At 60.1% G+C, this 115,343-nt stretch carries 82 protein-coding genes (1 of these 82 only partly in view); 40 read left to right on the top strand and 42 right to left on the bottom strand.

Annotated elements, in window-relative coordinates; all coding sequences use genetic code 11:
* The first annotated feature begins 214 nt into the window (after positions 1–214).
* Both rpsD and KF757_10695 read left to right on the top strand, forming a co-directional pair.
* Positions 215–814 (top strand): 30S ribosomal protein S4, encoded by a 600-nt coding sequence (gene rpsD / locus KF757_10700; protein ID MBX3323450.1) that lies wholly within the window; start codon positions 215–217, stop codon positions 812–814.
* A 102-nt stretch (positions 815–916) separates the two neighbouring features.
* The gene (locus KF757_10695; protein MBX3323449.1) at positions 917–2,935 is read left to right on the top strand and encodes a hypothetical protein; all 2,019 of its coding nucleotides are present in this window, start codon (positions 917–919) and stop codon (positions 2,933–2,935) included.
* Positions 2,936–2,976: 41 nt separating this feature from the next.
* Here KF757_10695 and KF757_10690 read toward each other — a convergent pair whose 3' ends face one another.
* Genes KF757_10690 through KF757_10680 form a run of 3 tightly spaced genes read right to left on the bottom strand, consistent with a single transcriptional unit; the run spans position 2,977 to position 7,943 of the window.
* Positions 2,977–4,176, bottom strand: a complete 1,200-nt coding sequence (locus KF757_10690) for an aminotransferase class V-fold PLP-dependent enzyme (GenBank protein MBX3323448.1) — start codon at positions 4,174–4,176, stop codon at positions 2,977–2,979.
* 51 nt (positions 4,177–4,227) lie between these two features.
* Complete coding sequence (locus tag KF757_10685; GenBank protein MBX3323447.1) at positions 4,228–5,955, bottom strand: hypothetical protein; 1,728 nt, start codon at positions 5,953–5,955, stop codon at positions 4,228–4,230.
* Positions 5,952–7,943 (bottom strand): hypothetical protein, encoded by a 1,992-nt coding sequence (locus tag KF757_10680; GenBank protein ID MBX3323446.1) that lies wholly within the window; start codon positions 7,941–7,943, stop codon positions 5,952–5,954. The genes KF757_10685 and KF757_10680 overlap by 4 nt, the downstream gene beginning before the upstream one ends.
* 422 nt (positions 7,944–8,365) lie before the next feature.
* On the opposite strand from KF757_10680, the gene KF757_10675 reads away from it, so the two are divergent.
* Complete coding sequence (locus KF757_10675; protein MBX3323445.1) at positions 8,366–8,572, top strand: hypothetical protein; 207 nt, start codon at positions 8,366–8,368, stop codon at positions 8,570–8,572.
* A gap of 195 nt (positions 8,573–8,767) precedes the next feature.
* Here the strand turns inward: KF757_10675 and KF757_10670 are convergent, their stop codons facing one another.
* The gene (locus KF757_10670) at positions 8,768–10,552 is read right to left on the bottom strand and encodes an alanine:cation symporter family protein (protein MBX3323444.1); all 1,785 of its coding nucleotides are present in this window, start codon (positions 10,550–10,552) and stop codon (positions 8,768–8,770) included.
* A 142-nt stretch (positions 10,553–10,694) separates the two neighbouring features.
* On the opposite strand from KF757_10670, the gene KF757_10665 reads away from it, so the two are divergent.
* The 5 genes from KF757_10665 to KF757_10645 all read left to right on the top strand — a co-directional run bounded on the left by KF757_10665 (position 10,695) and on the right by KF757_10645 (position 16,838).
* Positions 10,695–11,402, top strand: a complete 708-nt coding sequence (locus tag KF757_10665) for a hypothetical protein (protein MBX3323443.1) — start codon at positions 10,695–10,697, stop codon at positions 11,400–11,402.
* A gap of 678 nt (positions 11,403–12,080) precedes the next feature.
* On the top strand, positions 12,081–12,647 hold the full coding sequence (locus KF757_10660; protein MBX3323442.1) for an OsmC family protein: 567 nt from the start codon (positions 12,081–12,083) through the stop codon (positions 12,645–12,647).
* Between the two features lie 36 nt (positions 12,648–12,683).
* On the top strand, positions 12,684–13,490 hold the full coding sequence (locus tag KF757_10655) for an isoprenylcysteine carboxylmethyltransferase family protein (GenBank protein MBX3323441.1): 807 nt from the start codon (positions 12,684–12,686) through the stop codon (positions 13,488–13,490).
* A 116-nt stretch (positions 13,491–13,606) separates the two neighbouring features.
* Positions 13,607–14,188, top strand: a complete 582-nt coding sequence (locus tag KF757_10650) for a sigma-70 family RNA polymerase sigma factor (GenBank protein MBX3323440.1) — start codon at positions 13,607–13,609, stop codon at positions 14,186–14,188.
* Positions 14,175–16,838: a tetratricopeptide repeat protein gene (locus KF757_10645; protein MBX3323439.1), complete on the top strand. Its 2,664-nt coding sequence runs from the start codon at positions 14,175–14,177 to the stop codon at positions 16,836–16,838. The genes KF757_10650 and KF757_10645 overlap by 14 nt, the downstream gene beginning before the upstream one ends.
* Positions 16,839–17,014: 176 nt before the next feature.
* On the opposite strand, the gene KF757_10640 is transcribed toward KF757_10645, so the two are convergent.
* The gene (locus KF757_10640) at positions 17,015–18,304 is read right to left on the bottom strand and encodes a hypothetical protein (protein MBX3323438.1); all 1,290 of its coding nucleotides are present in this window, start codon (positions 18,302–18,304) and stop codon (positions 17,015–17,017) included.
* A gap of 613 nt (positions 18,305–18,917) precedes the next feature.
* Between KF757_10640 and KF757_10635 the strand changes: the two genes are divergently transcribed.
* Positions 18,918–20,276, top strand: coding sequence for a hypothetical protein (locus KF757_10635; protein MBX3323437.1), 1,359 nt, complete (start codon positions 18,918–18,920; stop codon positions 20,274–20,276).
* 72 nt (positions 20,277–20,348) lie between these two features.
* Complete coding sequence (locus tag KF757_10630; protein ID MBX3323436.1) at positions 20,349–22,418, top strand: hypothetical protein; 2,070 nt, start codon at positions 20,349–20,351, stop codon at positions 22,416–22,418.
* A gap of 124 nt (positions 22,419–22,542) precedes the next feature.
* Here KF757_10630 and KF757_10625 read toward each other — a convergent pair whose 3' ends face one another.
* Positions 22,543–23,736 carry a thiolase family protein gene (locus KF757_10625; GenBank protein MBX3323435.1) on the bottom strand — a complete coding sequence of 398 codons (1,194 nt, stop codon included), beginning with the start codon at positions 23,734–23,736 and terminating at the stop codon, positions 22,543–22,545.
* Positions 23,737–23,818: 82 nt separating this feature from the next.
* Between KF757_10625 and KF757_10620 the strand changes: the two genes are divergently transcribed.
* The 3 genes from KF757_10620 to KF757_10610 all read left to right on the top strand — a co-directional run bounded on the left by KF757_10620 (position 23,819) and on the right by KF757_10610 (position 26,986).
* Positions 23,819–24,604, top strand: a complete 786-nt coding sequence (locus KF757_10620; GenBank protein ID MBX3323434.1) for a CPBP family intramembrane metalloprotease — start codon at positions 23,819–23,821, stop codon at positions 24,602–24,604.
* Between the two features lie 72 nt (positions 24,605–24,676).
* Entirely contained in the window at positions 24,677–26,140 is a 1,464-nt protein-coding gene (locus KF757_10615; protein MBX3323433.1) for a radical SAM protein, read from the top strand.
* 219 nt (positions 26,141–26,359) lie between these two features.
* Complete coding sequence (locus KF757_10610; GenBank protein MBX3323432.1) at positions 26,360–26,986, top strand: hypothetical protein; 627 nt, start codon at positions 26,360–26,362, stop codon at positions 26,984–26,986.
* A 94-nt stretch (positions 26,987–27,080) separates the two neighbouring features.
* On the opposite strand, the gene KF757_10605 is transcribed toward KF757_10610, so the two are convergent.
* From KF757_10605 to KF757_10585, 5 genes are all read right to left on the bottom strand, one after another.
* A complete protein-coding gene (locus KF757_10605; protein ID MBX3323431.1) occupies positions 27,081–27,320 on the bottom strand; it encodes a hypothetical protein in 240 nt (79 codons plus the stop codon).
* A 172-nt stretch (positions 27,321–27,492) separates the two neighbouring features.
* Positions 27,493–29,232 carry a urocanate hydratase gene (hutU, locus tag KF757_10600; GenBank protein MBX3323430.1) on the bottom strand — a complete coding sequence of 580 codons (1,740 nt, stop codon included), beginning with the start codon at positions 29,230–29,232 and terminating at the stop codon, positions 27,493–27,495.
* Positions 29,233–29,348: 116 nt separating this feature from the next.
* Complete coding sequence (locus KF757_10595) at positions 29,349–30,899, bottom strand: histidine ammonia-lyase (GenBank protein ID MBX3323429.1); 1,551 nt, start codon at positions 30,897–30,899, stop codon at positions 29,349–29,351.
* A gap of 161 nt (positions 30,900–31,060) precedes the next feature.
* Positions 31,061–31,663 (bottom strand): DUF1572 family protein, encoded by a 603-nt coding sequence (locus KF757_10590; protein ID MBX3323428.1) that lies wholly within the window; start codon positions 31,661–31,663, stop codon positions 31,061–31,063.
* 16 nt (positions 31,664–31,679) lie between these two features.
* Positions 31,680–33,596 (bottom strand): proline--tRNA ligase, encoded by a 1,917-nt coding sequence (locus KF757_10585; protein ID MBX3323427.1) that lies wholly within the window; start codon positions 33,594–33,596, stop codon positions 31,680–31,682.
* Positions 33,597–34,212: 616 nt separating this feature from the next.
* Here KF757_10585 and KF757_10580 point away from each other — a divergent pair.
* From KF757_10580 to KF757_10530, 11 genes are all read left to right on the top strand, one after another.
* The gene (locus KF757_10580) at positions 34,213–35,328 is read left to right on the top strand and encodes a DUF2075 domain-containing protein (protein MBX3323426.1); all 1,116 of its coding nucleotides are present in this window, start codon (positions 34,213–34,215) and stop codon (positions 35,326–35,328) included.
* 12 nt (positions 35,329–35,340) lie between these two features.
* Entirely contained in the window at positions 35,341–36,264 is a 924-nt protein-coding gene (locus KF757_10575) for a DUF2075 domain-containing protein (protein MBX3323425.1), read from the top strand.
* 20 nt (positions 36,265–36,284) lie between these two features.
* Positions 36,285–37,256, top strand: a complete 972-nt coding sequence (locus KF757_10570; GenBank protein ID MBX3323424.1) for an RHS repeat-associated core domain-containing protein — start codon at positions 36,285–36,287, stop codon at positions 37,254–37,256.
* A gap of 365 nt (positions 37,257–37,621) precedes the next feature.
* Positions 37,622–38,389 (top strand): RHS repeat-associated core domain-containing protein, encoded by a 768-nt coding sequence (locus KF757_10565; protein ID MBX3323423.1) that lies wholly within the window; start codon positions 37,622–37,624, stop codon positions 38,387–38,389.
* Entirely contained in the window at positions 38,386–38,721 is a 336-nt protein-coding gene (locus KF757_10560; protein ID MBX3323422.1) for a hypothetical protein, read from the top strand. The genes KF757_10565 and KF757_10560 overlap by 4 nt, the downstream gene beginning before the upstream one ends.
* Before the next feature lie 159 nt (positions 38,722–38,880).
* Positions 38,881–39,273 carry a hypothetical protein gene (locus KF757_10555; GenBank protein MBX3323421.1) on the top strand — a complete coding sequence of 131 codons (393 nt, stop codon included), beginning with the start codon at positions 38,881–38,883 and terminating at the stop codon, positions 39,271–39,273.
* Positions 39,237–40,535: a hypothetical protein gene (locus KF757_10550; protein MBX3323420.1), complete on the top strand. Its 1,299-nt coding sequence runs from the start codon at positions 39,237–39,239 to the stop codon at positions 40,533–40,535. The genes KF757_10555 and KF757_10550 overlap by 37 nt, the downstream gene beginning before the upstream one ends.
* A gap of 142 nt (positions 40,536–40,677) precedes the next feature.
* The gene (locus KF757_10545; GenBank protein ID MBX3323419.1) at positions 40,678–41,595 is read left to right on the top strand and encodes a hypothetical protein; all 918 of its coding nucleotides are present in this window, start codon (positions 40,678–40,680) and stop codon (positions 41,593–41,595) included.
* Between the two features lie 100 nt (positions 41,596–41,695).
* On the top strand, positions 41,696–42,973 hold the full coding sequence (locus KF757_10540; GenBank protein MBX3323418.1) for a hypothetical protein: 1,278 nt from the start codon (positions 41,696–41,698) through the stop codon (positions 42,971–42,973).
* 22 nt (positions 42,974–42,995) lie between these two features.
* Complete coding sequence (locus tag KF757_10535) at positions 42,996–43,481, top strand: hypothetical protein (protein ID MBX3323417.1); 486 nt, start codon at positions 42,996–42,998, stop codon at positions 43,479–43,481.
* A 417-nt stretch (positions 43,482–43,898) separates the two neighbouring features.
* On the top strand, positions 43,899–44,564 hold the full coding sequence (locus tag KF757_10530) for a hypothetical protein (GenBank protein MBX3323416.1): 666 nt from the start codon (positions 43,899–43,901) through the stop codon (positions 44,562–44,564).
* A 131-nt stretch (positions 44,565–44,695) separates the two neighbouring features.
* On the opposite strand, the gene KF757_10525 is transcribed toward KF757_10530, so the two are convergent.
* Entirely contained in the window at positions 44,696–45,406 is a 711-nt protein-coding gene (locus KF757_10525; GenBank protein ID MBX3323415.1) for a hypothetical protein, read from the bottom strand.
* A gap of 472 nt (positions 45,407–45,878) precedes the next feature.
* Here KF757_10525 and KF757_10520 point away from each other — a divergent pair, with 472 nt between their 5' ends.
* A complete protein-coding gene (locus KF757_10520; protein MBX3323414.1) occupies positions 45,879–47,246 on the top strand; it encodes a hypothetical protein in 1,368 nt (455 codons plus the stop codon).
* A 99-nt stretch (positions 47,247–47,345) separates the two neighbouring features.
* Here the strand turns inward: KF757_10520 and ahcY are convergent, their stop codons facing one another.
* The 3 genes from ahcY to KF757_10505 all read right to left on the bottom strand — a co-directional run bounded on the left by ahcY (position 47,346) and on the right by KF757_10505 (position 50,670).
* A complete protein-coding gene (gene ahcY, locus KF757_10515; protein MBX3323413.1) occupies positions 47,346–48,833 on the bottom strand; it encodes an adenosylhomocysteinase in 1,488 nt (495 codons plus the stop codon).
* A 93-nt stretch (positions 48,834–48,926) separates the two neighbouring features.
* Complete coding sequence (locus KF757_10510; GenBank protein ID MBX3323412.1) at positions 48,927–49,883, bottom strand: ArsR family transcriptional regulator; 957 nt, start codon at positions 49,881–49,883, stop codon at positions 48,927–48,929.
* 109 nt (positions 49,884–49,992) lie between these two features.
* Positions 49,993–50,670, bottom strand: a complete 678-nt coding sequence (locus KF757_10505; GenBank protein MBX3323411.1) for a hypothetical protein — start codon at positions 50,668–50,670, stop codon at positions 49,993–49,995.
* A gap of 82 nt (positions 50,671–50,752) precedes the next feature.
* Between KF757_10505 and KF757_10500 the strand changes: the two genes are divergently transcribed.
* Together KF757_10500 and KF757_10495 are read left to right on the top strand one after the other, a co-directional pair.
* Positions 50,753–51,136, top strand: coding sequence for a hypothetical protein (locus KF757_10500; protein ID MBX3323410.1), 384 nt, complete (start codon positions 50,753–50,755; stop codon positions 51,134–51,136).
* A gap of 115 nt (positions 51,137–51,251) precedes the next feature.
* Positions 51,252–51,677: a hypothetical protein gene (locus KF757_10495; GenBank protein MBX3323409.1), complete on the top strand. Its 426-nt coding sequence runs from the start codon at positions 51,252–51,254 to the stop codon at positions 51,675–51,677.
* A gap of 1 nt (position 51,678) precedes the next feature.
* On the opposite strand, the gene KF757_10490 is transcribed toward KF757_10495, so the two are convergent.
* Together KF757_10490 and KF757_10485 are read right to left on the bottom strand one after the other, a co-directional pair.
* Positions 51,679–52,209, bottom strand: a complete 531-nt coding sequence (locus tag KF757_10490) for a bifunctional (p)ppGpp synthetase/guanosine-3',5'-bis(diphosphate) 3'-pyrophosphohydrolase (GenBank protein MBX3323408.1) — start codon at positions 52,207–52,209, stop codon at positions 51,679–51,681.
* Between the two features lie 41 nt (positions 52,210–52,250).
* Positions 52,251–55,049, bottom strand: a complete 2,799-nt coding sequence (locus KF757_10485) for a beta-galactosidase (GenBank protein ID MBX3323407.1) — start codon at positions 55,047–55,049, stop codon at positions 52,251–52,253.
* A 201-nt stretch (positions 55,050–55,250) separates the two neighbouring features.
* On the opposite strand from KF757_10485, the gene KF757_10480 reads away from it, so the two are divergent.
* The 4 genes from KF757_10480 to KF757_10465 all read left to right on the top strand — a co-directional run bounded on the left by KF757_10480 (position 55,251) and on the right by KF757_10465 (position 61,194).
* Positions 55,251–57,047 (top strand): TolC family protein, encoded by a 1,797-nt coding sequence (locus tag KF757_10480; protein MBX3323406.1) that lies wholly within the window; start codon positions 55,251–55,253, stop codon positions 57,045–57,047.
* Between the two features lie 48 nt (positions 57,048–57,095).
* Positions 57,096–57,713, top strand: a complete 618-nt coding sequence (locus tag KF757_10475) for a peptidyl-prolyl cis-trans isomerase (GenBank protein MBX3323405.1) — start codon at positions 57,096–57,098, stop codon at positions 57,711–57,713.
* A 26-nt stretch (positions 57,714–57,739) separates the two neighbouring features.
* The gene (locus KF757_10470; GenBank protein MBX3323404.1) at positions 57,740–58,273 is read left to right on the top strand and encodes a peptide chain release factor-like protein; all 534 of its coding nucleotides are present in this window, start codon (positions 57,740–57,742) and stop codon (positions 58,271–58,273) included.
* Between the two features lie 176 nt (positions 58,274–58,449).
* Positions 58,450–61,194 carry a zinc-dependent metalloprotease gene (locus KF757_10465; protein ID MBX3323403.1) on the top strand — a complete coding sequence of 915 codons (2,745 nt, stop codon included), beginning with the start codon at positions 58,450–58,452 and terminating at the stop codon, positions 61,192–61,194.
* A gap of 133 nt (positions 61,195–61,327) precedes the next feature.
* On the opposite strand, the gene KF757_10460 is transcribed toward KF757_10465, so the two are convergent.
* Positions 61,328–61,957 carry a hypothetical protein gene (locus KF757_10460; GenBank protein MBX3323402.1) on the bottom strand — a complete coding sequence of 210 codons (630 nt, stop codon included), beginning with the start codon at positions 61,955–61,957 and terminating at the stop codon, positions 61,328–61,330.
* A gap of 304 nt (positions 61,958–62,261) precedes the next feature.
* Here KF757_10460 and KF757_10455 point away from each other — a divergent pair, with 304 nt between their 5' ends.
* Positions 62,262–65,474 carry a hypothetical protein gene (locus KF757_10455; GenBank protein ID MBX3323401.1) on the top strand — a complete coding sequence of 1,071 codons (3,213 nt, stop codon included), beginning with the start codon at positions 62,262–62,264 and terminating at the stop codon, positions 65,472–65,474.
* Positions 65,475–65,499: 25 nt separating this feature from the next.
* Here the strand turns inward: KF757_10455 and KF757_10450 are convergent, their stop codons facing one another.
* The 4 genes from KF757_10450 to KF757_10435 form a co-directional block, all read right to left on the bottom strand.
* Positions 65,500–66,873, bottom strand: coding sequence for a TIGR00366 family protein (locus KF757_10450; GenBank protein MBX3323400.1), 1,374 nt, complete (start codon positions 66,871–66,873; stop codon positions 65,500–65,502).
* Complete coding sequence (locus tag KF757_10445; protein MBX3323399.1) at positions 66,870–68,003, bottom strand: aminotransferase class I/II-fold pyridoxal phosphate-dependent enzyme; 1,134 nt, start codon at positions 68,001–68,003, stop codon at positions 66,870–66,872. Before KF757_10445 ends, KF757_10450 begins: the two co-directional genes overlap by 4 nt.
* A gap of 112 nt (positions 68,004–68,115) precedes the next feature.
* Complete coding sequence (locus KF757_10440) at positions 68,116–68,883, bottom strand: hypothetical protein (protein MBX3323398.1); 768 nt, start codon at positions 68,881–68,883, stop codon at positions 68,116–68,118.
* A complete protein-coding gene (locus tag KF757_10435; protein ID MBX3323397.1) occupies positions 68,870–70,126 on the bottom strand; it encodes a hypothetical protein in 1,257 nt (418 codons plus the stop codon). Before KF757_10435 ends, KF757_10440 begins: the two co-directional genes overlap by 14 nt.
* A 36-nt stretch (positions 70,127–70,162) precedes the next feature.
* Between KF757_10435 and speB the strand changes: the two genes are divergently transcribed.
* A complete protein-coding gene (speB, locus tag KF757_10430; protein ID MBX3323396.1) occupies positions 70,163–71,215 on the top strand; it encodes an agmatinase in 1,053 nt (350 codons plus the stop codon).
* A 33-nt stretch (positions 71,216–71,248) separates the two neighbouring features.
* Here the strand turns inward: speB and fsa are convergent, their stop codons facing one another.
* The 8 genes from fsa to groL (KF757_10390) all read right to left on the bottom strand — a co-directional run bounded on the left by fsa (position 71,249) and on the right by groL (KF757_10390) (position 78,500).
* Entirely contained in the window at positions 71,249–71,893 is a 645-nt protein-coding gene (gene fsa / locus KF757_10425; protein MBX3323395.1) for a fructose-6-phosphate aldolase, read from the bottom strand.
* Between the two features lie 12 nt (positions 71,894–71,905).
* Positions 71,906–72,316: a holo-ACP synthase gene (acpS, locus tag KF757_10420; protein ID MBX3323394.1), complete on the bottom strand. Its 411-nt coding sequence runs from the start codon at positions 72,314–72,316 to the stop codon at positions 71,906–71,908.
* A gap of 21 nt (positions 72,317–72,337) precedes the next feature.
* Entirely contained in the window at positions 72,338–72,706 is a 369-nt protein-coding gene (locus KF757_10415; GenBank protein MBX3323393.1) for a zinc ribbon domain-containing protein, read from the bottom strand.
* 3 nt (positions 72,707–72,709) lie between these two features.
* Positions 72,710–73,333 (bottom strand): nucleotide exchange factor GrpE, encoded by a 624-nt coding sequence (locus KF757_10410; GenBank protein MBX3323392.1) that lies wholly within the window; start codon positions 73,331–73,333, stop codon positions 72,710–72,712.
* A 41-nt stretch (positions 73,334–73,374) separates the two neighbouring features.
* Complete coding sequence (gene dnaJ, locus KF757_10405; protein MBX3323391.1) at positions 73,375–74,517, bottom strand: molecular chaperone DnaJ; 1,143 nt, start codon at positions 74,515–74,517, stop codon at positions 73,375–73,377.
* Between the two features lie 131 nt (positions 74,518–74,648).
* Complete coding sequence (gene groL / locus KF757_10400) at positions 74,649–76,262, bottom strand: chaperonin GroEL (GenBank protein MBX3323390.1); 1,614 nt, start codon at positions 76,260–76,262, stop codon at positions 74,649–74,651.
* A gap of 95 nt (positions 76,263–76,357) precedes the next feature.
* Complete coding sequence (locus KF757_10395) at positions 76,358–76,645, bottom strand: co-chaperone GroES (protein ID MBX3323389.1); 288 nt, start codon at positions 76,643–76,645, stop codon at positions 76,358–76,360.
* A gap of 109 nt (positions 76,646–76,754) precedes the next feature.
* Positions 76,755–78,500 (bottom strand): chaperonin GroEL, encoded by a 1,746-nt coding sequence (groL, locus tag KF757_10390; protein MBX3323388.1) that lies wholly within the window; start codon positions 78,498–78,500, stop codon positions 76,755–76,757.
* Between the two features lie 401 nt (positions 78,501–78,901).
* Here groL (KF757_10390) and KF757_10385 point away from each other — a divergent pair, with 401 nt between their 5' ends.
* From KF757_10385 to KF757_10355, 7 genes are all read left to right on the top strand, one after another.
* A complete protein-coding gene (locus KF757_10385; protein ID MBX3323387.1) occupies positions 78,902–79,294 on the top strand; it encodes an NADH-quinone oxidoreductase subunit A in 393 nt (130 codons plus the stop codon).
* Positions 79,295–79,491: 197 nt separating this feature from the next.
* Positions 79,492–81,294, top strand: coding sequence for an EAL domain-containing protein (locus KF757_10380; protein ID MBX3323386.1), 1,803 nt, complete (start codon positions 79,492–79,494; stop codon positions 81,292–81,294).
* A gap of 108 nt (positions 81,295–81,402) precedes the next feature.
* Entirely contained in the window at positions 81,403–81,846 is a 444-nt protein-coding gene (locus KF757_10375) for a DUF2752 domain-containing protein (GenBank protein MBX3323385.1), read from the top strand.
* Between the two features lie 33 nt (positions 81,847–81,879).
* A complete protein-coding gene (locus tag KF757_10370) occupies positions 81,880–82,587 on the top strand; it encodes a hypothetical protein (GenBank protein ID MBX3323384.1) in 708 nt (235 codons plus the stop codon).
* Positions 82,542–83,267: a hypothetical protein gene (locus tag KF757_10365; GenBank protein MBX3323383.1), complete on the top strand. Its 726-nt coding sequence runs from the start codon at positions 82,542–82,544 to the stop codon at positions 83,265–83,267. The genes KF757_10370 and KF757_10365 overlap by 46 nt, the downstream gene beginning before the upstream one ends.
* 12 nt (positions 83,268–83,279) lie before the next feature.
* Complete coding sequence (locus KF757_10360; GenBank protein MBX3323382.1) at positions 83,280–84,269, top strand: hypothetical protein; 990 nt, start codon at positions 83,280–83,282, stop codon at positions 84,267–84,269.
* Positions 84,266–84,757, top strand: coding sequence for a low molecular weight phosphotyrosine protein phosphatase (locus KF757_10355; GenBank protein MBX3323381.1), 492 nt, complete (start codon positions 84,266–84,268; stop codon positions 84,755–84,757). The genes KF757_10360 and KF757_10355 overlap by 4 nt, the downstream gene beginning before the upstream one ends.
* Before the next feature lie 7 nt (positions 84,758–84,764).
* Here KF757_10355 and odhB read toward each other — a convergent pair whose 3' ends face one another.
* From odhB to KF757_10295, 12 genes are all read right to left on the bottom strand, one after another.
* A complete protein-coding gene (gene odhB, locus KF757_10350) occupies positions 84,765–86,090 on the bottom strand; it encodes a 2-oxoglutarate dehydrogenase complex dihydrolipoyllysine-residue succinyltransferase (protein MBX3323380.1) in 1,326 nt (441 codons plus the stop codon).
* A 23-nt stretch (positions 86,091–86,113) separates the two neighbouring features.
* On the bottom strand, positions 86,114–89,023 hold the full coding sequence (locus KF757_10345; protein ID MBX3323379.1) for a 2-oxoglutarate dehydrogenase E1 component: 2,910 nt from the start codon (positions 89,021–89,023) through the stop codon (positions 86,114–86,116).
* 181 nt (positions 89,024–89,204) lie between these two features.
* The gene (gene pstB / locus KF757_10340; GenBank protein MBX3323378.1) at positions 89,205–90,056 is read right to left on the bottom strand and encodes a phosphate ABC transporter ATP-binding protein; all 852 of its coding nucleotides are present in this window, start codon (positions 90,054–90,056) and stop codon (positions 89,205–89,207) included.
* 50 nt (positions 90,057–90,106) lie between these two features.
* The gene (locus KF757_10335) at positions 90,107–92,350 is read right to left on the bottom strand and encodes an ABC transporter permease subunit (GenBank protein ID MBX3323377.1); all 2,244 of its coding nucleotides are present in this window, start codon (positions 92,348–92,350) and stop codon (positions 90,107–90,109) included.
* Complete coding sequence (locus KF757_10330; protein ID MBX3323376.1) at positions 92,347–95,187, bottom strand: ABC transporter permease subunit; 2,841 nt, start codon at positions 95,185–95,187, stop codon at positions 92,347–92,349. Before KF757_10330 ends, KF757_10335 begins: the two co-directional genes overlap by 4 nt.
* A gap of 22 nt (positions 95,188–95,209) precedes the next feature.
* Positions 95,210–96,214: a PstS family phosphate ABC transporter substrate-binding protein gene (locus tag KF757_10325; GenBank protein ID MBX3323375.1), complete on the bottom strand. Its 1,005-nt coding sequence runs from the start codon at positions 96,212–96,214 to the stop codon at positions 95,210–95,212.
* A gap of 119 nt (positions 96,215–96,333) precedes the next feature.
* A complete protein-coding gene (locus KF757_10320) occupies positions 96,334–96,564 on the bottom strand; it encodes a hypothetical protein (protein MBX3323374.1) in 231 nt (76 codons plus the stop codon).
* A gap of 262 nt (positions 96,565–96,826) precedes the next feature.
* A complete protein-coding gene (locus KF757_10315) occupies positions 96,827–110,614 on the bottom strand; it encodes a hypothetical protein (protein MBX3323373.1) in 13,788 nt (4,595 codons plus the stop codon).
* A 64-nt stretch (positions 110,615–110,678) separates the two neighbouring features.
* On the bottom strand, positions 110,679–111,674 hold the full coding sequence (locus tag KF757_10310) for a hypothetical protein (GenBank protein ID MBX3323372.1): 996 nt from the start codon (positions 111,672–111,674) through the stop codon (positions 110,679–110,681).
* Positions 111,671–113,239: a pilus assembly protein PilM gene (pilM, locus tag KF757_10305; GenBank protein MBX3323371.1), complete on the bottom strand. Its 1,569-nt coding sequence runs from the start codon at positions 113,237–113,239 to the stop codon at positions 111,671–111,673. The genes KF757_10310 and pilM overlap by 4 nt, the downstream gene beginning before the upstream one ends.
* Positions 113,236–114,924 carry a helix-hairpin-helix domain-containing protein gene (locus tag KF757_10300; protein ID MBX3323370.1) on the bottom strand — a complete coding sequence of 563 codons (1,689 nt, stop codon included), beginning with the start codon at positions 114,922–114,924 and terminating at the stop codon, positions 113,236–113,238. Before KF757_10300 ends, pilM begins: the two co-directional genes overlap by 4 nt.
* Positions 114,921–115,343 carry the 3' portion of a prepilin-type N-terminal cleavage/methylation domain-containing protein gene (locus KF757_10295; GenBank protein MBX3323369.1) on the bottom strand. It continues 297 nt past the right edge of the window, so 423 of the gene's 720 nt are visible here — the last part of the coding sequence; its start codon lies off the right edge, out of view; its stop codon occupies positions 114,921–114,923. The genes KF757_10300 and KF757_10295 overlap by 4 nt, the downstream gene beginning before the upstream one ends.

Genomic DNA, 115,343 nt, shown 5'->3' with positions numbered 1-115,343 from the left:
GGATCGTGGGGTAGGCGTGGTGAGTGTAGCATCGGTGACTGGGAAGTTGGGAGGAGTTCGCTTGTTGACCTGCTCGATGGTGGTGCCTTGAATAGGGCCGTTGTTTGTATGCCCGAATCATGCCGCCTCGCAGCCGCGGGCCCCGGCGAAAGTGATTGTCGGCCAAAGCTGTCGACACCCGAAGCATCCGTTTCGGGACGGAAGAGGAAATTGAATGGCTCGATACACAGGTCCGAAGGTCCGTTTGTCTCGTCGCGTCGGTTCGCCGATTGCCGACACTCCCAAGCACACCAGCAAGCGCCAGTTGATCACGCCCGGCATGCACGGGTTTCGTGGTCGTCGTCTGCGTGACTATGGCATCCGCCTTCAGGAAAAGCAAAAACTGCGGTATCAATACCACGTGATGGAGAAGCAGTTCCGCCGCATGGTCGATGAGGCCAAACGCCGCCCCGGCAACTCGGGTGAGGTTCTGCTCCAGCTGCTCGAAAGGCGTCTGGATAACGTGGTGCGTCGCTCGGGCGTTGCTCGCACGATCTGGGCAGCCCGGCAGATCGTCGCGCACGGGCATGTGCTGGTCAATGGCCGCAAGACCGACCGCCCATCATTCCAGGTCAAAGTCGGGGACGTGATCTCCTTCAAGAAGGGCATCGAGAAACTCTGTCGTGAAAACATGGAGTCGATGGCCGGCCACGAAGTTCCGGGTTGGATCGACTTCAATCCTTCGGAATTGCGTGTTCGAATCATTTCTCTTCCCACTTCGGATCAGGTTCCGTTCGATGTGAACACGAATCTCATCATCGAATTTTATCGTTGATCGTCGGCCCGTACCCTCGCGCCGCGACCCGACGCCGAGGATGAGCAAGGCGAATCCTCGCGGGTTTCGAGGGTTCGCCTTTTTGATCGGCTGGAGACGCAGATGCTCAAGTTCATCCGCAAGTATCAGTTGATCCTGCTGGCCATCGGCGGATCGCTGCTCATGGTGGTCTTTCTCTTCGAACCGATCATCAACCGGATCGGTGCAGCATCCACCAACAAGACCGTTGCACGCATGCACGGCGGAACGCGCAAAATCACCATGGGCGAACGCTACCGGGCCGCTGCTGAGCGACAGGTGATGTCCGACATCGTACCGATCCTCTTCGGCGACACACGCCGCGGCGCAGTCGGGATGATCAACCTCGATGATGAGTTTGACCATTGGTTGCTCCTCAAAATCGAAGCCGAGGAGGCAGGGTTCATCGGCGAGGCGGATGAAGGTCGCATGTGGCTCACGCAAGAACTGGCACAGATCATGGCATTCACGGAGAAACAGGCCGAACTCTATCGGCAGCTGCCCTACATGCCGTTTGTAAACCAGCGCATGAATGATCCTCAAGTGCAGGCCGAGATTGCCCAGCGAGCCGACGAACTCGGTACAGTCATCCCAGCACGTGTTCGACAGCAGGCAGCCAAGAGCGGTATTCAGGAAAATGACGTATACGAGATGTTTGCCCACGCACGCGGCGTCTCGCGCCTGATCCGCCGGCACGATCAGGCCGCCCGGCAATCGGACAGCAGCGTCGTGCGGACCGTTCGCACAGTATTCGATTCAGCCATCGCCGACTATGTGGTCGTGCCGGCCGGGGTGCTGACCGATGAATCACTCATGCCGACCGATGAACAACTCGCAGCCCACTTCGAGCGCTTTCGCGATTTTGCACCGGGCGAAGGTGACCTTGGCATCGGTTACAAGCTGCCATCGCGAGTCAAACTCGGATGGATCACGCTGTACAAGACGGACGTCGCGGCTGCAATCGTTCCCGATCGCATCGAGATCCGCAAACGCTGGAGCGAGAATCGCCTCAAATATCCCGGCGAGTTCGACTCCGAACGGACACGGGTCGAGCAGGACTTCATCAATGAGCAGGCTTCCGAGCTGATGCTCGACATCGACCGCATTGTGAGCGGGCAGCTGCGCAACGCCTTGCGTGATACAACCAGAACCGGAAACTACTGGAACATCCCCGAGACCTGGGGCGGCGTGACGATGGAAAGCCTCTCCGAATCGATCGTCACCCAACTCGCTGAGCAGCGCAAGATCACGATCCCGCATCCTGCCATCACATATCGCGTTGATCGCTGGTTCACATCGAGCCAGATCGCGGCGTTGGCGGGGTTCGGCAAGGCATGGTGGCAGGTTGGGCCGCAGCGCGTGCCCGTGTCGGAAATCACAAATCTCGCCAAGAATCTCGGCGGCTCGCGTCTGATTGCGATTCAGGAGCGCATCCCCGTCGTCGAACCGCCCGCAACCGACGACGCAGGCAATCGCTACTACGTCGTGCTGTTCGGTTCACGGGAGATGTCGCCTCCGGATTCGTGGGAAGAAATCCGCGAGCAGTTGGTCGCCGACTACCGCCGCCTGAGTGCGTTTGAGGCTCTGGTCGATCAGCTGCCAGGACTTGAACAACTCGCAATGGACGAAGGGCTCGAAGGCGTGATCAACTGGTTTCCTGTGCCCGAGGGCGATGAGGCCACCGAACAGCCGAGGCCGAAACTCACACGCTGGGTCCAGATCAGCCGAAACGGCCAACAACCGCTCGATCAGGTATATCAGCCCGACTACAGCCTCAACAAAAAGGAATTTCTTGACGCCGTGCTGACCAAGGCCGAAGCGCTCGACCCGCTGGCGGAGTTCGACAGTTACGATCCCTCAACATCGGTGCTGAGCGTTGCGCTGCCATCGGAGCAATCCGTCGTCATTGTCAAGGTGCTGGCGTTCAGGCCCGCAACCCTGGAGAATCGTTACGCATTGCGCGAATCCGATGTGCGCACGCTCGCGAGCCGCGAAATCGCCGAGGCGATGGGCGAAGACCGCAACTGGCCGTTTACGCTCGATGCGATGATCAAGCGGCACGACTACGTCCTGCTCGATCGAGGCCGCGACGACGACGAGTGATTGACCCCGGCCCGGCGCACTCCGAGATTAGGACCCAGACCTCATACGCTCGTTGCGACGGCATCAACACCCCGCAGGAACCGCTCAACATCCTGATCGGTATTGAACATGCTCGGGCTGACACGCACCGCCCCGCGTTCTCCGGTCCCGATGATCTGATGCAGCATGGGCGCGCAGTGCACACCGCCACGCACCGCGATATTAAACTCGCTGTCGAGTTGTGCCGCGACCGCGCGAGCCGCCAGACTGCCAACATTGAACGCAATCGAGGGCGTGCGGCCGGCAGCCGTTCGCAGCCCATAGAGCGTCACGCTCTTCATCGACCCAAGCCCATCAACGATCGTCGCAATGTGCATTCGTTCTCGATCGTGATCGAGCAAGTGAATCTCATTCATCGACGCGATGAGACCGGCAAAACCCACCGCGTTCATCGTGCCCGCCTCAAGCGCATCGGGCAGAGTCGCGGGCATGTCAAGCCCCGGGGCCATCGCTCCGGTGCCGCCACGACGCTCGCAGAACAGGTGCGGCTGGGCGCAATCATCCGGATACGCCCGGCAACCAACATACAACGCCCCGGTCCCCGTCGGGCCGAGCAAACCTTTGTGCCCTGCGATCGCAAGCAGGTCGATACAGCAGCCTTGCACATCGATCGGAATATGTCCAGCCGTCTGGGCCGCGTCAACCAGAAACAACGCCCGTGGTGCCCGCTCTCGAAGACCGCTCCCGATTGCACGCACATCCTGAATCGTGCCGAGAACGTTCGAAGCGTGCGACAGGCACGCCAGCACAGTTTTCTCGCCGCAAGCCGCCAGAAACTCGCCCGGGTCGATCAGGCCGTCCGTGCCGCAATGAATGAGATCGAGCGTTATCAGGCCGTCCTCTTCATATCCATGCAGCGTGCGCAGCACTGCGTTATGTTCGATCGCTGATGCAACGACATGCGGCAGCCCCCCGCACGACTGGCACATCGCCCCGCGAAAGATGCCATGAATCGCAAGATTGACCGCATCAGTGCAGCCGTGCGTGAGCACAACACGCGAGTCACACTCGGCATTGATGAGTTCGGCAAGGAGTGCTCGCGCCTGCTCAATCGTCGCCGAAGCGGCTCGCGCGAGCATGTGTCCGCCGCGCCCGGGGTTTCCTGCACTGGTTTCGAGGAACTCGACCATCGCGCGCGACACGCATGGCGGCTTGGGCCAACTCGTCGCAGCGTTATCAAGATAGACAAAATCCTTCACCATCGAACCGCCAGTATACACACAGCGACTGCCCGAATGAAAGTCCCGCCCGGCCTACCGAACAAGTTCCAGCGTCAACTCCCGCTGAATGTCGACCGCCCGTTGCGACGTGAAACGCAGCGTCGCTTTTGTACCCGGCGCGGCGTCAATGATGAACCGATGCAGAATCTGCCCTCTGCCAGGCACGCCACCATCGAGCAGGACTCGACCAGGTTCAAAACGTACCTCGTTCATCTGCACGTCGCGGCGTGAGCGGATTGACCCGCTCGTCACAACACGCGCCCCGGCCGGGAGCTCGACTTCCAACCGATCCGAAAGTCCGATACCCCGCCGAGCCATCAGTTCGAGCCTCGTCGCAATGCGAGACTCGTTTTCCACCGATACCGTAACTTCCCAAAGCCGATCTCCCAACTGATTCAGGGTCAGCCCGCCGAACTTGACGCTCGGCAACTGCTCGGCATGGAACATCGTGAACGCGAAATTCCGATGGCATTCTTCTTCAAGCATGAATGTCGGAGTGTTTCGGCTCGACCACTTGTTCAGCCCGCCTACGAGCACCTTGCCATACTGCGGGTGATCGACCTCCGTATACGGCGTGAAAGTCTGGCCGAAATCCAGACGATCCCGCCAGACCCACATGCGCTCCTCGTCGGCCCCGCCTTCGCGCTGAAAGTACTTGTCCGCTGTCCAGAGTTCATTCGTGAACGCGACGATGCCCAGACTCTCGGCTGCCCATGTGACCTCTCCGCCATGCACGCCGTACAGATCGCGATAAATCACGAGATAGCGGTAGTAGGGGAGCAACTGCTCTCCCGTTCGGCCAATCTCGTCATACGCGTTCAGATCGCTTCTGCCATAAAAGTTCTCGCGGTACGCTGCGCCCGGCCCGCGCAGCATCATCCCCCCCGCGTTGTGGTAACTCTGATACCCCCCGATGTTCGGATGTGCAAGCACGAACTCGGCGACCGCGCGCGTTTCGGGCGAACTGAGCGGATGCGGCCCGGCACCGCCCTGCACATAGTTCGGCTTCCAGTCGCCAGGCCAGTTGCGGTTCATGTCCTCAGCCGTCGTGTCGTCTTCGTTGATGCGACCGTCGCCGTCGTTGTCGATGCCTTCCTGCCCGAGTCGAGTCCATTCGCCCTTCTTGCCCGCCGGCACGCGGCGAAAAATGCGATCATCCCACTGGTCACGAATCCACTCACCATCAGGATCGCGCACCCACATCTGCGTGATCGAACCATCGCCATCGAGATCATCCGGGCCGTCCTCGTCGATCAGCCCGTCGCCATCGTCATCGTGCGGACGCTGGTTCCCACGCGGGCTGTGTGGCGACGAAGGCTTGCTGAACCACCACGCCCGGCTGTCAGGGTTCTGCACCGGCACAAGATAAAACGCGCATCGATCCATCAGCGAAGTGAGCGATTCAATTTGCCCGTATGACTTGGTCAAGTACCACAACGTGTACAGCACAACTTCCGCCGCCTGAATCTCGTTGCCATGAATGTTCCCGTCAATGAACATCGCTGGCTTGTCGGTGTGCGCAAGCCCGCGCTTGGGGTTGACGATCGCAAGCCAGATCTCGCGCCCCTGCTCGCTCTTGCCCAGACTTTCGAGCGTCACAAGATCCGGATACTCGCGTGCGAACTGATGAAGCAGGTTCTCGATCTCATCAAAGTCGTAGTACCGATTGAAACTCACGTCGACCTTTGAAGGCACATGAGCCTGCGCCAACGCAGAGCCCCCCAGCACGCACATCGTCAGTATCAGTGTCAAGAATCTCATGGCCTGCCTCCTTCCAGTCGGGTCTCGGCGGTCTGATGGCCGAAACGATTCGATCGCACGTTGACCTCAACGCTCTGCCCAGGCTCGCCACGAATCAACCATTCCAATCGACGCTCGTTCCCCGAGCCCATCAGCCGATCAATCAGCACGACGCGATTGCCCGAGATGACATCTTCAGGCTTGATCGCGATCTCGACCGCGATGGTCTGACGAATCTTCAATCCGACAGCAGAACTTGTCGGCAAATAGCCAGGATTGTGCAGCGTCACGCCCACACGCCACACCTGATCGCTCAACCTCTCAACCTCGATCGGTCCGACGGATACCGAAGGCAGCAGTTGCAACAGATCCTTGACAAACCCGAACTGCTCGTCAGCCAGACGCTCAATCTCCGATTCCGGTGGATTGATGCGAAATCCCGGCACAAACCCGCCGACCTCGACAATGCCGAACTGCGGGTGCTCAACTTCCTCCCATGCGACGAATCCTTCACCATCGCGTTGCTTATCGCTGTAGGTGAGCCATGCCAGTTCGCCCGCATCGGGTTTGCCTGCTCCAGCAGCCGGAGCCCCCGCGCCTGGCGCAGCAGGAGTCACAGCGCCGCGCCCTCGACCTCCACCACGCGGGACTTGAGGCTGAGCGACGGCGGTTTCGGTGACTGCCCCCTCGGGATTCCCGCCAGCGGTGTTCTGCATCGCCGCCATCAGTCTCGCCTGCAACTCGGGCGAAAGAGCACGCATTTCAGCCATCGCAGCCGCGCGCTCCGCTTCGCTCGCAGTCAGAAACTCCTGCGCCATGACCTGACGTTCTTCAGCCGTCGCCGTCAGGAACGTCGCAAATCGAACGGGAACGCCTTGCTCGAGCAGCACATCTCGCTCGCTCCTTGCAGGTGCGATGGTCTCAGGCTCGGGCTGTGGAACAGAATTCGCGGGGGTGGCCCCCTCGCTTGGTTTGTCATCACCCGCCATTGGTTTCGGGCGCGACCACACCACAGACTGAAACGACCACGCCCCAAAGTCGGCATACGACCACGCCAGCAGCGAACCCTCATACGTTGGTGCGGGTGCTGAATCGAGCGTCACATGCTTCTTGTATGCCTCGATCACATGGTTGTGATACGCCTCGTCGCCGCGTTCAAGCCCCTTGGGCATGCGCCCAGTCTCATCGAACTGTCCGGTCGCGGGCTTATTGAGCATGCTGTCGCCAGGTCCCAGCACAAGCACGCTGACGATATTGCGTCGGCTCTGCATCCAGCGCACGAGCGCAAGGCTCTCGGGCTCACTCAAAGGAATCGCACCCGCGCCTTCACGAAACTCCGGCCAATGGGTCGGAAAGTTCATGTTCACATCAACACCACTGCCCGGTCCGCCCGCGCCGTCTTCGTTCAGTCGGCCGTCGCCGTCAACATCATGCCCCTCGACAATCAACGCATACTCGCCACGTTCCCCCTTCTCCGGGTCGGCTCGCCGCAAAAGTCTGGGCTCGCTCGCGTCGATCAACCAGCCCGTGTCCAGTCCGTACGACCGGGGCGGGTTCCTGACACGCATCATCGTGATCATGCCGTCGCTATTCAGATCATTCGGCCCATCCTCGTTCGTGCGTCCATCGCGGTCAGCATCGAACGGGGCATTGGTCCGGCCCAATTCGACTCGCACGCCACCAACCTCACCAGCGAGCCATCGCCGACCATCCGGATTGACCACCGGCACGACATACAGCGTCCGATCCGCAAGCAACCCGGCATGCTCACCCCAGACTCGGGAAGCCAGACGCTCCGCAACCTGAATTCCGACGAGATGCTCCGCTGAAACCCCGGCAACCACCAGAAGCGCCGGCCTCTCATCCGCAGGTTTCGTTCCCGCACCAGCAATGGTGTACACCCGAAGCGGGTGGTTCATGCGGCTGGTTCCAAAGGTCTGTTCCGTCACCGTCGGCTCGGCACAACACACCCCAGCGCCCAAAGTCAGAACAACGAGATATCGGAACATCTTCGCCCTCTCAAATGGTGATTCAGATGAACTGTACAGCAAACTGGCGCGTCGTGCCGAACAGAGAAATGCACCTGCTGCGTAGTACTCGCGCCTAGCAGAGGCATCCATGAATACCCCCGACCTGTGGTAGTATCGGAACGTTGACCCACCAGCATAGGGGGTGGGCCGGCAAATTTGACTGAAAAATTGACTAGATTGCCAAAAAGGTCTCCCAGATCGAGAGAAGATTTGGTAATCTGAGGTGTTGAAGGGTTAGAGCGTTTTCGTTCGATGGGCGAGGCCGGAAATCGTTTGTGACCTGGTCTCAATGTTCGGTGTGGAAGAACGCTCTGACAGTTGGATGCGGGGCCCGCGGGGGCTTGGTTCGAGCGTCGCTCGTCGGCGGCGTTCGCGTTCGAGATGTCACGAAAGGAGGACCCATGCCTGATACCAGCACCATGCGTCAAACCCGGACACTCGTTGAGCCGAAAAACCTGTTCCGCGCCGATGTTGACCAGTCGGGAGATTGGTACGTCTGGCGCAAACTGGGGAGTAACGGCTGGGCCACGCTGCGGAGGTGCAGCGACCGCGAACACGCCCAACAGTTGGCCCGCGACCTGAACCGCAATCCGGCGATGATCGTCTGAGTCTTGCTCGGCACCTCTTCTTTGACGCGCAATTCGTCATCGAGTTCCCATTGTCCATCTATGCGTGCCGAGTGGTGCTGATGGTCAGGTGCACTGCCCCATCGAATCTTCGCGCGTGAACAATGTCATGTAAAAAAAAGGAACCCGCGACTCTCGCGGGTTCCTTTGTCAATTCTCATAGAACGTGTTGCTCGATTATTCGACGTCGCGGCCTTCGATGACGTCCGCAATCGAAGCCGGCTTGTGCGCCGTCCGGTCGATTTCGCCGCTCTTGAGGCGAGCAACGTACGCGTGATACGCCTTCATTGTCAGTGAGCCGAAGATCAGCATGATCGGGATGTTGGCCCAGAGCATGACGCCCGTGCCCAGCGCCGTGAGCGAATCGAGTTCGGCGTCGGTCTTGATGAAACCTGCTGCCGCCACGACAATCGCGAGGCAGTAGATGACCTTATACGCGAGCGTGATGGCTTCACCGGAACCGAAGAGATACACGATGCCCTTCTCGCCGTAGTACGACCATGAGATCATGGTGGAGATCGCAAAGAGCCATGCTGCAAGAGTCACGAGCCACTTGCCAAGCCCGGGAATGGCGCGATCGAAGGCATGCCCAGTCAGGTTCGGACCCGGATAGTCAACATACACCGAGGTGCCCTCGCTAGCGGGTGTAGGGACGGTTCCGGGGTTGGTCTTGAACGTTTTCCACACTACTTGAGTTTCTTCCGGACCTTCGCCGACGGTAACAGCCCCCTCCACGCGGTGAAGGTTGAGTCCGGTGTTCTTGTTCACATCAGCATGCACCACAACGAAAACCTTGTCGCCGGTGCGCCATTCGCCAGCGATGCGTCGGGCTTCGGCTTCCTTGCGTGGTAGCCAGTTGGCCTGACCAAGCACAGCGGTCTCGATGGTCCATGTGTCGCTCTGGCCCTCGACCGCGACGACGTTGAACGGAGCGACGAGGATGGCCTCCGGTCCGCGGTTCCAGGCTCCCGTCGAGAGGATGACCATGGCCGTCAGTGTGCACACTATGATGGTGTCGATGAAAGGCTCCAGACCCGCCACGATCCCTTCGCGCACAGGCTCATCAGTCTTGGCGGCCGAGTGGGCAATGGGGCTCGAGCCCTGACCGGCTTCGGACGAAAACAGTGCCCGCTTCATGCCCCACAGCAGGGCGTAGCCCGCTGTCCCGCCGAGGAACGCTCCTTCGGCACTCGAAGGCGTGAAGGCTTCGACAACAATGAGTTTGAGCAGGCCAGGGATGGCCGTGAAGTTCATGATCACCACCACGAGCGCCGCAAGCACATACAGCCCGCACATGAGCGGAACGATGCGTCCTGCAACAGCGCCGATGCGTTTGATGCCGCCGATGATGACCATGCCGACAAGCACAGCCAGCACAATGCCCGTCACGATCGACGGGATCTGGAAGTACTGTTCGGTGATGACCCCCACGCTCCACGACTGGAACATGTTCCCGCCCGTGATGGTCGAGATCAGCAGCGTCACGACGAACACGCCGCCGACGGTGGTGCCGAGCAAGCCCAGCCCGCGTTCCTTGAATGCTTTCTTGGCGACGAACATCGGTCCGCCGTGGGGGTTGTCGGGGTCGCTGGTATCGCGGTAGAGCATCGAGAGCGTGACTTCGGTGGTCTTGATGGCCATGCCCAGCAGGCCGACGACCCACATCCAGAACACCGCTCCGGGCCCGCCCAGCGCGACAGCCACGGCGACGCCTGCGATATTGCCCAGTCCGACGGTCGCCGAGAGTGCGGCCGACAATGCCTGGAAGTGATTGATTGCGCCCGGGTCGTTCTTGTCGTCGTACTTGCCTCGAATCACGGCCGAGCCGTGCGTGAGCGCTCTGAACTGGCTGAATCCGCTCCAGATCGTGAACAGCACGCCCACGCCGAGCACCACATACAGCACCCAGTCGGCCCAGATGACGCCATTGATCGAGTCGAGCAGTGTCCAGAAGTGTTCCATAGGGTCGCAATCTCCGAGGATTGACGCCGCGGGTCCGGCGTGGCCATCGAACCGACATGACGGCGGCCGCGCCGCGCGGTGCCGCACCCTTCTCCCCATCGGGAGCGTCAGGCCCGGGCATTATGGCGTATTCTGCCTGTGCGTGCAACATTCTCCGGGCGGAGCGATCATGTGGATGACTGATCAGTTGGTGTCGATCGTGGCCGGGTACCTGTCAGAGGTCGATGCGGCTCTGGCCTGCGAGCAGGCGGTCTACGGGCTTGACGCCATGAGCGAGGTGGAACTGCACGCGGTGGTGGCGCAGGCGTTTACAGCCGCGCACCTGGGCGTGGCCCGCGAGTTTCCCTATCCCGCCAGTCCCGATCCGGCTGTGCGCGATTCGGCCCGCGAGCGGTGCGATCTGGTGCTCACGCTGCCCGGCATGCCGCCGATGGTCGATCCGGTCGCGGCGGCCCGCACGCGACTGGCGGCCCCGCTGTTTGCGACCTCCGAGCCCGACGCCGAGGCTCCCGACGCCTTCTGGCTCGAACTCAAAGCGGTCGCGCAACTGGCGTTTGTCGAGGGGGTTCCGGTGCCCAACCGCTCGTACGGCTCGCTGCTGGTGGGGGGTCCGGCGGCCGATCTGGCCAAACTCGCGCGCGATGCGGGGATCGAGCGCGGCGGGGTGCTGGTGCTCCTGTTCGGGGCCGAGGCCGAGGGGGTCCGGCACGACCTAGGCGTGATGGCGAGCGAATTGGTCCGGCGCGACCTGCCGATCTCGAGTCCGTCGGTCGAGGTGATCGCGATCGCCGACCGGGCGGGGAATGCGGCCTGCGGGATCTCCCTGGTCCCGCTGCGGGTCGTGCGGTAGGGGGGCGTCAGGGCAACGCCAGCGGCGACGGGAGGACTTTTTTCGCTCGCGGGAGCTTCATTTCCCCTCGCGGGAGCTCTGGAATCCTTCGATGGAGGAGCATTTCCCTTCAATTGCGGAGCACTTTTGAAGGATTTTGCTCCATTTTCGAGGGTCCAGATCGCGTTCTCGTGAGCCTGAGCTGCGTTTTTGGCCGCGCCAGGGCCGATTTTCTCCGACGACACCCCACGCCCGCACCGTTCTACGCCCCGGAGGGGCGGCTGGCTGTAGCCACGGGTGAAGCGCAGCCCGGCATCAGCCGGTCGCAGCGCAACCCGTGGACAAAGCACCCCCTTCTCCCTCCCCTGCCCCGGAGGGGCAGAGGAAACGAACATCGCACAGACCCCGCTCTTCCTTCGCCCCTCCGGGGCGAGGAGATAGAAGACAAGGGTCGCTGTCAACGGGTTGCGCGTCGCCTGCTCCGCAGTCGCCGCTCCACCCGTGGCTACAACCCTCGGCCCCGCCGGGGCCGAAAGACAGTACTGCGTGGCCGTCCCACCCTCCTTCGGGCGTTGGGCCTCAGCACTTTTTCTCCCGCTGCCTGTCCCCCCGCGCGGGGTCGGTCCGCTTGTCTGCGGTCGGGGCGGGCTGGTGCTCGCTGCCGCAGCAGAACACAGCATTTCCACAAGGAGCATCATCATGACCACCGCAACCACCAGTCTTTTCAACGGCCTCGATGTCGAAGCTCTGCAGGCCGCCATTTCCGGCGTCGCCGCCGAGCAGTCCGCCGGGCAGCTCGGCTTTGCCGTCCGCACCCAATGGCTCGGGGGCACCAAAGCCCAGAGCAGCGTGGACCAGTGGACGATCGCCGGCGAGCAGCGTCCTCGTGGCTTTACGATCCACGCCGACGAACCGGCCGAACTGTGCGGCACCAACACAGCGCCCAACCCGCAGGAACTGCTGATGGCCGCTGTCAACTCGTGCATCATGGTCGGGCTGGTCGTCGAGTGCTGCCGCCGCGGCATCACCCTTCGCAGCGTGAGTCTGGAGACCAGCGGTACGCTCAATCTTGCGGGCTTCTTCGGGCTCGACGCGACCGTCAAGCCGGGCTACGAAGAGGTCGCCGTCGCGGTCACGATCGATGCCGCCGCGCCCGAGGCCGACATCCGCGCAGCCTGCGAGGCGGCTCTGTCGCGCAGCCCCAACCGCTGGAACCTGGCCATGCCCATCGCCGTCAAACCGAGCCTGACCATCGCGGGCTGCTGAGCCGCCGCTATGAAAGTATACGAAGGAGCCTCCGCCATGTCCAGCACCACACTCACAACCGAACCATCCGCCGCGCCCGAGCCCGCCGCCGCCGGCACCGCCCAGCGCATCGCTGTGGGGGTGTACGGCATCGTCGCCTACGCCCTGTTCTTCGCGGTGTTCCTGTACCTGATCGCGTTCGTCGGCGGCGTGTTGGTGCCCAGGCACACCGGCTCGGGCACGGCCGCGCCGCTGGCTCTTGCGATTCCGGTCAACATCGCTCTGGTCCTGCTCTTTGGCGTGCAGCACGCGATCATGGCCCGCCCGCGCTTCAAGGCGTGGATCACGCGCTTCATCCCCGCTGCGGCCGAGCGCAGCACGTTCGTCATCGCGGCGAGCCTGTGCCTGGTGGCCCTGTTCGCCTTCTGGCAGCCGATGCCCGGGCCGGTCTGGGAGTTCGAGCATCCGGTCATGCGCGGGCTGCTGTGGGCGGCCTTCGGCTTCGGGTGGGCGCTGGTGCTGGGCTCGTCGTTCGTGATCTCGCACTTTGATCTCTTCGGCCTGCGGCAGTCGGTGCTGCACATGCTCTCGCGGACCTATGAACACATCGGGTTTGCGGTGGTCGGGCCGTACCGGCTCGTCCGCCACCCGCTGATGCTCGGGTTTCTCATCGCCTTCTGGTCGGCCCCGACCATGAGCGCGGGTCGCCTGCTCTTTGCTGCAGCGATGACGGCCTACATCCTCGTGGGCGTGAGCATGGAGGAGCGCGACCTGATCAGAACCTTCGGAGAACACTACAGGCAGTACCGTCGCCACGTGCCGTCGATCATCCCCAACCCTCTGCGCCGGTGGAAAGGGCTCTGATGGTGCGGCCGATTCATGGCGACGGTCGCACCATGACCGCCCGTCGGGTATCATGCCCGGCGGGCGGCGCCCTGCGCGCTGTGCGTCAGCAGCCACCGCCGCAGGGAGGACGCGCCATGCACCAGAGCCGAGCCGACATCACGGCCCTGCTGGCGGCCGGCCCCGCCGACCCCGACGCCCAGGCCCGGTTGCTCGCCGCCGTGTACGACCAGTTGCGCCTCATCGCCCGCAGCCGCATGGCCGGCGAACGAAAAGGCCACACCCTCGACGCCACCGGGCTGGTCCACGAAGCCTTCGTGCGCCTGCTCGGCGGGGCCGAGATCGACTGGCAGGACCGGGCACACTTTTACCGTACCGCCGCCCAGACCATGCAGCGCATTCTCGTCGATCACGCGCGGGCGCGCGGGGCCGAGAAGCGCGGCGGAGGCCGCGTGCGGCTCCCGGCGAGCATCGTCGAACTCGCGGCCGACGACGACCCGCACGCAGTGCTCATGCTCGATGACGCGATCGGGGCGCTCGCGCGCGAGGACGAACGCGCCGCGGAGATCGTGCGCCTGCGCTTTTATGCCGGGCTCGGCGTCGAGGCCGTGGCCGACCTGCTGGGCGTCAGCGATCGCACCATCAAGCGGCAGTGGTCCTATGCGCGGGCCCGGCTCTATCAACTCCTGAGCGGAGACGACAGCGATGCACCCGCCTGAAGCACGAGACATTTTCATGGAGGCGGTCGAACTCGAAGGCGACGCGCGTCAGCAGTACATCGCCCAGGCCTGCGCTGCGTCGCTCACGCTGAGGCGGGCCGTCGAAGCGCTGCTGCTGGCTCATGACCAGGCCTCGGGCTTTCTCGGCGACGCCACCATGCCCACGCGCCTGACCTTCGGAGCGGGTGCGTTTGGCAACGTGGATGAGGAACTGGCCGAGGGGACGATGCTCGGGCCGTACCGCATCGAACGCGCGCTGGGCGAGGGCGGTTTCGGGATCGTGTACCGGGCCGAGCAGGTCAGTCCCATTCAAAGAACCGTCGCGATCAAGGTCGTGCGGCCGGGCATGGACTCGGGCGCGGTGGTGCGGCGTTTCGAGGCCGAGCGGCAGACGCTGGCGATGATGAACCACGCAGCCATCGCGCGCATCTTCGACGCAGGGGCCACCGCCAGCGGCAGACCGTACTTCGTGATGGAGTTCGTCGAAGGCGAGCCCATCAGCACGTTCTGCGACAGGCGAAGGCTGACGCTCGACGAGCGCTTAGCCCTGTTCGAGCGTGTCTGCGGCGCAGTTGCCCACGCTCATCAGAAGGGCGTCATTCACCGCGACCTCAAGCCGGGGAACATTCTCGTAACCGACGATGACGGCGCGTTCAGTCCTCGCGTGATCGACTTCGGCATCGCCAAGGCCGTCGCGGGAGCCTCTCCGGCTGTCGCGGCCGCGGGCGATATCACCCAGCCACGCCAGTTGCTCGGCACGCCGCTGTACATGGCCCCCGAGCAGGCCTCGGGCGGCGAGATCGACACCCGCACCGATGTCTACGCGCTGGGCGTTGTTCTGTATGAACTGCTGTGCGGGCTGCCGCCGTTCGAGCGCAACAGGCTCGACGCGGCGTCGATCTTCAGCCTCATGCACATCATCTGCCAAGAAGACCCCCCGCGCCCCTCGGCACGGTTCATGGCCCTGGGCAACATGGGCGACGCGATCGCGCAAGCGCGCGACAGCGACACGCTGCGGCTGTGGCGCGACCTGAGCGGCGACATCGACCATCTGGTCATGAAAGCCATCGCCAAGGATCCGGCCGATCGCTACGCGACCGTCGATGCCCTCGCGGCCGATGTGCGGCGGTTCCTGGCCGGAGCCCCGCTCGACGCCGGGCCGCCGACGCTGCGCTATCGGCTGGGCAAACTGATCAGACGCCGCAAGATCGAAACCGCGGCGATCGCGCTGGCCGTGCTCGCGCTGGTGGGCCTGGCGGGCGCAGCGGTATACGTGGCGATCGAGCAGCGTGCGCAGGCCACGCGGCTGGCCGAGCAGACGCTGCGCTCCGACGCGGCCGCCGACTTTGCCCGCAGCGTTCTTTCGAGCGTGGACCCAGCCCGCGCGCGCGGAGCCGACACGACCCTGCTGCGCGAGATCCTCGACGACGCCGCCACGCGCGTCATCACGGAACTTGCCGACAACCCCGACGCCGCGATCGACATGCTCACGACGCTCGGCGTCGCGCACGCGCGCCTCGGCGACCTGCCCAAGGCGCTGACCCTGCTGCGCAACGCCTTTGATCGCGCGACCGCTCACGCCGGGCCGATCGCTGCCGTAACACTCGAAGCGGGCGCACACCTCGCGGGCGCTCTGACCGAGTCGGCCCGCTACGACGAAGCGATCGACCTGTTCGCCATCGTGCTCGACGGGCATATCACAACGCACGGACCCGACGCCGGCCCGACCGAGTCGGCCCAACTGAATCTTGCGACGGCCCTGGGGCGCGGGGGATACCCGGACCGCGCCGCCGCCGTGCTCGCCAGGCTCCACACTCAGCGCAAAGCCCGACTCGGCCCCGATCACGACGACACCCAGACCGCTGCCAACAACCTGGCCATCATGCTCTCGGACATGGGCGACGACGCCGGAGCCGCAGAGTTGCTGGCCCAGGTGCTCGAAGCCCAGAAACGAACAATCGGCGTCGATCACCCGCGGGCCATGACCACGGCCCACAACCTCGCGGCGGCCTACTCGGACATCGACAGGCTCGACGACGCCATCACGCTGCTCACAACCACGATCACGCACAAGAGCGCGGTTTTTGGCGACGAGCACCCGAGCACTCTGTCGAGTATCAGCGCGCTGGCCGGGCTGCTCTCGCGCCAGGGGCAGCATGCCGAGGCCGAAGCGATGTTCCGTCGCGCGCTGGCCGCGTCCGAAGCCAGCCCCAACGATCCGCGCCGCGCCGGGCTGCTCAACGGCATGGCCGGAGCGCTGTCGCGACAGGATCGCCACGACGAGGCCGAGCCGTTCGCACGCCAGGCCGCCGAACTGATGCGTTCGCTCGCCGGCCCCGATCATCCGCACACGCTGCAGGTGACAGCCAACTATGTGCGGCTGCTGCTGAGGCTCTCGCGGCTGGACGAAGCCCGCGCACTGGCCATTGACACCCACGCCCGCGCGCTCGAGCGCCTGGGCCCGGTGCACCCCATCCGCGTCGAACTGTGCATCGCCCTGGCGATCGCCAGCGCCGGGCTTGGAGAGGCGGACCAGGCGGCCACACTCCTGCGCGAGGCCATCGAGGCCTGCAACGCCGATGGCTCGACCGCGGCCGCAGCGCAGCGCGATCGACTCGCTGCGGCACTCGACGACATCGAAAACCCGTAAATCGGCCCGGCAGCAGACCGGATGAAAACGGCCCGAGGCATGCACCGCAACGCCCCGGGCCGAACGAGAGAGTCAATATAGATCGCGACGCGATGCGCGATCCATGATGGAACCGAAGGAACTGATTCGTTCAGCGGCTGCCCGAACAACCAGCATGCCTCAGCCGAGTAGAGGTCTCATCGCCTCCGGCGAGCCGCGGCAAGAGCGCCGAGCACGAGCACCGCAGCCGAAGCCGGCGACGGAACGCGCAGGGAAATGATCGCCTCGATCGTGGTGCTGCCATCAAGCGAACGCAGATCGACCTCGACGAACACGTACCCGTCATCGGCAAAATCAAGCCCCGGCCCGATGATGCCCGAAGCGTTGAAATCCGTCACGGTCCAGTCGCCGATGCCGTCGTTGTCCTCGTCGAACAGATCGCCAACCGAGAGCAGCTTGACACTGGCAGCCAGATTCGAAGCATCCGAAGCAAAGAACAGCGTCTCGGTCTCCTGCACAGTCGTCCAGACGAAGACTGCCTGATTGAGGTTGTTCAGTGACGCGGCATTAACGGCCGAACCAAGGGTCAGGCCATCGACCATCTGACCCTCGCGCAGCCCGATCACGCCGTTGAACGCGATGAACTCGTCCATATTCGTCGCGGCGTTGGTGTCGCCGGTGAAGATGTAATTCCCGCTGTTGTTGATCGAGACCAGATCGAAGTTCTGCCAGGCATCGCCCTGGCCCGTCGCGCCGCCTTCCTGCGCAACCATCGAGCCGTTGACCGCGATCATGGTGTCAGACGCGGCCACCGTCGCGGCTGTCAGGTTGTTGATGTAGTGATTGCCGTTGCCCGAGACGTGGTAGTCGAAGTTGATGCCCGACGGGAACGCAACCGTCAGCCCGCCGGTGTTGCCGATGACATCGCCTGAAGACAGCACGCGCGAGATCGCTCCGCCCGGGCCCTGCTTGTACAGCGCCCGCTGGAAGCTCGCGGTTCCTCCCTGCCCGTTGTTGATGCCCCCGACCCAGAACGCTGTGCCGTCGTCGATCATCTGCGGCCGGCTGTTGAACGTGCTGAAGAAGTTTGCACCATAACCCGGAGCCGCCTGCGTCCCCGCGAGAATCAGCCCATTCTGGCCCCACACCGAGTCATTGCCGTTGTATGACGGGCTGTAGATGAACTCGCCGTTGTTGCCCACGCCCATCGTGCCCTCGCCACCGGTGAGTACATCGGGCAAAGCGTCGCTGGACAGGAAGATCACGCCCGTGTCGAACCAGATGGCCCGGCGACCGTCGGCCAGACCGATCACCAGCCCGACCTGCCCGTTGCCGTTGGTGAACGGACTGTTGATGATCGTCACGGCCGAGCCGTCGACGATATCGCCCTCACGCACAATCACGTTGCCCGAAACAGGAGGACCAGCCAGAACACTGGCCGACAAACCGGCAACCACAGCCACAAACGCCGTTTGAGTCAATCGCATGATGTCTCTCCTTCTCTTCCTGCTTTGCCGCGAGGGCTGGACGGAATCAGCCCTCTCTCGCTCGCCATGGTACAGCGAACTGCAAAAAGCCGCAAGCCGGAAATCCGGTTTTGTTCACTAAGGAACCCAAAGTGGGGAGGTCATTGGCCAATCGAACCGAGTTCACCGTGCACCGCCTGCTACGCTCCACGAGCCTTCATACCACGATGATGACTATCAGCCCGTCCCAAGAGTCCAATGGCACACGACCCCTTACAGTTTCGCAACACAGGTGACACGAGAATCGAGTCAGCCTCCGGACTTCACACGTGTGGCACCGAATGTGCACAGATGCGAGTTGCACTTCTGACGGTGCTGCATGATCCTGCGTGAGAGTTAGCAAGGGGAATAGCTGTTGGTTTCGTTTCGAGCGCAGTGCAATGACGTTGTGCACCGATGCGGCGATGGTGTTTGTGGATTTTTCTTATCGGATTCAAGAGTTCAGGCGAATCTCAGGAAGGTCGAATTCGGTAACAATCTGGGAATTGTTCCATGATTCGGAGGCAATATGGTATTATTGCCCGTAAGGCTCTGGGCGCGGAGTGGTGAAGCCGATCTGATATCGGGAGAGACAATGACAAGCACAAGAATTGCCTTGGGTGTTTGGATCGGGGCTTCGATGCTCATCGGGTTGAAAGGCGCGGCGATGGCTGCAGCACCGCCGTGCGGTTGGTCGTCGGTGGGGGGTGGACTCAATGGCAGCGTCTTCGCGATGGAGGTGTTTGATGACGGGACGGGTCCTGCTTTATTTGTCGGTGGTGCGTTCACCAACGCTTCGGGGCAGGCACTCTATCGCATCGGCAAGTGGAACGGGCAGTCGTGGTCGTCGGTCGGGGGCGGGTTGACAAGCGGAACGGTGTATTCGATGCAGGTCTTCGATGACGGCAGCGGCCCGGCACTGTTCATCGGTGGTACGTTCGTCAACGCTGGAGGTGTACTGGCATCAAACATCGTCAAATGGAATGGTTCGACCTATTCGGCTCTTGGGCAGGGAACAAGCGGGGTCGTCAGGGCGATGACCGAGTACGATGATGATGACGGACCAGTACTCATTGTTGGCGGAAGCTTCATCAATGCCGGAGGACAAACCGTCAATCGTATTGCCCGATGGAACGGTTCGGCGTGGTCGGCACTGACTGGTCCTGGTGAAATAGGGATGAACAACAATGTGCTCGGTCTGACCACCTATCACGATGGGACCGCTCGAAGGCTCGTTGCGTGCGGGCAGTTCACCATGGCAGGGGGTCTTGGCGTCAACTACATCTCCGAGTGGAAGAACTCCTTCTGGTTGCCGCTGCGTGCTGGGCTGGGTGCTTTGGTGTCAGATGTTCTCGTACACGATGATGGCAACGGTGAATCGCTGTATGCAATGGGGCAGTTTGTCAGCGCTCCTCTGGTTGACGGACCGATACGCCGTGTCACACGCTGGACTGGGAGCACATGGGCACCAATAGGGCTTGGAGTCGATGGAACCGGCACATCGGACATTAATTCTGCGTTTTCGAGTGCCGACGGTCCATATGCGGGTTTGTACGTCGGTGGACGATTCACGCAGGCCGGAACTCAGCCTGCCAAGAATATCGCCCACTGGGACGGGCAGAACTGGGCAACCTTCGGGGCTGGCGTAGGTATCAATAGTGAGTCGGTTGAGGTCATTGGGCTGTACGACATTGGTTATGGCCCGACACTATTCGCGGGTGGAAATTTCACGATGGTCGATGGTGCTGTCGCTTCGCGCGTCGCACAATGGCGCTTCCCACGCGAGGCTTGTCGGGCGGATCTGGATGAAAACTGCATTGCCGATTTCTTTGATGTGCAGGCATTTTTGAACCATTTTTCCAGTGGCTCAACGATCGCAGACTTCAATAGCGACGGCCTGATCGATTTCTTTGATATTGCAGCATTTCTTGCAGCCTTCAGCGCATGCTTCTGAGTTGACCGGATTTCCATTCTCACAACCTGCGTCGCCATCCGGCGCTCGTACGCAATCGTCAGGAGTTTCACGATGTTTCAGATGAGTCTGAGTTCGCTACAACACAGCATCGCACGCAGTGTCATGGCCTGTGAAAGATGGCTTGTTGCGACTCTGTTGATCGCATCGACTGCTCTGGCCAGCGCACAGTGCTTTGGATGGGAGTCGCACGGGCCGATTCTCGGTCGTCAACAGCATTGTGCCGCCTATCTGCCCACCACTCAGGAAATTCTGTTCTTTGGTGGGTCGTCCTCAACAGACTATCTGTTCAACCCAACGAGCGGCGTCTGGACCTCAATACACTATCGACGTCCAGCGGGCTTGCACGGACCGGCAGCGGCATGGGATCCTGCGACTGAATCGGTGATCGTATTCGGTGGCACGAGCGATGGAGAAGGTCGCACCTACAGCCTGACGCGATCGGTTCGAGCTTGGAAACTGCTTGCGACGAACAACGCCGTTCCCGCTCGACGGAACCACCACGCAATGGCGCTTGATGAATCCACGGGCAAGATCGTGCTCTTCGGTGGGGTACTCAATGACGGCGGAGCACTGACAGGAGATACATGGGAATGGGATGGTGAGGAATGGTTATTGCGCAACACTTCTCCCCCCATGGCTCGGGCTCGGCATGCAATGGCCTATGACCCCGAACGTGGAGGCGTGATCATGTTCGGAGGTCAAGGAGCGGTTGCATGGCACAATGACACATGGAAGTGGGACAGTGCAGTAGGGCAGTGGATTCCCATAGCCTTTGGCGGCCCCATTGCGCGCATCGGACACGTCATGGCCTACTCGCCGGCGGACGGTGGACTCTTGATGTACGGAGGAAACCTGGGCGGGCAAACACAGAGACTGGATGACACTTGGCTCCTCCCCAGCAATGGTGTAGCTTGGAGCCAGGTTGACACGCCATTCAGACCCGGTGCACGGACGAATGCAGTAATGGTCCTTCACAAGGATTCGACCCGGCTGTATCTGCATGGGGGATCGACCGCGGCCGATATTGTCTATAACGATCTTTGGCAGTGGTCGGGTTCCGCTACAGGGTGGGAACAGGTGACGATTCAAGGATTGGGGAATGTTCTGTCGCTTCGCGCAGGCGTCGCAGGTGACCCCGCCACAGGCACCGCACTCATGTATGGCGGATCGACGGATATGGGACGCATGTGGTCATGGAACGAACAAACTCATGGGTGGGAAGAAATCGAAGTTGCAGGCCCAAATCCCGGCATTCGCGTCAATCACAGTTGGGTTCTCGATGAATCAACTGGAGAAATTGTTCTGTACGGCGGGACCGAGTTTGTGCCAAGCGGGATTCAGGTTCGGGAAGATACATGGATCTTTGATCCTTTTGCACGCACTTGGGAGCGTGTGATCCAGTACTCTGCCCCCGGCCATCGGACTTTCGCATCAATTGCTTACGACCCGACGACACAGCGTGTCCTGATGTATGGAGGCGAAAGCCATGACTTCAATATGCGAGACATCTGGGAATGGGACGGCGTTGCACGCACATGGACACGGATCGGCAATGAACCCCCGATTACGAACCGTGGATCAGTTATGGGCGTTGATCGACAGACCGGCGGCATCTACAGCGTGGTCGGTCAATCCGTCTACGAGTTTAACCGCAGTCTGGGGCTCTGGTTCCTTCAAGGAACCCTTGTTCCCGAGAATTTGGAGTACCCCGCGATTGTGTACTCGGAAAAGTATGGCGGGCTGATTCTCATGGGAGGTCGAAGGAGCGGGCAATGGCTCGGGTGGGTGTTTCGCAGAGATCCTTTGACATTCGAATGGAATCGCATTCAGTACGGTCTATCGCCAAACGGTCCTGGATATATGTGGCCGAATGCAGCTGTCGCTCCAAACGGAAGAGTGTTCCGGACTGGCGAAGGGTCGAGCAGTTGGCACTGCGATGGTCCGATCTACTGTCGGGCCGACCTGAACGGGGACGGACGACTCGACTTCTTCGATATTCAGATGTTTCTAGCCCTTTTCATTCAGCGTGACTCTCGCGCCGACCTTACGACACCGAACTGGACGTTTGACTTTGCGGATGTTCAGTCATTCCTCAATCTCTATTCGGGTGGATGCCCCTGACTCCCAACGTGTGTCGGGCATGCGATGATGAATAGGACCGTTTTAGGCTCAACCGAAAATTCCATGGTGTGGCACAGAGTTGCCGTGATCAATTCGCAACACCTGTCGCGCACGCCGGGTTACTTCAGCATGCCTCGATCACCATCGCCACTGCATTGCCGCCGCCGAGGCACAGGCTCACAACGCCTCGCTTGCCCCCTGTGCGACGCAGTTGGTGCACGAGTGTCACCAACACGCGAGCGCCCGAAGCACCGATCGGATGTCCGAGTGCAACCCCGCCGCCGCAGATGTTCAGCCGATCTTCCTTGATGCCGAGTTCCTTGACATTGCACAACACCTGCGCGGCGAAGGCCTCGTTGATCTCGAAGAGGTCGATGTCGCTCGCCTTCAGATTCGCCATGTCGAGTACCCCGCGAATGCCACCGATCGGAGCTTCGAAAATGTCTTTCGGATCGACGCCATGCGTATGAGTGGCCACAATGCGCGCCAGAGGCTTGACGCCCAGTTCTTCGGCCCGCGATGAACTCATCACCAGGACTGCGGCCGCACCGTCGCTGATCTGGCTCGCATTACCAGCCGTGATCGTCTCGTGCCCCGGAACCGTTCGCAACTTGCCGAGGACTTCGGCTGTCGAATCGGCACGGATCCCTTCATCCGCCGCCACGCCGCCCTCTGGCCCGGCCACCTTCTTGTTGCCGACCATCTCGCCGGTGATGGTGATGAGTTCGGACTTGAAATGCCCTGCCGAAGTTGCGGCCGCCGCGCGAGCGTGGCTCTGCGCACTGAAGCGATCCTGCTCGGCCCGCGAGATCCCGTGCTTTTTGGCGATGTAGTCCGCCGAGTTGGTCATGCCGCAGTTTTCAAAGGCACACGTCAGTCCGTCGAACTGCATGTGATCCTTGAACGCAACCTCGCCGAACTTCACGCCACTGCGGAGTTCGGCAAAGTGCGGTGCAAGCGTCATGTTCTCCATGCCTCCCGCCACCACACACCGGTTGTCGCCTGCGCGGATCGATTGATCCGCCATCATCACAGCTTCGAGACCCGAGCCGCACACCTTGTTGATCGTCTTGGCCGAAAGCGTCGTCGCAAGTCCGGCCCCCAGCCCCGCCTGCCGCGCCGGGTTCTGCCCCAGACCCGCCTGAAGCACGCACCCCATTACGCACTCATCGACCGCCGTCTTCGCACCGGGAACATCGGCAAGCACCGCCGAGACCGCCCATGACCCCAGTTTCGTCGCAGGTACGCGAGCGTAACCTCCGAAAAAGCGACCGATCGGAGTGCGCTTGGCAGCGACGATGACAGACTGCGTGGCCATGAACTTCTCCCTTTGCCTTCAACATGAATCACCCCGTCGAGGGGCCGCGAACCCTATTCTATCGCGACCCACCGAGCGAATCATGGACTCTGCCGCACCAAGATCAAAACGCCTCTGGCTGAGCATCGAACTCACGGTGCTGTTCTTTGCGGTTCCGGCTGCAATGACATTCTGGCGGCTCAACCCGCAGGCCGTCGCCGAGGCGGCCGCGACGCTGGGAATCGAGGCGGACTTCCTCGCAAAACCCGGGCGCTTCATGTTGCCCTCGCTCATGGCATTCACCATCGTGTGCCTCGTGTATCTGCTTCGAGACCGTTCTTTCGAGCGCAAGCGGCTGTGGAACGCCCGAGCCGCGTGGAGATGCCTGCCCAAGTGCACCGCAGAGTTCGTGCCGCTGGCAGGTTTACTCACTCTGCTCGCATGGCAACTGACGCCCGGTTCGTACCTGCTGACCGCAGCAGCGAATCTGGGCGTGCCCCCGCGTTGGTTGCCTGGCATGGCGTCACTCTTCCGCCTGCCAAGCGAAAAGCCGCTGCTCTGGGTCATGATCATGGTGCTCTATCCGCTCGTGAGTGTCTGGCCTCAGGAAGTTCTGTACCGTGCGTTCTTTTTTCATCGCTACGCCGCGCTCCTGCGCACGCCCGAAGCGCGAATCGCAGCGAGCGCCATCGCATTCGGGTTCATGCACATCCTGTTCATGAACCTCATCGCGCCGCTCCTCTGCCTCATCGGCGGCGTGCTGTTTGCTGCGACCTACGAACGAACACACTCAACCTTGGCCGCGTCGATCCAACACGCCCTGTACGGCTGCTGGATCTTCACGGTCGGGCTCGGGCCTTACTTCTTCGGCGGGACGGTGTACCCCTGAACGATGGTGGGACGGAAGCGGGGGGGCTAAACTTTCATTGTTTACTGAAAACCCGGAAGAAAGGTCCGAGCAATGACCCCCATCTACCGCCCGCCCGTCGAACATCCGCACCTGCCCGCGACCGATCGCGGTCTATTGGAGGCCGTCGCTGCCGGGCACGCAAGGCTCACGCCAGAGCAGGGGCTCGAACTTCTCACAGCCGCATCGCTCCATGACCTCGGTCGGGCAGCCGACACCCGCTGCCGCCGCATGCATGGCCCGTCGCTGCGCACATACGTCATCGATCGCAACATCAACTACACCAACGTGTGCACCGCTAAGTGTACCTTCTGCGCTTTCCGCCGCGATGCCGAAGACCATGACGCCTATACGCTCGCCTTCGAACAGATCCACGAAAAGATCGCCGAACTCGTCGCCCTCGGCGGCACACAGATTCTCATGCAGGGCGGAATGAACCCTGCTCTCCCGCTCGACTGGTACATCGAACTCCTGAGCGGAATCAAGTCGAAGTTCCCCGCATTGCACATCCACGCATTCAGCCCGCCCGAGTTCATCGAGTTCGTCAACTTCTTCGATCCTCCGGGACGCAACCTCGAAGAAAAAATCCGCTGGGTCATGGTGCGGCTGCGCGATGCCGGGCTCGACAGTCTTCCAGGCGGCGGCGGCGAAATCTTCGCGCCGGCTGTGCGCTCGAAGATCGGCATGGGCAAGTGCACCGCCGAGGCATGGCTCACATGCATGTACGTCGCGCACTCGCTGGGCATGTTCACGAGCGCGACGATGATGTTCGGACACATCGAAGGCCATGCCGACCGCATCCATCACATGCACCTCGTACGCCAGTGGCAGGATCGGGCACTGGCAGACTTCGGCGGCGGACACGCACCCAGTGACATCGCCAACGATCCCGCCCACAAGAACCTCGCAACCGGTGGACACTACACCGCGTTCATCACCTGGCCCTTCCAGCGTGAGAACACTCCGCTCGGGCGCCTGCGCGACTGGGGCTCCGATCCGGCAGATGTCGAACACTGCGGACGCGTCTTCCCGGGCGATGCGGTCGCACGACTCGACGGCACCGGCACCAAGGATCTTCACCCCGAGTTCGGACGCCGCCTTCGCATGGCTGGCGCGGTCGAGTATCTCCGCACGCAGGCCACGAGTCGCCTCTTTCTCGACAACATCTACAGCATCGGCGCGAGCTGGGTCACGATGGGGCCGCACGTCGGCCAACTCGGATTGATGTTCGGCGCCAACGACATGGGCAGCGTCATGATCGAGGAAAATGTCGTCTCATCAGCAGGCACGACCTACTGCCTCGATGAAGCCGTGCTCTGTCGGCTCATCCGCGATGCCGGGTTTACGCCCGCGCAGCGGAACAACACATACGACATCCTGAGCATCAAGGATGGCACCGCCTCGCCCGATCAGGCCGTCACGGACTGGTCCCGCCATCGCACGCGCAGGCTTCACACTCAATCCGCCCAGATCAAGGCCGAACTGACCATCGAAGCAGCAGGGGAGCAGAGCGTGTAACGACGCCCTGAAACCCGCCCGACACCTGCTCACAGCGCCGGTCTCGCACACTCTTGCCCGACATTCTGTCAGGATTCGGCCCGCAATGCGGGTGTGTATCACATGGAGGCCCGATGGCCCCATCGCGGATCCGGCAAACAGGGCCCGTTGCCGGGTGCGTTCGATCCTCGCGCTCGTGGCGTGAGGGTGATCGGTACAACTCAAAAAGGAGAGTCAATCATGAAACGCTCGCAACGAGCACCTTCGCCGCTGCGCGCCCTCGCGCTGGCAGCCGCACTCACACTTCCGCTTGCGGTCGCACCAGCAACAGCAAGCAGCGCGAGCCGGGGTTCGATTTCGTATTCAAACCGTGCGATTCTCGGCACACTCACCATCGACGGCCGGTGTTTTCAGATTCGCGACGGGTACAGCTTCAACAATCAGATCCGTCAAGCCCTGTGCTCGGCCGGATACGACGCGCGAATCGTCGGCCGCGACATCGTCGTGTACACACGCGGGTGTCGCCAGCCCGACATCTGCTGGACCGGATGCGACTACGACCTTCAAACCTGCTGGCGCGGGACGAACCTGGTCCTCACGCTTGCAAGGATCAATCGCCAGGTCTCCGTCCGGCACTACACCCCGCCACCCACGCGAGTGACGTACGTCTCCACGCCCGTTGTTCGAAAGTACGACACATACCGCCCGCCATCGTGGGGATGCTCAACACCGCCTCGCTCAGGCGTGACGATCATCTCCGGCTCTTCGCGATTCGACTCGATCGATCGCGGCTGGGGTCGGCGGTGGGATGATTCGTGCGACACCGGGTTCAACGTTCGCATCGATGTCAACAATCGCCGACGGTAGGTCGTTCCTGCCGGACTGCGATACGACGTGACGCGGACCGGGCGCTACTCGAGCGCTCGGTCCGCCGTTTGTGATTCAAATGTTGCACTGCTGTTTACGCCGCTGCTGCCGTGTCGTCAGCCAGTTCGTTCTCAAGGCGTTGCTGTACCTGTTCGAACAACACATCTTCGAGGGCCGTCAGGCGCGACTCGATGCGGTCGATGTCTTCGCCTTCCATCCCCGCAATCTCCTCGATCGAGAGTCGGCTGGCATAACGAAGCAGGATCAGACGCCGCTCTCCCGAAGGCAGCCGATCAATAAGGTCTCTGAGCGTACAAGTACCGAGCGCGGGCATCGTGTGATCTCCTTCAAAGGTCCTTTGCACATGTGTGTGCAGGGACTCTTTCGGCCTTCCACCCATGAAGATCGCAATTGTTCACCCCTGCGACAACCGCTCACAAGTGGAGAGCGCAAATGTTGCGCTTCCGTGCGTTCGATTGCACCAAATCTGCGGTTTATACGCTGGGTCAGGGCCGCATCGGAATATCCACGCTGCACGCATCGGCACACGCCAGAGCGTCCGCATATCCCGCATCGGCATGGCGGAAAATTCCCATCGCTGGGTCGTTGGTCAGGACGCGGGCCAAGCGGCGTTCAGCTTCAGGAGTGCCATCGGCCACGATCACCTGACCGGCGTGCTGGCTGAACCCGATTCCAACACCGCCTCCGTGATGAAAACTCACCCAGCTCGCACCGCTGGCGACATTGACCATCGCATTGAGCAGGGGCCAATCACTGACCGCGTCGGTGCCATCGAGCATCGCTTCGGTTTCGCGATTCGGGCTTGCCACCGACCCGCAGTCGAGATGATCGCGTCCGATGACGATGGGGGCCGAGACTTCGCCGCGAGCCACCATCTGGTTGAAGATCAATCCGGCGCGGGCGCGCTCGCCCAGCCCGAACCAGCAGATCCGCGCAGGCAGGCCCTGGAAAGCAAATCTTGGATGGCAGTTGTCAAAATCCCCGGCGAGCAGGGCGTCCGGATTGGCGTGGCAACTGAGCAACCACCGGTGCAGCCGTTCGTTGTACCCGCCTCCGTCGCGCGGAAAAGCATCGAGCAGCGCACGATCCGTTCGGTAGATGTCGCGAGGATCGCCCGAAAGCGCCACCCAGCGGAACGGCCCCCGACCCACGCAGAACTGAGGCCTGATATACGCAGGGACAAACCCCGGAAACGCGAACGCGTCCTCATACCCATGATCGAGCGCACGCTGGCGGATGTTGTTGCCATAGTCGAAGGTGACCGCGCCGCGCCGCAGCAACTCCACCATCGCGCGCACATGCCGCTCCATCGATGCCATGCTCAGTTCGACATAGTGCTCCGGGTCTTCGATGCGCTGAGTTTCGGCTTCCGTACAACTGAACTCGACCGGGGTGTAGCCTTCGAGCGGGTCGTGAGCGCTGGTCTGATCCGTCAGAATATCAGGGGTAATGTCCCGCTCAATCATGCGTTCGAGCAGTTCGACCGCGTTGCAGTGCACACCGACGCTCGTCGCGCTGCGCTGCCCGGCAAGATCAAGTGCTCGATCAATCGCGTCGTCAACTTCAAGCACGATCTCATCGAGATAATTGTCGCGCAGACGGCGGTCGAGCCGGGCGTGATCAACATCCGCAATGAGGCACGTTCCGCCGTTGAGCGTGATCGACAGTGGCTGCGCGCCGCCCATCCCGCCGCACCCGGCCGTCACGCACAGCCGCCCGGCGAGCGTACCCCCGAAGTGCATTCGGGCACATTCTGCAAATGTCTCGTATGTGCCTTGAAGAATGCCTTGCGTTCCAATGTAGATCCACGAACCCGCGGTCATCTGTCCGAACATCATCAAGCCACGGGCAGCCAGGTCGTCGAACGTCTGCTGTGTTGCCCAGTGCGGGACAAGATTGCTGTTGGCAATGAGCACGCGCGGCGCTTCTTCATGCGTGCGCACCACCCCGACAGGCTTGCCCGACTGCACAAGCAGCGTCTCATCAGGCGCGAGTCGCAGGAGCGTTTCGATGATGGCGTCGAATGCGGGCCACGATCGGGCAGCCTGACCGCGCCCGCCATAGACAACAAGATCCGCAGGGCGCTCCGCAACCTCAGGATCAAGATTGTTCATCAGCATGCGCATGGCGGCTTCAGCCTGCCAGGTGTGACACCGACGCTGCGTTCCGCGCGGCGCACGCACTACACGCACAGCCCGCTCCTGCTCCAACGTTGAAACCGACATGGCCCTGCTCCTCAGCCGGCAAGCATCTCGCGCAACCATTCCGAGACGCCGACAAACCATGTTGTACGTCAGTTGCGCGCCAAACACAACCCCCAGCCACAAAACAGCGCACAAAATCAGGTGTACACAGCAGCAAGCGTTCCATCCCGAACCATTGATTCGATGGCACGCACATCCGCATACGGCGGACGATCAGCAATCAGCCTCGGTACACGTTCGCGGATGAGAGTGTGCGCACGCTCCACGCCCTGCCCACTTCGGAGGGGTCGGTGCGCTTCGAGACCCTGCGCAGCACAGAGTAACTCGGCCGCAATCACCGATGTCAAAAGGTCCAGCGCCCGACCCGCCTTGGCTGCCGATCGAGGACCGAACGAGTTGTAGTCCTCCATTTCAGCGCAAGTCGCGAGGTTTGAAACCGACGCTGGCGTGCACAATCCGATCATCTCGTTACACGCAGCCGCAGCAGCGTACTGCACAATCATGTACCCCGAATGCAACCCCGGCGTCGGACTCAGAAACGGCTTGAGCCCCGATTCGGGGTCAAACACCGAAAGCATGTGAAACACGCGCCGCTCAGCAAGACCGGCAACATGACACGCCGCGAGCGCCAGGCAATCGAGCGGCAGCGCGACTGGCATGCCATGAAAGTTGCCCGCCGAAACGATGTCAGCCTGATTTGCATCGGTCGCAAACACCAGCGGATTATCCGTGACTGCTCCCAGTTCATGTTCGACCGCTGTGCGCACATGCTGGGCAAGTTGCTGCGAAGCCCCGAGCACCGCCGGAGCACACCGGAATGAGTACGGATCCTGCACGCGCGGGTCATTGACCGCGTGCGACTGAGCGATCTCGCTTCCGTGCAGAAGGTCTCGCAGCTGCTGGGCGACGTGCGCACAACCGGGTTGATTCCGGGCAGCGTGAACGCGTGCATCAAGGAAGCGATGGGTCACCCGACAGGCATCCATCGACATCGCGGCCGCGACAAACGCAGCACCGGCACAGCGGTCAAAATCATCGACAAGCAACGCACCCCGACCGGCCATCAGGTGTGTGCCATTGATGAGGGCCAGACCCTCCTTGGCTTCGAGCACCACCGGCGACAATCCCGCACGCCCCAGTGCAGTCGACGCAGGACAGGTTTCGCAGCGTCCGGAGCCGATGTCCACAAGGACTTCACCTTCACCGATCAGTGCGAGCGCGACATGGGCAAGCGGGGCGAGATCACCGGACGCGCCGACAGACCCTGTTTCGGGAACCATGGGTGTAATGCGATGATTGAGCAACGCGAGAATGAGATCGACAACTTCGGGGCGCACCGCAGAGAGTCCGCGGCTGAGCGATGCTGCCAGAACAACCATCATCGCGCGCACAACTTCGACCGAAAGCGGCTCGCCAATTCCTGCGGCATGAGAACGCACAAGATTTCGCTGAAGCTCGCCAAGCGAGGCATCATCGATGCGTGTGCGCGCGAGCGACCCGAAACCGGTGTTGATTCCGTAGTGAGCATCGCCGGACGCAATGGTGGCCAGAAGCGAGCCGCGACACGCGTCCATCCGGTTGCGGGCGTCGCGGGCAAGAGTGACGGGAGCCAAATTTCGAGCGACGCGGGCGACTTGTTCCGTGGTGAGGGGCGAGCCATCGAGGAGAGTCAGGGGTTGGTTCGACATCGTGGTGAGATGGTGTGCCGTGGGAGGCCCTGAGGCAAGCGGGAAGGGCGGGGCGCGGATCGGAGATCAATAACGTCCTATAATATATATTATGTCTATCAGCAACATGAGGCCCTGGACGGGCATACGGATGGGTGAAAACAAGTGCTGCATCAGGACATTCAAGACTTCGACTTGCTCGGCGTTGCCTGGACGCCCTTGCCTGCGAACAACTTCGCATTGAACGCGGACGTTGCTCCGGGTGCGATGGTGAACCATTGCCAGCGATCCGTACCGACTATCAGCCTCGCGATGAGGTTGATTTGCCCGACGTGGTATGCGTAATGGTCAAGTTGGCGAGCGATGGCGGCATGCACCGGGTGCGGCACGCTGCGGATAGGCACTATGCGGCCGAGGTCTGCAGGCGTGAGCGCGTCGAGCGTTGCAGACAGAGCAGCCCAGCCGGTGTTCCAGCGGGCCATGAGCGCGGCGCGTGACGAGCTGGTGGGTTCAGGAGCGATGAACTCGGCGTCGCGATCGCGTGAGGGTTTCTCGCCATCGGTCGTGAGAAAGTCGGTCCAGCGGCTGAGCATGTTTCCGGCCATGTGCTGGACGATGATGGCGATCGAGTTCATCCCCGGCCCGGGCGCGCGGAAGAAGCCCTCGTCATCGAGTTGCTTCATCGCATGCTCAGCAAAAGCCTGCTGGCGCTCGAAGACCTGCCGCCAGACGGCGATGAGGTCGTCGGGCAGAGGGGTTGCGTAGTGTGACGCGGCCGCGTCCATTGCGTCCACTCCTGGTTCAAGCTTCGAGCAGGCGCACACACTCATCGGCGGCATCGCTTACGGCGACGAGTGCGTTGTTGCCGGTGTCTTTGCGATGCTTGATCTCGACCTTACCTTCGGCCAGAGCCTTGGCACCGATGGTCACGCGCACGGGAATGCCAATCAGGTCGGCGTCCTTGAACTTCACGCCCGGCCGTTCGTCGCGATCGTCGATGAGCACGTCCATGCCGCGCGAGGCGAGTTGTTCTGCGAGCGCGTCGGCTGCGGAGTGCGAGGGTTCATCGGGCTTGATGAGCGTGATGAGCACGTGATACGGCGCGACGGGCGCGGGCCAGATAATGCCGTTGTCGTCGCAACTCATCTCGACGCACGCAGCGACGGTGCGGCTGACGCCGATGCCGTAGCAGCCCATGATGACGGGTCTGCGTTCCTGTTTCTCGTCGAGGATGTTGAAGCCCATCGCGGTCGAATACTTGGTCCCGAGTTTGAAGATGTGTCCGACTTCGATGCCGCGACGTGCTTCGAGTCTTGCTCCGTCGGCGCGCGGGCTGGGGTCGCCGGCGACGGCATTGCGGATGCTGGCGACTTCAAAGAAGCAGTCTTCCTTACCCATCGCAGCGACCGGGTCCTTGCCCAGGTCGCGTTGCCAGTTGAAGTGCTTGACGTGAAAATCCTTGCGATCGCCGCCGGTGACCCAGAAGCGACTCTTGCCTTTGGCGTCATCGAAGCCTGCGGCGGCGTCGGGGTCAACGAGCAGCAGCGTCTGCGCCTTGCCGACGACCGCGCGCGGCGAGACGTAGCCGATCTCGAAGCCGAACGCCTTTGCCTCTTCGACATTAGCCAGTTCGATCCTGCAGCCGCAGGCGTCGCGAACCTTGCCTTCGTTGACATCATGATCGCCGCGCACGCACGCGACGACCCACCACTCGCCGGGATATTTCGTCGCTTCGTCGTCATCGCGCGCCACGACTTTGAAGACGACAGTTTTGAGCATGTTTTCCGGCTTGACCTTCATGAGTTTGGCTACGTCTTCGATGCCGGGGCAGTCGGGCGTGTGGATTTCTTCGAGCGTTCCGGTCGGCTCGCCGACGAAGAAGCCGACGCTGGGCGCCGCACGCTGGCCGATCTCGCACTTTTCGACGTTGGCCGCGTAGCCGCTCGCGGGACAGACGAGAATCGTGTCTTCGCCGGTGGCGCAGTTGACCATGAACTCGTGGCTGGCCGAGCCGCCGATGGGTCCGGCTTCGGCTTCGACGGCCGTAAAGTCGAGCCCGCAGCGGGTGAAGATGTTGACGTACGCCTGGTACATCCGGTCGTAGGTCTCATTGAGCCCCCCCGCTCCTTCGAGGCTGGCGTGAAACGAGTAGGCGTCTTTCATCAGGAACTCGCGGCCGCGCAGCAGCCCGGCGCGCGGGCGGAACTCATCGCGATACTTGGTCTGAATCTGATAGACGCAGATCGGCAGGCTCTTGTAACTGGGCACGCAGGCGGCGAGGGCTTCGGTGATGACTTCCTCGTGCGTGGGCCCGAGGAACTGCTTGCGTCCGTGGCGGTCTTCGAGCGTGAAGAGCAGGTCGCCGTACTCGATATCGCGCTTCGTGCCGGCGAAGAGTTCGATGGGCATCAGCGCGGGCAGGAGCAGTTCGGCCGAGCCGATGGCGTTCATTTCTTCGCGGACGATCTGCTCGATTTTGCGGAGCACGCGCAGCCCCAGCGGCAGGAACGCGTACACGCCGCTGGTGACCTTGCGGATGCAGCCGGCGCGGGCGAGCAGGATGTGGCTGGGGGTTTCGGCGTCGGCGGGCGCTTCGCGTGTGGTCGGGATGAAGGCCCAGCGGGCGATCTCGCCGCGGGTGCTGCGGGCCAGGGCGAAGGGTTTTGTGTTTGTGTTTGTGCCTGTGCCTGTGTTGGCGTCATTATCGGTGTGCGTCATGGGAGGCAAGTGTAGGGGGACGGGGCCAAAGGACCAAAAGGACCCGCACCGCTGGTCCTGCCCGGCTTTTGGCTTCGACTTGTGGCTTCGGCTTTTGGCTTCGGTTTTGGGCTTCGGTTTTGGGCGTCGGCTGAGGCGCGAGCGTTGATCTGCGCTCTTCCTCATGAGCCGTCCCCTTCTTTTCACTCACCTCTTGAGCCCTCCCCTGCTTTTCAATCACCTCTTGATCCCTCCCCTGCTTTTCACTCGCCTCTTGATCCCTCCCCTGCTCTCCTCTGGTGGTTCTCATGCTCCCTGCTTCTCCCACGGCTCCCACGGCCTGTTCGGGTCGCGGGTACTGGTGTTCGGGCGGGCGGGCGAGTCGTTGCTCGCTGCGAGGCTCTGTTCGGGTCGTCTGAGGCGAGTTTTGGTGCGTTCGGGGGCTGCTTGCATCGATTCAACATTCAATTGCATCGATGTAAGAGAAGGTTTGATCGATCAAAGAGGCTGTTTGATCGATACAACAGGACATTTGATGCGTGAAAGTTCCGGTTGTATCGATGAAAGGCGCGGCCGGATCACTCGGGAGGGCTGGCCGCACCACGCTGTAACGCCCGGCCTGGTAGACTCCGCGAGCATGACTGAGGACTCCAGCAAACATTCGCCGCTGGTCGCGAGCCGAGCCGCGTACTGGGCGCCGGTCGCGGACTTTCTGCGGGCGCCCGATGCCGCAGTGCTCGCCGCACTCGTGCGGGGGAGCGACTTCGCTGTCGAGACTGCGCAGCGCGACGCGTGGATCGAGCAGGTCTCAGTCATGCGGATGGCGCTGGCTGGGTTCCCGGGTGGCGGGTTCCCGGGTGGCGGGTTCCCGGGTGCATGGATCGGGTTTGAGTACGCGGTCCCGCGTGTCGGCAAGCGGATTGACACCGTGGTTGTTGCTGGGGGCGTGCTCTTCGTCATCGAGTTCAAAGTCGGAGAGAGTCAGTTCACTGCCGGCGCCCGCAATCAGGTGTGGGATTACGCACTCGACCTGCGGAACTTCCACAGCACCAGCCACGATAAACCCATCGCGCCAATTCTCGTCGCGACGCGCGCCCCGTCCGCGCTGGTCGACCTGACCTGCATGAGCGACCACGATGGCGTGTTCCGTCCGATGCAGGCCACCCCGGACCGGCTGGCCGACGCGATGCAAGCGGCGCTCGACCACTCAGCCGGGCCCGACATCGACGCGGAGCGATGGGCACAGGGCCGCTACCAGCCGACACCCACGATCATCGAAGCGGCGCGGGCGCTCTATGGCGGTCATGGCGTCGAGGCGATCTCACGCAACGACGCCAGCGCGATCAATCTATCGCAGACCTCCGAAGCGATCGCGGCAATCATCCGGGCATCGCGTGACGAACGACACAAGTCCATTTGCTTTGTGACCGGCGTGCCCGGCGCGGGCAAGACGCTCGTAGGGCTCAACATCGCCACCCAGCACGTCGAGACCGACGACAGCCTCTACAGCGTGTTCCTCTCGGGCAACGGCCCGCTGGTCGCGGTCCTCCGCGAGGCCCTTGCGCGCGACAAGGCCGAGCGGCAGTCGGCGAGGGGAGAGCGCGGACGACTCGGAGAAGCTCGAAGTGCGGTCAAGGCGTTCATCCAGAACGTCCACAACTTCCGCGACGAGTGCCTTGTGGACGAGGCCAGCCCGCCGATCGAGCATGTCACGCTGTTCGATGAGGCCCAGCGGGCGTGGAATCTTGAGTAGACCGCGAACTTCATGAAACGCAAGCGGAACCGGCCTGACTTTGCGATGTCCGAGCCGCAGTTCCTGCTTTCGTGCATGGACCGGCACAAGGACTGGGCTGTCGTGGTCTGCCTGGTCGGGGGCGGTCAGGAAATCCACCGCGGCGAGGCGGGAATCGCAGAGTGGCTCACCGCCTTGCGACAGCACTTCACACATTGGCACATCCACATCTCGCCACACCTGCATGATTCGGAGTACGCCGCAGGCGACGCGCTGGACATTCTTGGCCGCGAGGCCCGCGTGCATCCTGATCCGAAAATGCACCTGGCGGTCTCCATGCGTTCCTTCCGGGCCGAGCACGTGTCGAGCTTCGTCAAGCACCTGCTGGATCTTGACGCGGACCGGGCGGGAGAGTACTACCGAGCCATCAGCGACCGCTACCCCATCGTGCTTACACGCAGCGTGCGGACGGCCAAGGACTGGCTGCGCTCGCGGGCCCGTGGAACCGAGAGGTACGGAATGGTCGTGTCATCGAGTGCCCAGCGACTCAAGCCGCACGCGATCGATGTGCGGGTGTCGGTTGACCCGGTGCACTGGTTTCTCGACGATCGCGTCGATGTGCGATCGTCGTATTACCTCGAGGATGTCGCGACGGAGTTTCAGGTGCAGGGGCTCGAACTCGACTGGGCGGCCGTGGTGTGGGACGGTGATTTCCGGCACACGCCGAGCGGGTGGCGGCACTTCTCGTTCCGCGGCGAGCGATGGGAGCGGGTGAACAAAGCCGATCGGCAACTGTACCTGAAGAACGCGTACCGCGTGCTGCTCACGCGGGCGAGGCAAGGCATGGTCATCGTGGTGCCCGAGGGCGAGGAATCGGACCCGACACGGGCTGGGAAGTTCTATGACCCGACATTCGACTACCTCCGCGATCAGGTGGGGGTGACCGTGCTGGGCTAGGCTATTAAGCAGGCTACCATGTGCTCGTGGACTTCAACCATGACGGCGTTGTGGATTCGACGGACTACGCAGCGTTCGCGTCGCTGTACACGGCCGGGGAGAACCTCGGCCGCGGCAACCTGAGCCGCAGCACAACCGACAACCGCATCGGCTACGCGGGGTACCGGTGGGACCGGTTCATCTCGAAGTATCATGTGCGGAACCGGGTGTATGAGCCAGCGACGGGCCGGTGGCTGAACAGGGATCCGATTGGCTATCAAGCGGGCAGCATATCCCTGTACGAGTACACCTTGTCTCGCCCACTAGTGCTTGTAGACCCGCTAGGACTAGATCCTTACTCGGACGAACGCGACTGTCGGAAAGACTGTGCTCGTCGGCACGGTGGCTACCCAGGCTATACGAGAGAAGCACCATACAGAGACTGCATTAAAGGCTGCAAGAAAGTGAAGGAGGCATGGGTACGGGCTCCAGACGACATCCCGGGCATGCCTGGTCAGAAGTTCTGCTCGTGGGACAACTGTTTCCAAATTTTGGGGGACAATGAGACAGGGGCAGATGTAGCCGTCATTTCCTGTCATGCAAACGCTAAAGACGGGCCGTACTTCGAAGATAAGGACGGAGTTAAGCATCGATTGGGCGACCCCTCGACTTGGCCGGAAGAGTGGGTCGAGGCCTTGCAACAGTATTCTGGGGTCGTGTTCTATTGTTGCTACATTGGCAACACAGACTATCCGCAGAAGATTGCTGATCGCATCGATTTACCGGTGAGGGCACCAGGCCGCAACTATTCACCGGGCGGCGGGCCAGTAAGTATCCCAGGGGAGGTAATTTGGCCTCTCGTCGATCCTCGGCACCCGGGCATCTTGTATGAACCTGGAGGTAGGCCAGCTACCCCGTATGTTCCTTGGCCGAGCATCGATCCTACAGCGGATCCATATCGACTCCCAAGGCACAAAGACGGTGGAGGTGGGGGCGGGGGTGGAGGTTGGTAGGCTGTGCAATGTGTAAAGGTGTACCATTATGTCCGATTCGACCTCAAATCAGCATGGCTTCGTGACCTATCTTCTGTTGCTCGTCGCAAGTGTGATTATTAGCGGACTGCAGTGGCCGTTGCTTTCGTGGACCATTCGCCATGGATTGCGTTTCGATTCAGGCAAGGCTGCAATGCTTAGTATATGGAATATGGGCACACTTGTTATTGATATAGCATTCATAGCCGCATGGTTGGCAATCCGTCCCGCGGGTGTTATGAGAGCCGGCGCATTGGCGTGCGTTTGGCTGGGATGTTGGCTGTTGCTACTTCCTGCAGCAGTTCTAGTTTCGTGGGCCTTGCACTGATCTGCAGCGTCAATTTTTTATGCACAAGCACAACGGCACCTACGACCTGCTTTCTGACTTCAACCATGACGGCGTGGTGGACTCGACGGACTACGTGGCGTTCGCGTCGCTGTACACGGCCGGGGAGAACCTCGGTCGCGGCAACCTGAGCCGCAGCACAACCGACAACCGCATCGGCTACGCGGGGTACCGGTGGGACCGGTTCATCTCGAAGTATCATGTGCGGAACCGGGTGTATGAGCCAGCGACGGGGAGATGGCTGAACAGGGATCCGATTGAGTACGACGCGGGGACGATGAACTTGTATGAATACTGCGGCTCGTACCCGCAGCGATATGTCGATCCCCAAGGCCTTGACATCGGAACCGGGTGGCCTCGTGAGGAGTGGCATTCAAGAACGCCGAGAAAGCCATCGCCCACCTTCAAGAAACCGCCAAAATCGGTTCCGGAGGCGTTGCTACAAGGCGCTGTCGAGGGGTTCTTCTGTTGGTGCGAGGGATTCTCGGAAACACTTTTCTTAGGACTCGTTGATATTGACGTGAGTCCCTACCTCTATGATCCGTCCGACCCGAGTCTGGATATCTCTCGAAAGATGGGGATGGTGAGTTGCGTGGCTCTCGAGGGGGCCGTCGGTTGCAAAGCGTCCGGGTTCAACGCAAAGTGTGCCGTGCATCCACCTCACGCTGGCGGTCCGCACCAGTTCTGGCACCTCCAGATCAATTGGTGGCGGCGGGGCGTTAAGGGGAGTGGTGGAGTGTTTCGGTATCCTTGGTGGATGAGTCGGTGATGCCACCTGACTCTGCCAATGCCGATTGGGGCAAGAGACTGTCCGGGCTGATCCACGATATGTGGTTTTCAGTCGATGACCTGCCTCTTGGTCAAATTCAGGATAATCTTGTCATTCCTCTTCGAATGAAGCCGAAAGATCCGCCTTGCGCGCGGCTTATCATTCCCAATGCTCGGGTGGTTCGAGTCGTTGATACTGAACGCATTGGTCTATACGATATTAGTCATGTACTCGTGCAGATGCCAGAGCGCGTCTTAACTATTATTGGCAACATTCCTATTCGCGTCGATATTGCGATGGACGATCCGTGTGAAGCGTATGTAGAGTCTTGAAGGAACCTTTGCTCGGTTTCGGAAATTCGGACTGGCCGCCGGCGCGAGGACTCGGATGCCGCGGCCGAGGTTCGGCGGGTGGCACCGACCGCAACCGTTGATTCACGCCACCCGTGCCACCCCGCCTGTGCCTGGCAAGGGGATCGGTCGGCACCTTCCATGGGACTGGTGGTTCTAGGTAACAATGCTATGACACACGACAACCGAAAATGCGACACCCTGCCCCTGCCGCTATTTGTTCTCCTGCCTGATGAGGGAACGATCCGTGTGATTGAAGGACTTGGAGATTTGGTCTGGCATGAGCAACAGGATCTTGACGATGAAGTGCATTGGTGCTGGGACGAACAGGGCATGCGATACCGTCTTCGTGTACAGGGCGGCCGAGGCTATTTTCTTGAACCCGCTACCACCAATGAAACTGATCTGTTCCTGATTATTGCTCGGTGGGTTCTCTTCTGGAAGAGGCAAGAGTCGGGGCGCTCTCCGCATTTGGGAAACTACGATGTGCTAAGCAAGTGGGTAAAATCGAGCGGACGGAGAAACCGGGGCTAACGGCGCATGGGACATATGAACGCTGGCGGATCATCGAAACCTACCGGGCGGTCGAGTCCGGCGGCAGTCTCACGCTCGACTCTGACCCCAAGGAAGTCATCGTGTATCACGCTGCGGGCGACGGGGGTTTCGGGACGGCGTCGTACATCGACGCGGTCGTCCTCCGTGACCGCGACGCGACGAGCACGTCGAACTCGGACCCGGCTGAGACCTGGCTGTTCGCGTCGGACGGCGTCCTCGAGGAGCGGGTCTACTACCTGCAGGACTGGCACCAGGATGTGGTGCAGCTGATCGCCGACGACGGGTCGGCCGTCGAGCGGGTGCATTACTCGGCTTACGGCGTGCCGTTCGGGCTTCATCCTGCCGACATGGACCTCGACGGCAATGTCGACGGGGCGGACTTCACGAAGTTCACCGCGCTGTACAACGGCGGCTACCATGTGCTCGTGGACTTCAACCATGACGGCGTGGTGGATTCGACGGACTACGTGGCGTTCGCGTCGCTGTACACGGCCGGGGAGAGCCTCGGCCGCGGCAACCTGAGCCGCAGCACAACCGACAACCGCATCGGCTACGCGGGGTACCGGTGGGACCGGTTCATCTCGAAGTATCATGTGCGGAACCGGGTCTTTGATCCCGCGACGGGCAGATGGCTGACGAGGGATCCGATTGATTATGCCAGCGGCTCCGCCAACCTGTATGAGTACGTATTTTTAGCGGCCTTCGCGCGGCTGGACCCGATGGGGTTGTTCGCTGTCTCCGGAATCTTTGACGGCGTCAAGGACTGGTGGCACGACATGAGAGACGGCGTCGATGTCGTGATCGACTATTGGGACGACGTGTTCACCGGGAAACGGTCGATTCAAGAGGTCATCGACGATTCGCGCGATCCCGGGGCCATACGAGAGATCCAAGATGCGCTTGCGTGCTGCGACTACATCCCTGGCGCCGATGTGATCACGATCCCATTGACAGTGGGTTTGGAGCTCTGGAATCCGGATGGGAGCATCGTCAACGCTTGTACGACCACCCTGTATTCTCTGAATCCCATACCGGGTGGTGGAAAACTAAAGCCGAAAGCTGGGCTTCCTCCTTCCCAGGGCTTGGTGCCAAATAATCCTGGATTCGGTCCCCCCCCGGGGGTCCGACGGGCACTCCAGGTGGATTTCCCAATCCAAAACGATCGCCGAAGGTCGACGCCCCGGGCTCGGGGGGCAAGCCGAAACATCCTGGATCGGGTCGTAATCCAGACGGCAGTTTGAAGGAACCAGGACAACAGTACGAAGAGATTTTAGAAGCCCAGCGGCGTGCTCGACAGCAGGGTAGTTGCGGAATCGAGAGCACTCAAAAATCGAAGCAGAAGGATGCCAAAGACCTGCAGGATTTTCTACGGGATCAAGAGAAGTGAGCGAGACTTTACAGATCCAACTTGAGCGAGCAACTCATGAATGTGACATGATGTCCGCAATATCGGCATCCGTGGGGCTGCTTGATCTAGACTTGGCTGGTGACCCCCTCAGTGCAAGCGGAAATGACAATGAATTGTACCGAGCTGTGTTCGCGGCATCTGTCGCGTGCGGCGCCGATTCTCTCAGCGGTTCTTGCAAGGCTCGAACGTGGGGTGCTGTAGCAAATGTCGCTGCCATGCATTCACTGGTCGATGCGCAGATACTTGCACTCGAACATTCTGTCGCGGCGATGCCCTTTGGACCACGGCTAGTCATTCTCGGCACACTGTATGGTCGTGCGGATAAAATCGAGAAGGCGAAGGCTGCTTTCGAAGAAGCGCTATGCCTTGATGCTGCCGATGACGAAGCGATGGCAAATCTGGCGTACTGGGTATACAGTCATTCCGATCCACCACGGGCCATTCGGTTGTATGAACTTGCTTTGGCCAGAAATAGCAACAATGTCTTCGCGGCTGAGCAACTGGCGTACCTCTTGGCTTCACGCGATGGAGTCTCATCGCAAGCAGTAGTTTTGCTAGAAGCAGCCTTGAATGCGCATCCTTTGGAGGCGACTGCCCGAGCAGTATTGGCCGATCAATGTTGGCGATTAGGCCGCATCGAGGAGGCACGAGTTCACTTTGCACTTGCGGCTGTGGTTGGATCAGAGGCTATCAAAAACATGTCGCTCCATTTTTTTTCGGAAACCGAGAACACCTCGTGGGTAGTGCGGAATGGCATGGCGTCGTTCACCAGTGGCTTAATGGGACATCATGAGTTGAGGGCATATGCAACTCAGCTTGATATCTTGGGTCTAGGGAGGCTTGCCGATCATATTAGAGTATTCTTATCCGCGTACAATTGTGGGACGGAATAAGATGGACGCATGACCCACTTCACTCGGGATTGCAGCATCGTCGCTTCTGCGAGCAGTGTTTCAATGCCCCGCCCGCTCGCGCGAATGTGAGGAGACCATCGTGTATCACGCTGCGGGCGATGGCGGCTTCGGGACGGCGTCGTACATCGACGCGGTCGTCCTCCGTGACCGCGACGCGACGAGCACGTCGAACTCGGACCCGGCTGAGACCTGGCTGTTCGCGTCGGACGGCGTGCTCGAGGAACGGGTCTATTACCTGCAGGACTGGCACCAGGATGTGGTGCAGCTGATCGCCGACGACGGGTCGGCCGTCGAGCGGGTGCATTACTCGGCTTACGGCGTGCCGTTCGGGCTTCATCCTGCCGACATGGACCTCGACGGCGATGTCGACGGGGCGGACTTCACGAAGTTCACCGCGCTGTACAACGGCGGCTACCATGTGCTCGTGGACTTCAACCATGACGGCGTGGTGGATTCGACGGACTACGTGGCGTTCGCGTCGCTGTACACGGCCGGGGAGAGCCTCGGCCGCGGCAACCTGAGCCGCAGCACAACCGACAACCGCATCGGCTACGCGGGGTACCGGTGGGACCGGTTCATCTCGAAGTATCATGTGCGGAACCGGGTGTATGAGCCAGCGACGGGGAGATGGCTGACGAGGGATCCGATTGATTATGCCAGCGGCTCCGCCAACTTGTATGAGTACGTATTTTTAGCGGCCTTCGCGCGGTTGGACCCGATGGGGTTGTTCGCTGTCTCCGGAATCTTTGACGGCGTCAAGGACTGGTGGCACGACATGAGAGACGGCGTCGATGTCGTGATCGACTATTGGGACGACGTGTTCACCGGGAAACGGTCGATTCAAGAGGTCATCGACGATTCGCGCGATCCCGGGGCCATACGAGAGATCCAAGATGCGCTTGCGTGCTGCGACTACATCCCTGGCGCCGATGTGATCACGATCCCATTGACAGTGGGTTTGGAGCTCTGGAATCCGGATGGGAGCATCGTCAACGCTTGTACGACCACCCTGTGTTCTCTGAATCCCATACCGGGTGGGAACAAGCTGACACCAAATGTTGGCCTGCCACCAACCAAAGGTGTGTTTCCGAAAGCACCCGGTACAGGCTTCCCTATACCGGACCCAGCCTCCATCGGCAGGCCACATACTCAAGTCATACGGAAGGAGGGACGACGAGGAGTCTATACGCAGGGTCGCGAGTGGGGAACGGATCCCAACTGTCCCGTTCGTGACATTGACTTCACTGATCACGGCCGTCCTAATCTGCATCCCAATCCCCATCAGCATCCCTGGACACCAACTCCATCTGGTCCAAAACGACAGGGTCCCAAGCCGTTCGACCCAAAGAACCCGTAAACCAAAGAGATCGAGCCCCCACATGATCGAGATTCGTATTCCACCGTTGGGGTTGAGACAACTGTCGGATGAGCCCTTCTTCTGCACCGGGGCCCAGGTCGCAGCCGTCATGCGAGTGGTTGATGATATCCTGGGACCATTACTTTGGATTTGTTCCGATGTCTCGGCAACGTCGTCGCGCGGGTCTCCACTGGCGGGCGGTGACGTACTGATCGGCAGTATTGTATTGGGGGCCACAGTAGATGCTGTGACCCCTGTAGAGGATATTGACCAGTTCCTCAGTGGTGTACTGGCCGGCGTTGACCATAATGTCACGACAACGGACGGCATAAAAATTGCGGCAACAGAGGAGCAACCGAGGTTCTTGAACTGGCCTGTGGAGACAGAAATTCACATGTTTGATACAACCTGCATCTTTTTATACTTTAGAGAGGGAATGCACGCGCACGCCTTCATTAACGCGTTGCAGAAGCAGAACGTCAAAGTGGACTATGCGGAAGTGCAATAGGTGGGAGAGGATGTCCACTGCCAATGACACACCCAACGGGTTATCCGGCGTGCCGTTCGGGCTTCATCCTGCCGACATGGACCTCGACGGCGAGAGTGCTTGCACGAGTTCGGGTTCGGTCCATCGGGTGCCAGAGGGCATGGCGGCCAGTGTACCTGGTGCAGCGCGATCGTGGGAAAGGGGCCGGGACTGGGGGATTGCGTTCACATCACGCTCTGGCCACATCGCTGCCCGTTCCTTATTTCCAACATGGCAACCACCCGCCCACACCTGGGGGGCTGGCCGCAGGACTGGGCTGCTTGCTCCAAAAACTTCCTCAAGATCATTCAATCGCACTTCAGTCGCGATGCGCAGGCTCCGATGCAGTAGCATGTCGCAACTCGGCGGCATCGAACACGCTCTTGAAGGAGATTCATCATGGCCGCAGTGTTACCAAGTAGTCGCGAAGACCTCATCGCCTTCTTCATGGCCCGCATCGCCAAGTGGGGCGCTTCGGCTTCAGATATAGGGCTCAGTGCTCAACAAATCGCCGAACTGGCGTCCCTGCTGAACACAGCCCAGGCTGCCCACACCGCCGCGATCGCATCACGCATCTCATCGAAGGATGCGACCCTCAACTATCACATCGCCACCGACGCGCTGCGCGCTTTCGGCGGCGACATGGTCAAGGCCATCAAGGTCGAGGCCGAGATCACCAACAATCCGAACGTGTACGCCGTAGCCTCGATCCCGCAGCCCGCATCCCCCACCCCCGCCGGGCCGCCCGAGCAGCCGACCAGCCTGGGCGTCACGATCAACCCCGTGACCGGCGCACTGCGCATCACCTGGAAGGGCTCGGTCAGTCAGAACGCGTACTTCAGCATCTATCGCCGCATCGGCGGCACCAGCACCTTCACACTGCTCGATTCGACCGACAACAAGTTCTACGAAGACGAAACCATCCCGGAAAACTCGACGAGCATCGAATATTACGTGCAGGCCCGCCGTGAAGACTTCCGAGTGGATTCGACCAGCCTCATCGTTCGCTTCGGACTCGGCGGCATGAGCGTGAGCGTCGGCACGGCCATCGGGCTGGCTGCCTGACGCGCCACGCAATCAACCCCGTACGCGCAGCGAGCAGTCGAGCGCGGGGAGACACGATTTTGAATGCAAGCACAACGCGGCCCTGCACCTGGGGCCGCGTTGTGCCTTGCGCTGCGAAAGCAGACCGATCTTCAGCGCCGACGACGCAGTGCGAGCAGCCCGCCCGACAGCACGAGCGCCGCGCTCGCCGGGGCGGGCACGATCGGGGCTGCGAGCGAAAAGCCGTTGAACGTGCTCGACTTGATGACCGTCAGCGAGTCGATCGCGACAAGTGACATCAGCGTGACTGTAATCGCCGGATTGAAGAGCGTCACCGTCGAGCCGTCGATGAGGTATTCTCCGGTCACCGCATTGAACGACCAGCCGGGCATGTCGAGCAGGTCGGGATTGCCGCTGTCGCGACCAAATCCCCAGACATATTGAGGCACACTGAGCCACGGCGTCGTGATCGCTGCGCCGCCGGCATCGGTTGCCAGCAACCGGAACGTCTCGCCCCCGCCCGAGCCGCCATCGACATCGCCGAAGTTGAAGAAGGTGCCCGCCGGGAGGTTGCCGGCGTTGAGCCCGCCGAACAGGTAACGCGTTACGCCCGCGTTGGTGTTGTTGGGCACAGGACCGAAGGCGCTGAACGTGCCCTGCCAGCCCCAGAGTACCGGAGCCGACCAGGTTCCCGTGAAGGATGTGGGGTGCACGACGCCGCCGATCGTGTGCACGACGCCCGGCTGAGGGACCTGAATCGGCGTCGAGAGCGGCATGTGGGTGCCGGCACCGGTCAGCGGCTGGGCCGAAGCCGAGAACGACGCGGCAGCGAGCACGATGGTGACAATCGATGAAATCTGCATGAAAGGCTCCTTTGGTCTGCGGTGTGCGAAATGCGAGATGCCCGGCCCATAGTGGCCCAGCACCCGGCTTCTGCACGAAGAGGCGGAATCTCTCAGGTCATGTAAAAGTTTTTTTTCGCTGCTGGCGGCAGTCCTCAAGGCATGAGGCCGGATGCGCGATGATGGCCCTGCGCGATGAATAGAGCGTGATGGAGCATTCATGAGTGCCGGTGGACGCGGGATGGTCGCGTCTTCAGCGCTCCATCATGAGTGCAGCGAGCGAGCCGCCTGTTGCACAAACCCGTTTTTCAGGCAGATTCCGCCGGTCAGGTTCGGGGCGTCAGCCTCAATCTGCCAGAAGTTGGTGCGCAACGATGCAACTGGCTTGTGCCCGTTTCACAAATCCTGTAGACTTCCCATCTTACCGGCGGCGGGCATGCCCGCCGCAGAGCCGGGGAATTCGTCACACAGCTCGAACAGGGGAACCAGAAGCATGAAGTTTGTTACCGCAATCGCGCTCGCGAGCGCCTGTACTACAGCCCTATGTTCCAACACCGCTGCCGCACAAGCGGCCCCGGTTGAAAATCCGATCAGGCATGGGTTCGATCGCTCCATCTTCATCGCACACCAGGGGCGAAAGACCGAAGAGAACATGGAGATGTACGGCGTGGTCCGCACCGACAGCTTTCTCTTCGGCGGAAGCGTGTATGTCGCCGGCACTCCCTCGAACAATGTCTACAACCTGGACACATTCCTCACCAGAACAGAGGAAATCCTGACCTGGCGCATGAACAACCAAATCGCCGAGCGCTTTCCCAATCACTACCAGCAAGCCGTCGATCCCCGAAGCGGGCTCACCTATTTCTTCGTTCCTGCCGAACGATTCAATGGCCTGGTCATCATGGATATCGAAGGCGAGAACCTCGTTGTCCACCCCGACAAGCTCCTCAATCACTACCTCCATACCAATTGGAACGGCCTGACCGGGCACGCGCTGGTCAATCGCATGATGGAGCAGTACGGGCTGTGCGCCATGGTCACCAAGCGAGCACTGCCCGGAGCAAGCGTTGGTCTCTTCGGGATCGTCACCAGCAGACGCAACGGCACTTCCAGCGAGGAATACGTCCGCAAGGTCAACTTCTTCAAGCAGAAGGCTGCGGCTCCCGAGAACTGGCTGCGCGATGTTGATTATCTCTGCCCCACCATGTGGTCGGCCTGGGCACCGATGGACGAGATCGTCAGTTGCCAGGCTTCGGGAAACACCATTCGCGACTGCGCGGCACGATATTACGGCGCGATCGACGTCGCCATCGGGGCGTTCACCAGAGGCCCGCTCATTGACTACACCGGATGCAACGGCAACCCCGCGGATCCATACTCGGGCTGTGCCAATGTCACGCCCAACCTGTGGCTGGACCCGGACCCCGTGCGCGATGTCACGGGCCGCGCCTTCAAGATCTGTCTGCTGCTCACGGTACAGGTCCGCAATCAGGCGTCCTGCGCGCACGAGCGATTTCTGGTCGAGCCGGATGTCGATCCGGGGCTTCACTCGACGCTGCGGGTCTTCACCGCGTATCTCAATGACCTCGTCTTTGTCCAGAACTCATACCTGGTCGACTGCTACGCGTTCTGGACACCCGGCGATATCCCCTTCGGGCCAACCCGGCTCACCATGAACGCGCTCCCGTTCCCGCTGCTGGGCGACTATACCGGCGATGGTCGCGTCGACGCCGCCGATGACCTCGTCTTTCAACAGAGCTTTGAAGTTCGTCATCCGCGCGCCGACCTCAACGCCGATGGCGTGGTGGATCGCATCGACCGCATGATCATGGATATCCAGATGAACAACAACCGGCCTTGAGAGCATGAGAGGGCGGAGCAGACGAATGACAAAGGCCGCCCCACCACTGGAGCGGCCTTGCCGTGTTGATCTCGTTGCGACTGAGCAGGTGCCGTGCACTCAATACCGATAGTGCGCCGGCTTGTACGGCCCATCGACCGGGACGCCGATGTAGTCAGCCTGATCCTTGCGCAGTTTTGTGAGTTTCACGCCCAGCTTTTCGAGGTGCAGGCGTGCGACTTCCTCGTCAAGTTTCTTGGGCAGCATGTAGACCTTGTTCTCGTACTTGTCCTGATGCTGGTGCAGTTCCATCTGCGCAATGACCTGATTCGTGAAACTCGCACTCATCACGAAGCTCGGGTGCCCCGTCGCACAGCCGAGGTTGAGCAGACGCCCCTCGGCCAGGATCAGGATGCTCTTGTTCTGGGCTTTGAACAGGAACTCGTCGTACTGCTCCTTGATGTTGATACGCTCGACGCCGGCGTCCTTCATCAGTTTTTCCATCTGCACCTCGTTGTCGAAGTGGCCGATGTTGCCGATGATGGCCTTGTTCTTCATCTTGCGCATGTGATCGAGCGTGATGATGTCCTTGTTGCCCGTGGTCGTGATGAAGATATCGGCTGTCTCGACGACATCCTCGAGCGTGAGCACCTGATAGCCCTCCATCGCGGCCTGGAGCGCACAGATCGGATCGATCTCGGTCACGATCACGCGGCAGCCCTGACCCTTGAGCGCCTGGCAGCAGCCCTTACCCACATCGCCATAGCCGCACACCACCGCGACCTTGCCCGAAAGCATGACGTCGGTCGCGCGGTTGAGCCCGTCGAGCAGCGAGTGGCGACAGCCGTAGATGTTGTCAAACTTGCTCTTGGTCACGCTGTCATTGACATTGATCGCGGGGAATGGCAGGAGGCCCTGCTCGGCGAACTGATAGAGACGGTGGACGCCGGTGGTGGTTTCTTCGGATACGCCGCGAATCGCGCTTGCAACTCTGGTCCAACAGCCGGGGCGTTCCTTTTCCTGCTCGATCAGTTCGCGGAGGAACGCGCCGAACTCTTCGGGATGCTCGTGCGGGTTAAACGCGGGAATGGAGCCGTTTTTCTCATACTCCATACCCTTGAGCACCATCATCGTCGCATCGCCGCCGTCGTCGAGGATCAGGTTCGGCCCGCCACCATCGGGCCAGTTGAGAATCTGCCGCGTACACCACCAGTATTCGTCGAGCGTTTCGCCCTTCCATGCGAAGACGGGGACGCCCGCGGGCTTGTCGATCGTGCCGTTGGGCCCGATGACCACAGCTGCGGCTGCCGAATCCTGAGTGCTGAAGATGTTGCAGCTGGCCCAGCGCACGTCGGCGCCAAGGGCGGTGAGCGTTTCGATCAGAACGGCCGTCTGCACCGTCATGTGCAGGCTGCCGGCGATGCGAGCACCCTTGAGGGGCTTGCTCGCGCTGTAGCGCTCGCGCAGCGCCATCAGGCCCGGCATCTCGTGCTCGGCCAGCCGCAGTTCCTTGCGGCCCAGGACCGAGAGTTTCAGATCGCGCACTTTGTATTGCATCGTTCCTGTGGCCGTTCTGGCCGTGTCGGGCGTGGTCATCATCGATGTCATGGTGGTCTCCGTGTTGAGTGATTAGGTTGCGTTCCGTCTGTTCATTCATCGAGAACGCGTGTTCCCGTTGTTGTGCTGTGTCTTTTCGTGTCTTCAGATCCATGCTGCAAGGGCGAAGAGACCGGGGCCGTTGCCGTCGTTGGTGCGTGACAGCGGCCGCGTACGTACCGACTTGAACCCCGCTTCCTGAAAAACCTGCGCGAGCAATGCCGGATCGAAGCCCTGATGCCGATGGCCCATGCGATGACGAAACTCCGATCGCTCGTGCTCGTACATGTCGACGATGAGCACTCCCCCACCGCTGCGACTGCTCCGCAGCACGCGCCGGAGTTCCTTGGCCGCAGCCGCGAGATCTTCGACATGATGCAGGACGAGCAGGCAGACCGCGGCGTCTATCTCGCCCGATTCGAGCGGCAACGCCTCGGCCGAACCGAGCCGGAACTCGACAGTGCCCTCTTCGCCGATGCGCCGCCTTGCCGCCTCGAGCATCGGCGCGGACTGATCGACCGCGATGACGCGCTGGGCGATTGGTGCCAGCACAGCGGCCGCGTTGCCGGTGCCACACCCGACATCCACGATGACCCAATCGGGGCGAATCAGTCCGAGCAAGGCTTCCTCTGTCAACTGATCACCAAACAACTCGCGCCGCAGCGCATCCCACTCGCCAGCGACGCGCCCAAAAAACGAAAGACTGTCAGTCTGACGCTCGGCTAGCACAGATTCGAGCCTGCGACTGTCCTCGGCCAGTTCGCCGCGATCGTCAATCTGCGTGCTCAGAACAGTCCACAACTCCCGATCGGCCTCGGGCAATTCGCCGGGCACAACTCGATAGTAAGTCGCAGTGCGTTCGGTCCGACTCAGCACCCAGCCGGCGTCGGACAGCAGTTTCAGATGCCGACTCACGGTACTCTGGGGGGCTTGCAGCACGCGCGCCAGTTCGCCCACACTGAGTTCCTCGCGTTCGAGAACCCGCAAGGCCCGCAGGCGGGCAGGCTCACACAGGATCGTCAGCCGATCAATGACGGGGGCCAAGACGGCACCGGGCTTCATGGGACATGCCTCATTCGGATTGCGTTCGTAGTATCCATCCGTCAATCCGGATAGACAGTACAACGCTCCGCGGCCCGAGTCAAGCCGTCCCTCGATCACGACCATGCCGTCAGTTTGAGATTGCCGGAGCAACGGCAAACCCTGGCCCGGGTACCTGACCCATCGCGCGGAGCCGATCCCCTGCTTCGGCATCGGCGGGATCGAACCAAAGTACGGTTCGCCAGGCGGCGATGGCTTCGGGCTTGAGTTCACGCGACTCGTAGAACCGCGCAATACGACGATGAGGTTCGGGCGAAGTTGCCCCGTCGAGTTTGACCGCAACGGCCAGGGCCTGCCGCGCGTCATCGGGGAGACCTGCCATCAACGAGAGGTCCGCCAGCGCGAAGAACCCCTCACTGGTGGGCATCTGATCGAGGAACTGCCGCATGAAGTCAAGGCCTTGCCCCGGTCGATCGTTGCGCACCATTGCCTCAGCGAGCAGGGCAGCGTTGTAGGTGTTCAGAGGCTCGACGTCGTACACCGCCCGCAGATGAGGCTCGGCTTCGCCCGGGCGGTTCAGTTTCAGCAGCGTTTCGCCCACTCTCGAGCGCACAAGCGTGGAGCCTGGCTTGCGATCGAGATATTCCTGATAGTCGGCCAGGGCCGCGGCGTAATGACCGTATGCAAAGTGAGCATTCGCATCGCCCCGGACATCCGCGAGCGAGCGGCGATACGTCGACTGGCAACCCATGAGCTGGGCGATGAACATACCAAGGGTCACTGCCAGAATCAGGCTGAGATTCTTCATGAAAAGTCTCCATCGGGGTCGTCATTGACCACGCGATCATCGTACACCCGTTTGTATCGTCCAGTTGGCACTACGATGCACCATGTCCGAGTTCGTGCTGCTCTGTCACACTCTGCCCGACGGCACCTGGCACCACGACTGGCTGATCGAGCAGCTGGACCCCGCGGAGATGGCGCGACCCCTGCTTTCGTTCCGTACAGCGGGCAGACCCGATCTTGGGGAAGACTTCGAGGCCGAGCGGGCCCCCGACCACCGCATTGAATATCTCAGATTCGAGGGCGAACTGTCCGGGGGACGAGGGACGGTGCGCCAGATCGCCGGAGGTCGGGCCGAAATTCGGTCCATGACCGGAGACATGCTCGCGGTGGACCTGTTCGTAGGGGGGAGACGCTTTTGCTTTGCTGGAAGGGTTTTCGAAGGCAATCGATGGAAATTTGCCTGTGCTATCCACAACCCGGGGGGTTAAGGCTTGCGTTGTGGGCTAATTCTGGTACCCTGACCGATATCAAGAGGGAGCGTGCCGCCCGTTCTGGGCAGTGTGTTCTCGAGATGCGTGATTCACGCGCTATAGGAGATCGGCCATGACACGCCCCCTGTTCGAACTGCAACGACCGGACTCCGGCAGCGGCGGACTTCGCCCGCATGAAGATCCGACCCCTATTCCATCTATACCCGTTTCCGGATTGGGCGGGGGGGGAGATCGAGCAGTATCACCCGCCGCCGGCTCGGCTGGAGGATCCTCGAAGATCCAGGCGTTCGAGCAGAAACTCGGTTCGCGACACTCTGAGAACTGGAACCGCACACCCAACACGACCGGTACCGGCGCGATTCACGTCAAGAGTTTTCACAGCAAACTCACCGGCGATTCGCTCTCGTTTCTCGATGCTCAAATCAACGAGTGGCTGGACGCCCACCCCGAATACGAAGTCAAGATGGTGACCACGTCGGTCGGGGAGTGGACCGGCAAACTCAAGGAACCGAATCTGATCGTCAATGTGTGGGTTTGATTCACCCGCCTGCGTCACGCACTGCGTCCTGAACCATGCGAATCGCAAGGGCGACAGGCGGTCGGTGCGCATCGGGCTGGGCGATGCTCATTGCCCTTCGGCATCGTTCGATCTGCTTCTGACAGGACTGGCCCTGCTTGAGCACCTGAATGTCTGCCAGATTGTCGTAGACATCGGCAAGTTTGATGAGCCGTGATTGCCAAGGCCCCTGGGCCAGACGGCGGTCGTAGTCTGCCTCGCGCTCGGGTTCGGGCAAGAGCATGTTCTTGGACATCGCGACAACACACGCCGCCACCTTCGCGCCGAACTGCTCGTTGATATCGTCGTAATCGACGGTAGTGTCTTCGATCGTGTCGTGGAGCAAGGCTGCGGTAAGCGCGGTGAGATCATCGCATTCGAAGACGTGGCGGAGAGTGAGAGCCACGCGAAAGACATGGGCGACGTACGGAGTTTTCCCGTCCTTGCGCGTGTGGTGACGATGAGCATCGGCTGCAAAGTTCACCGCGCGCTGCCAGGCTGAATTCGGATTCATACCTCACTCCTTGAGATCAGGAAGCCTGACTCGAACCGGGCTCAGGTCGTCGCACGAATGGCATCTTCGGCACTTTCGATGACGAACTTGCACTTCTCGGGGTTGCCGCCGTGCTCGTCAAACAGCACCAGCTCGTTCTCGCCTTCGGCCAGATCGCTCGCTGCGAGAACGACCGTATCGGTCGGCGGCACTGGCGTGCCATTGGCCAAGGCTACAAAGTAGCGGCAGACATGCTTGCCATTGAGAAACACCTGGCCCTTGGTCATGCCGGTGAGATGAAGCGTAATCGCATCGCCAGTGGACGGGGCTTCGAATGTTGTCTTCCACCACGTCGGAATCGGCGCACGGTTCGCGCTGGACTTGCCGACTGGCGCAAACATCGAATCCATCGGCTTTTCCCACTTTGCGAATGCCCAAGTGCTCTTGGCGGTAATCTCGGCATCGCCTTCCCATACAGTCAGGACCACGCCGAGTTTCTCGGCAACGGCATTGACTTGTGCTGTGGCGACATCTTCGTCACCAAACTCGTGCACCATCGCGAACTCGATGGCATTGTTGCCACGTTTGAGTGTTTCGCCATCGAGCACAATCGAGGCGTGCTCGCCGGCTTCGAGGTAGCGGACCGGCTGATCGTTGAGAATGAGCAGCCCCCGCGTCGGTGAACCCGCGACCGAAACAAACAATGGTGACTTGCGCCGATGGGCAATCGTCCATGACACACGCGACGGATGCGTCTGGTCATCATCACGCACGCCAAAGAGAGGCGACTTGAAGGTCAGCGGACTGAGTGGTGTGCCTTCGACAATCCGCGGCTTGCCGATCTTGACTTGGGTTACTTCCCACAGTTGATCGCAGAGCCCTTTCTTGCCCTCATTACAGTTCGAACCTTCGCTGACATACCCCATGTTGTCAGCAAGAAGTACGATGGTGTGCTCACCTTTCTTGAAGGACACGCCGAGGTGTTCTGTCGCGCCGGGACCTCGACCCATCACCCCAACGGGCACGCCATCGAGAAACACCTGAAAACGATCGCCACTGGTCGGGGCAGCGATGGTGCACTTCTTCGCAGCGCCGACTTTCTCGGTCGCGCGGTACCACCCATAGCCCTGCGGCGAACCAAGTTGGCTCAGCGGAGCAGGCGACGGGATGGTTGCGAATCGCGGATTCGTTCCGGCGGCGTGTTCGATCGTGTCGGCTGCTTCCCACACCCCGCGCGTAATTTTCGTTGTCTTGGACTTGCTTCGTGGCGTCAGGGTTTGTGTGCTCACTTCGCCCTTGGAAGAGATGCGGGTGCATCGACCTGTGCCAAATGGCTTACCCGATGCGTCAATCCCGGTGACGCCGACGTAGACCGCTTCGGTCCCGATGAATGTTTCCTCGATCTGCTGATCGCTGCACACCACGACGGTGATGCCTTCGTGCACCAGAATCGTGGGAGTTTTGGCTGAGGGTACATCAACTTCGAGTGGCGAACCATTGATCGCGATTCGACCGACCGTGCCTGGGCCACCGAACACAACGATCGTCTGCCCGCAGACTCCGAGGACGCAGAGGCTGGAGTAGGTCAGAGTGCTTCGACCGCTGATGTGCGCGTCGAACAGGCACCAGTGAACCAGTTTTCCTCCGAGATCGACCGGCAGGTACGACCCATCGGCGAGCATGAGATTGACGCTGCCGCGAGTCTTGGCGTTCGAATGTGCATTAGCCGAGAAGATGAATGCGACAGAACCCTGCGAACCCGTGCGATGGACGACGGTGGGCCCGAAGTCGGCGCGTCCGGCTTTGGATTCTCCGGGTCGAATCGGATCGAGCACGACAGAGTGATTCTGCGGATCGAGGTGTGCGAAGACTTTGCCGAATGTCGAAGCAAACGTCGAGATCGTGCGGACATGATGGAAACGGGCGGTGGGCCTGCCGAGTACATCGATGGGTGCCTGAAGTTCGTTCACCGGGCCGAGAAACGGCGATTCGGCATGCAGCATTTGTCCGCCCCAGAATCCTGGAGTCTGACCGGCTGCGAACGGAATGAAATTGTACTGCCCCCCGCCCGCAAGAATTTCGGCCAGGCTGCGTTGAATGACCTGCGGATCCATGGGCTCGGGCTCAGGCAAGCCGAGTCGGGCCGGTGTCTTGGGGCCGAAGTCGATGACCATGCGAGGCTGGTCCGGGAGTACCGTACCCAGTTGGCGCATGATCGAAAGCATGTCGCGTTCGCCGACCCAGCAATCGATTTCGCTCTCGACACCTTGCCAGAGGTTGTTGGCGTTGATCATCGGGACCGTGAAGCCGGACTCACGGAGATAGCGGTTGAGTTCGCCGAGGTAGGTTGTGCCCATGTCCTTGTGGCTGCAGGTCCATTGGGTTTCGACCTGAATCAGCAGGATCGGCCCCCCGCGACCGGAGGACGTCACCTGCAGGGTGCGAAGTTGGCCGGAAAGGGCTGAAATGTATCGGCTGCACGATTCGTGGAAGGGCTGGTTTGGCGCTCGCAGTTTGACGCCATCCTTGGCCAGAATCCACGAAGGGATGCCGCCGAGATCCCACCCATCGCCGATGTAGGGTCCGGGACGCAGAATGCACCACATGCCGGCTTCGGCCACGAGTTCGACAAAGTGGCGGATGTCGTTATTGTCGGTGAAGTCGAACTGCCCCGGCCTGGGCTCGATGCGGCACCACGGGATTGGCACCTCGATGGTGTTGAACCCGGCAAGGCGAGCAGCATGGATGCGATCCTTCCATTGCGCTCGCGGGATACGAAACATCGAGAGACTCGCGCTGATGATCCAGATCCGGCGACCATCGATCATGAAACTGCGCCCGTCGTACGTGATTGATCCCATGCTGCGTTGCTCCAAGGCCGAAGATCTCACGCGCCGTCGCTCGCCCGCGGAGCGTTGCCAGTGCGTGAAGAAAGGGATGAACACACCCTATACAGGGGATTCATATTGCCATCTCGGCGTGGACTTGGATGGTAGGAGGGCATTCGCCGTTCGGCAACCGGCGCTACAGTGGCAATCGTCCTCAACCATGTTTGGAGCCCTATGCGCATAGCCTTTGTGACGCGAGTTTTTTTTCTGGTCTTCGTCGGGTTTGCATGCGCCGGGTGTGGCGATTCGCTCACAAAGATCGATGCCCGCACCGATGCCCTCCTCCGCGAGCGAGCCGAACTGATGGGCGAAGATTCTGTCCGACCCCGAACGGAATACTCCCCTCGGCAGAGGCTTTCGCGGTCCGATCCGGCCTACGGCACGCCGAATACGACCAACCCCGGGTCCTCCAGGCTCACATTCACGGTTGCTGACGAGACCCGGGACATTGAAGCCCAACTCGCTTTGTACGCGACCGAGCAGACTGGCGATGACGCTGAAGAACTAACACTGATTGAGGCATTTCGCATCACGCAGACGTATTCGCGTGAGTTTCGCCGGGCAGAGGAAGACTACATCCTGGCAGCCATCCGCCTGCTGATTGAGCAGCATCGCTGGGGACCAAGATTCTTTGCTGACACTTCAACGTCTATCTCGGGTGCGGGCGATGATGGAAACTTTCAGCACGCACTTGGCATCGTGAACTCGCTACGAGCGACACAGCGTCTGCCCTATGGTGGGGAAGTCGAGGCGCGTCTGGTCTGGAATGCCACCGAACAACTTCGGCGGACTGCTTCGGGTCGTTATCGCCAGAGCACCGATCTCGTTCTGTCTGGCAACATTCCGTTGCTCCGAGGCGCGGGGATGGCAGCGAGAGAAGACCTGATTCAACGCGAGCGCGATCTCGTGTACGCCGCCCGTTCATTCGAACGCTTCAGGCGCGAGCTGCTTGTGGACATTGCCAGCGATTACTTCAACCTGATTGCGCAAATGAAGCGCATCCGCAACCAGGAAATGCAACTGCAGGGGTTGATCGGGCTGGAGACTCAGACTGCTGCGCTGGTTGATGCCGGACGCCGGCGCGAGTTTCAGAAGCAACTCACGCGGAACGAAGTGCTCAATGCCAAGTCGGATCTGGCCAACTTTCAGGAGACGTATCGGTTGCAACTTGATCGTTTCAAGACTCGCATCGGTGTCAAACTTGACGACTCGATTCGGATCGTGGATCTGATGTTGTCGCTGGTTGAGCCGCAAGCGACACTTGAAGCCGCGACCAACGCGGGACTGACATACCGGCTGGATCTTCAGAATCAGCGGGATCAGTTGGCCGACTCCAGACGGCAGGTTGAGGTGGTGCGGAATCAGTTGCTGCCGGATCTGAGCCTCTCCGGGCGCATCCTGATCCCGACGGATCCGGCTGATCGGGAGGGCGGTTTCGGGCTTGATCCCAACGAACTCGACTACCTGGCTCAGATGACACTGGCGCTCCCGGTCGATCGCGAGATCGAAAGGCTGAACCTGCGAAGTTCGATCATTTCACTCGAGCGCGCTCAGCGCGCGTACGAGCAATCGCGCGACAATGTCACGATCGAATCGCGTGCGGCGCTGCGAGCGGTGGACCTTGCGAGATTCCGCCTCGATCTTGCTGAGCAGCAGGTCGACATCAACGAGTTGCGACTCGAGGAGCAGCGAGCGCGAGCTGAAGAAGTGGACCCGCAGTCTGTCGTCGATACGCAAGAGCAGCTCAACAATGCTCGCAACGCGCGCGATCAGGCTCGCTCGGATCTTCAGATCGCGATCCTGCGGTATCTACTCCAGACAGGGCAATTGCGTGTTGGGCGCGATGGGTGGCTCGAACCCCCCGAGGGCATGCCTGAAGTGGTCGAAGTCATGATTATTGACGACACTTCGAGTTCGCCGGACTATCCTGTCGAGCCCAATCCAGACCCGACTATGAACGATGGAGACTGAGTCATGAACATAAAAGTATTGCTGGCAAGCACGCTCTTGTTCAGTGTGATGCTGACGGGTGGCTGCAACTCCCAAGGCACATCAACTCCCGACAAGAAGCAGGAACAAACCCAGGCGAAGCCCGAGCCCGCCGCTGCGCCGTCTTACCCGATCAAGGAGAACGCTGTGTACGTAAAACTGACCACAAGCATGGGCACGATGGTGCTCGAGCTTGACGCTGAAAAAGCCCCCATTTCGACTGAGAACTTTCTCTCGTATGTCGACGCCGGCAGCTACGACGGCACGATCTTCCACCGCGTGATCGAAGGGTTCATGATTCAGGGCGGTGGCTTCGAGCCAGATATGCGGCAACGCCCCACGCAGGACCAGATTGCCAACGAATGGCAGAACGGCCTGAAGAATATGAAGTACACAATTGCGATGGCCCGACTCGGCAACCGCCCAGACTCCGCCACATCGCAGTTCTTCATCAATGTTTCGGACAACTCGTTCCTCGATCAGCCTCGCGACGGCGCGGGGTACGCTGTGTTCGGCAAAGTTGTCGAGGGCCGGGATGTGGTCGATTCCATCGGTGGCGTCGCTACTGGAAATCGCGGCGGCCACGGTGACGTTCCCCTGACACCTGTGGTCATTCTCAAGGCTGAGAAGGTCAAGACAGGCGGGTAACGCATCCACACTCGGCGTTTGGCGCCATGATCGATTTTGACGCCCCAGTTCAACGCCCTGTACACCCGGCGTCACTTCCGATCGAAGAGTTGTTGCGCGCGTGTTCGATTACGACGCGCCGTTCCGGAGGCCCGGGCGGGCAACGTCGCAACAAGGTCGAAACCGCGATCGAACTTCTTCACACCCCCACCGGCATCGCAGCCGCAGCAAGCGAGCGCCGTAGCGTGAATGAGAATCGCCCGGTGGCTGTGCGCCGATTGCGCCTCGCACTGGCGACCGAGATTCGTATGGCGGTGCCTTCGGGGGAGATTCGATCCGACCTGTGGCGGGCACGGTGCCGCAATGGACGCATTGTCTGCAATCCATTGCACTGGGATTACCCGAGTCTGCTCGCTGAGGCTCTGGATGTCCTCGAAGCCTGCGGCTATGACTCGGCCAAGGCAGCGATCCGTCTCGAATGTACGACCTCGCAGCTGCACAAGCTGATCCAGAATCAACCACCCGCCTGGGCCAAGTTGAATCAGGAGCGAGTTCGGCACGGTATGCATTCGCTCAAATAGCCCCGTACACTGTCCGATCAGAATCGCGATGATGGAAATCCGCTTGCATGAGATCGAGTCAGTGGAGATGATTGAAAGAACCGATCGATGAGCGCATCTCTATGCTCTAGGTGCAGGCGTTATGAACGAGCGTGAGGCCCGAATGCCGGGCTTTGAATCATTTGAGGGAGAATCGGATGAAGCAGTTGCGATTTCGTGTGTTGGCGTGTGCGGCGATTGTTGCGGCTTGCGGAACGGCAGCATCGGCTCAGGACTTCCCGCCGTTCGACAAGGTGAGTGAGGGCCACGACAAGGTCGTCTCGACCATCGACGGTGCGGGGTCGATGTACACGGTGTATCACCGCGTCAAGGATGGGCAGTTGCTGGCGGAACTGCCGCGCAACTTCGAGTCGCAGCGATTCTTTGTTGTCGCGACCGTGGCGGGTGGCGACCCGCAAATGGGCGTCTACTCGGTCTGGCACAATCGGGTGAGCAATCCGACGAAATATGTGTATTGGAAGCGCTACGGCCGCGAACTCGCCCTGATCGAACCGAATCTGGACTATCGCGCTTCGGGCGATCGGCAGTCGCAGGTCGCAACGCAGCGTGTGAATACAGATCGCGTGCTGCTGAGCGTTCCGATTGTGACGATGGGCCCTGGTGGCGGGCCGGTGATCGACCTGGATAACCTGCTGCTGAATCAATCGAGCACGTTTTTCGGAGGGTTCACGCGTGGCGCGAGGCTGAACCTTGCTGAGGTCAAGAGCGTCAAGGCATTCCCGAACAATCTGGAACTGACCTTCGAGATGCCCAAAGCCGACGGACAGTTGGCGCAGATCCACTACTCGATCGGCATGCCTCGGAAGGACGCGAGCTATAAGCCTCGCGAGGCCGATCGTCGTGTGGGATTTTTCTATGTCTCGCACACCGATCGCAGTCGCAACGATGGGGAATCGCAGACCAAACGATACATCACCCGGTGGAACGTCGAGAAGGCGGACCCGAAGCTGTCGATGAGTCCGCCGAAGCAGCCGATTGTGTACTACATCGAACACACGACACCGGTGCGGTATCGCCGTTGGGTGCGCGATGGCATTCTGGCGTGGAACAAGGCGTTCGAGCAAGCCGGGATTCTGGGCGCGATCGAGGTGTACCAGCAGGACGCTGAGAGCGGCGCGCACATGGACAAGGATCCGGAAGATCTGCGGTACAGTTTCGTGCGATGGACGAACTCACACATGGGGTTCGCGATTGGTCCGAGCCATGCGCACCCCGAGACGGGTCAGATTTTCGAAGCCGACATCGTGATGGACGAAGCATTCCTGTCCGGCTGGGCTAAGGCGCATAAGTCGTCGCTGCTCGCCTCGGCTGCGATGCTCAATATGCTGCCTGAGACAGTGGACTGGCTGGCTGAGAATCCGCAGTGGGATCCTCGCTACCTGATCGCCGATCCGGAAGATCGTCCCGCGGTGCTTGCATACATGAGCAAGGTTCGCGAAGGAACAGCAGACCCGGAGCTTGCGCCGCCGACCATGCTTCCGGGCGTGTGGCGGGATCCGCGCGACCCGCAGTTTGCCGGCATGTGCATGAGTTCGCCGATGATGGCGACCAACGTCGAGATGATGAGGCTGGCCATCAATACCGGACTGGTCGAACTCAAGGCCGATGAGAAGGAAAGCGTGCTCGATGGACTTCCCGAGTCGTTCATCGGGCCTCTGCTGCGCGATGTGATCATGCATGAAGTTGGGCACACGATGGGGCTGATGCACAACTGGAAGGGTTCGAGCGTGTATCAGTTTTCGGAAATGAACTCAGCGGAGTTCAAGGGCACCAAGCCGATTCTGACAAGCGTGATGGACTATGCTCCGACGAATGTCACGGTTGAGAGCGATGGTTTGATTCAGGGTGACTACTCTGCGATCGACATCGGACCATACGACCACTGGGCCATTGCGTGGGGATACTCCGACAAGCCCGACGAAGTGATGAAGCAATGCGCTCATCCTGAGCATGCGTTCCAGTCCGACGAAGGTTCTTCGGGCCCTGACCCGCACTCGAAGGTGTGGGATCTGGGCGAGAACTCGCTGGATTTCGCGGATTCCGAGATGCGGTTCGTTCACAAGGTGCGGTCCGAGTTGCTCGACAAGATGGTTGAGGACGGGCAGTCGTGGGTTAAGGCTCGCGAAGGATTCAACGCGTTGCTTCAGAAGCAGCTCAGCGCGATGAGCGTAGCGTCAAGCTGGATTGGCGGCGTGCACTTCAACCGCAATCACAAGGGCGACGAAGGGGCTGCCGACCCTGTGCGACCGGTGGATGTCGAACGCCAACGGCGAGCGCTGCGGTTTATCACCGAAAATGCCTTCATGGACAAGTCCTTCGGCCTGACCCCGGAGATTCTCAGCAAACTCGGTGCTCTTCAATGGTTCGATGGCCCAGGCAGCGATCGACGCGCTGACGTGCCTGTGCACGACATGGTGCTCGGTGTGCAAGGCTCCGCAATGACCATGATCCTCAATCCATCGACGCTCGGACGCGTTCTCGATAACGAGATGCGTACGCCGACCGGGCAAGACGCTCTCACAGTCCCCGAAGTCTTTGCGGAGGTGCGCGGACACGTGTGGAAGAGCCTCAAGCCTGGAGGTGGCAACGGCGAGGCACGTACTTCCTACACCGCACGCGATCCGATGATCACGAGTCTGCAACGGAACCTCCAGAGGGCGCACCTCGACCGGATGATCGCGCTCTCTACAGGAGCGTCGTGGCCAAACGCCTCGGCCAATGCCGTCACAACGCTCGCGAGGCAGGAACTTCGCGATATCGGCGCGATGATTGACAAGTCGCTGGGCATGAACGGGCTCGACCCCTACAGCCAAGCCCATCTCGCCGACGCACGCGAGCGTATCACGCGTGCGCTCGACGCAGCCTACATCCGGCGCGATTGAGAGACTGAATTGGGACAGAGTTACACGCTGGCGGGTCTGCTCCACATTGGGGCAGACCCGTTTTCATGTTGCGCTCTCTCACACCTCGTCAGTGTGTAATTGCTTCGAACTCAACCTGCGCTCAAAGATTGAACTACGACACGGAACGCGACGCTGCGAGCAGGCCAACATCCTGGAGCAAACTGCGCCATCTGGTTCGGGCGTGCATTGCACCAGGCGTCTGTGCACTAAGCCACCACACACTTGCGATACTCACCGAGAGATCGAGTGCCAGGTCTGCCAGCTGATCGTCACTCAGATCGACATACGGCGTTTCGATGCGGACTTCGGGAACGGTCCGTTCGGACTGGTCCCAAATATCGAGCGATGCCAAACGCGAAACGAGCAGCCCGCGGTCAACAGTCGACGCGATGATGTCCAGATCTGGTTCGGACCCGATGTAGGGAAATTGAACTGACCAGACAACACGCCGACACCCCAGTCGGGCGGCCTCGTGCGCGACCCGGAGCAATGCGGCACTCTGGTCAGAAGCACGCGACGACGCAGTGAGCATGGGGTGTACGACCATTTCAAAGCCATAAATCCCGGCTTGGACAGAAACAGCCTTTCGGCAGGCTTCGACTTCTGTCGGGTCAAGGTGCGATGTCAGGTCGGCAGCCCAGACGAGAGATGGTTCGGTATCGCGCGCGGTGCGGTCACTCTCGGCTGCAAGTGCCACGAGACCCGCAATGGAGCCGTCTATGAGGAGGAGTGTTCTGGACACGAGGTGTCTATCGGTCGCGAAATGGTTTGGGGTTCAAACTGGCTCTCAGGAAACACGAGGAGTGGTCGCAGGGAGTTTTTGCGGTATCGGACGCGCAAGGCAGCCGTTTACTCTGACTAACTCTTGGACGTAAAGCTTTTATCAGTATGGGATTGCGATTACTGTCCTGCACATCGGGAGATGCTGAATTCGACTGAAGTGTTGAATATCCCTCTTTTAGGGTAGACGGTGCCGGATTATTCTGACATAATGCCAGCGACCATCGTACTTTGGAGAAATGTTGCTTTTCTGGGGAGGCACTGTCATGAAGTCGAGTTTTGTCGTTGCGTTCGCTGCCGGGCTTGCTGTCGGAGCCTCAGCCTTGGCTGACTCGGAATGGGCTTCGGCCCAAGTCGGAAACTGGTCGCTGGCGAGCAACTGGGCGCCGATGAATGTCCCGGATCTTGCGACTGAACTTGCCACTATTGCGGTTGGTCCCGGTGCGTATACCGTCACGCTGGACTTGGGCATGCCCGCTGTGACCACGATCCGCGGCCTGGTGTTGAGCCACCCAGAGGCAACACTGAACATGGTTGGTGGGCGCACGCTTTCGATCGCCGGCGGGATCTTTCAGAACGATGGTGCTGTGCGCATGAACTCCAATGGCACTTCATCTGATTCCGTACTCGATTTCGCCAGCACCACTTCGATCGTGGGCTCGGGCACTATTCGTATGCTCGGCGGGGGAGATGACTCGAGAATCATGTCGAGCAATGGTGCGATCGTCACGAATGAATCGACGATTCTCGGGCGAGGCGAGATCCATGCTGCGTTGGTCAATACTGCGAACGGATTGATCGCTGCGGATGTGTCGGGGGGAAATTTGCTTGTCATGCGAACCTATGACAAGGTGAATGCGGGCATCATGCGTGCGCAAAGCGGCGCGGTCCTGACGTTCTTCGGCATCGGCGTCGACAACACTGGCGGGCTCATCGAGGCAGATGCTGCGACGGTGCAGTTCACGGGTACGGGCTCAGTGACGGGTGGTTCGATCGCTGCGATCAATGGCGGAGCAATCCTCCTCCCGCCCAGCACGACGACTTCCTTCACGGACCTTTCGATTGCAGGATCGACCAATCTGCAGGGTGGAGCCGAGGTTCAGTTGCTTGGCACAGGGATCACCAACACGGGGACGATCACGGTTAACAGTAACGGTTCATCAACGGATGCTGTGATTCGAGCGATGAACAGTGTCCAGATCAGCGGCGGTGGCTCAATCGTTCTCCAGGGCGCATCCGCTGATAGTCGACTCGAGACCGAGCCTGGTGCGGTGCTCACCATCGGCAGCAATCAGTCGGTCGTCGGACGTGGGCAGATCAATGCTGCGCTTGTCAACAACGGGCTGCTGCATGCGAATGTCGTGAACAACAGCATGGAGTTCCGATCGCAGGACAAGACGAACAACGGCACGATGCGGGCGTCGAGCGGGGGCGTTCTCAATATTCAAGGCATGACTGTCAACAATTCCTCTGGCCAGATGATCGCCGATGGCGGAACCGTGCATTTCCCAAGCGGCACGACGAGCATCATTGGCGGCACGATCTCGACGCTCAATGGAGGCAGTGTGACGATGCTGTCCGGCGCGACGTCGAACTGGACGAACGTATCGCTTTCCGGTTCCATGTTCATGAATGGTGGAGCAGAACTCAATGTGCTCGGAACGGGGCTGACCAACAACGCGAGCATCATCGTCAATAACAACGGATCAGCATCAGACGCAGTGTTGAGGGCCATGGTTTCGGCAACGATCAATGGCACCGGCTCCATCACGTTGCAAGGCTTTGCGGGCGACAGTCGAATTGAAACCGAACCGGGAGCCGTGCTTACCATCGGCAACAATCAGTCCGTCATCGGGCGCGGGCAGATCAATGCTGCGCTCGTCAACAACGGGCTTCTGCATGCGAATTTCAACAGCAACAGCATGGAGTTTCGATCGGAGAACAAGACGAATAACGGCACGATGCGGGCAACCAATGGGGGCACTCTGAATCTTCAGAACATGTCGCTGGACAACACCCTCGGAGCCATTGAACTCGATGGGGGCACACTGCTTTTCCCGACCGGCACGACAAGCATCGTGGGCGGAACTATCGCGGCGACTAATGGTGGGAGCGTCTTGTTTCAATCTGGTGGGACTTCTACCTGGACTGAGGTTGAAGTCTCGGGCGCGGTGAACTTCAACGGCGGCGGAGTGCTCGAACTCGCTGGCGCTGGCACCATCAATAACGCTGAGATTGTTGTTAACAACAATGGGTCTTCCACAGATGCTGTGATCCGGGCTATCAATAGCACGACGATCAGTGGAGTCGGGAGTATCCAACTCCAAGGCAATGCGGATGACAGCCGGATTGAAACCGAACCAGGAGCGTTGCTCACGCTCGGGAGCGGGCAAGCCGTCAGGGGGCGGGGGCAGGTCAACGGCGCGATCATCAATGATGGCTTGATCAGTGCAAACATGCCGGGCGGGATCATGCAGCTGCGCGGACTCGACAAGACAAATCATGCGACCATGCAGGCGACCAACAGCGGCTTTCTCGATCTGCACGGTATTACACTCACTCAGTCATCCACCGGAATCTTGCTCGCTGATGGCGGTGCAGTCCGCTTCCCGTCTGGCACAGCGAGCGTGACAGGAGGCACATTCGCCACAGTCAATGCAGGAGTTGTAAATCTGTTCAGTGGAGCGACAGCCAATCTCTCGGATCTCACGCTTTCTGGTTCCGTCACCCTTAATGGCGGCGCAGACTTGCGAGCCACCGGACCGGGCATCATCAATGACGCACTGATCATGGTCAACAACAACGGTTCGGCGAATGACGCTCACGTCACGATCGAAGACGGTGCAACGATCGGTGGCAGCGGTACTATCTGGCTTCAGGGGTTCACTGCCGATGCGCAGTTGCTCAGCACCGGCACTGGCACCATCGGGCCAGATCAGACCGTCATTGGTCGAGGACAGATTTCGGAAGGCACGATCAACCTCGAAGGTATTCTTGCTCCAGGCCTCGGCGGAGTGGGAACCATGGATCATGCGGCGAATCTGAACCTTATGCCGAGCAGCATCTTCGACCTTGAGATCGCTTCAACTGGATCTCACGATCGCCTGAATGGAACCGGAACGGTTCAGGTGGGTGGGACACTGCGGGTCAGTTTCGTTTCGGGATATACGCCGGTGAAGAATCATGCCTTCACGTTCATCAATGTTGGCGCTGTGTCGGGGAACTTCGACGCGATTGATGCTCCGCCACTGACGGGTGGCCTGGTCTACAGGATCAGTTCGACTCCCACGACGCGCCGGCTGCACATCACCTGCGGCCCGGACCTGAATCTCGATGGCGTGATCGACTTCTTCGATGTTCAGTTCTTCCTTGCCGCATTTTCGGCTCAGGAAAAGATCGGGGACTACAACGGGGATGGAATCTGGGACTTCTTTGACGTACAGGCATTCCTGAATGCTTTCAGTATCGGCTGCCCTTGATTCTGCTCGAAACTGATTCAACGGATCACGAAAAAAGAATTAGACCCAATGTGATCCAGAGTGCGGCTGCGATCATGACAATGGCGGTGTAGCCAACGATGTCTCGTGCCTTGACGCCTGTGATTGCGAGGAGCGGCAAGGCCCAGAAAGGCTGGAGCATGTTGGTGAGTTGGTCGCCATAGGCAATGGCCATGACCATCTTGCCGAGTTGCTCGGGCGCGACGCCAGCGTTGAGTGCTGCTTCGAGTGCTATTGGTCCCTGAATCGCCCATTGCCCACCGCCCGAGGGCACGAAGAGGTTGACCACGCCAGCTGAGACAAAGGTCAGAACAACCAGCCCGCCCTCACTGCTTGCGGACAGCGACGACGTGAGCATGGCGGTCAATCCACTCGACTTCATCAGCACCATGATGCCCGCGTACAGCGGAAACTGAAGGATGATTGCACCACAAGCTCGTGCAGCTTCGTCGATGGCTGCAACATATCGGCTCGGAGTGCCGTGCAAGGCGAGTCCGATGAGCAACATTGACAGATTCACGATGTTGGGGTTGAGACGAGTGATGCCAGACTGGCTCAGATCGGAAGGGAAGTAGAACCGCCACGCCCATGTGCCGATCAGCGCAACAAGCACGAGCGTCATGATGGGCGTGTCTTCGAGTATGCGCGGCAAGAAGGGCTTGTGAATACGGAGCGCAGGTTTTGGAGATGGAATCTCAGACTGCGGTGCGAGATTCAACCCTTGCTTCGGACTCAGTGCACCCAACAGCAGAGGCATCAGAACGACCAAGCCCCCGGTCACGAAGAGATTCATCGGGCTGAGAATGGTCTCATTGAGCGCGAGTGGCAGAACGCGCGATTGCGAGCCGAAAACTTCTGTGATGTCGGACGCGGTGGTCATCTTGAGCGGTGCCGAGCCTGAGAATCCACCATGCCAGACGAGCATGCCGAGATATCCAGCGGCAGCGAGGAGGGGCATGTGTACCGCAACGCCGCGATTGCGCAAGGCACTCCCGACTTGATTGGCCAGTACCGCTCCCGCGATGAGTCCAAGACCCCAGTTGAGTACGCCGAGTATCGCCGAGGTGAACGCTACGAGTACAACGGCTTGCCCACCGGTACGAGGCACGCGTGCAGCTCTCCGAATGATCGCTGCGACAGGAGGGCTGCTGGCAACCGCATGCCCGGTGACGAGTACAAGGCACATCTGCATGCCAAAGGCAAGCAATGACCACACACCGTCCGCCCAGATATCGACGAGATCGAGCGCGCCGAGAGGTGATGCGGGGAGAGTCAGTGCGAGAATGAACGTCGTTGCGGTGAGGAGAATCGCGAGCACGAACGGATCTGGAGCTGTTCGCTGAAAGAACCCACTGAGGCGCAAGCCGAGCGCAGCGATCACGGATGCAACCTCCGCAATGCCGCCAATCGTTTGGCCGCTTCTTGGAGTGTGGCCTGTGTCTTGCAGAACGCGAATCGGACGAGTGTTTTACCGCCAGCACCATCGCGATAAAATGCACTGGGTGGAATAGCTGCCACACCAATATCTCGCGTCAGAAATCGGCACAATGCGACATCGTCCTCGAGGCCCAGTCGAGTGCTCAGCCTCGAATGGTCAGCGATGATGAAGTAGGTCCCTTCGGGAGCAATCGGATCGAAGCCGACATCAGCAAGTACGTTAAGCATGAAACTACGAGCCGTTGTGTATTGCGCCCGCAGCATTTCGATGTACGCTCGCTCATGTCGCAACGCATGTGCGGCTCCGTGCTGAAGAGGCGTTGATACTGCATAGGCCAGGAACTGATGCGCCGAACGCAGCGCCCGGGTCAGGTCCTCGGGTCCAATCGCCCATCCGATCTTCCAACCAGTCAGGCTGAAGGTTTTTCCTATACTCGAAAGTGTGAGAGTGCGCTCACGCATGCCGGGCAGCATCGCGAGCGAACAGTGTGGCCGGTCGGTTTCGTACGTCAGCGTTTCATACACCTCATCGGTGATTGCGATAACGTTGTGCTCGACACACAAGCTCGCAATCAGTTGCAACTCGTCAAGTGAGAACACTTTGCCAGTCGGGTTGTGTGGTGTGTTGAGGAGTACGGCTCGTGGCTTGTTCGCAAACGCTGCTCGCAGATCATGTTCATCGAACACAAATCTGCCATCTACCGGTTGAAGCGAAACTGGCAGAACGTCCGCTTCGGCCATGGCGAGATCGGGCAAGTATGCATCGTAGAAAGGCTCGAAGACAACGACGGCATCACCGGGTTCGATCAGCCCAAGCATGGCTGCTGCGAGCGCGCCTGTGCAGCCATTCGTGATCGTGATTTCGCGAGCAGTATCGGCGTCAAGACCGGTTGAGTTCTTCCACCACTCTGCAACAGCCTCGCGCAGCACCGGCACGCCGGGCATCGGCGCATACTGGTTGTGTCCCGAGTCCATAGCACGGGCCGCTGCGTTTTGCACTTCCTTCGGCCCATCAAAATCAGGAAAGCCTTGCGAAAGATTTACCGCGCTGTGCTGCTGAGCAAGCGAGGTCATCTCTGCAAAGATCGTGGTACCGAACGGGCGTAGGCGCGTCGCTGTCGTACTCATGGCATGGGACGATACCACATCTGCAACCGTCACGTCGAGAGGGCTGTGGCCAGAGAAGTCAGCCCACTCCCGGCGGGAGTTGCTCGGTACTGGGTACGAACTCCGGGACGGGTGGATTGGGAACTGCATCGGTCCCGCGAGGTGCAGCAGCAGCCAGCCACGCGGCAAGCCAGATGACGAGCATCATGCCTGCATGCCAGACGAGCACCAGGCCCGTCTGTTTGAAGGTCAGCCGGAACAGAAACCAGACGACGACCGTAAACCCGGCAGCCCCGAGTAACCAATCGTCAACTCGAGACGGAATCGGTGTTCCGGTCTCGTATAGCAACGAGAAAGCTGCTGAGGCGGTCAGCATGCGCACGGCGAACAATTCCGGCTCGGCGACTCGTGTGCCGAGGCATCTGGCTGCAGCGATTGCGGCGAGTGTTCCAATCATGCCACTGACCGCGACGGTCAGCACCACTCTAACGAGAGCCGCCGCCAGTGCGGTGAGCGTGCCATCACCCGCACGTACCCCTGCGATTACCAGCGCCAAAAGCAGCACCGCGCCAAACATCCACAGTGTCGCGCGCAGTTTGCCGAATCCCCCGACGAACGGCACTGTCGAAGCCTCGGCAACTGATGCGGGCGTTCGAAACTTCTCGTCCTCAGCAGGTACGGTTGGCGAGGGTGACTGACTCACGCTCGAAGGAGAGTGTTTCGAACTCTCTTCGGCTGAGTCCGCGGGTTCGAGTTCATAGGTCCAAGGCGTGTCGGTCGTCGCATCCGGATGCTGCTTCTGCTCCGAGTTCTTCGGATCTGTCGCTTCGTTCTCAGGATTGTTCATTTTTGAATCTCCGGTTGCGCGATCGAGTTGGTCTCCGCGTCAATCCGCCAAAAAGAAAGTACTCCATCAACTCGTGCCCATGCCTGACGAAGAGGTCGCTCTGAGCTGCATCGCGTTCGGTCCACCGTCGCAACACGGCTGCTCGAATCCATGCTCCTGCCATGATGATTGGTACGGGATCGTTGTGCTCCATTCCATTCTTGTCGACAACCCGTGTCGGCATGACGAGCATTCTCCAACCGGACGCAAACCCGCTTGATGCAGCACTGGTTGCGGGCTGCACTTCCGGGTTTCCCTCACTGAACAACCTATTGAGCAGAGGACCGACAAACTCGGAATCAACTGCCTCGAGTGGTGTGTTCGTGATGCGCACGATGACAACGTCGTTTGTGTCAATCGCTTCGATCGCAATCCTTGCCAAGTCGCCGAGCGTGACTTCCACGGCCACAATCGCTTCAATCTCCAGCAAACGTGCCAGTCCGATCGCGATCCCGCGACGATCGACAACGCACGCACTCAGACCAGTACGTTCCTTGAACCCTGGCACATGTGGGCGGGGAGAAGGCTGTGTGACCCACGCGAGATTTGCCGGTAACAGTCCCTGCTCAACTCTGGCCAGGTTGATTTCATGCTCGCGGAGAAACTCATGCGAGGTGCGTACAAGGGCTGCGAGTGCATCGGCCTCACCGGGAATGCCACCCGCCGGCAGGAGTGTATCAAATGCCTCTCCCAACACTGGAACCTCGGTCCGCACGCCACGAAACGAGTGCCCAACTGACTCGATCAGCACCGCACGCCGCCCACCAACGTGATGTACTGCGACATTGCGTCCTCGCCCGCGCCAAAACGCCGCCAGATCATCGAACAGCCCCACCGCTTCGCGTTCAGGAATGGAGACGGGTTCAAGAATTTCGCCAGCGCCCTCTGCATCGCGATCGATCACGGTGATGAGTTCAACAGACGCGACAACCGAGCCCGGCTCTATGTCCACTCCCTGCGATATTGCGTCAAGTACGCCGCGCGTAATGCCCGCACCCAGAGGCTCAATTCCGAAGGCCGACACCATCGCGATTTCCTCGTCCGGCGTGCATCCCTCGGGTATAAATGCCGCGGCCCCGACTCGCCCCGTGCGAGCCAACGCAGCGAGATTCGGCAGCACCGCCGCCTCGAGCGCAGTGGACACCGAAGCATCTTCGGGCACTGGTTCTGCCGATCCTTCGACAATGAGAATCACGTACTTCACGCCTCAAGCCTACACCCGATAGGAGCGATTGGCAGCGTGCCCGCCTATCCTCGCGACATGCCGACTAACCATTCGCATTTCGACCCGAGTGCAGCCGCTGTGGCGGGTGACGCCGTGTTTGGGCTCCCATTCACGCGAGAGCAGGCATCCGTCGTGCTCCTGCCAATTCCATTCGACGCTACGACATCGTACCGTCCGGGCACGAGTCACGGTCCCGAAGCCATTCGCACCGCCTCGGCGCAAGTCGATCTTTACGACCACCGCTTCGGCCGCATCTACGAGCGAGGCATCTGGATGGCACCACACGATGCAACGATTCAAGCCTGGTCACGTGAAGCCCGTGCACTGGCTGAACCCCTGATTGCCAAGGGCGGAGCCGAGGAATCAGACCGGGCTGTCCTCGACGCCATCGACGCAATCGGACTTCGGCTTCGCGAGCGTGTTCATCATGAATCGCTTGCCATTCTTGCTGCTGGGCAAACGCCTGGTATCATCGGCGGAGAACACTCGGTCTCGCTCGGAGCCATCGAAGCCTGTTACGAACATTTCGGGAACATCGGCCTTCTTCAGATCGACGCTCACATGGATTTTCGCGAAGCCTTCGAAGGATTTCGCTGGTCCCACGCCTCCATACTTTACAACGTTCTCGAAACCCAGCCGCGAGTGGTGAAAGTCGCACAAGTCGGCATTCGCGACTATTGCGAGCCTGAGCGTGACTATGCCGTCGCTGCGGGCGATCGGGTTCGCACCTGGTTCTGGGAGGATATCGTGGACGCCCTCGACTCGGGTCGCAGCCTGACGAACCTCTGGAGTGAAGTCATCAACTCACTACCCGAACGCGTGTACGTTACCTTTGACATCGATGGCCTCGACCCGAAACTATGCCCGCACACCGGCACGCCGGTCCCTGGCGGGCTCAGTTTCGATCAGGCGATCCTGCTCCTGAAAGCACTCAAGGACTCTGGCAAGCACGTCGTCGGATTCGATCTGGTCGAAGTCGCGCCGGGTCCGGCAGACGCGCCCGAATGGGACGCGAATGTCGGTGCGAGAATGCTCTACAAAATGTGTGCGCTCGCTGGGCGGGCGTGATCCCAGTTGCAAGTCCTAAGCCAGTCCTTGGACTCAACCAAATGCTTTCTGGTAGTCCTTGATGAACTTCTCAAGCCCGAGATCGGTCAGCGGGTGCTGCATGCACTGGCGAATGACACTGAACGGCACTGTCGCCACATCCGCGCCGGCTATCGCACAATCGACCATGTGCTTGGGATGACGAATGGACGCTGCGAGCAGTTTTGTTTCGTAGCCATAGTTGTCGTAAATCTGCCGTATTTGTGCGATGACGTCCATGCCGTCGTGCGCGATGTCATCCAGGCGACCGATGAATGGGCTTACGAGAAACGCCCCGGCCTTGGCGACCATCCACGCTTGCAAAGGCTGGAAGACCAGCGTCATGTTGGTGCGGATTCCGTCACTCGACAAGGCTTTGCACGCTTTGAGCCCGTCAATTGTACTCGGCAGTTTTACAACGATATTCGACGCGATCTTCGCTCGCTCGCGCCCTTCGCGAATCATGCCTTCGGCATCAACTGCAATTACCTCGGCCGAAACCGGCCCGGAGACAATCGCGCAGATCTCAGCCAGCCGTTTGCCGTAGTCGATACCTTCCTTAGCAATCAGCGACGGGTTAGTTGTGACGCCATCAAGCACGCCGAGGTCGCTCGCCTGACGAATCTCATCGAGGTTTGCAGTGTCGATGTACAATTCCATGTGGTGTTCCTCTCAATGCTCGGCAACGGTAGCATCGCCGATCCTGCCGAGTGCGATGACCGACGCTATCGCATGCGAGTCTGTGTGTGAAAGCGAGATCAGCCACTCGTCGATTCCCTGCCCCCGAGCAACATCGGCCGCCCGCCCGTTCAATGCCAGACTGGGCGCACCATCAGGGGCTCGTCTGACTTCGATATCCGTCCAGTGAATGCCGTTGGTGAGCCCCGTTCCAAGAGCCTTGAGTACGGCCTCCTTGGCTGCAAATCGCGCAGCCAGATGTTCATCTCGACGCCGCCGATCGCCAGCGTACTCCCGTTCATCCGTCGTGAAGCAGCGCTTCAGAAAAGTCTCTCCGTGCGATTCGATCATAGAGCCGATGCGAATGACTTCGACGAGGTCGATGCCGTGCGCGATTGGCTGCATGATTCGACCGCCTTGCACAAGTTAGTCCTTGTCAGATTTGTTCGTTTTGGTCGACTTTGCCTGCTCCTTGGCAGGCTTCAAAACAGGCTCGCCCTTCGCCTTTGATTCGGAAGACGCCTCACCACCGGACACGCTCGTCTTCGAGCCCGAAGAAGCATCATTGCTTGTCGAACCCTGATCGGCTGCTGCGGCCTTCTTGTATGACTCCGGACGATAATCCGTCTGATAGAACCCGGATCCTTTGAAAAGCACTGCGGCTCCAGTCCCGATGAGGCGTTCGAGTGTGTTCTTGCCACACTTCGGGCACTTGCGTTTTGCCTTCTCTGACATTGACTGAAAAATCTCAAGCGTGTGGCTGCACGAGTTGCACTTATAATCGTACGTCGGCATTGCTCACGCCCCTTCCGATTGGCCGGATTCTCGGCTGGTCTGCACGGCGGCAACGGATACTTTCGCCGGTCGGATGACGCGGTCACCCATGCGATATCCGACTCCAAAGGTCTGCACGACACGCCCCGGATCAACCTCTGGCGATGCTTGCTGGAGCATGGCCTCATGCGCCGCGGGATCAAACTCGTCATTGGGTTTTGGCTCGATCGCTGTTACACCAAAACCCGCGAGAACCCGCATCAGTTCATCGCGAATCATGCGCACTCCGCCGACAATCTGCTCCGCAGTGCTCTTCGATGAGTCCTGCCCGAGTGCCAGGTCGAACTGATCCATCACTGGAATAACACTGCGAATCGCTCCAATGGTTGCCTGCGACCTGGCCTCACGTTCGTTCGTTGAAGCGCGCCTTTGAAAGTTCGCAAAATCTGCTGCAAGCCTTTGAAACCGCCCAAACAATTCGTCGTACTCGGCCATCGATGCACGCAGCGCGAGCACGATATCCTCGGCTCCAGTCGGGACCTCAAGGTCACCTCGGCGCACGGCCTCTCGTACCTGCTCAACCATGCCCAAGTCATTGCGTTGTGCGTCCTGCTCGCTTGTCATGTCGCTTTCCGTATCTTGGGTCATGCTTTGCACTCCGCCACAATGTAATGTGTCGCTCAAATCGATCAAGAACCGCCGAGAAGATCCTTCATCCGCTTCCAGAAGCCGTGGCTCTCGGGCATCACACGATGGTCCTCGGTTGCTGCGAAGTCTCGCAGCAGTTTCTCCTGAGTCGAAGTCAGTTTTTTGGGGATCTCTATCCGAGCGACGACGATCTGATCTCCCCGCCGACCATTGCGAAGATCTGGCAAACCCTTTCCTTCGAGCCGGAAGATCGCTCCGTGCTGTGTACCACGCGGTATCGTAAACGTCTGCGAGCCATCGAGCGTCGGCACCTCCACCTCGGCCCCGAGCGAAGCCTGTGTGAAGGTGATCGGCATCTCCATCATCAGATGATCGCCCTCGCGCACGAACAATTCATGTGACTTGACATTGACGACTACATGCAGATCGCCACGCATCCCGTCGCCATTGACCGACGCTTCAGTCGCAGGTGGCTCGCCCTCGCCCTGCACGCGCACAGCCTGGCCGTGATGAATCCCACGAGGAATCTTGACGTTCAGCGTGCGCTTTTTCGGCACGCGCCCCTTGCCTCGGCACGAGCCGCATTTTTCCTCAATGACCGTCCCGCGCCCGCGGCAATGCGGACACGCTACAACCATGCGGAACATCCCGCCGAGGCCCGCTTGCTGAACTTTGCCGTGTCCGCCACATGTCTCGCACGTCTTGGGTTTTGTGCCAACCTTTGCACCATCACCCCCGCAGGTTTCGCACACATCCATGCGTGTGAATTCGACTTCGCGCTCGCAGCCATTGAGTACGTCGGTAAGGCTCAGCGAGACTTCTGTTTCCAGGTCGTATCCACGAGCGACTCGCCGTCCTCCGCCGCGTGCTCCGCCGCCGCCGAAGATGTCGTTAAACATCGAGAAGATATCTTCGACATTCATGCGGCTGAAGTCATGCGCCGCCGCGCCCGCTCCGCGAAGCCCCTCGTGCCCGAACTGGTCATACCGCGCTCGGCGTTCGGGGTCAGAAAGCACCTCATACGCTTCGGCACATTCCTTGAATTTTGCCTCGGCCTCGGCGTCGCCCGGATTGCGGTCCGGGTGATATTTCATCGCCAAACGCCGATACGCGCGCTTGATCTCCTCGCCGTCCGTCGTGCGTTCGACGCTGAGAACTTCGTAGTAGTCACGCGTGGTAGGCATGCTGCTCCAATGGTCGCGCTTGCTTGCGAATCAGCCCCGCGACGGCTTCCCATCGAGGGGCTGTCTCATAGTCATGGTTTCCGAGAGCGATCGCGAACAATCGCCCTCGGTGCCTCTTCTCCTCTTCCGACTCAGCTCACCGCGCCAACAACTGGCTTGGCTTCCTCTTTCAGATCCGTCACCATGACATCGGTCGTCAGCATCAGACCCGCAACACTCGCTGCATTGACCAGTGCACTCTTGGCCACCAGCGCCGGATCGATGATCCCTGCTTTGATCAGGTCGATGTAGTCGCCTGAAGAAGCGTCAAGTCCGAAGCCCCCTTCGCCACTGAGAATTGCTTCGACAGCAAGATCGCCGTCATACCCGGCGTTCTGAGCGATCTGCCACGCCGGGAACTCAACCGCCTTGGCAACGATGTCAAAGCCAATCTTCTCGTCGCCCTTGGCCTTCTTCTTCGCATTATCGATTGCGCCGATCGTCCGCAACAGTGCCACGCCGCCGCCCGGCACATACCCGTTCTTGGCCGCAGCCCGTGTTGCGTGCATCGCGTCGTCGACCAGATCCTTGAGAGCTTTCTGCGCCTGCTCGGTCGCGCCTCCGACCGACAGAATTGCAACGCCACCGGTCAACTTCGCGTGACGCTCCATCAGCTTCTCACGGTCGTAGTCACTGGTCGATTTTTCATGCTGTGAAAGAATCTGCGCCGCACGCTGATCGATGTCCTTCTTCTTGCCAGCACCTTCGATCACCGTAGTGTCATCCTTGGTCACGACGATCTTCTTCGCGCGACCAAGCTCCGTGAGTTCAACAGACTCGAGCGATCGCCCGAGATCCTCGGCAAAGTATGTTCCCGCGGTCAGCACCGCAATGTCGCCAAGCATGGCCTTGCGACGGTCACCAAAGCCAGGAGCCTTGACCGCACAAACTTTGAGCACGCCACGAAGACGATTGACAACCAACGCTGCCAATGCCTCGTTCTCGACATCTTCGGCAATGATGAGCAGTGGCTTTCCGGTGCCCGCGATCTTGTTGAGCAGCGGCAAGAGATCCGGCAGGCTGCTGATCTTCTTTTCCTGAATCAGCAGGTAGCAGTCTTCGAGCACTGCCTCGCCCGTCTTGGGGTCTGTCATGAAGTAGGGCGAAAGATATCCCTTGTCGAACTGCATGCCCTCAACATACTCCAGCGTCGTCTCCGCACTCTTGCCGTCCTCGACCTCAACGACACCATCCGGCCCGACTTTGGCTATCGCCTCGGCGATCAGTTCCCCGACCTCGGCGTTGTGATTGGCCGAGACAGTCGCAACCTTCTTGTAGTCGGCTTTGCCCTTGCACGGAATCGCCATTGCGTCAATCGCCTCTGCTGCTGCTTCGGCCGCTTTGTTGATCCCGCGCTGAAGATGAATCGGGTTGTACCCCGAAGCCACCGCCTTGAGACCTTCGTTGAAGATTGCCTGTGCCAGGACAGTCGCCGCCGTCGTGCCGTCTCCAGCGTTGTCGGCAGTGCGCTTCGCGACTTCGTGTACCATCTTTGCACCCATCGACTCGAACGGCTCAGGCAGCGTGATTTCCTTCGCCACCGTCACGCCGTCCTTGGTCACATGAGGACCGCCGTACGACTTCTCGATCACCACATGCCGCCCACTCGGGCCCATCGTGCATTTGACCGCTTCCGCAAGACGATCCACACCCTTTTTCATTTCGAGCAGGGCCGCATCGTCAAACATGATCTGCTTCTTTGCCATCGCGTTGTTCCTTCTGTGTTCTGCCTGAGAGCCTGTCGAGACTTTGCTCGCAGCTCAATCCATCTTCATCGCTGCCCGGTTCCGTGCTACTGGTCTTACTCGATAACGCCGAGCAGTTCCGTCTCACGCAGAATGAGGTGCTTGGTACCCTTGATTTCGACTTCAGTCCCAGCGTATTTGCCATAGACGACGCGGTCACCCTTGCGCACGCTCAACTCGGCCCGCTTGCCGTTCTCGAGGAGTTTGCCAGGTCCGGTCGCGATGACTTCGCCCTGAATCGGCTTTTCCTTCGCGCCTTCGGGAAGATAAAGCCCGCTGGCTGTCTTCGTTTCGGGTTCGATGGGCTTGACAAGGACACGATCTTCAAGTGGTTTGACTGCCATTGACTATCTCCTGTTGTGTTGCATGACTCCGTGACTCGTGGTCAGGGTCAGTTGTGCGATGTTGTAAACGCTGATGCGTTGTTATACGACCGATTGTTGGCCAGAGGGACTAGAACCCCATCCCGCCCATGCCACCCATGCCACCCATGCCCGGCATGCCGCCCATGCCACCTCCCATGCCTCCGCCGTGGCCGTGGTCATGCCCCGCGTGCTCGCTCTTCGGTTCCGGCTTTTCTGTGACGATGCAATCGGCTGCGAGAAGGATTGTCGCCACGCTTGCCGCATTCTGCAGTGCTGAGCGATCAACCTTGGCAGGGGTAATCACGCCCGACTTGAGCAGGTTCTCGTATGTATCCGTCAGCGCGTTGTAGCCGAAATTCACGTCAGTCGATTCCGCGACCTTCGACACCACGACTGTACCCTTCGCGCCAGCATTTTCTGCGATGGTCCGCAACGGAACTTGAAGTGCACTGTGCACAACCTGCATCCCGGCTGCGTAGTCGTACTTGACGTGTCCGAATTCGCTCGCGGACACATCACCCTTGCCAAAAACGGCTTTCCATTCTTTCAGGCCTTCGATCGCTTTGCGTGCGCGAATGAATGACACGCCGCCACCGGGCACAATGCCCTCGGCCACTGCAGCACGCGTCGCATGCAGGGCATCCTCGACGCGAGCCTTCTTTTCCTTGAGTTCAGCCTCCGAAGCAGCGCCAACATTGATTTGCGCCACGCCGCCCGCGAGCTTCGCGAGGCGTTCCTGCAGTTTCTCGCGGTCGTAGTCGCTTGAGGCGTTCTCGATCTCGTTGCGGATCTGGCCGATCCGGGCCTGAATGTCCTTGGTCGCGCCCGCACCCTCGATCACGGTCGTCGTGTCGCTCGTAATCTCGATCTTCTTGGCCAGACCAAGCTCCGCCAAGTCGATCTTGTCGAGCTCGACGCCCAGATCCTTCATGAATGCCTTGCCGCCCGTCAGCACCGCGAGGTCCTGAAGCATTGCCTTACGACGATCGCCATACCCCGGAGCCTTGACAGCACAGACCTGAAGTGTGCCACGCAGCTTGTTGATCACCAGTGTGCTCAACGCCTCGCCGGTCACGTCCTCAGCGATAATGACCAGAGGCTTCTTGGCCTGCATCACTTTTTCGAGCAAAGGCACAAGTTTCGAAATATTGTCGATCTTGTCCTCATGCACCAGCACCAGGCACTTGTCAAACTCGACCTTCATGTCATCGACATTCGTCACGAAGTTCGGTGACAGATAGCCGCGATCGAACTGCATGCCCTCGACGACCGTTACTTCGGTTTCCAGGCTCTTGCCTTCTTCGACCGTGATTACGCCGTCCTTGCCGACCTTTTCGAACGCGTCTGCCATGATCTTGCCGATCTCGGGATCGTTGTTGGCACTGATCGAGGCGACATTCGCGATGTCCTGCTTGCCCTTGATGGGTGTTGCCATTTCGTCGATGCTCTTGGTCGCGACCTCGACGGCCTTCTTCAGGCCGCGAACCAGCGCGTTGGCGTCGACGCCCGCAGCGATGTGCCTCAGACCTTCGCGGAACAAGGCCTCGGCAAGCACCGTGGCCGTCGTCGTGCCATCGCCCGCAACGTCCGATGTCTTGCTCGCGGCTTCCTTGACGAGCAAGGCTCCCATGTTCTCTGCCTTGTTGATCAGTTCGATTTCCTCAGCGACGGTGACGCCGTCCTTGGTCACGCTCGGACCGCCCCACGACTTGTCGATGACCGCATTGCGCCCGCGTGGGCCCAAGGTCGCCTTGACCGCCTTGGCGAGTTTTTCGACGCCCGAGAGAAGGGCTTGACGTGCTTCGATATCAAAGACCAGTTCCTTGGTAGCCATGCTTCTGTGCTCCGTTGTTGAAACGTCCTGCATCGGGCCCCGTCCTCTCAGTGCCCAATGATTCTGTCAAAGGTGACGATGCCTCACGGAGGCACCGATATCCCGACACAAGTGATAAGGCAACTGTCGTGCCAAGTGCTCGAAAGACTGCAAAACTATGCTGTAAAGCCTTTTACAGCCATTTCCACATACAGAAGAGTGGCATGTGGCCTGTCAGCCGTGGTGTGCCGAGCTGACGCGCCTGCCGAATTGGCAGGGTCAGTCCGACTCAGGCTACCCCCGTATCTCGTAGAGGCACTCGTCGGCCTCCACAGTCCGTCGTACCCGACGCTCCGACCCGCCGCGCACAACGGCGACATGAACCTGCTATGATTCGACCCCCAGTGGAGACCGAATTACCCATGCTTCTCGCGTCCACCGATGTTTCCGCGTATCTCCCGATTTTTCTCATGCTCATGGCTGCAATTGCCTTTGGCGTGGGCAACGTGGTCGCCACCCTCATCATCGGCCCTAAGCGCGAGGGCAAGACCAAAGGGGTCGCGTACGAAAGCGGCATGACCCCCGTGGCTACCGCTCGCAAACGCTTCAACGTGCGCTTTTACCTCATCGCGATGGTCTTCCTTGTGTTCGACGTTGAAGTCGTGTTCCTGTATCCTTGGGCAGCCACGTTCGCAAACCTCCAGCCTGGCAGCGACCAGAGCCTCATCTGGCTCGTCCGTATTCTCTTTTTCCTGTTCACCACAGTTGTGGCCTATTTGTACGGTTTTCGCAAGGGTGTATTCAGGTTCGATTGACTACCACCTTTCCAGTTCCAATAAATCGCAATTGGTGTCGAAAGCCACTCTATCGGGCGTGCCCTTCTGCGGCAAAGGCCCTGAAAAGGTCAGAAATAGGCCTTGTTTTACTTACACCGCGCTTGTGCGCTGGATTGCAAACATAGTGCGACCGATGTCAGTTGCAGAACGATGGCTTATCGCCACACTCTGCAGCAATGAACACGCAAGAACCAATTTCTCCGCGGTCCGAAATCAACGCCAAACTTGCGCGCACAATCGATCAGCGACTGGTCCGGACCATGTTCCAGCCAATCGTGAATATGCGCTCAGGGCAGGTCGGTGGATACGAAGTTCTGACGAGACCATTGCCTGAGTCGGGCTTTGCCAATGCAGAAGAGATGTTCTCCGCTGCCGAGATGAACCCCTTGAACTGGGATCTGGAGTGCCTCTCGCGCCAACTCGCAATCGAGGCTGCGAGCCACTGGAAGCCCGGCACTCTTTTGTTCATGAACTGCTCTCCAGAGGTGATCTCCAATCGCCTCTTCACGCGGCAGTTGACCAAAGAACTGCAATCCCAGCAGAGCCTCGGTCCCACAAGGATTGTGATTGAAGTCACAGAGCGCTGCAAGGACCATGAGTTCGACGGGCTCGTCGGTTCGATCGAGACACTTCGCGGGTCGGGATTCCATATCGCCATCGACGATGTCGGCGCGGGCACCAGTGGTCTGAACCGCATCATGAGCCTCAGACCTGGCTGGCTCAAACTCGATCGCGAACTGATCGATCACCTGGACGAAGATAAAGTGCGGCAGCATCTGATCCGCTTCCTCGTGCATTTCGGCAAGCTCAGTTCGATCAAGATCATCGGAGAGGGCATCGAACGCATCGAAGAGCTCAACACCCTGATTGATCTCGGCGTCGACTACGCCCAGGGCTACCTGCTCGCACGCCCGGGAGAGAAGGATCAGGATATCTCCGAGGATCTGCGGGCACACATTCGCTACCGGGCCGCCATGGTCTCTCCGCGACAAGTTCAGAATCCTGATCGAGCCACAGCAAGAACTCTGAAACGCTCTGCTCCGATGGTCGATGCATCCACACGCGTTAGCGCCGTTGCTTCGAGCATGCTTCAGAATCTTCGCCAACCTGGCATTATCATCACCGACGGCCCCCGATTCGCGGGGTGGTGTGATCGTGATGCGATCTTGCGGGCAGCAAGCGATGGTCGAGCGTCGCTTCCGATATCATTCCTGATCGGCTCCAGCCGGACAACCGTGGATGCGACCATGGGTCTCGTCGAGGCACTCGAACACGCATCGGCTCGCGATGATCACTCGCTTGCGTCACCGCTGGTGGTTGCCGATGGCGAAGACCTGATCGGTATCGTGACAATGGGCGATCTGCTGCAGGCTGCTGCCGGTGCCTGCCGTTCGATCCAGTTCCGCCACGCGCCACTGACCGGATTGCCCGGCCGCGTGCGCACGGACCAGCACCTGCGCGATCTGCTGGAATCGCCCGAGCCTGGCCTCGAGCATGACGTGACATTCGTTGATCTCCGCAAGTTCAGCAAGTTCAACCAGACATATGGCTACGAACTCGGCGATCAGGTGATCCAGCAGTTGGTCCTTGAGATTCGAACCACTTTGCTCGAAAGTGCTGCGGATGCATTTGTCGGGCATCTGGGCGATGACCAGTTTCTCGTGTCGGCTCCATCCAATCGGATGCGCCATCGCATCGAGGAATTTATACAGCAGTTTGAACGAATCGTTCCGCACCCGTTGCAAAGCGAGCCATCCGATCGCACGCCAAGCCATGAAACTCCCGGAGTACGGTTGATCCTTATCGAATCGGCGGTTCCCTACTGCAAAGACGTCAGCGAGCTTTACCGCGCACGCACCGAACTGAGGGCGCAGTTGTACGCTGGCGGCGGCACTTCTTGCGGCCGAAGTTCGCAGTACATTCGCGCGAACGCTGCCGCACACATGAAAGTGCTGCGTTCACTCAAAGCCTCAGCGTAAGGCGAGGCGACGCCCCCCAAATCCCATCTGCCGAGTTCGAGCGGATCCGAAGCCTTTGGCCCGCGTATCCTTCTCCCGGTGCGACACCCCGGGCGCAGCATATCCGCAATGGTCTTGGCCGATGACGCGAATGGCGGACGGCTTCGCCGCCGATTTGCCGGGGCAGTGGTGGCGGCTGTCACGCTGCTCATCCTTGTGGTGGCGGCGTGGCTCAATCCCAGCACTGACGGACATGGCACACACACGCAACTGGGGCTTGCCCCCTGCTCCTGGGCAGTGACATGGAATCAACCCTGCGCAACCTGCGGCATGACAACCTCTTTCGCCCACGCGGCGGATGGAAAACTGGGGGCTTCGGCCTCGGTTCAACCATTCGGTATGCTGCTCGCATTGGGATCAAGTGTCGCTTTTTGGGGGGGGTGCCATATCGCGGTGGCTGGAAACCGCCTTGGTGTCGTCTGGATGGCCATGCTTCGCCCCAGAGTCGTCATAGCGGGAGTACTCTTGTTTGCGTTGGCCTGGTTGTACAAGATTCTGACGTGGCAGGGCTGAGAGGCCGCAAACCTGCCGCTCAAGGAGCATGACGTGACGTTCATCGCCCATTTTTCTATCTCACCTCGCCGACTTGGTGCACTGGCAAAGTGTGCGGTCGGCCTGCTGACTTTGCTGGCTGTTCCTGGGTGCATGGTCGGGACACTCGTCGGCGGTATGGCAGCCAGCGCCAAACGCCACGGCGACCACATGGTGTACACCGATTATGAGGGGCTTTCGAACAAGAGTTTTGCAGCAGTCGTGGTTGCCGATCGCGTCATCGAGGCCGAGTATGCCGGCTTGACCGCAACCATGATGCAGCGCATCAACAACATGATCGCGGAGGCACACGCACAGTTGCCCGACGGCGCGATCGCTGCCCCGAACGTAGACCGCATGCTGCGAGTTTTGTATGCAAATCCACGCTGGGTTGCCATGCCTCGGCAGGATGTGGCGAAAATGCTTGGTGTCGATCGCCTGATCGTCGTTGATCTGGCCGTCTATCGCCTGCACGAGCCAGGAAATGTGCACATCTGGGATGGAGTGGCTGCAGGTACGGTGTCTGTCTTCGAGGCAGACGGACCGATGCCAGACGACGCTGTCTACGAGAAAGCCATTACCGTCACGTTTCCGGATGGACGAGGATTCATGACGACTGACCTTCGCTTTGACGTCGTCAACACCGAACTCTCTCGCCGGTTCTCCAACCGAGTCGCGTGGCTTTTCTTCGATCACAAAGAACCGAACGAGATCAAGTATTGATCTGGAGGCAACCGGTGAAGACTCCGCGAAATATGATTCGTCTGATCACTGTTTTGGCCGCAACTGCCGCTGTGCTGACTGCGACCGGCTGCAACATCGTCGCCCCGGTTGCCTATGCCGTGCACGGTCCCGGCAAGGTTCGAAAGGTAACGACCCTCGATGACACGCTCACCTACGTCATCTTCATCGACGATCCATCGAGCAAGATCGCATCGCGCAGGCTTCGTGGCACCATTGCTGACACCGCCCAGGAAACCATGCTCAAGAAAGGCGTCGTCAAGAACATGATCGACGGGCGGGGGGCACTGGCAGGAACCGCCAAGGAACGCTTTGGTGAAAAACTCAGCATCGAAGAGATCGGGCAGAGTGTCGGTGCCGACGTTGTGATCTATGGGTTGCTGACGTCGTTTTCCATGTCGGGCGAAGTCGGCGGCTTCACACCAAATGCAACACTTCAGGTCAAGATCATCGACAGCAAGACGGGCGACCGCATCTGGCCACAGGGTGAGGCGAGCATTTTCCCGCTCTATGTCACTTTGCCGCAAAAACCGGGGCAAGCTCCCACTTCGACCTCGCAACTCTACACGGCGCAAGAAGCGCTCGCCAAGCAGGTGGGCACAGCGCTGGCCGAAATGTTCTACGACGTTGAAGTGACGCACAGCGCGCGACGTACACGATAACCAAGCCGCAGCATGATTCACCTTTTTGATGGTTCGCATGGCCGCGTGACAACAGGTCTCCACCCAGAGGCGACCGAACTTGCCATGCGCGGCATGGGTGCCACCGGCCCGTTTCTTCTTGGCCAATGCGACCGCATCATGCGATGGTTGCTCAGTTCAGATGGCATCATTCCCAGTTCGCTCTTCAACGCGCTGTCAACTTGTGACGCTTCGCAGCCGACGATCGAGAGCGGCCGAGTTTTTGCTTGGGGGCGAAGTTGCGCCATGTGGGCGATGCGGGGGGGGATCGGTGCCGACGTGCCGGCGGAAGTCGGGCTGCTTGAAAGCCCGCGTCCGGGTTCATGCCCAGCACGAGTTGTTCGTGCGATCAGCGACTTTCAACGCGTTGTGACGTTCGACGAGGCTGACGCACAGGCCTGGATTGCTGCAGGCGTGCCCGGTGTTCGAGTCGAGATGCGTACGCCGACCGTGGTACTACCGACAATCGGTTCTCGCGCCGAACTGCGTGCTCGGCTCGGTGTCGGGGAGCATGAGCGGCTGATCTTTCCGATTGCGTCACCCTGGAACGCGCTCGACGCGCAGCGGTTCATCTTCATGATTGGGCTGCTACGTGTCATCGGAATCGAAGCTAGTGCGATTGTGCCTGCACAAGCCTGGAGACTGGCCGAAGCGCGCGTCTTCCGCCGACGGTCCGGCTTAGGGACTGGCATGTTCGTGATCGACGGTCCGCTTGCGGCATATTTGCCCGCGTGCGACGCTGCATTTATGGATTCGGCGCGCGGACGCGACCTCTTGTTTCCGTATGTGCCCCGCGGCGCGCTGCGGGTGTTGTTGTACGCGGCTGAACAGGCTCAACTGCCCATTGCGATCTCTCCCGCGGCTGCAATTCAACCCGTGCCGTCGCGTCCACTATCTGTGTCGGAGGAACTGTCACCACTTGCTGAGTTGCTCAAAGATTCAACCACGCAATCTCATGCTGCAATCCTGGGGGCAACCGCGTGAGCGACTCCCACAGCCTTCTGTTCGTGTGTCTAGGCAACATCTGCCGTTCACCTCTGGCGGAAGGCATATTTCTGCATCAGGCACGAGAGCGCGGAGTGCTGAATCGCTTCGTGGTGGATTCGTGCGGCCTCGGATCATGGCATGCGGGCCAGCGCCCGGACCCCCGCGCCCTTGCGGTTGCCCTTCGCAACGGGGTCGAACTCCCGAGCATCGCACGCCAGTTCGAGCCCTCAACCGACGCGATACGTTTCGATCTCATTCTGGCGATGGATCGTGCGAATGTACGCGGTCTCATCGAACGCGGCGCAGCACGCAATCAAGTTTCGCTCATGCGCTCGTTTGACCCAACGCTCAAGGATCGGCCACAGCATGAACTCGAAGTGCCCGACCCGTACTATGGCTCTGATCGAGGGTTCGACGATGTGTTCGCGATGTTGACTCGTGCGTGCGAAGGTCTGCTCGACTCGCTGTGCGGAGAGCGAATCTAGCAGCCCATCAAAGGTCAAGTAGAAGTTTCGCCGGGTCTTCGATCGCTTCTTTGATCGAAACGAGGAATCGCACGGCCTCGGAGCCGTCGATGATGCGATGGTCGTAACTCAGCGCGAGGTACATCATCGGACGAATTGTGGCATGACCCGAACCCGCAGGGTGCTCGATTGCGCGATTCTTGATCGCGTGCATGCCGAGAATCGCGGACTGCGGCGGGTTCAGGATCGGCGTCGACATCAGGCTGCCGAAGATACCGCCATTGGTGATGGTGAATGTCCCGCCTTGCATTTCTTCGATGCCGAGTTTGCCGTCGCGCGCCCGCGTGCCCAGATCCTTGACGGCCAACTCAACGCCCGCGAACGTGAGTTGCTCCGCATTGCGAATGACCGGCACAACCAGACCCTTCGGGCTTGAGACAGCCACTGCGATGTCGCAATACTCGTGCTTTTCGATCGCGGGGCGACCTTCGTCATCGGCCACGATGTACGAGTTGACCATCGGGAAGGTTCGCAGCGCGTTGACAGCGGCCTTGACAAAGAACGACATGAACCCAAGCCCGATTCCGTGCTTCTTCTCAAATGATTCCTTGTGCGACTTGCGCAAGTCCATGACAGCAGACATGTCGCACTCGTTGAACGTTGTGAGCATCGCAGCCGTATGCTGGGCCTCGACGAGACGGCTGGCAATCTTCTGCCTTAGCGGCGTCATGCGTTCGCGGGTGACCCCGCGCGATGTCTGCGAGGACGAGGGCCTGACCGGGGTCGGCGTGGCCGAGGCTGCGCCCCTGTCGCGCTGCTGCACAAACGCCAGCACGTCATTCTCGCGAATGCGATCGTTGATCCCTGTGCCCTTGATACCTGCCAGATCAACATTGTGCTCGGCTGCGAGCTTGCGAGCCACCGGCGTTGCACGAACATCCTCGATCGAGTCGCGCGCCGACTCTGCGCTCGCAACACTCATCCCCTTGCCCGATGCTGCGGGCGTCGCGGGTGCCGGAGCGCTTGGGGCGGTTGCGGTTGAGGGGGCGGCAGATTCAGATCGACCATTGCCGGTTGCCGAGGCCGTCTTGCTTGCTGCGCCGCTCGCGGGTGCCTTGGCCGAATCATCGACGACGCCGAGCACCGCTCCGATCTTGACTTCATCGCCTTCGGTCACGCTTTGCGTGAGAACGCCCGCTGCGGGTGAGCTGATCTCAACAGTGATCTTATCGGTGTCGACTTCGGCGATCGGTTCATCGCGCTGGACAAAATCACCCGATTTCTTCAGCCATGTTGTCAAAACACCGCTGGCGACTGATTCTCCGGACTCTGGCATGACGATTTCGGTGGCCATTTCCTTGAGGCTCCGTTAGTGGCTCAGGCTGATGCGAGAATTCTAGTGCCCGATCCTTCAGTGGACTCAGGCTTTGGACCAATCGCCCCGGACAGGATCTTTTCGTGTTCGTACTTGTGCTTCTTTTTCGAGCCCGTTGCGGGGGTGCCCACTGCAGGCCTCCCGATGTAGCGCGGGCGCTCCATGTTCAGATCTGTCGCCATGCGATCGGCAACAAACAAGTACGACGCCGCGTTGCGTGTCTCTTCCTGTGCATACACGCACTCGGCGTTCTGCGGATAACGCGACAGAATCTCCCCAAGCATCCTGCTGTGGAATGGGTAGATCTGTTCCACGCGAATGATTGCGATATCGTCGCGTTTCAACTGGCGACGTCGCTCGTCAAGATCCCAATACAGTTTTCCGCTGCACAGCACGATGCGTGTCACGCTGCTCCGGTTGCGCCCTTCGCTTTCGAACATCGGGTCATCGAGCATTTCCAGGAACGTACCCGTCATCAGTTCGTTGATATGACTCGTCGGAACGCGCAACATGCTCTTGGGTGTTGCAACAATCAGAGGCTTGCGGAACGAACGCCGCAGTTGCCGGCGCAGAACGTGAAATGCCTGGGCAGCGGTGCTCGGATACACCACCTGCAGGTTGTCGTTGCCGCACAACTCCAGGAAACGCTCGATACGACAAGACGAATGCTCCGGACCCGCACCCTCATACCCGTGTGGCAACAGCATCACAAGACCAGACCACCGCCCCCACTTGGCTTCTGCCGAGGCAATGTACTGGTCGATGATGACCTGCGCGCCATTGGAAAAATCACCAAACTGCGCTTCCCACAGCACCAGCAGATTCGGATCCGCCAGTGAGTATCCGTACTCAAACCCGAGCACCGACTGCTCGCTCAGGGGACTGTCAAAGATGCAGAAGTGTGCCTGCTCACCTTCGCCCAGTGCCTTCGGATCGAACTGCTGCATATTCGACTGACTGCGAATATTGTTGAGCGGAATGTACGGCTCGCCGGTTTCCACATCGCGAATGACCGCGTGTCTATGGCTGAACGTCCCTCTGCGCACATCCTGCCCCGACAGGCGAATCGGATTTCCTTCCGCGAGCAACGTGCCGAACGCAAGCGACTCGGCATCGGCATAACTGATGTCCCCGGTCTCGAGTAGCGAACGCCGCGCTCCCATGATCGGTTCAAGCTTCTTGTTGAGATTAAACCCTTCTGGAGCACGTCCAAGCGCATCGCAGACCTCGGCCAGCAACTCGCGGCTCACGCGTGTTTCGGTCGGCTCAAACGAATAGGCGTTGACCAATCCTGTCCAGCGGGCGCTACCGGGGTCGATCGTGGGATCGTTCGGCGTCTCACGGGCGGCCTGCTGAGCCTGCTCGAGCGCCTCGGCCAAGCGGTGACCGATCGCGGCCACATCGGCTTCCGAGATGTCACCCGACTCGAGCAGCTTCGACGAATAAAGCGAAAGTACGCTTGCCTTGTTGCGAATGTCCCGCGCCAGCAGAGGCTGCGTGAACGATTGCTCGTCCTGTTCGTTGTGGCCGTATCGGCGATAACACCACATGTCGATGAACACATCGCGCCTGAACTTCTGACGGTACTCCATCGCAAACTGGGCCGTCGCCACACACGCGTCGGGGTCCTCCCCATTAACGTGGAAGATGGGCGCGTCGATGGCCTTGGCGATATCTGTGCAATACCGCGATGAGCGAGCGTCCTCAGGAGTCGTCGTAAACCCGATGTGATTGTTGACGACGATGTGCACAGTGCCGCCGGTCGTGTACCCTTCAAGTTGCGAAAGGTTCATCACTTCAAAAACCATTCCCTGCCCGATGATCGCCGCGTCGCCATGGATCAACAGCGGAATCACACGCCTGCGCTCGAAGTCGCCCCGAAGCCTCTGCTTGGCACGGCAGCGACCCTCCACCACGGCATCAACTGACTCGAGGTGGCTCGGATTGCTCGCCATGGCGAGATGCAGCATGCGCCCGTTGGCAAAACGCCGTGTTCCCGAATACCCACGATGGTACTTGACGTCGCCACCGCCGTCAGCAAAATCCTCTTCCCACGATTCCTCAAACTCGGTAAAAATCTGCTGATGGGTCTTGCCAAGAATGTTGTTGAGAACATTGAGCCGCCCGCGATGGGCCATCCCGAGCACGATCTCTTCGGCGTCAAACTCGGTCGCCGCCATCAGCGACCACTCGATCAGCGGAATCAACGACTCTGAACCCTCGAGACTGAAACGCTTGTCGCCCGGGTATCGCTTGCCCAGGAAGCGCTCGAATGATTCCGACCGCGTCAGCAACTCGAGAATTTGCGCCCGCTGATTGCGATCGAGCGGTATGCTCCCGCTGGCCGATTCGAAGCGATTGAGCAGCCACTCGCGTTGCTCCGTGTCGGCAATATGCATGAACTCGACCCCGATCGGGCCGCAGTACACTCGTTCGAGCCTGTCAATGAGGGCTCTGAGCGTCGTTTCATGTTCGAGCCCGAGCACTGCCGCATTCACAACGCGATCAAGGTCAGCATCAGTAAGCCCGTGATGGGACAAATTCAGAGGCTCGGGTCGCTCTCGCGGATTGCCGAATGGATCGAGTTGGGCCGCGATGTGCCCCAGCGTCCGATAGGCATTGATGAGGTCATCGACTGCGGATTGGAAGTTTGACGCCTCGCCCCCATGTTGGGTCGAATCGAGTCGACTTGTCCAAACAGAATCAGAACGTGTAACGGGCACTCCGTTGGCACCAGTCGATCCGGCGAACCGAAGCTCCTCTGCCATCGCAAGTTGAAAACCCTGAAAGAACAGCCGGAGATCCGGCGTGACGGAGTCTGGATTCGTGCGAAACGCCTCGAACTGCTGTTCGAGGTAGTCTGCGTTCCAGCCATTGACAGACGAAAGTACAGGCTTGGATCCGGCGGTCATCGCGTGCCTCGCCTGCCGGGATTCCCCTTCCGATCGACCCACTCCCGCAGTGGAGCCGACAAGGGCGTTCCATCGCCCGGCAGCGACAGAGTGATACTAGGAGGGACTATCGGCCAGTTGAATGCCAGATAATCGAATTCGACCCCTTTGAAAGGGTCAATCTTGAACGAGGCCGATTCCCTCACCCAAACCGCCCCGACACATACTGCTCGGTCTCCTCCAGGTGAGGGTTCTGAAAAATGGCGTCGGTATGGCCAAACTCGACCAGCCGCCCCAGGTACATGAAAGCCGTGTACTGGCTCACCCGGGCGGCCTGCTGCATATTGTGCGTCACGATGATGACCGTGTACCGCTGCGCGATGCTGTGGATCAACTCTTCAATCCTCAGCGTCGAGAGCGGATCCAACGCTGAACAGGGCTCATCGAGCAGCAGCACCTCCGGGTCGGCCACGATTGCCCGCGCAATGCAAAGCCTCTGCTGTTGACCGCCCGAAAGACCCAGCGCTGAACTCTTAAGGCGATCCTTCACTTCGCCCCAGAGTGCGGCCGAACGCAACGCACTCTCGCAGGCCTCCTGCAGGAGGCTGCGCCGATTCTCCCCGTCAATGCGCAGCGGATACACCACGTTCTCGAAGATTGACATTGGAAACGGGTTCGGCTTCTGAAACACCATGCCCAGACGCTTGCGTAACTCGATGACATCAACATTGGGCGCATAGACCGGACTCTGATTGAGCAGCATCTGCCCCTCGACCCGCACCCCGTCGATCAGATCGTTGAGACGGTTGATCGAACGCAGAAGTGTGGACTTGCCACAGCCCGATGGGCCGATCATGGCCGTGACTCCCTTGCGCGGAATCGCCATCGAGACCGAATGCAGCGCCTTGGCAGAACCATACCACAGGCTGAATTCCCGTACATCGACCACAGCATCAAGTTCCGAAATGCCTTCGTGCAATTTCGGAGTGAATCCGGTGCCTTCACGGACCGCACGCACGAGCGCGCTCTCGCCCGCACCTCGCGGCCTGGGCATCGGATCACTTCGATTCGTCAGAACTGGTTCATCCACAATCACGGTTCATCCTACACATGAGAAGTCCGCATGCGCGCACGCAACCGGGCGCGAATCACAATAGCGACCAGATTCAGCAAAAGCACAATCGAAAGCAGCAGCAAGGTTGTTGTCCAGACCAGAGGCTCCGCAGCTTCCGAATCAGGACTCTGGAACCCTAGAGTATAAATATGAAACCCCAGATGCATGAACGTCCGGTCGCCATGCAGGAAAGGAGCCTCCCCGCTTACCGGCAGTGCCGGCGCGAGATTCACTGCCCCGACAAGCATCAGCGGCGCAACTTCGCCAGCCCCTCGCGCCATGGCCAGGATCGCCCCCGTGAGAATTCCCGGCATCGCCGATGGCAACACGATGTGTCGCATGGTCTGCCATTTGCTCGCGCCGCAGCCATAGCTTCCCTCACGCATTGAACCCGGAACTGCCGCGATCGCTTCCTCCGTCGCAACGATCACGACGGGCAGCGTCAAGAGCGCAAGTGTCAGCGAAGCCCACAGAATTCCGCGACCGCCGAAAGTCGGTGTCTCGGGCAACTTTTCCTCAAAAAAGCCGTTGAAGTATGGCGTTGTCGAGATCATCCAGAACGCGACGCCGATAGCCCCGCACCAACAAGTAATCGACACCACACTCGCTATGCGCATCCCTCGCGTCGGCTCGCTCCCCGGGATCCGCTTGCCCATGACCCCAAGTGTCGCAGCAAGCGTCATCGCGATCAGCAGCACCACACCAATCATCCACCATGAGACAACTGGCATCGCGTGCCTCGGCCCGCCGTCAACGAACACGCCCAGCGAATAACAGAAGAATCCAAGCCCGAACATGCCATACACAATGCTCGGCACACCCGCAAGGTTGTTGACAGCAATGCGGATCACACTCGTCAGAACTCCCTGCCTCGAATACTCACGCAGATACAAAGCCGCGATGACTCCAAGCGGCACCACACAGATCGTCAGCAGCATGGTCAGCGTAACGGTCCCGACAATGACTGGAAACACACCGCCAGCTGCGGTCCCATCGCGCGGGCTATCCGACAGGAACTCCCACCATCGCGAGAAATAGACGCCCCACTTCTGAACGGTGCTCAACTCGTTGGCTTGTACGATGCGGACAACTTGCGAAAGCAGCATCGGTTCATTCGGCTCACTCTGCGAAATCGCACTGATGCGCCCACGCGTCGGCTCCCGCAACACGATCCGAAACCGCGAATCCTCGCTCCTGAGCACCTCGAGTTCCGACATCGCGACACGCTGCTCTGCGCGAAGCGATTCGATCTCACTCGCAACACTGGTTTCGACGCGAGCCAGTTCGCTGGCCGACATCGAAGGCTGCGAGCCCGGCCTCTCAAGCCAGCAGAAACCAGCCAGCCCCAAAACCACCAGCCACACTGCCAGCCGCAGCGACTTAACCCCGACTCCACGCTCACCTGCACCAGTGCGCCGCGCATGCACGACCAATCCAATCATGCTCGCAAACAAGCCCGCCAGCCCCACTGACCAGAGCCCGATTCCCACATGCCACTTCTGCGGCATGAGTGTGCGATCGTGCTCGATCGCGGCTGCTCGCTTCGACCACTCAAGATTGCGAATCTTCGACTGAAGACCAGGGACGACACGCTCGTTGAGCCTCGCAATGTCACCCTGCCTCCGTCTGACATCGCGCATCATCTGGTTCAACTGCTCTGTAACCGCTTGAGTCCCTTCGGCGAGTACAGCCCGTCGGCTTTCCATCCTGCCATCGTCAATCGCAACCGTTTCATCGCGTGTGATCGATTCAATCCGACCAAGAAACACACCCCATTCGCGACGCTCGACAAGAACGGCATCAAGCGGCACTGACACCTCACGCACACGCCACAAGGGCACCCAGCGAAAACTCTGTTGCCCGAGATCACGATTCCCAACCATGTACCGACGCCGAATAGGCTGTCCATCCTCATCCCACGCACCTTCGATCTGCACCACTCCGGCCTCGCGTGCAGCTTCTATTTCGGCCCGCTCGGCATCCATCGGCTGGTACGCGTTCTCGCCCATCGGGACACCCAGAAAAACCGTCCCGTCCGCAAGCGTCACCTCATGAATCGGCCGAGGCCAGAATGTCGTGCTCCCGCGCGCCACGATCAACACGATCATCAGCACGATCATCGACACGCACAGCACAATCGAAAGCCCCATGAGCCACACCTTTGGCTCGCCGCGCGCAGCAAACGACGTTTGTCGTTTGTGTCTCAAGATGGGCTGGGTCGGAGTCTGGCTCATAGTGCTGCGCTCTTCTTGCGGAAGTGCTGCCGAACAAACTCCGCCGTCGTATTGATGACCAGCGTCATCAGAAACAGGATCAATCCGCAGACAAAGAGCACCCGATAGTGTGTTCCGCCCTTAGGCGCCTCGGGCAGTTCCACAGCGATGTTGGCTGCAAGGGTGCGAAATCCGGAAAACATGTTCCAGCTCATTTCAGGCGTATTTCCCGTTGCCATCAGCACGATCATCGTCTCACCAACCGCTCTCCCAAGCCCGATCATGCATGCAGAAAAAATACCAGAGCCCGCCACCGGCAGCACCACTCGGATGGCCGTCTGCCATGGCGTCGCGCCTGACCCAAGTGAAGCAGATCTCAATGACTTGGGCACACTCGCCAGCGCGTCCTCGCTGATCGTAAAGATGATCGGAATGATCGCGAACCCCATGACCAGGCCGACGATCAGGGTATTGCGAGGCGTGAACTGCCCGAAAATCGATTCTCGTGGGTCAAACCCCGCTGCAGACAATCCCCACGCAAACACTCCCGCACATGCGACAATCGCTCCAACGCTGCTCACGAACCTGGCTACTTCCAGACTCGCTGCAACCGCCCTGCTCTTGCGCTCGAGCACGCCCGTCCACCGCTTGGCCACAAGCACCGTGTGAAGGCCCATCACCGCAATGCATGCCGGGATCATCATGACCACAAACCACCCCGGCCAAGCCCCCCCGAAATTGCCATCAAGCCACTTCTCAATGCTCCCTTCCACGACCGGAAGTGAGATGTCAGACTCCACAGGCTTCACAGCACGCCCATCGACAAAGAACACGCCCTGCTCCCTCAATTGCGCACGCTCACCCACCGTGAGCGAGGCCACACGCCGCTCTGACCAGCGGGCATCACCCTCAGGAATGGTCTCAAAAGAACCGGCTGCAACCAAACGTTCAGCCCGCGAAGGCGAAAACAACCAGTCCTGCACCGCAGGCCCCACCAGACTCGAAGCCGCCAGCCCCACCGCGAGAATGACAAGCACAATTGATAACTTGGTACGCGATCCGAACCGCCTGCTCCAACGCGGCGGAAGTGTCTGCCAGATCATGCCTCCCAGGATCGCAATCGTCGGAATCACAAACATGCCAACCATAATCGAAGGCAGCCACATGCGAACGAACGGCGCAACCACCATCGCCGCCACAAATCCGATCACAACCGAAGGCAGTGACGCCATCAGTTCAATTCCCGGCTTGACTACACGATGCACCTTGCGGTTCATGAACTCGCTGGCATAAATCGCTGACAGCACCCCCAGCGGAATCGCAAAAAACATTGCAAACACCGTCGCCTTGAGCGTGCCGAAGATCAATGGAATCAGACTGTACTTCGGCTCCGATTGCACATCACCAGTCGACTGATATACCCACTGTGCATCGCTGTACCCTTCATAATGCACTTTTCCGAACAGCGACGCCACACTCACACTCGGATACCCGGGGTCGAGCTCACGCGATTCGAATGACCCGTCATCCTTGAGCCACAGCACGCGATTGGTTGAAGGCGTTGTCGACGCGATCCGCGGCGCAGGCCCCTCAATCGTGAATTCCGCCAACCGTTTCAAACTCGTCACATGCTTGATCAGCACGCTCCCGCTCGCGCCGACAAACACGACTGATCGATCGCGATCACCGGGCGAGATCGCCCGCACCGCACCGTCTCCGACCGAATCTCGCCATCGCTGCGTAAGCATGCGTCCGTCTGCGGAAGTCGAGTCCGGCCTCTCCGAAACCAGCCACGCCGACGCTTGCCCGCTCGATCCGCCCACGATGAGCGTCAATCCTCCGAGTGCCATCGAAGCAGCAGTCACGGTTTCGTTCTCAGGAACAACCCGTCCCTTCTCGACTCGGCGCACTCCCGACCGCAAGTCGCGCGCGTCAAACCGCAGGAACTTTCCATTCTCCCACAGCGCAAGCACCCCCGTGCCGTCGGAGAATACAAAGAACCAGCGCGGCAGCGAATCGATCTCTCCCAGGTCGATGGGATGCTCGACAAGTCGCTCCACACGCCCGCCACCATCAAGCCGAACAGTCGAGCGAATTGTGCCGAAGAGCGCAGAACCATCCTCCCTGACCAGCGCTATATATCGACTTTGCTCGCCGACGCCTCCGCTGTCGATACACACGATGGCACCGTCTCCGTGGCGAATCGTGAACACCGCCCCGCGTTCTACGGTCGGCTCCCAAAGCGTGCGTGCGCCGCTCGGCAGCATCTCCACTGAACTGAAAGGAGAAAGCGTTCGATTCACACGGGCAGCCGACGAAATTCGCTGGCGAACAGCTTCGTCATCAAGGAGAACAATGTCTCCAGATTGCATAGATGGAAGCAGGGCTGCTGCCGTCTCGGGCAGCGAAAACCATTGCTCATCAACCACCACGGTGTGTACACGCCCGTCATCAGTCCCGATTGTCGCCCGCCAGCGCCCCGGCTCAAACGCAATCGAAGTCGCAGAACCTTCGTCGATCAGCCCGATACGCCGGGCGACATGCCCATCTGTCAGACGCGCTTCGACAAGTTCAGCCTCAGTCGTAATGATGAGCGCGCGATCTGCTCCATTGATCAGCCTCAGGAACGCTGGCTCTCCGCCCAGTGTCAAACTTGCGCTCGGACCTATCGCCACGACCTTCGCCCCCACGAATAGCGGCGCGGCCGACAGAGTCAGGAACACCAGGATCCCGAACATCGCCGCCAGCACGACGATGCCGCCGAACGTGATTACGCTTCGGGCGCACTGATCCCCCAGACGCACGCGCCTTCCGGTGAGCCTTACCGCAGGTGTCCGGCGTGCGTCATCAATCGACAAGGCAGGTGCTCGCGTTTGGGGTTCAGGAGTCACCGTCTGCGTCGACGACGTCCTTCTTCTTCGCAGGGAGAAGCATCAAGCCGACTTTGGCAAGATCCTCAGCCGCAATCTTAGCCGATACGGGGAAGTATCCGTCCTTCACTACCGCCTCTTGCCCTTCACGCGAGAACATGAGCCGAATGAACTCGGCCCGGAGCGTATCGAGACCCGCCTGCCGGTCATAGTTCACATACACATACAGATTGCGAGCGATCGGATAATCCCCGTAATTTGCCGCCTCCTGTGTCGGCTCTGCACCCGGCTCTCCGTCCTCGAATGACACCCGCAACGCCTTGACGTCCGGGGTTGAATAACCAATGCCTGAATACCCCATAGCAAGGGGGTCCGTCGCCACCGCGCCCACCACCCCAGCCGAACCGGGGGCTTCCTTGACGGTGCTCTTGAAGTCCGCCCCACCCAGTGCGACCGTCTTGAAGAATCCATACGTCCCCGACGCTGCGTTGCGGCTGTGCAGACTGATCGGGCGATCCGCCCACTGCGGATGCGTCACGCCAAGGTCACTCCACCTCATGTCCGGGCCATCCACCGAAAAAACTCGCCGCAACTGAGGAATCGAGATCTCTTCGAGCGGGCAGTCCTTGTTCACATACACCGCAAGGCAATCGATCCCCACGCGCAGTTCGGTCGGAGCATGCCCAAACTTCTTGACAAACTGGTCGATTTCCTTACTGCTCATCGGACGGCTCATCGCGGCAAACTGCCCCTGGCTCTCGAGCAATGCTGCGGGTCCGGTCGAAGAACCCTTCGACTCGACCTGAATCCGAACACCCGGATGCACCTTGTTGAAGGCCTGAGCGTACAGGCTCATCAGGTTGCCCATCGTGTCCGATCCCGCTGTTCGCAGGTCCCCAGCCACCTTCTGATCCGTCACGTACGGCTGCAACTTCGGGTCAATTTTCACCGGCCCTGATGCAACCATCACGCCGACACCGATCAAAGCAGTCAGTCCCAAAAAGGCCTTCTTCATGGTGGTACTCCGATTGAGGATCATCAAGTGACCAATAGGTCACGAAAGAAGTGTCTGCCAGGGAGATTCGCAGCGTCGCACAGTTTGCGCAAAGATCGCGCTAAAACTCCAATTGACCCCTACCCGCCCCAACGCACCGTACCCCCCATGCCACGAATCTTCTGACCCGCCTCGCTGGTGAACTCGGCCCGCACTTCCATGTTGGTCGGCACCATGACATCCATCCCCGGCGCAAGCCTCAGAAACATCGGATACCCCGGGCCCGCAGGCAGCAGCCGTCCGGTTGCTTTGACCTGCTCGGGAGGAAACACCCAGTTCGCCATCAATTCGCCATTCGTTTTGAACATCACGAACTCGAACGATCCTTCTACCCGAACCGGCAATTTTGAGAGATTCGAATTCGGGAACATATAGGCCACTGCCTGAACAGTATCCGGAAACCCGTTGCCGTCCGTATCAAATGGCATCCCGATGTTCAGTTGCATCTGTACAGGCGGATGCTGAGGGCCGAACATATCGGGCTTCGGTTTGGACTGAGGCGCCCCGGACGTACACCCGCCGACCAACGCACACAAAGCGATCGTCGCCACCAACAAGCATCTCGGCTGACGATCAATCATTCTTTGTACCCTTCCCGTCCTCGTCCCACTTGAACCATTCGGACCATTCTTTGGCACGCTCTGGGTCCAATGGCTCGGGCAGCGCCACCGGCCCCCCCAGCCCCGTAACCGAAGGCAGACCATCCTCGAGTCCCAAGGCTTTGAGCACCTTCTCCGGGTTTTCCAACCCAAAGATCTTCTGGTTCGACAAGTCGCGCTGACGAAGTTCGGATGCAGGTGAATCACCCGGAATCACATACGGCGTAAGGATCACAAGCAACTCGGTCTTGACCTTCGAGTTCTCACTCGTGCGGAACAGCCCGCCAATGACCGGAAGATTCCCCAAACCTTTGATTTTTGTCTTTCGATTCTCCTCGATCGTCTGAATCAGTCCGCCAATGACAACGGTCTGCCCATTTTTGACCGTCACGACCGTATCGACGAGTCGCTGAGTGATGATCGGCGCATTGAAGTTTGCATCAATCTGTACGGTGCGAGCACTCAGCTGCGAGATTTCCGGCGTGATGTTCATGCGCACAAACCCGTCGGAAGAAATCGAAGGCCGAACATTGAGAATGATGCCGACATTCTCGCGTTCGACGTTCGCAGTCGTCCCGCCTGTGAAGTTGTCGCGTTGTACGCCCGTGACGATTGCGATATTCTCGCCGACTTGAATCAGCGCGTCCTCATTGTTGTTGACCGTCACGTGAGGACGGCTGAGAACCTCGAGTTTTCCCTGCTCCTCGAGTGCACGGAGGAGAAGGGTAAAGTCTGTACTGGCAACTGAAAAATTCGGAACTCCCAGCGACGTTGCAACGCCAGCTCCCCCCGCCAGCGCTTCGAACACATATCCATCCCCACCGATCTTGCTCGTGGCAACGACACCACCGATGTTGATGTCCATGCCCCACGAATCCGAGTTGTCGAGTGTGATCTCGGCGAGCAATACCTGAATCATCACCTGAGGCGGAGAGGCGTCGAGTTCTTCGACAATCTTTGCCACCGCCTCGATGTATCGTGGCGAAGCCGAGATCACCAGTTTGTTGCTCTTGATATCTCCGACGACTGTGACTTCCTGCTCCAATTGCCGCATGAAACTTTCAGCCCGCTGTGGTCCGAGAGTCAGGCGACGCCGCTCGGCTTCGCTTTCGAAATACCCGCGCAAGGTCGTCTGGATCTCGGTGGCCTGCGCGTTGCGCAAGTTGAAGACACGTTGTTCTCGCTCAAGAGCCTGGATCGCGTCGAGACTCTCGACGACCTGCCGAACTTCATCGAGATATTCACGAGTGCCAGAAACAAGCAACGTATTGGTCCGACGATCAACGGTGATCGAGAGTTCCTGCCTCACATCGGGCACTGGCGTGAACCGCCCTGGGGTGTCCTCCGGTTCGACACCCGCCCGCGATGGAATCAGTACCAGACTATCCCCGAGTTGCCGAAGATTGAAGAGTTCTCCCAGGAGGATTGCCATGGCCTGTGCGTCTGCGTTCAAGAGCGCGAAGGTCTCGATGACGCGATCGCCGCGACGATCAAGATCAAGATCTTCGATGATCCGTGTGATCAGGTTCATCACTTCGGTCGGAGCCGTGATCATGATCGAGTTTGTTCTTGAATCAGGGGTCAATGTGATCTGATCGCGGATGTTGCCGTCGATCGTCGCTTCGGCAACAGATTGTTCAATCTGATCCTTGAAGACACGCAGGATGGTCGCCTGCTGCGACCCGCCGCTGCTACCGCGAATCGACCGCCCCGCGAGGGCGTCCTGAACGAGCGTGACCACTTCGCGTGCACTGGCCGAGTTGAGCACGATGCGCTTGTAGTCCACGACGTTTTCGACACGCGTTCGATCGAGGCGTGCCACAATCGCTCGCACCGCAAGCATGTCGCTCTCGTTACCCATCACGATCAGCGCGTTTTGCCGTTCGCTCGCAACGACTGTCACTGCGCGATCGCCGCGCCGCTCGTTTTCTCGCTGGACATAGAGGCTGTTGACTGCTGCGGCGATTTCAACGGCACGACCGAGTGATTCGAGCGGAATCACTTCCATTTTCTCTGACTGCGTCACTTCGAGCCCGCCGCGCGTAAGCATCTCGATGAAGTCGCGCACGAGCACCAGGTTTTCGTCGCTCGCTGCAACGATCAGCGAACTTGTCGCGGGTTCTGCTTCGATGCTGAATACGTCCTGAGCGCTTTGAATATCGCCAGATCGTCTTGTCGCTTCGATCCGCTCCCGCATCAGACGTTGCAGTTTGGGAGCCAACTGCCGTACATCACCCTGTGGCACGTAGACGACATGCAACCCCACAGCGTACCGCGACTCTTCCTTGTCAAGAGTTTCGATCAGGCTGTAAAGCAGTTCGAAACTGCGTGGACTCGTCGAGACCACCAAGGAGTTGGTACGTCCATCCACGCTGATAACCACGCGATCCTCGACACGGAAGGTCGGCAACGATTCTCGCTGACGAAACACATCAGTGACAATTCCTGCAACGCGCTCGGCTGCAGCAAATTGCATCGGAATCACCTGAAGCGCGTTCTTCGAAGCGGCAAGTTCAACATCGAGCATTGATGCCAACTCTCGAACAACATTGATATTTGTCGGTGTGCCCACCACGATCAGCGCATTGAGAGTTTCCTCTGGCGTCACGACAAGGTCGGTCATCGGAGCGAAAATGTCGGATGTTGTCGAATGGTCCTGGCCGCCATCGCGCAACACGAGTCGCAGCCTCCCGGCCTGCCTCTGCAACCCGACGGATTCGGGCGTCGAACCGATCCCGCGCACCAGAACCTGATCGATCTTCTGCGCCAGAGTCACGGCATCGGCATATTGGAGCGGCAGAATCCTCGCTTCGAGCCAACCCTTGGCAGCGTTATCCTCGTCGAGATCGCGAATGAGCACTTCGACGAGTGCAACCGCTTCTTCGCGACCTCCGACAATCAGCGAGTTTGTACGTTCATCGACAGCAACCACAATCTCGCCCGCGAGTGCCTGCCCAATCGCGGTGTTCGGCAGCCCCACACGAGTTGTGCCCGGCAGACGCCGAAGCCGATCGCTTTCACGGAACAATTCTTCAATCAACGGCTTGAGAGTGCGAGCAGAAGAGTTCTCGAGTGGAAAAATCCGGACGACGACCGATTCCCCCATCGGCATGGTATCGAGCAGACCCACGAGTTCGCGGATTGCAGCGACGTTAGCGACTGTTGAGCCGACGAAGATCGAGTTTGTCGCTGCATCAGGAATCAACCGAATCGGGACTGACAGATCGAGTTCGATGGGGCCTTCGTCAAAGCGATCTCGCGTCATCTTCAGCCTGCGTACCTGCTCGCGCAGCGCCAGCGCAGGGGCAGAAGTCGGAGCCTGCTGAGCCGAATCGAGAATGCGCGATAGCGACTGCACCACTGCTGCCGCATCCGCCATTCGGAGCCTGATCACCGCAAGATCCTGCGTCGCTTCGCCGGGCTTTGCGTCCACACTTCGTACCAGTGTTGCGACGATGACACAGTCTGCCTGCGTTCCGAGCACCGCGATGGCGCGACGCGTTGTCATGGCCATCAGCACAACCGGCTCGCTCACAAGCCCGGGCCGATCGCTCGGCTGAGGCCGCGTCACGCCGAGTTGCTCGAGCATGCGAATGACTTCAGCTGGTGCGTTGTGTTCAATATCGATCACGAGAACCGTCTGCCCGAGCATGTTGATGCCGGGCGCTGGGTGCAACCCTGGCCCGCCTTCGCCCGGCTGCACACCGTCGAGTTCGGTCGTCAGTTCCTGGAGCTGCTTGTGCATCTCTTCGCTTGCAGCGACGATCAGCGAGTTGCTCCCGCGATCAACAGAGATGCTCAGAGGTTCGTTGCGCTGCTGCGCGAGGGGGCTGAACGTCGCGAGCAGTGTCTCACGAAGTCGAACCGCTGGCACATTGCTGACTCGCAGCACGCGAGGCGTCGCCTGCGAACCACTCACCTGACTCACGATTTCCTGTGTCAGAGACAGAATCTCGGAGAACTGCTCGTCATCGGCCCGGACGATCAGCGTGTTGCTTGCATCATCACCGATGATCACAACCTCGCGCGGGCTTCCTGCTCGCTCGCCACGGCTAGCAAACGCCTGGCGAAGCGACCCCGCGATCACGCTCGCTCGCCCACTGGTCAGAGGAATGACGCGTGCCGACGCCATGCGTAGAAAATCCGGAACATCAAGTTGTTCGACAATCGCACGAATCCGGTCGATATCCTTGCGCCCTGCGAACACGATCAGCGAATTCGTCTGCACTTCGGCAGAGACTGTCGGCGTGCCTTCGCTGCTCACCAGAACCGCCGGCTCGAACGTCGGCTCCTCGCGTCCGCCCGTGCGGCGATTTTCCTCGCGCAATCTCAACTGCTCCCGTCGCAACTGTTCTTCGAGCGGCGCGCGCAGCCCTTCGTTGATCGCCCGAGCCACGCTCTGTGCGTCGGCGTGTTTCAGGGAGATCACAACCAGTTGTTGCGAAGTGTCATACTCCGCAGTATCGAGCTGCGCGAGCAACCCCTCGATGCCTTCCCACACCGATTCATCGCCACTGATCACCAGCGAGTTCGTCGCGTTATCCCGAAGAATGGTCACATCACGCTGTGCCGGGCTTGCTGCCTCTGGTGCGAGACGGCCGTAAAACATCTTGAGCGCCTCGGCTGCTGATTCGGCAGCCGCATACTGCAACTTGATGAACCGCGTCTTGCGCGTCGAACCGCGAGGGGTGTCGATTTCGCGAATGATCTCCTCGATGAATGGCATATCGTCGGCGCTTGCCGTCACCGCCATCGCGTTGTCGTCGAACAAGGGGTCAAAGTTCGGCTCCGGAACCCCGACACCCCTCGGCCGACCCCGCATCATCGCTCGAAGCGTGAATGCAAGATCCGACACCGATTGATGCTTGATCTCGAAACGCCGAAACTGTGAAGGCGAAGTCGTCGTCGGTGTATCAAGGCTCGCGATTTGATCGCGTACCAACGAGATTGCTTCATCTGAACCGGTGAGCATGAGAGCGTTGAGCCGCTCATTGGCCGTGATCTGAAGCCGAACGCCGATGGGAAGGGCGGATCGAAGTGCCGACGCCACATCAGCAGCCCGCGCGTGATCAAGCTGCACGGTTGCAATGCGTGTCGATTCGGCCGCCGGCAGCGCGTCTATCTCTGAAAGTAACGCCTTGACGCGATCCATCTGCTGCACCGGGGCAGAAACGATCAGCGAACTGCGGCTTGGCTGCGCAGTTGCAATCACCCGTTCGTCAGCCCGCGAAGTCGGGAACATCTCACGCAGCGTCGTCGCGGCTTCGTCGGGCGCGATGTGCCTGAGTGAAAAGACTTCGATTGTGCGACCCTCGCCGAGTTCGGGCTGATCAATCTGCGCGATCAGTTCATTCAGAACTGTCAGATCTTCCGCCCGCGCAGACACCAACAGAACATTGCCCTCATTTGAACCAATGATCGTGACACCCGACTGATCAACTCCTTGTGAGCGCGCGCGTTCAGCAAAGAATCGCGACAGACTCGTCGCCGCTCGCGAAGCTTCGGCGTGCTCAAGCCGAATCGAGCGAATCTCGCGATCACTCTCTACTGCAGCCTCGGCAATCTGCTTGATGTACCCTTCCGCCAGATCCACCCGCGCCTTGTCGCCGACGAGAATCAGCATGCTGCGTTCGCGATCAGCCTGCACAACCACGCGATCAGGATCTCGCCCGAACCACTCACGCCATCCCGGCGTGGCGGTTGATTGTTCGATCATGCGCGCCAGCGCGTTCAGATCCGCACCTTGCGCCTTGACTGCCCGCACTTCCGGCTTTGTCTGATTCGAGAGCGGCTGATCGAGTTCAGCAACGACCGCCATGATCGTGTCAAGCGTCTCACCCTGACCCATGACGATCACTGAGTTCGTGCGTTCATTGACCTCGATGATGATGGTGTCCGAGGTTGACGCCGAACGACGCCCGCCTCCCCAGAAGCCGCCAAACCGCTCTTCCTGCAACGCCCACCCCAAGTTGCGCAGCGTTCCGGAAATATCTGAAACTCGTGCGTTCTTGAGATTCACAATGCGGGTCTGGAGTTTACGACCCGCAGCCGGAACGTCGAACATCTGCACGAGCGATTCGATCTGCGCAAAGTCATCATCTGACGCAGAAACAATCAGTGTCCCGCTGCGTTCTTCACCGATAATGGCTGCTGCACCCGACCGAGGACCTCGAGCCGAACCTATCGTCCCCCGCTCGCGAAAGAACTGTTGCAACTGCTGCGCCACCTCTACCGCATTGGCAGTTGCCAGTTTGATCGAGCGGATCGGAAATGTACCGACCTCGATCTTGTCGACCTGCTCGACGAGAGCACGCACCTGCTCCATCTCTTCCTTCGGCGCCCGCACGACGAACAGCCTCGAAGACTCCTCCGCCGAGATCTGAATCCGCTCGCGACGCCCGGGGTCTCGCCCAATGACCACTTGATCAACGATGCGGCTTACAGCGGCCGGGCTCGAATTGCGAAGCGGGATAATCGCCAGTTCCGTATCAACATCACCAAGCGTAACGTCGGTCGTCGTGAGCAGCCGAGACACTTCGTCATGCTGCTCGCTGGATGCAGTTACAAGTAGGCTGTTCGTCCGATCATCCGCAACAAACATCGCCCGCGGCATCTCTGTCGCAGTGCGCCCGGCACCAGTGCGCTGTGCGTCAAAGAGCGTCTGAAGCGTTCGCGACAAATCCGTCGCTCGTGCATTGACCAGTGCATAACGTCGGATTCCCAGACGATCCATGACCGGACTCTGATCGAGCATCGCCACGAATCGATCTACCAGATCAAACGCTTCCCGCGGCGCAGCCACAATCATCATCGTGTCGCTAGGGTCACTGATGACACTGATGCGATCCGGATTGATCGATGCCCGAACTTCGCGCCCGCTTGGGTCGAGCATCGTCAAGTCGCGAATCTGCTGCGCCTGCCTGCCTCGCGGCGCGGCGCTGAAGAGATCCCGCACCGATGTCACCGCCTGCCTCGCCAGAACATTTGATAACGGATAAACCTTGACCATCACCGATACAGAGTCCGTCAGACGCGACACTCCTGCGATGATCTCCGCGACCGATTCAAAGTCCTTTTCATTCGCCCACACGATGACCGCGCTCCCGGTCAGGTCCGGACGAATTGCAACCCTGCCTGTAAACCCTCCCGGATTCGTCGAGCTGGAAATGCCAACTTGCTGCACAGTCTGGCTGACGATATCTGCCACTTGTCGGGCGTCCACAAGGTCAGGCAGCGACACGATGCGCACTGCTGTCGGGTCGGCAGGCATCTGCGATTCCAACTGCTCGACCAGTCCCGCCACACGATCGGTCAATCTCGGAGAACCGATGACCATGAGTGTGTTCGTCACCGGGTCAACCGCGATCACCAGCGCGGGCTCTTCGTCAGTGTCTGCCTGTTCGCCCGCGGCAGCAACCGCCTGTATGGCGCCGAGCGCCGTCGCCGCGATCAATCCCGCAGTCTGTTCCTGCCATGTTCGACCTGCAGGCAAAGCGCCAGCGCCTGGTCCCTGCTTACGGCCGCGTTCGAGCAGTTCTTCAGCCGAGATTATTTCGACCTTGATGCCCTGCTGCTGTTCAAGCATTCGCTGAAGTGTTCTGGCCATCATTTGCGCATCAGCACGCGAGCGATCAACCGATATCAGCCGCAACTGCCGCGAGCTCGTCAATGTTGCAGCATCCAGTTCCTTCACCAGGGCTTCAATCGTACTGATCTGCGTCGACGATCCGCGCACGATCAGCGCATTGCTCTGCGCATCGACGCGCACTGAAGGTGCAACTTCTCCAGTCTCGTCCGAATCGAACAAGTCTGCCACACTAGCCGACAATTCCGTCACATCCGCGTTCTGCAGGACAATCACACGAATGATGCGATCACCGTTCGTTCCACCAGGACCGCGATCAACATCAAGTCCCTCAATCACCTGCTCCGCGAGCGAAAGCATGGCTGCTGGCGCACTGATGATCAGCGCGTTGAGCCGGCGTTCTGCAACCACTTTCACTGGAACATCGTCAAACGACATACCACCACGCGAAAGTTCGCGCATCAGGAAGCCTCGCGACCACATGTCAACACCCGCGAGCGGATCTTCCTTCGCGATGATCTGTTGCACCAGTGGTGCAAGCACCTCGGCCTTGGCGTGCTTGAGGTAGACCGTCCGCACTCCGACGCCGTCAGGCTCGACTGACTCATCCATCGAAGCGATCATCGCTGCAGCCCGCTCAAGTCTCTCAGTCGAGGCGGCTATGACAACCGAATTGCTCGATGGCTCCGCGGTCACCGCAGGAGCCTTTTCACCGGGCGAGAGACTTGCCGAGAGCGCATCGCGCATTGCAGTTGCAACCGATGCTGCATTTCCCTTCTTCAGTTGAAACACGCGCACATCAACCGCACCACTCTGCCTCGGCTGATCCAGTGATGCGACCAGTTGCTCAGCCAGTGGCATCAAAAGCGAAGGCGCGCTCACCAGCAGCCGATTACGCTCCAGATCGGCTTCGACCGAAACACTTGGCACACGCAGCCCCACCCGGCGCGCCCGCACAAGTGCCTCGGGCCAACGCGTTTCATCGCTCAGCAGTGCCCGTGCAGCCGTTGCCGCACTTCCCGCTCCTGTGTTGGCAAGTTCAAACGACCGCACCTCCACCATCGGCATCGCCGGGCTGCGATCGTCCAGATCTGCCAATCGCCTCAGTGCATCCGCTATTTCATCATCCGACCCGATCACCAGAACCGAGCCCGAAGCGCCTTCCGCAATAACCTCAAGCGGATACCGCCCGGCTGGCCTCGTCGCCGCCAGCACACGCGAAACGCTCTCCGCGAGAAAACTCGCATCGCCGTTTGCCGGTGTGAAGGTAACCGCACGACGCCCCGACAATTCCGTCGGCTGATCCAGCCTCTCAATCATCGACTTGGCAAGCTGAATCGTCACCGTTGGCCCGGACACGATCAAACTATTTGTTCGAGTCTCAGCTTCCACTCTGATCTTGGCTGGCTCCACATACCGGAAATCTCGAGACCGCATCTGAAGTGCCAGAATTCGAGGGTCGGTCTGCTGTTGATCGACCAGCAATCGCTCGACTGTTGTCGCAATCTTCGTCGCCTCAGCGTATTTGAGCGGGAATGTCTCTACCGTTGCCTTCTCGGGGTCGAATGGCTGACGATCCAGCGGCTCGATCAAGCCTTCGATCCGCTTCAGATCTGCCTCCGTGCCCGCGATCAGAATCGCATTCGAACTCGCTGTCGGCAGAATCTGCACCACCTCGCCGCCCGGCAGATTCATCGATGGCAGCGCCTGATTTAATGTCTGCGCCAACTGCGCCGCATCCGCATACGTCAGAGGCACCACCCGAATAGTCGACCGTCCCGATGCGGCGGCTTCGGTATCCAACACTGCAATCAACTGCTCCGCGGCTTCCTGAAGCGACTCTGGCGCTGAAATAATCAACGTGTTCGAACCAGGATCTGCTGCAACCTCAAGCAACTCCTCGATCGGCACCGCCAACGCGCCTTCTGCACGCTGTTGCTCACGCAATCTCGCCGACAAGATCTGCCGAAGTACGCTCTGCACACGTTCCGCACGCACATGCTTGAGCGGATACAACCGCATCGATGTGCTCGGGTGCGCAATCTCGCCGTCAACTTCGCGCAGCACCGCCTCGACACGCTCGAAAATTTCCGAAGGGCCGCTCACGACCACCGTTCGACTCGCTGGCTCGGCACTGATCGTAATCGGCGCTTGCGCCGCGTTCGTGAGCGCACCGTTCTCCGCCAGGCCGCGAAGCGTGGTCTGAACCGCAACCAGATCCGCCCTCGCGATGCGATACGTCCGAAGCTCTACATTCTCCGCCAACTTCGTCTGATCGAGCTGCTTGACGACCTGCTCGAAACCAGCCAACCGTTCTGAAGGCGCATCAACGATCAACGAGTTCGTCGCCCGATCCGCACGCACGAAAATTTCCTTCGGCCCTTGAAGGTCCGGCCTCGGAACACCTCGCGCATCGCGCGGCATCGGAGGCGGCGGATACATCTCGTCGATCGTCCTGGCCAGTTCCTCAGCCCGAGCGACTCGCAATGGAAAAATCCGGATCTGCCGCTCGCCAAGATCAAACGATTGCGCATCGTTCAACTCACGCACAATTGCCTCGATCTCCGGCATCACGTCCGAATGGGCCGAGACAATCAGGGTATTCGTCGCAGCGTCTGCCTGCACATCCACAGGCTGCTTCGCCCGTTCATCCGTCGGTCGTTGTTCATAGGATCGCTGCAGAACCAGCGCGAGATTGGCCGCATCCGTCGACCGCAGTCTCAAGATCCGCATCGGAGGACGATCAGCGACCTGCTGATTATCCAGACTTCGAATCAACTGCTCGATAATCGCAAACTGTGCCGGCTGGGCTGCAATCATGATCGAGTTCGTCGCCTCGATCGGCTCAAACACTGGCGTCGGACCACCCGCGACTTTCAGCGACTCGCTCGCACCAACCAACTCACGCAGGAACCCGATCACTTCGGAAACCTGAGCGAGTTTCAACTGAACCATGCGCACTTCGCGCGCAGGCCCGATCTGCCGCTGCAACTCGTCGAGGATCTGCACAAACCGAGCCATCGCCTCGATGTCCGCAACAACTTCAAGCGAGTTCGTGCTGCTGTCGATCGTCACATCGACCTTGCCTGCGCCAGGAATCTGAGCCGTCTGCGAGTCATAGATCTGAAGCGCCCTCGCCCGTACATCCGTCGCCTGCGCGTTGGCAATCGGCACGATTCGCAGTGCCTTGTCCACAGGCACCGCCGTCAGACTCTTGAGCACCTGCTCGACCTTCTCGAACGTCACCTCATCGCCCGCAACGATCAGCGTCGAACTCTTCGGCTCAGTCTCGATCACAACCTGCACCTTGGGCCGACCAGGCTGCGCCGCACTGCTCAGCGAACCATTCCGGCTCAGCCCCTCGAGCATCCGCGCCACCGAGTTCAGGTCTGCACCAACCACGTGATACGTTCGAAGCTCCGCAACCGGAGGCACTTCGACACGGTCAAGCTTCTCGGCCAGTTCCTCGAGCGATGCCCGACGATCGGCTGGCGCGTCGATGATCAGCGAATTGCTGCTCGGATCCGCCGACACCGTCACTTCCTTCTTTTCCTGAAGCCACGGCATCGGCCTGCCCAGTCGGTCTGCCGGCATAGGAGGCTGCGGATACAACTTGTCCATCGCCGTCGCAACATCCACAGCCTTGGCAACCTTCAGCGGAAACAGAAACGTCAATCGTTCGGGCTGGTCCGATTCTTCCTTGTTCAGTTCGTCTACAAACGCCTTGATGTCGCCAAACAAATCCGCGTGCGCAGCAACGATCAACGTGTTCGTATTTCCGTCCGCCCTGATCTCCACCGGCCGGGCCATGCGCTCTGCTGTTGACCTCTGGCTGTACTGTTGTGTCAGCATCGCCGCGATGTTGAGCGCATCCGCTGTTCGCAACTGAATCAGTCTCAGTGGCGGCAGATCCCCGGGTTCCAGCCGGTCAAGCCTTTTCAGATAGTCGCCGATCAACTGATGTTGTGCCTCCTCGGCTGTAATCATCAGCGAGTTGGTCCGCTCGATCACCGACATTGTCGGCTCAGGAACCTCACGCATCGGATCAATCGAATCCGCACCGGCCAAAAACTCCCGCAACGGCGCGACGAGCTCGCTCGCCTTCTCGAACTCGATATCCACCACACGCGTCGTTCGCATAGGCGGGACCAACTGCTGAACCTGCGTCAGCAATCCGCTGAACAGCACCAGCCCCGCACTCCGCCCCGTGAGCAGCAACTTCCCCGCGCGGCGATCAATCTCGAACGAAATCTCCCCCGCCTCCGATTCCGGCAGGCCTTGCGTCTGCGCCTTGTACAACTCCATCGCACGCTGTACCGATTGCTCGGCATACGGCCCCGACAGCGACATCACTTGAAACTGCCGCTCTCCAGGTTTCTCCTGATCCAGCTGCGCAATCAGCCCCTCGATCGTAGAAAACTGTTCCGGCTGCGCACGCACCACAAGCGTCTTCAGATCGTCAAGCGGATCTATCGAAGGTGGAACCAGCACGCTCCCGTCTTCGGGCGTCAACATCGGCACCAGCAATCTCGACAGCTGCCCCGCAAGCTCCGTCGCACGCACACGCTTGAGCGTGAACATGCGTGTCTCAGTCTCAACCACCACGCTCTGCTCTGCGGCACGCAGCCTGTCTTCAAATCTGGCTAGAGCACTCGCCGACCCAACCAGCGTTACGCTCCGCGACTCCTCATCGACAATCGCTTTCACCGCGTCACGCTGTGCTTCGGTCGTCATGTTGTCCAGTTCTGACGCTCGTGCAACGACCTCGCTCACCGGCCCTTTGCTCAACCGAACCACCCGCACATGCTGCGCCAGGTCGGGCTTGGCGTCAATGCCCGCGATCAACTGTTCCAAGGCATCAACGTCCAAGGCCGGCCCCGCAACGATCAGCGAGCGCCCGTCGCTCGAAGGCGCGAAACTCAGCATCTTCACTTGTCTGGGCGTCAGCAACCGCTGCGCGATCTGCATCGCCCGATCTGGCTCGATATGGGTCAGGTGCACCACCCGTGCCGATCGATCCTGCCTCGCAAGTCCCTCGATGCGCGGGTCGATCACATCGAGCAGTGCCCGCGCCTGCTCCAGCTGCGAAGGGCTCCCCACCACCATCACACGCGAAACATCCGCCAGCGCCTGCACCGTCGGACGTCTGGCCTCAGGAATCGCTCTGAACAGTGCCGAAATCTGAGTCGCTGCATCCTCCGCAGTCACTCCTGACAGTTCGAATGCTTTCATCTGAGGCCCGGTGCTCGCGCCCTCCGCACTCCCATCCGCCGTATCAAGCAGCGCAACCAACTCCTTCACCACCGGCAACCGGCTCGTCGGCCCAACCGCAACAACCGCGTTGATCCGTGCATCTGCTGACAACTTCAGAGGCGGCTTGCTCACATCCTCGATATTGCGCGCGTTGCCGTTCTTGTCCACCACCATGATCTCATCGCGCTCCGGCACGATCCCTTTGATCGTCGCCACGATCGCGTCCGCCGTCGTGTATCGAAGCGGGTACACCTCGAACCCGATATCCGCCGGCCGGACCTGATCAATCTGAGTGATGATCTCGAAAATCCGCTTGCACTGTGCCGCCGTCTCGACGAGCAGCAGCATGTTTTGCCGATCAATTGCCTGTGCAAGCCCGGGTTCGCGGATCAGTGGCTTGATCTGTTCCACCACGCGCTCCGCCAGCGCGTTGTTCAGCGGAATGTACGTTGTCACATACTCAGATGGATCGCGCGATGCAATCGCAGCCAGTTCCTCCGGCGAGACTGCCCTCGCATCGCTCGCCGCACCGGCCAGCGACCGCAGATACAAAAAGTCTCCCTCATGCACCAGCCGCACGCCATGTGCACGCAAGCTGTAGTTGTACACCTCGAGTGCTTCACCGAGCGAAAAATCCCGCCCGCTGATGAATTTCAGGTTTCCCGCTGGCACCGCTGCCTCGCGGATGACCGGCAAACCCGTCTCACGCGCAAAGAAATCCAGCACCTGATCAAATGGCGCGCCGTCAAAGTTGAACCGAATGCGTACCGGTTCCTTGGCAGCAGAGACACCCGCCTGCCCCTCAGCCACAGCCACACCATCTGATTGCGCCAGCGCTGAGACCGGCATTCCCGCACACGCGATCAGCGTCGCTGCAACCACAACGCCCATCCGACCGTGCATCTTCTCTCTGCGATCCATCATCAATCTCCTTCACCCGCCTGGATCAGGGTGCACAAGGCTCGCGCCCGGCACACCTGCAGTGTACCTAGTTCAGCGCCGTTCGTTCAGCCAGGGTCCGCCCTTGTGCAATTTCGTAACGCTGCCCATCAAACACGAACACCGCCCGTTCACCTTCGCCCCACTCGAGCACATGCCCCAGCACCTCGTCGCCGGGGGTCAAAATCCGCTGCTCACCCGTATCCATCTGCAACAGCCACACTTCCACGCTTGCTGTCGAGCCATCCTGACGACGCTCGATCACCCCTGTCACCTTCCACCGGTCATACGGCGGAGGTGCAGGTGGAGGCGCCACCGGAGGTTGCACCACCGGCGGAAGAGGCGGAGGGGCCGGAGGTGGTGCCGGAGGGACAAACACGTTGCGCAACGCCACACGCCTCGCATTCGCGATGACTTCCGCACTCGCCCCCACAATCTCTGGCGACGATGCCTCCGCTGGCGCCAGGTCGGGCGCGAACACGACCGAAAATGCAACATCCAACTGAAACTCGGTTCTCTCTCGGCCACGAGGCTCGATCGACACTCGATCGAGCCGATGTACCCAAGGCTGGCTCTGCACCGACGCCAGCGCCAACATCACCTGCTCCAGCGACCCATTCCCGCCAAACGTCCCCTTGATGACCGCAAAATCACGCGCCTCCGACAGAGAACGCCCCAGACGTGTCCGAAGCCTCGCGCCCGCAAGCGGTGTCCGCTCCGGCCTCGGACGCGCGTTGCTCACCTGCACTCCCTTCAACTGATGCCTTGCCCCGATCTCCTGCAAACCAGTCCTCAGACGATGCTCCACTTCGTCAAACTCTCGCCCGAGTTGCGTACTGCCAAAGGCCTTGAGTTCACCCTTGACACTGAACCATGCTTCCATAACGTCCTCGACGCGCGACTGAGTCCGTTCCATCTCTTCGATGTTCTTCCGCAATACGGCCGCCGGCTTGAAATACATCCGCTGAGCCAGCAGATTCCCCACACCGCCAGCCCCGACGAGAAACGCGACGATCGCAATCAGTCGAATGCGGCCACGCGTCACGATCCACCCCCCACTGGCTTCTCGGTCGCAGCGCGAGGCAGCCTCAGAGCGCTGGTCACCAGTTCCAGGTCATACCGATCCGCAACGTCTGCACCCCTGTTAAACACCGTGTGAAGCCGCTCGCCGAGCAACCGCTCTCGAAGATCAAGCGACATCTGTCGCGCGGTCACCCTTCCCGATATCGATGTCGCCACGCTTGTGTTCGTCGACCATTTACCCCCCGGGAACGCTGTGCCTTCATATCCGATGCTCGCCCCGAGACTCAACAGAAAGCGATCGGCCTGCGACTGCGCAGGATCAGGCAGGCGGTCGCTCAGCCACGCGATGTGCCCCACCCAATCGGGATCTGCCGAGTCCCACCGCTTGATGTGCTCTGCCCGCGCGAGCTCACCGAGAAACGCACGATACTCGAGATTGAGGGCATTGAGTTCTTCCGTGAGCGCCGATTCGCGATCCTTGAGAGCAGCCAGTTGGTTCTGCGCCCAGAGATATCCCGCCCCACCGACGACGATCACTCCCAGAATGCTTGCCAGCACCAGTTGTCGCCGACCTGCGCCCACATCCGGCGGCTTTCTCGGGTCCGCAAAATCCAGCCCGCCCGCGCCAGCGCCAGCTCGCAGCGCTAGGCCAAGCAACGGCAGGATCGTTGCTTGAGTCTGCTCGTCCACTTCAGGGCGAATGGCGACCCGCTCGGGCAACCCGCTACACCGCGCCGGAATTTCGAGCATTGCATGACAACGCGCCCGAATCTGCTCGGCCTCTCTGCCCTCGCCCAGCACAATGATCGACTCCAGATCCTCAGCACGCTGCGAAACGCGGTAACTCATCCATGTCCGTTTGGCTTCCACCGCAACCCGGCGCGCACTCTCATCGTCGCTGCCTCCGCCTTGCTCCGGTTCATCACGCAACAGCGGGAGCGACGCCTCGACCGACGCCCCACCCCACTCGGCCAAACGCGCAAAAAGCACGCGCCCGCTGCTCGCAACCACGAACTCCGTCGTCTCAGGCCCAGGCGCAACCACCAGCACCGGCCCCCCTTCATGTTCAGTCAGCGTCGCGATGCCTCCGCTCCGCAGTTGAAGCCCAGCAATCTTCAACCCCGCCGACTCCGCAACCGATGCATACCAGCCAATCCGCTCCTTGTGAATCGCCCCCGCGAGCACGCTCAGCGTTCCCGAGTCCGACTGCGGCGAAAGATCAATCGAATCGATCACCGCGTCGGTCATCGGCATCGTCAACTGACGCGCCAACTGGAAACGTACCGCCTCGCAGACCTCCGCCTCCGTCTCAATGCCCGACCGAGGCAGTTCCAGAATCTTGAGTACAACTTCGCCGCGTGACACCGCGAACAAGGCTCGCTGCGCCCCGATTCCTGCCTCACGCAGCACCGTCTTAAGCCACGCCCCCACTTGCGACGCCGTCCCCTGCGACACCCCTTCCGGACAAGGCGACGAGCACACCCGCTGAACCTTGACCCCACTTCGCGAAACCAGCACCTGCACCGCACACATTCTGTGGCGATCGAGCTCGATCAATACGACTTGCCCGCGCAACGCCCGCTTCAAGACCCACCCCCGTTCCGCCAACGACCGATGCGACGATCTACTGGATCGCCCGGCATCGCACGCTCCGGCTCAGGCTGTGGCTCGTCCTGCTCCGCCCTCACTTCGCGGGACGCCGTGCGCTCCGCACGCGCCGCCTCTCGCTCGGCGCGCCTGGCCGCTCGAGCTGCCTCTATTCGAGATCCAGCACCCTCTGCCGCCTCGTTCGCCGATGGCGTCCGAATCTCCTGCTCCAAAATATCCAGGCCAAGGTCGGACATCAGCAAAGCCTCATACGCCGCTGCGGGATCAGACGAAAGCACTTCAACCTCACGCTCGCGCAGCCGATGCGCCAGATCCAGCATCGTCACTTCCCGCAGATACGCAACACGCGCCCGCTCGCTCGAAACGTCGATCACCGCGTCGTACACCACTCGATTCGTCAAAGGCTTGTCAAACTGCGTGTCCCTTGCCACATCATCGAGCACCGACTGCGCCACGCCCGCAACCCGGTCCATCGGATCAAACTCCCGATATCCGGCTTCAATGCGCACACGCCACACCATCGACCGTGTCGTCACAAAGTCGATCATCTCCGCCAGTTCCGGCATCGTCAGCACGCCCTCATCGACAAGCCAGACCGGCGACAGCCGAGCTGTATCTGTCAACCTCGCTCGCAAATCCACAATATCCAGTGCCTTGCCAAAATCGATCCCCGGAAGCGTCACCAGCACTTCCACCGGCGCACGCAATACGTCCACCCGCCCCAGCCGGTACATGTCGTCTGATGTCGTCACCGAGTCAAGCACATTGCGAACGCCTGCACTATCTGACTGCACCTGGATCAGAAACTTCAGCAGCGTTTGATCGCTCGTAAAGACCGCGTTGCTCTCCATGACCTGCTTGACGATCGAGACCGCGTCCCGTCCCCATTGCTCCTCGACTGCTCGCTCAAGCCGATCAGACCACGGCACATTCAGGTTCAACCTCAGTTTCCCGCGCTTGGTCTCATCCTGAACCCCGACCTGTATATTCGGGTCGAAACTGAACACTGTCAGAAGGTCAATCAGTGCAGGCGTTCCGCTTGGTGACACACCGGCAGCACCCAAAGAGCGTGCTGCACCAGATCGCCCGGAAACCACTCCCGAACTCTGTCCCTCACCCGCTTCGAGTGGTCCATCCGCACCACCCCCCCGCAGTTCTTCAGGAACCTCAGCAAACCCGTACACCAGATCCGCCGGGAATCCTTCAATCCGAACCAGTTCCTCGACGCTCGTAAATGGCCTCCCATCAATGATCCGCTGCGCACGCTCCTCCGTTCCAATGCCGACCAGTTTCGCAAGCATCTCCTTCGTAGCGTAGTTCAAATCCAGCTTGCTTCCCTCGCTACGCATGAACTCTCCATCGCGCGAGGCCACCAGCCGCACCACGGCTTCTCGCCCGAACTCATCAACGAACAGCACCCACTCCTGATCGAGATCCACCGACTGACTCATGATCAACGCATCGCGCTCTTGCGCCAGTTGCGCCATGGCCGCCTGCACACCCGACCACGCAAGCGCCCTCGACTGTGTCTGCGCAAGCGTCACCTGGGCTGAAGACCGCTCAGCATCGGCCGACACCAGAAGCGTCACGCCGATCAACGCCGCCAGCGTAATCACCACAAGCACCGCCAGCAGCACAACTCCACGCCTCGAACCGCGCCTCATGACTGCGCCCCCCAGCCCACACTCGGGCCATCCGGCACCACAATCACACGCACCCGATCCGGCTCACGCTGCGGCACTTCAATCGGCTCACTAGCTGCATCGTCGCCAAATGCCTCATCGTCGATCGCGCCAAATCCCTCCCGAAAACTTGAACCCTCAAACCCGCGAAGATCCACCGCTGGCACGCGCACGCCGAACCACATCGCAACCTCGATCGCAACCGGCAACGCCCCATCGCGCGAAGAGTCAAACTCGCCTCGCCACGCCCGACCGTCGTAATACCGAAACTGCACATACTCGACCTGCGTTGAAAGCACCTGTGTCGTGCGCTCGCCGCCCGACAACACGTCCCACCGCGACGCCTCCAGGCTCGATTGACTTCCGCTCCATGAGAATCGCACGCCCTGAAGATCTCCAAG

The sequence above is a fragment of the Phycisphaeraceae bacterium genome (assembly GCA_019636795.1).
Classification (GTDB): Bacteria; Planctomycetota; Phycisphaerae; order Phycisphaerales; family UBA1924; genus JAHBWW01.
The sequence above is the reverse complement of the archived record's forward strand: the minus strand, read 5'-3'. Positions and strand labels throughout refer to the sequence as shown.

Bases quoted from the DNA above. Each gene is read 5' to 3' on its own strand.
- ahcY (MBX3323413.1), bottom strand. From the start codon at position 48,833: ATGACATCGATGATGACCACGCCCGACACGGCCAGAACGGCCACAGGA.
- KF757_10535 (MBX3323417.1), top strand. From the start codon at position 42,996: ATGATCGAGATTCGTATTCCACCGTTGGGGTTGAGACAACTGTCGGAT.
- KF757_10675 (MBX3323445.1), top strand. From the start codon at position 8,366: ATGCCTGATACCAGCACCATGCGTCAAACCCGGACACTCGTTGAGCCG.
- KF757_10645 (MBX3323439.1), top strand. From the start codon at position 14,175: ATGCACCCGCCTGAAGCACGAGACATTTTCATGGAGGCGGTCGAACTC.
- KF757_10670 (MBX3323444.1), bottom strand. From the start codon at position 10,552: ATGGAACACTTCTGGACACTGCTCGACTCGATCAATGGCGTCATCTGG.
- KF757_10485 (MBX3323407.1), bottom strand. From the start codon at position 55,049: ATGGGATCAATCACGTACGACGGGCGCAGTTTCATGATCGATGGTCGC.
- KF757_10660 (MBX3323442.1), top strand. From the start codon at position 12,081: ATGACCACCGCAACCACCAGTCTTTTCAACGGCCTCGATGTCGAAGCT.
- odhB (MBX3323380.1), bottom strand. From the start codon at position 86,090: ATGGCCACCGAAATCGTCATGCCAGAGTCCGGAGAATCAGTCGCCAGC.
- acpS (MBX3323394.1), bottom strand. From the start codon at position 72,316: ATGCAGCCAATCGCGCACGGCATCGACCTCGTCGAAGTCATTCGCATC.
- KF757_10630 (MBX3323436.1), top strand. From the start codon at position 20,349: ATGTTTCAGATGAGTCTGAGTTCGCTACAACACAGCATCGCACGCAGT.
- KF757_10555 (MBX3323421.1), top strand. From the start codon at position 38,881: ATGGGACTGGTGGTTCTAGGTAACAATGCTATGACACACGACAACCGA.
- KF757_10410 (MBX3323392.1), bottom strand. From the start codon at position 73,333: ATGACCCAAGATACGGAAAGCGACATGACAAGCGAGCAGGACGCACAA.
- dnaJ (MBX3323391.1), bottom strand. From the start codon at position 74,517: ATGCCTACCACGCGTGACTACTACGAAGTTCTCAGCGTCGAACGCACG.
- KF757_10595 (MBX3323429.1), bottom strand. From the start codon at position 30,899: ATGTCGAACCAACCCCTGACTCTCCTCGATGGCTCGCCCCTCACCACG.
- KF757_10585 (MBX3323427.1), bottom strand. From the start codon at position 33,596: ATGACGCACACCGATAATGACGCCAACACAGGCACAGGCACAAACACA.
- rpsD (MBX3323450.1), top strand. From the start codon at position 215: ATGGCTCGATACACAGGTCCGAAGGTCCGTTTGTCTCGTCGCGTCGGT.
- KF757_10635 (MBX3323437.1), top strand. From the start codon at position 18,918: ATGACAAGCACAAGAATTGCCTTGGGTGTTTGGATCGGGGCTTCGATG.
- KF757_10650 (MBX3323440.1), top strand. From the start codon at position 13,607: ATGCACCAGAGCCGAGCCGACATCACGGCCCTGCTGGCGGCCGGCCCC.
- KF757_10690 (MBX3323448.1), bottom strand. From the start codon at position 4,176: ATGGTGAAGGATTTTGTCTATCTTGATAACGCTGCGACGAGTTGGCCC.
- KF757_10335 (MBX3323377.1), bottom strand. From the start codon at position 92,350: ATGAGCCAGACTCCGACCCAGCCCATCTTGAGACACAAACGACAAACG.
- KF757_10565 (MBX3323423.1), top strand. From the start codon at position 37,622: ATGCACAAGCACAACGGCACCTACGACCTGCTTTCTGACTTCAACCAT.
- KF757_10520 (MBX3323414.1), top strand. From the start codon at position 45,879: ATGAAGTTTGTTACCGCAATCGCGCTCGCGAGCGCCTGTACTACAGCC.
- KF757_10495 (MBX3323409.1), top strand. From the start codon at position 51,252: ATGACACGCCCCCTGTTCGAACTGCAACGACCGGACTCCGGCAGCGGC.
- KF757_10480 (MBX3323406.1), top strand. From the start codon at position 55,251: ATGCGCATAGCCTTTGTGACGCGAGTTTTTTTTCTGGTCTTCGTCGGG.
- KF757_10415 (MBX3323393.1), bottom strand. From the start codon at position 72,706: ATGCCGACGTACGATTATAAGTGCAACTCGTGCAGCCACACGCTTGAG.
- KF757_10620 (MBX3323434.1), top strand. From the start codon at position 23,819: ATGGACTCTGCCGCACCAAGATCAAAACGCCTCTGGCTGAGCATCGAA.
- KF757_10385 (MBX3323387.1), top strand. From the start codon at position 78,902: ATGCTTCTCGCGTCCACCGATGTTTCCGCGTATCTCCCGATTTTTCTC.
- KF757_10395 (MBX3323389.1), bottom strand. From the start codon at position 76,645: ATGGCAGTCAAACCACTTGAAGATCGTGTCCTTGTCAAGCCCATCGAA.
- fsa (MBX3323395.1), bottom strand. From the start codon at position 71,893: ATGGAATTGTACATCGACACTGCAAACCTCGATGAGATTCGTCAGGCG.
- KF757_10465 (MBX3323403.1), top strand. From the start codon at position 58,450: ATGAAGCAGTTGCGATTTCGTGTGTTGGCGTGTGCGGCGATTGTTGCG.
- pstB (MBX3323378.1), bottom strand. From the start codon at position 90,056: ATGCCCAGGCCGCGAGGTGCGGGCGAGAGCGCGCTCGTGCGTGCGGTC.
- KF757_10640 (MBX3323438.1), bottom strand. From the start codon at position 18,304: ATGCGATTGACTCAAACGGCGTTTGTGGCTGTGGTTGCCGGTTTGTCG.
- KF757_10475 (MBX3323405.1), top strand. From the start codon at position 57,096: ATGCTGACGGGTGGCTGCAACTCCCAAGGCACATCAACTCCCGACAAG.
- groL (MBX3323390.1), bottom strand. From the start codon at position 76,262: ATGGCAAAGAAGCAGATCATGTTTGACGATGCGGCCCTGCTCGAAATG.
- KF757_10375 (MBX3323385.1), top strand. From the start codon at position 81,403: ATGGTCTTGGCCGATGACGCGAATGGCGGACGGCTTCGCCGCCGATTT.
- KF757_10625 (MBX3323435.1), bottom strand. From the start codon at position 23,736: ATGGCCACGCAGTCTGTCATCGTCGCTGCCAAGCGCACTCCGATCGGT.
- KF757_10380 (MBX3323386.1), top strand. From the start codon at position 79,492: ATGAACACGCAAGAACCAATTTCTCCGCGGTCCGAAATCAACGCCAAA.
- KF757_10500 (MBX3323410.1), top strand. From the start codon at position 50,753: ATGTCCGAGTTCGTGCTGCTCTGTCACACTCTGCCCGACGGCACCTGG.
- KF757_10360 (MBX3323382.1), top strand. From the start codon at position 83,280: ATGATTCACCTTTTTGATGGTTCGCATGGCCGCGTGACAACAGGTCTC.
- KF757_10455 (MBX3323401.1), top strand. From the start codon at position 62,262: ATGAAGTCGAGTTTTGTCGTTGCGTTCGCTGCCGGGCTTGCTGTCGGA.
- KF757_10300 (MBX3323370.1), bottom strand. From the start codon at position 114,924: ATGAGGCGCGGTTCGAGGCGTGGAGTTGTGCTGCTGGCGGTGCTTGTG.
- KF757_10580 (MBX3323426.1), top strand. From the start codon at position 34,213: ATGACTGAGGACTCCAGCAAACATTCGCCGCTGGTCGCGAGCCGAGCC.
- KF757_10510 (MBX3323412.1), bottom strand. From the start codon at position 49,883: ATGAAGCCCGGTGCCGTCTTGGCCCCCGTCATTGATCGGCTGACGATC.
- KF757_10685 (MBX3323447.1), bottom strand. From the start codon at position 5,955: ATGAGATTCTTGACACTGATACTGACGATGTGCGTGCTGGGGGGCTCT.
- KF757_10590 (MBX3323428.1), bottom strand. From the start codon at position 31,663: ATGGACGCGGCCGCGTCACACTACGCAACCCCTCTGCCCGACGACCTC.
- KF757_10575 (MBX3323425.1), top strand. From the start codon at position 35,341: ATGAAACGCAAGCGGAACCGGCCTGACTTTGCGATGTCCGAGCCGCAG.
- KF757_10470 (MBX3323404.1), top strand. From the start codon at position 57,740: ATGATCGATTTTGACGCCCCAGTTCAACGCCCTGTACACCCGGCGTCA.
- groL (MBX3323388.1), bottom strand. From the start codon at position 78,500: ATGGCTACCAAGGAACTGGTCTTTGATATCGAAGCACGTCAAGCCCTT.
- KF757_10655 (MBX3323441.1), top strand. From the start codon at position 12,684: ATGTCCAGCACCACACTCACAACCGAACCATCCGCCGCGCCCGAGCCC.
- KF757_10325 (MBX3323375.1), bottom strand. From the start codon at position 96,214: ATGAAGAAGGCCTTTTTGGGACTGACTGCTTTGATCGGTGTCGGCGTG.
- KF757_10680 (MBX3323446.1), bottom strand. From the start codon at position 7,943: ATGTTCCGATATCTCGTTGTTCTGACTTTGGGCGCTGGGGTGTGTTGT.
- KF757_10505 (MBX3323411.1), bottom strand. From the start codon at position 50,670: ATGAAGAATCTCAGCCTGATTCTGGCAGTGACCCTTGGTATGTTCATC.
- hutU (MBX3323430.1), bottom strand. From the start codon at position 29,232: ATGTCGGTTTCAACGTTGGAGCAGGAGCGGGCTGTGCGTGTAGTGCGT.
- KF757_10610 (MBX3323432.1), top strand. From the start codon at position 26,360: ATGAAACGCTCGCAACGAGCACCTTCGCCGCTGCGCGCCCTCGCGCTG.
- KF757_10615 (MBX3323433.1), top strand. From the start codon at position 24,677: ATGACCCCCATCTACCGCCCGCCCGTCGAACATCCGCACCTGCCCGCG.
- KF757_10695 (MBX3323449.1), top strand. From the start codon at position 917: ATGCTCAAGTTCATCCGCAAGTATCAGTTGATCCTGCTGGCCATCGGC.
- KF757_10445 (MBX3323399.1), bottom strand. From the start codon at position 68,003: ATGACCTCGCTTGCTCAGCAGCACAGCGCGGTAAATCTTTCGCAAGGC.
- KF757_10490 (MBX3323408.1), bottom strand. From the start codon at position 52,209: ATGAATCCGAATTCAGCCTGGCAGCGCGCGGTGAACTTTGCAGCCGAT.
- KF757_10530 (MBX3323416.1), top strand. From the start codon at position 43,899: ATGGCCGCAGTGTTACCAAGTAGTCGCGAAGACCTCATCGCCTTCTTC.
- KF757_10525 (MBX3323415.1), bottom strand. From the start codon at position 45,406: ATGCAGATTTCATCGATTGTCACCATCGTGCTCGCTGCCGCGTCGTTC.
- KF757_10345 (MBX3323379.1), bottom strand. From the start codon at position 89,023: ATGACCGCCGGATCCAAGCCTGTACTTTCGTCTGTCAATGGCTGGAAC.
- KF757_10605 (MBX3323431.1), bottom strand. From the start codon at position 27,320: ATGCCCGCGCTCGGTACTTGTACGCTCAGAGACCTTATTGATCGGCTG.
- KF757_10315 (MBX3323373.1), bottom strand. From the start codon at position 110,614: ATGATGGATCGCAGAGAGAAGATGCACGGTCGGATGGGCGTTGTGGTT.
- KF757_10440 (MBX3323398.1), bottom strand. From the start codon at position 68,883: ATGAACAATCCTGAGAACGAAGCGACAGATCCGAAGAACTCGGAGCAG.